Genomic DNA, 113,447 nt, shown 5'->3' on the forward strand with positions numbered 1-113,447 from the left:
CAGGATGGAGCAAGCGTGTATATCTGCGGCGATGAGAAAAAAATGGCTCATGATGTACATGCGGCGCTGATTACGATTCTACAGCAGGAAGGCGGCTTGTCATCCGAGCAGGCTGTGGAATACATGACACGGTTACAACAGGAGAAACGTTATCAGCGGGATGTGTATTAATCCAAGGCTAAGCCGAAAGGTTATATTCCGCAGAAACGAGAGGAGAAAGCGGCATGGCTTATAATAACTTACTTAATCCGCAACGTACCAACAGCGATGTGGAAGATATAAAGATCAAGAGCAATTACTTGCGTGGAAGTCTCACGGAGACACTGGCCGATCGCATTACTGGCTCAATTCCCGAAGATGATAACCGGCTGATGAAACATCATGGCAGCTATATGCAGGATGATCGTGACCTGCGCAATGAGCGCAATAAATCCAAGCTGGAGCCTGCATATCAGTTCATGCTACGTGTGCGTGCTTCCGGGGGAATCGTAACGCCGGAGCAGTGGCTGATGATGGACCGTGTTGCCCATAAATATGCGAACCAGACGATCCGTCTGACCACTCGTCAATCGTTTCAGTTGCACGGGGTGTTGAAATGGGATCTCAAAAATACGATTCGTGAGGTCAATGACTCTTTGCTCAGTACACTCGCTGCATGTGGTGACGTTAACCGTAACGTGATGTGCAACCCGAATCCGAATCAGTCTGAAGTTCATGCCGAAGTGTACGAATGGGCTTGTCAGGTGAGTAATCATCTGGACCCTCGAACTCGTGCATATCATGAACTGTGGCTCGATGGGGAGAAGATCATTGACTCCCAGGATTCGGACGAAGAGGTTGAACCGATCTACGGCAAGGTATACTTGCCACGTAAGTTCAAAATTGGTATCGCGGTACCGCCTTCCAATGATGTGGATGTATTTTCACAGGATCTCGGTTTTATCGCCATTGTAGAGAACGGCAAACTGCTAGGATTTAACGTATCTGTTGGTGGAGGAATGGGCATGTCTCACGGAGATTCGAAGACATATCCTCAGGTATCCAAAGTCATTGGTTTCTGCACGCCGGAGCAGATGATTGATGTTGCAGAGAAAACGGTCATGATTCAGCGTGACTACGGGGATCGTGCGGTTCGTAAACATGCGCGTTTCAAATATACAATCGATGACCATGGTCTGGAGTGGTTTGTTGATGAGTTAACGAGTCGTCTTGGCTGGAGTCTGGAAGCGGCACGTGCATATCATTTTGACCATAATGGGGATCGTTATGGCTGGGTGAAAGGCAGTAATGGCAAATGGCATTACACGTTATTCATCCAGAATGGACGGGTAAAAGATGTAGACGGTTATCCGCTCATGACGGGTTTGCGTGAAATTGCCAAAATACACAACGGGGATTTCCGTCTGACGGCGAACCAAAACCTGATTATCGGCAACATTAGTAGCCAGAAAAAGAAAAAGATTGAAGCATTGATGCAACAATACAATCTGACGGATGGCGCGCATTATTCAGCACTTCGCAGAAGTTCCATGGCTTGTGTTGCGCTACCAACTTGTGGCCTGGCTATGGCTGAATCCGAGCGTTACCTGCCATCCTTGATCGACAAACTGGAGCCTGTACTGGATGAAGCGGGTTTGAGGGATGAAGAGATTGTCATTCGTATGACAGGTTGCCCGAATGGGTGCGCCAGACCGATGCTGGCAGAGATTGCTTTTATCGGAAAGGCACCAGGCAAGTACAATTTCTATCTCGGTGGTAGTTTTACTGGTCATCGTCTGAACAAATTGTACCGCGAAAATATCGGTGAAAATGAGATTCTGGACACACTGACACCGATGATTAATCAATATGCCAAAGAGCGCAACGAAGGTGAACATTTCGGAGATTTCGTGATCCGTGCGGGTTATGTCCCTGAAGTGCTCGACGGAAGACAGTTCCACGCGTAACTTGACGTTTACCCAAAAAGCATTCCTTAAGGAGTGCTTTTTGTTTCTTCGATGCAGAATCGTTTGATGAGATGAACTTGTTGAACCAAGCGCAACACGATATAATGACAAAGTAGAAAGCAGATTACATGTTGAAAGTGAGCGGAAACGATATGGGTCGTAAGTGGAATAATATTAAGGAAAAGAAAGCGTCAAAAGACGCAAACACAAGCCGGGTCTACGCGAAATTTGGCGTTGAGATCTATGTAGCGGCGAAGAAGGGCGAACCAGACCCTGAAGCGAACCGTGCACTGAAGGTCGTTCTGGAGCGTGCCAAAACGTATAACGTACCTAAAGCCATCATTGACCGTGCGATGGAAAAAGCAAAAGGCAGCGGCGATGAGAACTATGAAGAGTTGCGTTACGAAGGCTTCGGACCAAACGGTGCGATGGTCATCGTGGATGCGCTCACGAATAACGTAAACCGTACAGCACCTGAAGTGCGTTCTGCGTTTAACAAAAACGGAGGCAACATGGGCGTGAGTGGTTCTGTTGCTTACATGTTTGATCCGACAGCAGTCATCGGCGTTGAAGGTAAAAATGCGGAAGAAGTGCTGGAAATCATGTTGGAAGCAGATGTAGACGTTCGTGATATCGTGGATGAAGATGAAGCGGTTATCGTATACGCAGAACCAGACCAATTCCACGCGGTACAGGAAGCATTCAAGGCTGCGGGTGTGAACGAGTTTACCGTAGCCGAGCTGACGATGCTGGCGCAAAACCACATTGAACTGCCTGCAGACGCCCAAGTTCAATTCGAGAAGCTGATCGATGCGCTCGAAGACTTGGAAGATGTGCAACAGGTTTATCATAACGTGGAGTTTGTGTAAGCGAGATAGTGACTTCAGAAAAAGATTTTTCTGCTAGCCTTAAACAGTTTTTAGAATTTGTGAAAATATCGAATCAGGTACTCAAATCGACTCTAACTCTTAGAAAGAGTGGGAGAACAATATCGTTAGATAGTTTTATAATTTCCTTTATGAAAAAACACTATTAGCATTTAGCTATTAGTGTTTTTTTTCATAAAGGAAGTACCCTCATTTACCTTTCAGATCACTTTAGTGTCTAATGATGGCATTCTCTATAATTAGCTCAATTGTTTTACATTTTAATTATTCTTGTATACCATCAAAAACGTATTCTAATATTCCAGAAATATTCAACAAATTCCTTTCTTTAAAATATTCCTGTTTCTTACAAGCTAGATCAATATCACTTCTTTATTCTGTTAAAAAAATACAATCTAAATGTATTTTTTTGTGATCACTTGCCAAACTTTTAATCCAAGTGAATAAGCAATGAGAATCATAGTCTGATTCCATTGAATCTTATACTCCGTTTTATCAATTGTGGCCTCAGTCAGTATATTCGTAATTTTATCAGCTGTTAATGGCGTACTCAATTTTTCAAATCGATTTAGGTACATATAGTGTTCTTCATTTTCTTTCCCAATGTAATCTTTAATTTCAACGATACCTGTTGCTATTCCCCTTGCAATTATCCCCACACCACTACTATAGAGATAAACAATATCGTTTGCTTCAATTGTATCGATATAATGCTTCCAAGGGCTATAGTAAGCGGAACATTTCATGTTACTAATCATGTCATTTTCAGCTTGAGGGTTGTTTGATTTATTTGTATTAATAATATAAACCTTTGGCATGGTCTCAATCCTTTTTGTAAGAGTATCTCTATTATATACAGTTTTAACCATAAATGATATGATAGGTAAAAGGATTTTATAACAAAATGGAGGTATATTTACATGGCTGGAGCACCTGAATGGACAAGTTTTGAAAATTTAGCTATTTACATGTTTTTGGAGAAGTATCCCCATAAATCAAGTGAAAATATAGCCGATGAGATTTTCAATAATAGCTTTCTAAAAAACAACTTCTTTATTCATAGAAAAAACGTGGATACAATTAAGCAGCATGTAGACTTACTACGGAAACCTGAGTATCATGGGAGGCTTTTTATACCAGACTATAAAAATCTTAAATAATAAGTATAGAGATTTTAGTATTAGAGTATATTGTTGCAATTGTTGGGACTGTTGGATTAAGGGGATTACAAGTGATTGGCGATGAATGGTTAAATAATTTACAAAAAAATTAAAAGAAATATTTTAGATACTGTAGCTGTACTACATAAAGATGGAGTTCTTTAGTCCCTAGACTACTTTGAAACTAAGAGCTTCTATGCGGAATACGACTAGTAACAGGTGGGGAGATTTACATTTGAATAGATAGGTATATGAGGGCTTTGAAATTCTGGCTGGATTCCACCACGAACACCTAGTACAAACTTCACATCGAGTCATTTCACCGGATTCTACAAGTTGATTGCTTTACTACTCGTTATGACTTTGCCACCTATGGTGCATGGGGAAATCAAGATGTTTTCACAACAAAAAGAACAATTCACCCCAATATTAAAACCGGGCTCCTTCTTGAGGACGTTCGAAGATAATCTGAGATTAAGAAGTAAGATTGGCCAATCACTCATAGTTTTATCATAGTGCCAAAATCAACTAAGTCTCAGAAAATAATGAGCGAACTAAATTGATCGTAGATAATGTTGTGCAACGTCAATAGTAGATGTTTTAGCTCAATTGAATCGGAGCTCATGAGATAGGGACAAGAAGAGATATAGTACTAAATATTATCAAAGTATGTTACTATGGAGGATTTTTCTTGAAAATATTAGTTATTGGAAATGGATTCGATTTAGCTCATGGACTGCCAACAAAATACAACGATTTTTTAAAATTCCTCTCATTAATTAAAGCTATGTCTATGTATCGTGGTGGCATACTAAATTTTATTGAAAAGCATTTAAATGAAACATCAAAAGTTAACAATAATATCAAACAGTACATTCACAAGTTAATTACAGAATTAACTCAAGAGTATGGAAGTATAAAAGATGAATCTCTTGCTAAAAATGTCGACCTGTTTTTTTTAGTAGATAAATCAGAGAACAAAGTAATTCGAGAAATTTTAGATAACATTAAGGGGAATTATTGGTATCAACATTTTGTTTCAGTTGAGTCTTATATTAATGAAGGTTGGATAGATTTTGAGTCTGAAATATCTCGGGTAATACAAGCTCTGGAACAGTATAGAATTAAAGAATGCTTTGATCAAAAAGATATTGTAGAAAAGGGCATTGAACAAACCCTTTTGTCAGTGAGTGTTCGAGAAAACAACCCAGATACATCTAAATTTAAAGTTGATGGAAAATTGCTTCAAAAACTTGAAGAGGATTTGACTAAGCTAATACGCTCTTTAGAGATATTCCTTGTGAATTGTGTCGAGAATATTGATATTGAGAGTACACTTCCAGACATAAAGAACATCAATTTTGATAAAGTATTAAGTTTTAATTATACCAATACCTATGAGAAAGGTTATGTGTCTTTGTTTCGTCCTAAATTTGACTTTATTCATGGAAAAGCAGATTCTAAACATAATCTAGAAACGAATAACATGGTCTTAGGCATTGATGAGTATTTAGACAGTACACAAGCGAGTAAAAATACATCATTTATTTCTTATAAAAAATATTTTCAAAGAATACACAAGGAGACAGGCTGTGTTTATAAAGACTGGATAAGGAAAAATAATTCACAGTCTTCATCTGAACTCTACATCTTCGGACATTCACTTGATATAACCGACAAGGATGTTCTTCGAGAATTGATTGAAATGGAAAATATGAAAACCACAATTTTTTACTATAACAAAAAGGTATATTCATCTCAGATTGCAAATTTAGTAAAAGTACTAGGCGTAGATAATTTAATTTCACGAGTGCATGGTGAAAATAAAAGTATTACTTTTAAGCAACAACAATCCCCAATTAAAGATGCAGAAACGCCTCCAATTTTAGATGAAGCAGTTCGTTAAAAAAGAAATATTGATGAAAGTATTACAACTCATTAAGCTTCATCCTAATTAGTAAGCAACTGAATTTAATCCGATGTTGTTTTGTCGACATTAATTGATAAACGTATAAAATTTCATACAAAAAGTTAGAGTAACAAACTATAGATCGTTCAGATCAATTTCACGACGTACAAGAAGTATTCAAGGTCGCTGGAGTATCGTGACTCCAGAGCAATCTACTTAACTTACTTACGTATGTTCTAAATAATTATGCTTTAAATTGTTTGAATAAAAAGAGTGTCTAGCCAATCCATTTCGATCGGGAGACACTCTTTTTCGCTATATTAAGATTTACTCGGCACAGTGTGGGCTTGCTTATCCGATGAATCGGATGTCTCTTTTTTCAATCCGCCAAATTTGAAGAGCACGATGCCACCTACAATGACAAGTACACCAATAAGTTGGTTCCATGAGAACGGAATTTGCTCCAGACCGAGCCAGCCCATCGAATCAAATAGTAGAGCGAAACTTAACTGAGAGGTTAATACGATGGAGATTGCATAAGTGGGGCCGAGTAACTTCATGCCTTGAACGAGACAGAAGACGACGCCTACACCAATCGCACCACTCAGCCAGTACCACGACTGCATGTGCTGCAAGCTAAATGTATTTTTTCCTTCAACGAGGAGAGAGATTACGAAAGAAGCAATAAATCCGGTAAATAACACCATCGTTGTGGTCGACCATGAACCGATGCGTTCATTAACTTTACTATTAAATATGGTTTGCAGGCTTACCAGTGAACCGGCGAGCAGCGCAAGTAATATACCTGTAATGATCATACGTGTCCTAACTCCTTATTCATAGATATTGTGTCCCGCAATATGACGAAGGCCTGCGCGATTTTTAATGCGGATTAATCCTTGATCCCGTTGAATGTAGCCGTCAGCACACAGCTTCTGAATCACCCGATTCAAATGGCGATAACTGGTGCCGATCAGGTTGGCGATGTCCGTCAGGTTAAAAGCATCCAGTTCCTCATGCAGTACGGTTCCGCCTTCATCCGTTGAGATGGATAACAGATAACTGGCTAAGCGAACATCCACCGGATACATCAGATTAAAGTTCGAAAAGTTCGAATCGATGTAAAACTTGTGTGAGATGATTTTTAGCAAAAATTGCAGTAATGGCGCGTAATCACTGGCAAGCTCAGTTAGCCAGAGGTAATGAATACGGAGCATTACAACAGGGGACACCGCCTGAACGGTGTTAACGATGTTACTTTCACGCACATATTCGATATCTCCCACCACTTCAAGCGGTGTTTTGAAACAGAGCACGAGTGTTTTGTCTTGTGGAGAGGTGGTGAAAATTTTAATTTTCCCCTCTACCAGGACATATAAGTATTCGGAAGCTTCGCCTTCGCGGCAGATGAGCTCACATTTTTCAAATTGACATAGGGTCATATGAGGACGTAGGTGTTCGTGAAAAACCGCCTCCAATTGATACTGTTTTAAATAGTCCATAATTTGCTGGGATTGATGAATCTCTTCCATGCGGTTCTCACCTCTGCGTTAATTGTAATGAAACTACAGCTTCATAATGATGACACCGGCGATCATTAGAGCAATACCTAGGAATTGCGGCAGTTTCATTTTTTGTTTAAGCACGCCAAACCATCCGTTGCTGTCGATCAAAAAAGTTAGAAACAATTGGGCAATCAACAATGCCGAGATCGTAAAAGTGACGCCAATTTGCTGAATCGCGGAGACTTCACTGAAAATAATAACCGCACCAAATGCTCCTCCGGCGAGATACATCGGTTTAACCTGTTTAATTCCCTGAAGATTGGTGTCCCGCACAAACATCAGGATGATCGCCGCGAGTATAAATCCCGTTAACTGTGTGATCGAGGCGGCCTGCCATGTGCCTATATCTGTGCTGATTCTGGTGTTAGCAACCCCTTGTAGCGTAATGCAGGCTCCGCCCAGCAAGGCAAAAATAATCCCTCTCATCTTTCTCCGTACACTCCTTCAATGCATGACTTCGACTTCTATTAAATGATAAATATCTCCAAACAGCCAAGGACAAATGTCCTGAGTCTGAAATTTACAGCATCTAGCGTACACTAAAGCTTCAGGATATTCCAGAAAAGCAAGAAAAGAAGTAGCTATGGAAGGTAGGAAGGGGAGGAAGGAGGTAGAAGTGGATTAACGATCCCAGGAACGCTATTCCACCAAACGAGGTCAAAACGCTGGATATGTGGAAAAATGGAGGAGATAGGGTCACTGAGGATCGTCAGGTTTATAAATGAGACAAGTTACGTAAAAAGGTATGTCAGCTGTAGTTCAAGATGTTCTCCAACCTAGCCTAACGTTAAAACACCTTAAATACAGGCTGTTCCTTTACAAAAGTAATTTTGGTCTCTGGAAAAGACTCCTCCAGTCTGTCCGCCAAAAGCTTCATTCCCGGGGCCTCACTTTCGGCATGTCCAACCATGATGAGTGCTTTGGATTTACCTTGCTGCACAGCATCACGAACATATTCAGGCGTTTCCCATTCAAATCCTTCCCCTGCGATAATCAGATCCACCTGTTCATTCTGAAGAAGAGGTATCGTGACGGGTCCATTTCCACGAAATCCAACCAGAACGGCAGCGCGTCTGCAAACGATTTCAGAATTGCCCGCAATGCGGACATAGTCAATACCCAGACGTTGCTTTAAATGTTGAGCAATTTCCTGAACGGTCATTCCTTCTGGAAATGTAACTATATCCGACTCTGCTGTTCGCCCGCTCAGATATGTAGTCCAGCCAAGCTCCTGAATGAGTCCATCTGTAATGCCATCTGGCTCGAAACGGTGGATTATATCATGGCAACGAAAAAGAGCAATGCCTGCTTGGTCGATCAATGTTCTTTTATCCGTATAAACGGAGTTGTTCACAAGCCAGTCGGTCGCACTGTGGTGATTATAAAATGGGGATTCATGGGCAATAATCAGATTAGCTCCGCCCTGAATAGCCTGTTCAATGACCTGTTGTGTAGGCATAAAAGCAACCACAATGCCTGTTACAAACTGATCCGGTGAACCCGTGATCAGCTGATCCACTGTATTTTCCGGAAGTGTTATCCCCTCTGTGAGGTGCAGTATAATCTCTTGAACCGTGAGTTCCTTTGGCCGTGTCATATTTTTAATTTCCATTAGATTCATTCCTCCAAAATAAGGATATAGTGCTAGTGTATCATCTTCATAGGTAAAAACCAGCTATACATACGATACTTCATTACCCTGAAAATGAACGATTTTCAAACATCCATCAATTCCGCAGTTAACCTAACAACGTAAGTGAACAACCAGTTCACAAGCCTCTTGAATTCATGTAGTTTTCTTATACGAGAAACCGTATACTTACATAGAGTCTTTTTTGAATCAGGTAAAATTTACTATATTCGCAATGGATTCTTACGCTATTCATAGCCTAGATTCGCATTACCATACGAAAGGGGATACGACATGACGGCAGTTAGTATTATGGAACGCCTGAAGAGTGAGACAGCACATTATCATAGACAAGTAGAACAGAACCCCTATGCGAAAGCGATTATGGATTCAACCATAACAATTGAACAATATAGAGCGTACTTGGAGAAATTCTACGGTTTCCTGAAACCACTGGAGGATCAAGCAATAAGGCAGTCTTTTTTGGCGGAAACAGGACTGGATATTGAGGTAAGAGGCAAGGCTGGTTTATTAGAGCAAGATCTGAGGGATCTGGGCTTAAGCGAAGAGCAGATCAAGCAAATTCCACAATGCGACGGCAAGGATTTACCCGACATTTCTACACTTGCACGACTGTTCGGATATCTCTATGTCATTGAGGGTTCAACGAACGGTGGTCAGATCATGACCAAACGGCTGTCACAATTTTTGCCTATAGAAGCGGATCGTGGACTGCAATATTTCAACGCATACGGCACACAGACACGCGCAAGATGGAGCGAGTTTGTGGAATTGTTACAGCAATCGATTCAGACATCCGAGGATGAAGACAGCGTTTTGCATACAGCCTCCGATACATTCCGGCTACTGGATCAGTGGATTAATACGTAAGAATAACGCCTGCAACACCCGATTAGCTACCCGACGTAAGTTCTGTAACAATGAAACAACACACGCTGAGAGGAGATATTCAAGTTCATGGCTGAACCTAGGTCGAGGCAAGAAATGAGCATGCTTAACCGCACCTTACTCCCGCAAGGGACATATACGAATGATCCGATCGACCTGAATAACTGCGACAAGGAGCCTATTCATATTCCTGGCTTTATCCAGCCACATGGCGTGCTTCTGGCTATCGATCCCAAAGGGACAGCAACCATTGTGCAGTGTAGCCAAAATACACAGGATCATCTGGGCATAGATTACTCAGATATTTTAGGTATGCCTCTAAGCGACTTGATCGCTGAAGAAGATGTAAACAAGCTCCTGAACAACCGCTCGAACGCAGCTGTAACGTCAGACTTGCATTATATGGATCTGATTATAGAAGTGGCAGGGGAAGAGAAAGTTTTTTCAACGGTCCTGCATGAGAGCGAAGGTCTGTTAATTCTTGAAATTGAGCCTTATTATGAAAAAGAAAACATCGAATCGAACGATTTTGAATGGATATCCCGTTTCTTCGGAAGAATCAAAAGCACGGACAGCCGCGTGGATGCGAGCCAGATTGCGGCTGAACAAGTCAAAGAAATGCTTGGATATGACAGAGTCATGATCTATGAATTTGACGAGCAATGGAACGGCAAAGTGATTGCGGAAGCGCGCGAACCGGAACTCGAACCATTTCTAGGGCATCACTATCCGGCCTCGGACATTCCCAAGCAAGCAAGGGAACTGTATCTTCGTAACTGGCTACGTACCATTGTCAACGTGGATTATACGCCTGTTGAAATCGTACCAACGTTGCAGCCCCTTACAGGCAAACCTTTGAATTTAAGTCTGTCTGTGTTGCGGAGTGTATCTCCGCTTCATATTGAATATTTGCAAAACATGGGCGTGGGAGCTACCGTGACCATTTCGCTCATCCATGATAATCAACTCTGGGGACTCATTACGTGTCATCATTATTCTGCAAGATACGTTCCGCATCGTGTTCGTAATCTGTGTAACTTCCTGGGAGCCTTTTTCTCTAATGAATTGTTCCAGCGTCAACAGCTGGATGATTACCAAGCAGAGATCAACTCCCGTGAGGCTGCTACGCGGATCGTTAACATTTTCATCGGCAATACAAGCCCGGCGCGAGTGGTGGAAGAGCTGCAAGGAGAGCAGGAAACCATTCTTAGGTTAATGAATGCATCCGGTGCGGCAATTTGTTACCAGGACAAGTTGCTGTTATTCGGTGAGACTCCGACAAATGGACAGATTCGTGAATTGGCCGGATGGCTGGCTGGACAGGCAGAGGATCACAGCTATCACACGTCGAAGCTGAGTCTGGAATACGAGACAGCCAAGCGATATCAAGATGTAGCCTCCGGGGTTATTTATGTTGCCATCTCACCGGGTCACCACAACTATATGTTATGGTTCCGTCCCGAGGTAGTTCAGGTGGTCGAATGGGCTGGTGATCCGGCGAAAGCCGTGCTGAAGACGGATGATGGTGTACGTTTGTCTCCGCGGAAATCGTTTGAAAAATGGAGGGAGGTTGTGCAATCGACCTCCTATCCATGGACAACGAGAGAACTGAGCATATTACCTTTGCTAAAGTCTATTGTGCGTCGTCAGACGGAAAATCAGCTGGCTCAAGCGGAGGAGCACGCTTTTCAGAATGCCCGTATTTTGAAGCGAAACGAGCAACGTTATTTGCAATTGATGGACTTCTCGCCTGTTGCCTTTTTCACACTTACCGAAGGGAGGATTATTTACTGTAACAGGATGGCGGCCGAACTGTTTGGATATGAAAGTACAGGCAGTCTGATCGGAAAGAGTTTCAACGATTTTTTGCCTGATAATACAAGGGACATACTACGGCAAGACTTTGAAAAATTGCAGCTCGACATCACAAGTTTGATGAACAATCAGTTGTATTTTACAACAGCTTCTGGCATGTCTTTGCTCTTTGAGATTACGATGGCCTCCGTCGTTCATGCAGGCAAACCTTCCGTCATGTTGTTGCTTCGCAGCAGAACTTCACAGCAAGAGCAGGATGATTATAGCGAAACAACAAACCAATTACGCAATTACCTGACCACCGATCCGTTAACCGATATGCCTGTTCAAACGGTGTTCAAGCAGCAGCTTGAAGAGGATTGGAATGATTGCTTGCAGGACAACTGCAGTCTGGGGCTGTTGATCATTGATATTGACGATTTCCGTTCTTATAATACGGCGTATGGCCTGCAAGGTGGCGACCTGTGTTTACAGTGGATTGGAGAGGTGCTGACGGTGGTTAGTGAGCAGCATAATGCTCTCATTTCCCGCCAGCGCGGAGGTACGTTTATGTTGAAAATAAAAGACACAACGTCAGCGCATTTAATGGAACTGGCTGAGGAGATCAGGCAACATGTGCTTGCTCTGCATATCCAGCGAGAGCTCACGGGTCAGAGTGGTGTGGTTACAGTCAGCGTTGGCGGGGCGGTTCTGCTTCCTGATGAGAACACTGTCGCAAGTGATTTGATCGAGCTGGCTACTCAAGCCCTGTCTCAAGCCAAGGATGAAGGCAAAAATCGTACGCGGGTGGTTTGAGTTCAACCGATAAGTCCGCACTGTGTATCAAAAAAAGAGATTCAATTACCTGTAAAATAGATAGGAAATACAAAATAGAGAAGAGGGCAGTGATGCCTTCTTTTTTGTGTGAAAAGAAAGTATGATTTTGCCGCCCATAGAAGCTACACAAGTGTTATAATGATGCGTATGGATACACGTGTTCGTATTTTGACCTGAAAGAGGTGGATTCAATTCCATGAGAGATCATTCGGAACAGCTGGAATTCATGGAGATTGATCTAAGTGAAGATACAGAGACAACCTCGATTCGTATACCTGATCGTTCATCTATAGAGAACCAGACTCGTCAACCACACAAGTCGCAGGGAGCTGTATTGTCTTCGGAGAAGCGATTTGTGGAGGAAGCTAGACGCCTTGCAGAAGTTACGGGAGAAGAAACTTCACCTGTTCCATTTATGAGTTACTGGCCGACGTATGGGGTGATGAATGACGTACAGCTGAAATGGTATTTGTACTGGAGAACGCAGGTACGCCAGGAAAGATACCTGGATGTCGACCTGTCGTATCTGTTTGTTCATGTTTACGAGTTGATTAATGGGATCGGCTGGTTACATCCAGAGGATGGTTATCACCAATTAAAACGATTATGGTTGAATTACCGAGAGCGGCTTCCTCAGCTTCATGTTTATATGCAGGAGTGGATGGTCGATTACGTTCTGGTTCACGATCTTCAAGCATTGCTTCATGATGTGATGATGCTCTCGGGTGGTTATTTGCCAGCATCATTGATGGACAAGGAATTAGAACGGGTGTTACAGGATAATGTCGCTGAGATAACGCTGGATATGCTGAAATGGTATTTTGACTATGATGTTACGCTAAATGCCTTTTACCGGGATGGCGGCAAAGAATTAATGGAACGATATGTGCCCAAAGTGATGGCTGTGATGGATTCGTATTTGCAGCGAACGCAACAAAGAGGGTTGTTGCCTGCGCATGAATCGAAAGCCGAGCAGACGGTGAAACGCACGCTGTTTCATAAAGCGGTATATGACGAGTCCATTTACGGCAGATTTGTTACGTTCACTCATGTTCCTCTCATATTGGAACGTGAATTTGTGGAGAGGTTAACCCACATTTACCGCTGTACGGAAAATAAGCTGCGTGAATTGAGAGGTTTCCGGGGCCGTCTGCGAGGTAAAACGCTGGAGCCTGAGCTTGCCAGTGTGATTGAGCGTTATCTGGAAAGAGCTTTTGCCATGGAACAAGCTGAGGCTGTAACTGCGCCCGTCATTCAGATTGATAAGGCCAAACTGGCTTCTTTGCAGAAGGATAGCGAATATGTGCGTAAGGCGTTGAGCATTGAAGATAGCGCACATTCCGAATCGGATAATGCTGAATCTGACCTTGAAGAAAACGCAGACGAGAATGAAAGACACGGAATGGATGAGCCGCTTTTCCAAGAACAGCAAAGTGGTTCACTATCGATCCTAGACAACGGGAGTCAGCCATCCATGAGTTCGGAGCGTTGGAATGAAGTGCTTATATGGGACGAAGCTGCGGAAGCCCATGTACCAGAGGAGTGGCGAGAATTTGCCGAGAGGTTGGATGCCCGGCATGTAAGAGCCATCCACGCTTTACTTGGTGAACATCCGGATGGTGATTTGATGCGGCTTGCCGAAGAAACGGGAACGATGCCAGCTCTTTTACTAGATGAAATGAACGATATCGCTATGGAAACCATCGGAGATCTTCTGGTGGATGGTGACCGAATCGTTGCTGATTATATAGATGTATTTGAACATGTGAAGAGGTGATTGACATGACTGAGCATACAGTGAATGAACATCAAAAGACAGAACATCAACCAAACCAGCTTAAGATTCCAAAACGTTTGACCACCGCACTTGTGAATTCATTAACGGCAGGCGTCGTGCCACGGATTGGACTGGAGCAAATTGCTGTAGGGCGAAAGCCGGAAGTGGAAGCGATCTTGCGAGACTTGGATAACATTGCTGAAGGCGGTGCAGCATTTAAACTGATTACTGGCCGTTATGGTAGCGGTAAAAGCTTTCTTTTGCAAATGATTCGAAATTATGCGATGGATCGTGAGTTTGTGGTTGCGGATGCGGATCTTTCTCCAGAGCGTAGACTTGTCGGCACAAAAGGGCAAGGTCTGGCAACTTATCGTGAGCTGATGACACGCTTGTCTACACGAACACGCCCGGATGGTGGGGCTTTGGAGCCTTTTTTGCAAAAATGGATTGCAGGCTTGCAGCAAACAGCGATGACTCAGTTGAATATACGTCCAGATGATCCTGCGTTACCGCTGGAGGTAGAAAAACAGATTTACCTCGTGACGGGTGAAATGCAGAACCTGGTTCACGGTTTTGATTTTGCCAAAGTGCTGGCCTCTTACTGGAATGGTTACAAACTTGCGGATGATGACCTGAAACAGTCTGCACTCCGCTGGCTTCGGGGTGAATTCGCGACCAAAACGGAGGCGAAAAAAGAGCTTTCCGTGGGTGTCATTATCGATGATGATAACTGGTATGATTATTTCAAATTATGGTCTGAATTTACGGCACGTATCGGTTACAAAGGGCTGTTACTCTTTATCGACGAAGCTGTGAATCTGTATAAAATTACAAACAGCATTTCGCGTCAAAGCAACTACGAGAAGTTGCTAACGATGTTTAATGATACGATGCAGGGGAAAGCCGAGCATCTGGGCATTTTTGTGGGGGGAACCCCTCAATTTGTGGAGGATGAACGCCGTGGTTTGTACAGCTATGAAGCGCTTCGATCCAGACTTATTGACGGTCGTTATTCCGCAAGTGCGTATGCGAATTATACGGGCCCCATTATCAAACTTGCGATGTTGTCGCATGAAGAAATTTTGATTTTGCTACAAAAGCTACGCCAGATTCATGCCCTTCATTTTGCATATACCGCAAGTTTAAGCGATGAACAATTAGTTGGTTTTATGCAAATGGCTGTGAATCGTTTGGGTGCGGATGAACTTTTGACAACACGAGAAGTGGTGCGTGACTTTATGGATGTGTTGCATACGCTACATCAGAATCCTGATGTGACTTACGAGCAGTTACTTGGTGAGCGTGCGGCTCTTTCCGATGGTTTGGCTCGTGGAGCCAAGGGTTCCCAAAAGGAATCCGATGAGCTTGATGATTTTCTGGCGGAGTTCGAACTATGAGTGAGAACCCAAATCCATTTTATAGATTGGCTCCGTTTGTGCAGGAATTTATTTATAAAAAAAGATGGGAATCGCTACGTCCTGCGCAGATTGAAGCGTGTAACATTTGTTTTCACACTCCGCACCACATGCTGATTGCGGCGGGGACGGCTTCCGGCAAGACGGAGGCCGCTTTTTTTCCTGCGTTGACTGAACTTTATGACCAGCCTTCCAAATCGGTGGGCATTCTGTATATTGGCCCTTTAAAAGCATTGATTAACGACCAGTTCGAACGACTCAAAGACTTGCTCACGGAAGGGAATATTCCTGTCTGGCACTGGCATGGGGATGTGCCGCAGGCTGAGAAAACCAAGCTGATGAAAAATCCGTCAGGTGTGCTGCAGATTACGCCCGAATCGCTGGAAGGGCTGTTGATGAATCGACCGAATGCGATTCCTGCGCTTTTTCATGATCTGCGTTATATCATTATCGATGAAGTGCATGCGTTCATGGGAGCGGATCGGGGCATTCAGGTGTTAAGCCAGCTGGCTCGAATTGAACGCATGGCTGGCTGTGCTCCTAGAAGAGTTGGATTATCCGCTACACTTAGCGATTATGAAGCAGCGACAGCTTGGCTTGCAGCGGGAACACGGCAAGGAGTTGATGTCGTATCCTCCCCAGGCGGACGTAAACTGCGGCTCCGGGTGGAGCATTTTTCATTCCCGGATGCACAAAACGAAGAGCAGGCTGAGCAGCTTCATCATGCGCGTAAAGCCTATTACGACTTCATTTATGAGAGCACACATCGCAAAAAGGCTCTGATTTTCACCAACAGCCGCACGGATGCGGAAGTCACGATTCTGGAGATGCGCCGTGTTGCAGCGCGCAGAGAAGAACGGGATGTGTTCCATGTGCATCATGGAAGTATATCGGCCATGCTGAGAGAAGAAACCGAAGCGGCTTTGCGGACAGGTGCAGGTCCGGCTGTTGCTGCTGCGACGGTTACGCTGGAACTTGGCATTGATCTGGGAGAATTGGAGCGTGTCGTTCAGCTTGGGGCACCTTATAGTGCTTCGAGTTTCGTTCAGCGGCTAGGTCGCTCGGGTAGGCGTGATGATATGGCATCGGAGATGCTTTTTGTATGCCCGGAGGAAGAAGACGAGGAAGCACAGCTGCCGGCCCGTATGCCATGGACATTAATGCGTGCAATAGCGGTGATTGAGCTGTACGTTAAAACCAAATGGGTAGAGCCACTTGAAGCTCGGAAAATGCCTATTGGGGTTCTTTATCACCAGACGATGAGCATGTTAAAAAGTATGGGGGAGGCTGAACCAAGAGAGCTTGCGGCCGCAATCCTCTCCCTGGCGCCTTTTTCAGAGATTACACCGGATCAATATCAAACGTTCCTGAATTACCTGATCGCGACGGATCATCTGCAATGGACGGAAGAACAGACGCTGATTATCGGACTCACGGGTGAAAAGATTGTAAACAACTACCGCTTCTATGCCGTGTTCAAGGACGATGAAGAGCATAAAGTACTGAACGGCTCGGAAGAAATCGGGTCGATCACGACCGTGCCGCCACCAGGCTATTGTTTCTCTCTCGCCGGTAAGCTGTGGAAGGTGGAAGAAGTGGATCACAAGCATAAGGCCGTGTACGTGAAGTCCGCGAAAGGCAAAGTCGATACACTGTGGCTTGGTGCAGGTGGAGATATTCATACCGCGGTTGTACAAAAAATGCGCGAGGTGCTGTCCGAATCCGTGATCTATCCGTATCTGTCACCACAGGCCGTTAACCGGTTGGAGCGCGCACGTCGCCTGGCTCGTGAGAGCGGATTGCTCAAACAGGTTGTCATTCCGGCAGGCGGGGATTCCATGTATGTGTTGCCTTGGGTAGGTAGCAAATCGTTTCGCACGCTGGAGCGGTTAATGAAACATAATTTGTCTGAAAGGCTCGCTTTGCGTTCCGTTGTGCCGATGGAACCATATTATTTTGTGGTATCAGGCAAAGTGGACGAACGAACCTTGTTAGCCGAGATGATGAGTGAGTGTCGAACGGCCCAGGATGCATCTGATTTGCTTGCTGAGGATGAAGCACCGTATCTTGGCAAATATGATGAGTTTATTGCACCGCCCTTGATTCGTGAAGCTTTTGCAGTAGATGGTCTGGATCTCGAAGGATTGAAATCAGGATTGCAAAAGACGCTGGAGTGGGACAGCTAGAGGAGACATTGGAGTGAACAAATGAGAGTGGCCATGTTAAGCTTTCATTTTTTTAACGTTTAAAAATTGAAAAGAAATGGGTTGACACCACTTGACCTCCCATGTAATATATGAAAAGTCGTCACACATGAGCGATAGTTAAATTGCATACTTCATTTCGTATAACCTCGCAGGCCGAAAGTGTACACAGGGCGAGGGTCTCTACGGGAAGCCTATACTTCCTAACTACGAAGCAAAGGAATCAACATATTCCTTGCTCGGAGTTAGGATTTTTTGCATTTAATACGTGGTTGTGACCTTACATGAACCCGGACACGGGGCGCATTATTGAATCATCGGGAGGTTAATTACACATGAAATATTATTTGTCAGTCCTTGCAGGCGCGATGAGTTATGGTATTCTGTCCACCATTGTTGTACTGGCGTATGGCCAGGGATATCAACTTGGTGAGGTTGTGGGAACACAGCTGATTACCGGTTTCATCTTGTCGTGGATGCTGGCTTTATACACGCGTTTTAGAGCTAAACGCAAAGCACAGGCTGTTAGCCAAGAAAAGGTTACATCGGCTAGTCCTTCAAACATCTTCACACGTTTAACTTGGAAACAGCGTTTGATGCTGATGGCGGCTGGAACGCCAACGGTAATTACCGGACTCGTGTATTATCAATCATTACGTTATATTCCGGCATCGCTTGCGATCATCCTGCTCTTCCAATTTACATGGATCAGCGTGCTGATTCAGGCGATTAGCAAACGTCAGCGTCCAGATAAAATCACGTTCCTGACCCTCTTTATTTTGTTTGGTGGAACCTTGCTGGCAGCAGGTTTTCTGGAACAGGGCATTAGTAATGTAAGTGGGATGGGGATTGCGCTCGGATTAATGGCGGCAGTTAGTTACTCCTTGTTTGTATTATTCAGCGGTAAAGCAGTTCCTTCTGCACACCCGGCATTTCGGAGTGCTTGGATGGTTACAGGCGGATTGATTCTGCTTTGCATTTTATTCCCGCCGACGTTCCTCTTTAACGGTCTAATCTGGAGTCAACTGCTTGTGTTTGGATTGTTACTTGGATTCTTTGGAGCTTTTATCCCGCCAGTGCTGTTCGCCATCGGCGTACCTCATATTGGTGGAGATATGGCGGGGATTCTGGGGGCAGTTGAACTTCCGGTTGCCGTGTTATTATCCTCCATCGTACTGCATGAGCATGTTAGTGTTCTACAGTGGTTCGGTGTCGTTATCGTACTGATTGGTGTGGCTCTGCCAGAATTGTATAAAATGAGGGCACGGCGAAGTCGGAGCACACCTGTATATTCCGGATAGCCCAGAGGGGTCATTTTCATCAAGTGCATAATGGGGTATGCTTGTAGAGTACATCCATCCACTTACGAATGAAGATGGGACAACGGAATAAGGAGTGTGTATATGAATAGCTGGTTTAAAAAAGCGTGGCCATTCTTAACGTTAGGTGTGGCTGTGATTGCTCTGCTTGGTGGATTTTTTGTATACTTCATGGGCAAAGACGTATCCCCCGGATCGGGTAATGCAGTAACGGCCAAGGTCGAAACACCGGAGGATTTGAAAGGATATGAGGTCATTAATGTGAACGTGAGCAACGATGGATTTGAGCCGAATGTTATTGAGGTGAAATCTGGAGTGCCTACGAAAATTAATTTCATCCTGACCCGGAGCGTGACACACGTCAAATCTGTCGCTGCAGAGAAGTTAGGCATGGATCTTTATATGCAAAAGGGTGACAACTACTACACGGTTGACCAAAACGTCGCCCCTGGAGAATATGAGCTTCACTGCGGGATGTACATGATCTACGGTACGATTAAGGTTATTTAAAGAGTCAACGAATTGAACCGGACAGTACATGTAGGATAGAGTTCTTTATATCAATTTCAAAAGGAGGAGCAGAGTTCGGGCAACCGGACTTTGCTCCTTTTTCACCTGCATGATATCATGAACGGGGAACATAATCGATCTGGAGGTGCAGCAATGAAAGCGCTATTTATCGGAGGAACAGGCACTATAAGTACAGCTATTACCGACATGCTTGCCAAGCAAGGCTGTGAATTGTATTTGATGAATCGCGGGAATCATAATGACAATTTGCCTGCAGGAGTCAAGGTTCTTCAAGCCGACATTAATGACGAAAAACGGGTAGCCGATCTGATTGCCGATTTACAATTTGATGTCGTTGCGGACTTTATTGCTTTTGTACCCGCTCAGCTGGAGAGAGATTATCGTTTGTTTCAAGGCAAGACCAAGCAGTTCATTTTTATAAGCTCCGCATCGGCCTATCAGACTCCGCTGTCGGATTACAGAATTACCGAAGGAACGCCATTATCCAATCCATTCTGGGAATACTCCCGAAATAAAATTGCGTGTGAAGACTACCTGATGAAACTATATCGGGATGAAGGTTTTCCCGTGACCATTGTTCGTCCAAGCCATACTTACGGGGATAAGTCCGTGCCGCTTGGTGTACATGGTGAGAAGGGAAGCTGGCAGGTTCTGAAGCGTATGCTTGAAAATAAACCAGTGATCATTCACGGTGACGGCACTTCGTTATGGACGATTACACACAACACCGATTTTGCCAAAGGTTTTATCGGCTTAATGGGCAATATCCACGCCATCGGAGAGGCTGTACATATCACTTCGGATGAGTCTGTCACATGGAACCAGATTCATGAAATCATTGCTGATGTACTCGGGGTCAAGTTACATGCAGTTCATGTGCCATCGGATTTTTTGGCGGCTAGCAGTGATTTGGATTTCAGGGGTGGTTTGCTTGGAGATAAGGCTAACACGGTTGTTTTTGACAACAGCAAACTGAAACGACTGGTTCCTGAATTTGTAGCTACAACAAGGGCTGACCAGGGCATTCGCAGCACGATTGAGCATATTCTGGAGCACCCGGAATTACAGATGGAGGACCCTGAATTCGATCAATGGTGTGACCTTGTTGTCAGCACATTGGACGAGGCGTTGCTTAATATCAGAGATGGAAAGTAAAACTCGATAGAGAATGACTTTTTATACACGTTCCCATTCCAGGTATTTACATTCGATTTCCGAATCGTTATAATCAATAAAAAATAACACTTTAGGGGAGGCACCCCAACTCAGGACATTGTTCCTTGGTTGGGGTGCCTCCTTTTTTTGTGTGCACAAGAAGGAGAGCAAGGTATTGAAAAACTCAAGAAAACGGTTGAAAAAGCAAGCGGAGCAAATGTCTAAAGTGATGCTGGCGTTTGCACTATTGTCGCCTCAGACATGGATACCTGAATGGAGCCAAGCGGGCACGGCTATGGCAGCAACGGTAGAGAATATTGGGGTGGTATCCGATACATCTTCATTAAAGGCGGTACAATCCTCCAAAGTGAAAGTGGAGATGAACAATGATGGAAAATACCGAATCGTATTACTACCAAGTACGAACGTTTTTTACGGAGGTGACACCGGTAATGTATCGACGATTATTGACCATCATGGCACAGCAATCAATTTCAAATCATTGCCGCTGAATTATTATCGAATTAACAACAATGTCATCGAGATGTCCAGACAAAAAGACAATGTAGAGTATATTTTGCGAGTCTCCATCGTAAATGCGACATCTCAAGGCGGATATATGAAGGTGGAACTGGAAGCGATAAATCGAAGCGGCTCAGCGCTGAATCTTGGGGGGACTTTTTATTGGGATACGATGGTGAACGGCAACGATGCTTCTCCTTTTGAAGTCATTCAGAACGGGTGGCGCAATTATAGCGGAGGCGTACAGGTGACGGCTTTTTATGCCAACACGTACAACGTCGTTAATGCTGACCGTGTATTCATGGGACAATATCAAAGCCCGGATAGTGCCCAGTTGACAGGGGGCTCAGCTCCATCAGCCTATACACCTGGACAGATCGTGAATGCGAGTGATACTGCAGCTCAGTTCTGGTGGGACGCGAGATCAACGGGTAATCAGGGATCACGGAAATTTTCAACCATTGTAGGCATTGGGCCACAAAACGTTCCGCCTTCTTTTACATTAACAGCACCTGCATCAGGTCAAACGTATTACAAAGGGGAACAGTTGCAGATTTCAGGTACAACACGGGATAACGACGCAGGCGATCTGTTAACGGTCAAGTGGTCCATTGACGGCGGGCCTGAGAATGTTCTGACGCAAATAACGGCAACAGGTTCGAACCAGGCTTTTAACACCAGCTATACCTTGCCTGATACCTTGCCGGACGGATCTCATTACTTGCAAGTATGGGTTATGGACGATAAGGGCGGAGTATCCTCCGCGGGAACAGTTAACTTCTTGGTCAGAAGTTTTGTCGTACCCGGAACTCCGACGTATACCCTGGTGAATAATAATAATCTGACGGTGAACTGGGATAAAAGAGTAAATGATGCTTCTGTAACGTATGAACTGAAAAATATGACAACGAATCAGACCTACGATACAGGCACATCCAACACGAGACAGCTGACGGGTCTAACACCCAATACAAGTTATTCGTTTGCCGTACGCGCGAAAAATTCAAGCGGTGCTTATACGGGCTACTCAGCTACATCCTCCAAATACACACTTGCGAATCCACCTGCGGATGTTGCTGCTTCACAAATCGGAAATAACGTAACAGCCAGCTGGACTACAAACGGTAATCCTGCCGGTACCAGATACAAAACGGAAATCCGCAATGTGAATGGACAAGTGCTTCAATCATCAACGACAACTTCTACCTCGATGACTACAGCCTTAACAGGACTGGAGGATGGACGTTATGAACTGCATGTAGCAGCTTTGAATGCTGAAGGTATTCAGACAGCCTTTGTCTTGGCAGGGCAGATTATGAAAGATACAACCGGACCTTCTGCTCCTTCCATTACCCTCACCCCTTCAACGTGGACAAAAGAAGAGGTTCTTGTCACGGTTGAAGCGGGGACGGATCAATGGAGTGGAACCCAGAAGACGGAAGTGAAGATTGGCCTCACTGGTGAATGGAGAGAATATACCGGGCCATTCACGATGAACGATGAGGGAAGTACAACAATCACAGTACGGAGCGTGGATGCATTCGGGAACTTGGGTCAGGAAAGCCGTGTGACTGCACGAGTTGACCGGACGGCTCCAACCCCGCCGTTGATTTCCTTGAATCCAGCGGAATGGACGAAGGAATCGGTTGTCGTTACCTTGACGGAAGGTACGGATGATGCAAGTGGTATCGCCTTAACACAATATAAACTTGGTGAGAGTACACAATGGATCGATTACAAAACACCGTTCATTCTGAAAGATGAGGGCGTAACCGCAATTTACGCACGCAGTATAGATCGAGCTTCGAACGTAAGTGCATTGACGTCAACCGTTGCCCGAATTGACAAAACAGCACCTGAACAACCTGTGATCCAATTAAGCGAAGCCGACTGGACGAGAGAGGATGTATCTTTTGTCATTACAAGTGGTACAGATGAAGGAAGCGGGACAAGCAAAACGCAGTATCGGTTAACAGAACACGGGCCTTGGTTAGATTATTTAGGTGAGGTCACGATTAAAGATGAAGGTGAAACTGTAGTTTATGCTCGTACATTTGACCGCGTAGGCAATGTAAGTATGTTAGCGCAAGCCACGGCTCGGATCGACAAGACGGCTCCGACAGAACCGGAGATCTCGTTGAGCCAACCCGGCTGGAGTAAAGAAGCTGTACAGTTTACGATCGCTGGAAGTGTGGATGATCGAAAAATTACATATGAATATCGATTGGAAAATGAGCCATATACGACCGGAAATAAAGGTACAGTAAATACAGATGGAGCAACTGTAATCTATGCTCGGGCCAAAGATGCAGTCGGTAATGTGAGCAGAGAAGTCAGCAGGACGGTGTATGTGGATAAAACTCTACCGAATATTAGCTTTACTCCTGAGGGAGCGGCTTGGACAGATGAAAATATAACGGCTACCGTACAATTCGCAGACAGCCATTCTGGCATAGATGGAACACAACGTTTCTATCAGATCACAGCTCAGGCAGAAGCTCAAGGAGACTGGCTGGAGGCTGAATCCGATCAGCAGAGCATATCCATATCGTCTGAAGGTACTTGGTACATCCATGCCAAGACCGCTGACAGAGCAGGCAATACCGTTCAGGTGACATCTTCTCCTTATCGAATTCAACGGAAGCCTAATCAACCAACTCAAGTCCAGTGGAGTACGGTTGGTGAAACATCGGTAACACTAATAGCTGATTTACCTTCAGGTGAAACTTACAACGCAGGTTACCAATATGAAATCAAAAATAGAACGACCGGGCAATCCTGGACACTGCAATATCCGAACAATAGTCTAGTTAATGACACATTGAGCGGAGGGCGAGTTTATGAGTATGAAGTGAGAGCAAGAAATCATACGGGTGTAAGTGAGCCGGCGATTGTGAGTGTTTTAACTTTACCGCCATCTCCAACTGAGGTGCGCATACAAAAAGTGGACGCAGAGCCAAGTCTGGCTAAAGTAGACTTTGATCACGTACAAGGAGCCACAGCATATCGGGTGACGGCTACGGATTCTAACGGAAGAATCGTTTTTGAACAAACCATCACTGATCCGGAAAGTCTTCCTTACATTAGCAATCTTGCTCCCGGAATGGTTCATACGATATCTGTTACGCCTATGAATGCGAGTGGTGCTGGTGCAAGTTGTGTAGCCGCATTTATGAGTCTACCTGCCGCTCCGGGTGAGTTCGCAGCAGTGCAGATTCGTGAGCATGATATCTCCATGACGTGGGAGTCCGTAACATCGGCTACGTATTATGCACTTGCACGTAACGGAGATACGATCTACGAGGGAGGGGAACTCTCCTTCAAGGATGCTGGACTCGAAAGTGGAACAGATTACAGTTATACCGTTGTTGCAGAAAATGAAACAGGCTCAGGTCCTTATGCGAGTTTACCATTACTAAGAACGTTGCCTGCGCAGGTGACGGGTTTACACGTCACGGATGCCTCGCACTCAAGTTTGCCTCTGAACTGGGAAGCCGTTCATGGAGCAGAAGCTTATGAGGTATGGAGTAATGGAGAGAAAGTGGGCGAGATTACAGCTGACAAGAATGCATGGACACTGACAAATCTGAATCCGGGATCAGCGTACCAACTGGAAGTTCGGGCGGTAAACAGAGCTGGGCATGGAATGAGTAGTTCAATAACGGGACTAACTATTCCCAAAAGTCCAATAGGACTTCACGTTGTAAGGGCTACGGAACAGGGAGCGACGTTGAGTTGGGAAGCTGTGGCTGGAGCAGACAAATACCGCGTGACCATTGATGGGCAAACATACGAGATGTCGGGTACAGAGTTGACTGTTAAGAACCTGTCAGGTAGCAATCTGTATACGTATGAAGTGCAAGCAGGGAATGCTGCGGGGTATAGTGAGGGCGTAACGAGCACTGTTCTGACGCTGCCAAGGAGGCCGGAAGGATTGCAGGTCAGCTTAACGGAAGAAACGCAGATCGGTATTCGCTGGCAAGCCGTTCCTACAGCAGAGATGTATATCGTTATGATTAATGGTGCAGAGACAGGCAGAACGTCCGATCTCGAATATAGAGCGGAGGGATTGTTACCCGGCCAAGAATACACATTGCAGGTGCAAGCGGTAAACGCAGCGGGTGCTGGTGCACAAGCAGAGCTTGTGCGATTGTCCAAACCTCGTCGTCCAACGAACATTAAGATGCAACCAGATGTACATGTCACCCGCTTGTCATGGTCTGCCGTTCCGGGAGCTTCTGAATATGTCATATTGCAAGAGGATAAAGAAGTATACAGAGGCATGGATACAGATGCCGTAATTACAGGGCTTGAAGCTGGGCGATGGCATCATTATAGACTATTCGCGGTCAACAGGCAGTCCTCCCGTTCTGAAGCGACAGAAGTATCGTTTCTGACATTGCCGATTAAACCGGAGAAGGTGGATGTACGTGACGTAACCGAGAATGGGCTTTCACTCGATTTTACTGATACGGGTGTACGTGGAGCTGATCAATATATCATTGAACGTAATGGGCGAGAAGTGGCTCGTATGGAAGCAAGTGAAACTCAGTTTGTAGAAGAACATTTGAAACCGGGCACAATGTACACTTACGTTATCCGTGCAGTGAATGCAAGCGGTACCGGTGCACCGTTGACGATCAGAACGATGACACAAACGCTACCGCTCACAACAGACACGATTGAAGTGATTTCAGGAACCTATTCACAAGACATAAGCTGGGAAGCGGTCACTGGGGCTGTTGCCTATGAAATTCGAAACCAGGCCACAGGTGAGGTCACAAGTGTATCTGAGCCTCATGCACATCTCGTGAGTATGGAGGACGGCACGTTGTATCGATTAGAAATTGTGGCTGTAAATGAGCAGGGACAGCGCTCCAAACCTGTTCAGATTGAAACGTTAACGAAGCCTTTAGCGCCGCAGACTGCCAGTGTAGAGCAGTTCACAGATCGGTCAGTCAAGCTGGATTTATCAGAAATTTCTGTTCGAGGTGTGGAGCAATTTATCATTCGGCGGGATGGTGTCGAGATTGCCAGAATTTCTGCAAATCAGACAGATCAAAAGCAGTTTGAAGACAGTGGGCTCGTCCCTGGAGAGCGCTATACTTATTCCATTCATACATTTAATACATCGGGCGAGAGTGAAACCGGATTTAACCTTGATGTGAGAACCTTGCCAGCAACGGTGGATGAAGTGTTGAGTGCACAAGAGATTGGGGAAGAAGATGCAGTACTGGTCTGGCCTAAGGTACAGGGGGCAGAAGGTTACATTGTTCGCATTAATAATGAGGAAGTTACTAGATTAGATGACGCGAACACGACTGAGTTCAGGTTAACGAATTTGAGTAGTGCGGAGGTGTACGACAAAATTAAAGTCATTCCGATCAACTCGGCAGGAGAAGGCGCCGCAATTGTGGTTGCCCCTTTTTATACATTGCCACGCATTGATTCGCTCGATATGAGAGTCTTTCCAGAATCTGATCATATCAAACTGGAGTGGGACTTTTCCTACCCTAACGAAACGTTTGTGATTGTATTGGATGGTGTGGAGCAATATCGTGGACGGAATCAAGAATATGTAGTTGATGGACTGGAGGCGGGCAAACAATATCAGCTTGAGGTATACACGGAAAATGGTGAGCAGACTGCATCGGAAAAAAGAAGCTATTCCCTCTTAACCAAGCCGGGTTCCCCGATAAAAGTAGCCTATGAAGCCACCAAGGATCAAGTACATCTTCTATTGGAAGAAACACGTGCGGCTGGTGCCGAGCAGTTTTCAATTGAAAGGAATGGTCTGGAGATTGCCCGTATTAGCGCTAAGGAGACAAGGTATGAAGATACGGATCTTGAGCGCGGAACACGATACAACTATGTTATTCGAGCGATCAACGCTTCGGGCACAAGTGATGACGGATTTATGCTGCAAGCTGTGACTTTACCTGGTAAGTTAAATGTACCGCCAATTGTGCAGGACCGTTCCGTATCTGGTGCGACGCTCGTTTGGGAACTTGTACCCGGTGCAGAGGGTTATCGGATTTATCAAAATAAAGAAGTAGTCGGAACAACAGCTGAAACGTCGCTTCAAATCTCCGGATTGACTAGTGCTGCAAAATATGATGATTTTAGTATTATTCCTTATAATGAGGCCGGTGAAGGTGAAGGCATGAAGGTGCGGGAATTTGAAATGTTACCCTCGTTGCTTGAATCGATTACAGCCACCGCCAAAGGGCCTGATCATATCCTGCTCACGTGGAGATTGGAAACCCAAAATGAGATTGTTGTCATCGCTTATAAGGATCAGGAGATTTATCGCGGTCAAAAGCGAGAATATGTCTGGAAAGGCTTAGATGCAGAACGTCATTATGAGATTTCAGCGTGGACGGAAAATACGGCTGGTGAGGCAAGTGAGAAGAAAAGCGCAGCAGCAGTAACCATTTCGGTTCCAGTAGTTTCATCGAACGGTGGAAGTGCAGGAAATAACACCAGTACAACTAATTCAAAAGATCAGGATGAAAATTCCAAGGACAAGAATGAGGAAAAAGATAAGGATACAACGAATACTCAGCCTGGAGGAATAACAAGTAGGCGAGTTGCTTTTTTAGATATTGACCAAACGTTTAATAAAGACCAGATTACTTGGCTTGCTGAGCACAATATTATACAGGGGGTAAGCTCAACGCGTTACGAACCGCGTCGTCCCATTACTCGAGCAGAGTTTACAGCACTTATTGTGCGTTTAATGAGGCTGGATATCTCGTTGAAACCATCACATGTTTTTCAGGATGTGAATGAGACGGATTGGTTTGCACCTGAGATCAACACAGCAGCCGAGCGTGATGTTGTACAAGGTATGGGGAATGGAAAATTTGCTCCACATGCTCTGGTGACTCGCGAGCAAGCCTCCAAAATTATAGCCAATGTGGTTCATCAGATTAGAAGCGAGCCGATCACCTCACATAAGACATTCACTGACCAGGTCGATGTCTCCAACTGGGCCAAGGAGGAGGTCGCGGAGTTAGCAGGTATCTATATGATTAACGGATACGAGGACGGCAGTTTCCGCCCATTACAAGCGTTGAGTAGAGCTGAAGCGGCCGCGTTAATATTCCGTTTGAATAAACTGATGCAGGTTATTGCCAGCGACGCAGATTCCCTTTGAATTGGTTTTAATGTTATGATTGGTTTCAAAAAAGGTAATGAATTATGGTGATGAAAAATGAATAATAAATTTATCCGAATATACGAAGATATCGCTGGACGTATTCGGAACGGAGACATTGAAGCGGGCACACTGCTTCAATCAGAACTGGATTTATCAGAACGATATCAAACATCCAGAGAAACGATACGTAAAGCACTGAAAATGCTATATGAAGAAGGTTACATTCAGAAGATTCAAGGTAAGGGTTCCATTGTACTGGATATCCGTAAAATTGATTTTCCCGTGTCAGGTCTCGTTAGCTTTAAGGAGCTCGCACAAAAAATGGGACACCGCGCACAAACGGTTGTGAAGCTGTTTGCGGAACAAGGGATTGATCAGACGCTCAGCCAAAAGACCAGCTTTGGTCTGAATGAACAAGTGTGGCAGATCAATCGTGTTCGCATTGTGGATGGAGAACATGTCATTCTGGACAAAGACTACATCAGTCAGCGCTTAATCCCGGGGCTGAACCAGGAAATCTGTAATGACTCCATCTATGAGTATATTGAACAGAAGCTTGGGCTATCGATTTCTTATGCCAAGAAAGAAATTTTGGTGGAGGAGCCTACGGCTGAGGATCGCGAGTTACTTGATCTTGACGGTTTTCACAATGTTGTTGTCGTGAGAAGTCAGGTGTATCTAGAAGATACTAGTCAGTTCCAGTATACGGAATCACGGCATCGACCGGACAAGTTCACATTTGTAGACTTTGCCAGACGCAAGTAAACGGGGTAGAAAGGTAGAATATATGTAATGCGTATTCAGTAATTGAAGACATAACCTAATGTCGACAGAAAAAAAGAGTATCAGGTCACTGTAATCAGAGGTGATCGGGTACTCTTTTTGCCATGCAACATTCCAGTCATGATCCGAAGATCGTCCATCAATAACCGTTAAATGTCAATGTCAGTCTTGCTTATCTAAGCGTATGATCATCCTATCTCGAAGCAAGGAGTGAGCGAATTTGGAATTGAAGCAGGTTAGTGCAGAGACGTCCGTTCGGATCTGGGAAGAGAATAGAGACATTCCAACCTATAGCACAGGTAAACCCGATAAAAATCCAATGTTTCTTGAAAAACGAATCTATCAGGGCAGTTCGGGTAAGGTATATCCTTATCCCGTCATTGATCGAATCGAGAATGAGGCGAAACTGCAATCGTATCGATTGATTATTCTTGAAAACGAATATGTCCGCATTGAGATCATGCCAGAACTCGGTGGCCGTATCTATCGTGCGCTGGATCTAACGAACCAGTATGATTTCGTCTATTACAACCGAGTGATCAAACCTGCTTTGGTTGGACTTGCAGGGCCTTGGATATCAGGAGGCATTGAATTTAACTGGCCACAGCACCATAGGCCAAACACATTTGGCAAGGTAGATTGTACGCATAGTAGCAATAAGGACGGGAGCGCTACTGTATGGGTGAGTGAGATCGATCGGATGTACGGTACCAAGGTGACGACGGGTTTTACTTTGTATCCCGGGAGAGCTTACTTGGAGATTCATTCCCAAGTATACAATCGGACAAGTGAACCCCAGACGTTTCTATGGTGGGCTAATCCAGCGGTCGCTGTGAACGATGATACGCAATCTGTGTTTCCACCAGATGTAAACGCCGTACTGGATCATGGTAAACGTGATGTTTCCCGATTTCCCATTGCTACAGGAACGTATTATAAGATGGATTATTCGGAGGGGGTAGATATTTCGCGGTACAAGAATATTCCGGTGCCTACTTCCTACATGGCATACAAGTCCGAATATAACTTCGTAGGTGGATATGATCATCGTTTACAGGCAGGGCTGTTACACGTTGCCAATCATCATATCTCACCAGGCAAGAAACAATGGACCTGGGGTAATGGGGATTTCGGCAAAGCATGGGACAGGCAATTGACGGATGAAGATGGGCCGTATATTGAACTGATGACAGGTATTTTTACGGATAATCAGCCTGATTTTAGTTGGCTACAGCCATATGAAAGCAAGTCTTTTACTCAATATTTCATGCCTTACAAAGATGTCGGTGTAGTAAAAAATGCAACGATTGACGCAGCGGTTAATCTGGCGCTGGATAAGCAGACGGGAACGGCCAAGATTCTGGTTTACGCGACAGCTAATTATGAGAAAGTCTCTATTAAAGTAAAGGGTGCTGAAGGGAATTATTTTGAAGACATATGCGATATCTCGCCAACACAATCTTATACAGGTACATTCCCATGGAATGAAGAGGAAGAATGGCATCAATTACAACTGAGTGTATGTACAAAAGAGGGAAGAGTACTTGTGGCGTATCAGCCAGAGCAGACGCGCATTCAGGAAGTGCCTGATCCTGCGAAGCCGCTACCGCTCCCCTCAGAGATCCAGACCAACGAACAGCTCTATCTCGCAGGTCTTCATCTGGAGCAGTATCGTCATGCAACCTATGAACCGGAATTATATTATCTAGAAGGACTGAAACGTGATCGGACTGATATCCGCCTGAACGTTGCATATGGGACTTTGCTCTTACGAAGATGCCTATTTCAGGAGGCAGAGACTCATTTTAGACAGGCCGTTCAGTCCCTCACATGGAAAAACACCAATCCGTATGATAGTGAGGCTTATTACCAGCTTGGTTTGAGTTTGAAGCTTCAAGGAAAGATGAAAGAAGCCTATGATGCAATATATAAATCCGTTTGGTCAGCACAGTTTCAGGATATCGGATATTTCACTCTCGCCCAGATTGATGTAGCTCAGGATCGGTATGCACAGGCACTCGAACATATTGAATGTGCGCTAATTCGAAACAGTAGAAATCTCAAAGCACGTCACTTGAAGACATCATTGCTTCGAAAAACGGGGTGTAACTCACAAGCCATTTCGTTTGCTCGTGAAACGCTGGATATAGACCCGATGGAATATGGCACGGCATATGAACTGATGTTATTGTCTGCTGAGCAGGCGAAGAAGGAATATTTCTTGCGGATGATGAGTGGGGATGTTCACAATTACTTGCACTTGGCTGCAGATTATGCAGAGAGTGGCATGTGGGAGGAAGCACGAAGTGTACTTTCCTCAATAGAATCCGATTTGACTAGACAATACCCGATGCTTGGTTATGCTCAGGCATATCTGTATCGGCAGTTGCATCAACTGGATCAGGCATCTCAATGTCAGGCACAGGCGAGTGCCGCAGGGACGGAATATTGTTTTCCGAATACACCGTTCGAATGCATGATTCTTCAAGATGCGCTTGAAGCGGACCCAGAGGATGCACATGCACATTATTATATGGGTAACTGGCTCTACGACCACAAACGTTACGAGGATGCGATAAACCACTGGGAGATGTCTTGTAAAATAAACCTGGCCTTCCCTACGGTACACCGAAATCTAGGTCTGGCTTATTACAACAAGGTGAATCAGCCTGATAAAGCGTTGACTTCGCTGGAGGAAGCATTTCGGCTGGAGCCGCAGGATGCCCGTGTATTCTACGAGTTGGATCAATTACAGAAGAAGCTGGGATGCTCTCCAGCAGAACGATTGCAGCGGTTTGAGTCTCACATGGAGCTGGTACATCAACGGGATGACTTATACATCGAGTGGGTTACGTTGTTGAATATGTTAAGTCATCATCAGGAGGCTTACAATGCACTGCAAACAAGAACATTTCATCCATGGGAGGGCGGAGAAGGTAAAGTTACGGGTCAGTATGTGACGGCTCTGACGGAACTTGCTAAGCAAAAACTCACGGAAAAGCATCCAGAAGAAGCTATAGAATTGTTGCTTCGGGCTCAGAAGTATCCTGAAAATCTGGGGGAAGGCAAGCTTGCGGGCAGTGCAGACAATGCACTTTATTATGTTCTGGGCTGTGCATATGAACAGATGCAGCAGACTGCTGCCGCTGAAGAGAGCTTCCGCAGAGCTTGCACAGGTTTGCATGAACCAGCAAGTGCGATGTTTTATAACGACCAGCCACCCGAATCTATATTTTATCAGGGACTTTCCTGGCAGAAACTGGGCAATACCAAGGAAACAAACAGACGTTTTAACAAACTGATTGATTACGCCGAACGGCATATGCATGACTCCATTCAGATCGATTATTTTGCCGTATCTTTGCCAGACTTCCTTGTATTCGATGATGATCTGGATCAGCGAAATAAAGAGCACTGCCATTATATGCGGGCTTTAGGCCTCCTCGGTCTGGGTAAGAAACAGGAAGCTTCACAGGAATTGCAACGAGTGCTGGAAAACAATGCAAATCATCAGCAGGCATTTTTGCTTTTGGCAAAAGGAATTTAAATTGGATTTTCACATCGTGACATCCTGCCTATTTTATTGAAGAAAGAGTTGATCTCCCAATATGAAAGATAAGATAAACGCCGATATGTGTAAGCACATCAACGAACCAGATGACAAGTTTTGTTCACATCGTTGTATTCGCTTCACATTGGAAGCCGAGGATAAACTGATCCAACCGGGCCACATGGAAGGCTATGGAGGTTACAACACGCGCGGAGAGTCCTATGATTTCACTAATTTTTATATGATGCATAATGATAAACCGTATATTCCGGTCGTCGGGGAATTTCATTTCTCAAGATTTGCTTATCTTCAATGGGAAGAAGAATTGTTGAAGATGAAAGCAGGGGGAGTGCATATCGTAGCAACCTATATCTTTTGGAATTTTCATGAGGAGCAAGAGGGAGAGTTTAATTGGTCGGGTAACTTGAATTTGCGGCAGTTTGTGGAGTTATGTGGTAAACATGAGCTGGCTTTAATTCTTCGGATTGGTCCGTTCTGTCACGGAGAAGTTCGGAATGGCGGTTTGCCGGATTGGCTGTTCAACTATGCATTTGAGGTCCGTTCTAATGACGAGGGGTATTTATTCTATGCGAAACGGTTTTATCAGGAGATTACTCGTCAGATTGAAGGCTGTTTTTATCAAGATGGCGGGCCGATTATCGGTATCCAGCTGGAGAATGAATATATGCATGCTGGTGCGCCAATGGATTCGTGGGGTTATTCGCAGGATAAATATATCTCTTCAGGACGTGATGGAAAAGAACATATGGAGCTGCTTCGCCGTATTGCGGAAAATGCGGGTATGAAACCGATGTTTTACACGGCGACTGCTTGGGGGAAAGCGGCAGTTCCCGCTCATGGTACGCTACCAATGCTTGCAGGATATGCTTATACCCCTTGGGTACCTAATCAGCCACCTAGCGGGGAGTATCTGTTTCGTGACTTGCATCTAAATCCGGCAGAAGAAGTGGATTATGATAGTAAACAGTACCCAGCAGCCTATTGCGAACTTGCCGGCGGAATGCAGGTTAGTTATCATGCCCGCCCTGTGGTCGATGCAGACAGTGTAGAGGCGATGACTATTGTTAAGCTGGCGAATGGTAGCAATATGGTGGGTTATTATATGTATCACGGAGGTTCCAATCCCATTGGTTGCAAAACGTACATGAACGAACGAGGATTACCGAAGGTGACGTACGACTATCAAGCCCCCCTTGGAGAGTTTGGACGTATCGGAGAATCGTATGATCGAATCCGGAGTTTGTCCATGTTCTTGGAGGCATATGGGGAGCAGTTGGCACCGATGGGGTGTGTCGTTTCTGAGGATCAGTTGACTATTGCGCCAGAAAATACGTTGGATCTTCGTTGGTCGGTCCGCCAGCGGTCAGGAGCAGGGTTTCTTTTTATAAATAACTATCAGGATCATATTCAAATGCCAGCGCGTGACATTCGACTGGAGCTTCTTACCTCTCAAGGAAATGCGATATTTCCTTATGAAGAGGGCACTATGCAATTGAATTCTGGCAAAGCAGTAATCCTGCCTTTTCATCTGGATCTCGGGGGGATAAAGCTTATAAGTGCTACGGTTCAACCTCTGACTAAATTTCAGGTAAAAGAGGAGCTTACGGCTGTCTTTTATGCTCATGAAGGCATGACTCCCGAATATGTAATTGATGCATCCTCTGTAGCAAGTGTGCAAATGACAGCAGGTACAGTCCGTGAACAGGATGGGAAGTACGTCCTTCATCCGGTGGCTGGCAAAAATGATGGCTTTAGTGTTAGCACGATGGATGGGAAAGTGATTCGTATCGTTACGTTAACGCGTGAGGAAGCCTTGCAAAGTTATCTTTTTGAACTAGGTGGAGAAAAAAGATTGGTGATCAGTAGCAGTCATATATATCAACAAAATGAGCAGTTGATAAGCACGTCTGTTGGACAGAGTGAGTTTGAGGTTTCCATATATCCTGCACCTGAGAGGATAACGGCCCCTGAATATACAATCATCTCCCGGATGCAGCAGCAACAGTGGTTTGTAACCTATACTTTGCAGGTATGTGTATATCAGCCGGAAGTGGAGATCAATTATCCGAAAGAGCATGCAGCTTCTTTAAAAATAAATACGTGCTGGCCTGAACAGGTTCATGACCTGTTTGTGGAGATTGATTATGAAGGGGATGTGGCGGCAGCCTACATTCATCAACAGTTATTGACGGATCATATCCAGTATGGTCATACTTGGAACATTGGACTGAAGCAATCCCGGCATTTATTACATGACCACGCTCTGAGATTATTAATAACACCTCTTCGTAAGGGAAAGACAGAGCATTTTGTGAATCAAGCGTATGTGGAGAGGTTCCACGGTGTAGAACTGGGCAGGTTTGAGCACATTCGAATTGTACCGCATTACCGAGTGGCTCTAAAGTTTTCCTGAGTGTGTTCCAAAGACTTTTACTCTGTCCGTATGGAGTAAAAGTCTTTTTATTGTTCAAACAAACCTGAAAATGGAAAAAATAATTGACTGGTAAGCGTTTTCATTTTAAGATAAATATATTACTTTAACGATAAGTTTATTTAGACAGTAATTTATTTAATTTAAAAACTTTATATTGATTTTGCTTCTAAAGTTAATTTGAAAAGATTTTGTTCACCGAAGGTGCAAATACGCTCATGGTTTTGATTCGCTTTGTTAGTGCAAAGTGAATTAAAATAAAAACATAACAGGAGGTTTCAAACGAATGGTCAATCTGAAGAAATGTACGATCTTTACGTTGATTGCTGCGCTCATGTTCATGGCTCTGGGGAGTGTTACGCCCAAGGCAGCTGCTGCATCCGGTTTTTATGTAAGCGGGAACAAGTTATATGACTCGACGGGCAAGCCTTTTGTCATGAGGGGAATCAATCACGGCCATTCCTGGTTCAAAAACGATCTGAATACAGCCATACCTGCTATTGCGAAAACAGGCGCCAACACGGTACGAATTGTTCTCTCGAATGGAACACTGTACACCAAAGATGATCTGAATTCAGTTAAAAACATAATTAATCTGGTCAATCAGAATAAGATGATCGCCGTGCTTGAAGTGCATGATGCAACAGGCAAAGACGATTATAACTCGCTGGATGCAGCCGTGAATTACTGGATCAGCATCAAAGAAGCGTTGATTGGAAAGGAAGATCGAGTGATCGTTAATATCGCCAACGAATGGTATGGAACCTGGAACGGCAGCGCTTGGGCAGACGGTTACAAAAAGGCTATTCCGAAGCTCAGAAACGCAGGCATCAAAAATACATTGATTGTTGATGCTGCAGGCTGGGGTCAATATCCACAATCGATTGTCGATTATGGTCAAAGCGTATTCGCAACAGATACGCTCAAAAATACGGTGTTTTCCATTCATATGTATGAATATGCAGGTAAGGATGCGGCAACGGTGAAAGCTAATATGGAGAATGTGCTGAACAAAGGACTTGCAGTAATCATTGGTGAGTTCGGTGGATATCACACAAATGGTGATGTGGATGAATATGCCATTATGAGATATGGACAAGAGAAGGGTGTAGGCTGGCTTGCATGGTCATGGTACGGCAACAGTTCCGGTCTGGGTTATCTGGATCTGGCTACCGGTCCGAACGGAAGTCTCACAAGTTATGGCAATACGGTAGTTAATGACACATACGGAATCAAAAATACGTCCCCAAAAGCAGGGATATTTCAATAGATAACAAATTTAATGAAAAAATAAAACAAAATGTGATCGGCAAAGAACAGGACAAAGCATGAACTATAGTGCGATGTCCTGTTTGTTTTTTGCACATTTCTAAAGAAGGAACACGGTTGAAGGAGATATCTATTTAGATTCTTTGTATATTTTTGTTTTTCCTGATAAAGTTTTTGTTTTCAAAACAAAACAAAGATGATAAACTCGGTTTAAGGAAGAAAACAAACATTATCGGAGGGGAACAAATGGTACAGAGTTTATGGAATGCAGCGAAGGCATCAGAGAAAACAACAGGGCTTGAACAATTAGTCTACCGCTCTAATCTGATCGGAGCGGATCGTCGGGTCTGCAATATTTATGGGGGTAACACATCTACTAAAACAACAGTAAAGGATTTTCGTGGTCGTGATGTCGAAGTGATGTATGTGAAGGGGAGCGGATCGGATCTCGGTTCCATGGAAGCAAAACATTTTACCGGACTGGCGCTTGAAGATATCGGCCCCCTCATGGAACGTGACTCGATGTCGGATGAAGAGATGGTTGAATACCTTGGGCATTGCATGATTGATGCGAAACATCCGCGAGCTTCCATTGAAACGTTGCTACATGCGTTCCTTCCGTACAAACACGTGGATCATACTCATCCGGATGCAATTATCAGCCTCTGCTGTGCGGATAACGGGAAAGAGCTGGCACGTGAAATATATGGCGATCGTTTTGTATGGGTTCCTTATGTACGCCCAGGTTTTACACTGTCCAAGATGATTGCTGAAAGCGTATTCGCCAATCCGAATGCCGAGCTTGTACTTATGGAGAAACATGGTCTGGTGACTTGGGGAGAGACCTCTGAGGAATGTTACGCGCAGACGATCAAAATCATTAATGAAGCGGAAGCATTCATCGAGGCACGTGTCAATGAAGCTAATCTGTTTGGCGGCGTGAAGCATCCTGCACTTCCGGCTGAAGTTCGTCGTCAGATTGCTGCTCGGGTGATGCCTGTCATTCGCGGAGCGGTGTCGGACAGCAAAAAAATGATTTTGTCCTTTGACGATCAGGATGATGTACTTGCTTTTGCAGGTGGAATGGATTCTCCGAAGTTGTCTCAGGTTGGCGCGGCTTGTCCGGATCATCTGGTGCATACCAAAGTGGTGCCGCTGTTCATTGACTGGACGCCGAATGCGGATGATATTGACGGACTGAAAGCCAAGCTGGCGGAAGGCATTGCTGCGTACAAAGCACAATATAAGCAATATTTTGAGGACAATAAAAACGAAGGCGACGTAATGTTCGAAGCCGCTCCTCGCGTTATTCTCATTCCGGGCGTAGGGATGATTAATACCGGCAAAAGCTGGGCGTTGTCCCAAGTAAGCGGTGCGCTGTACCATCGGGCGATTGCAGTTATGCGCGGGGCAACAAGCCTCGGTAAATTCGTTTCGCTCAGTGCGAATGAATCTTACAATGTGGAATACTGGCCGCTGGAGTTATATAAATTGTCGCTGGCTCCTGCAGAGACGGAGTTTTCTCGCAAAGTAGCGTTTATTACGGGTGGTGCAGGTGGTATCGGTAGTGAAACAGCACGCAGACTCGTTTCGGAAGGCGCACATGTTGTGCTTGCAGATTTGAATTTGGAAGGCGCGCAGAAGGTAGCACAGGAAATTAACGATCAATATGGTGCCAATCGTGCATACGCGCTCAAGATGGACGTGACAGATGAAGAAGCGGTACAGGCAGCCTATGCGGAAACGGCTCTGCAATACGGTGGTGTGGATATCATCGTGAATAATGCGGGCCTGGCCACATCCAGTCCATTTGACGAAACTTCATTGAAGGAATGGAATCTGAATATGAGTGTGCTGGGCACAGGTTATTTCCTGGTTGCTCGCGAAGCGTTCAAATTGATGAAAGAGCAGGCCATCGGCGGAAGTATGGTCTTCATCGGCTCCAAAAACTCGGTATATGCAGGTAAAAGTGCTTCTGCTTACAGCTCGGCCAAGGCACTCGAAGCCCATCTGGCTCGCTGTATTGCAGCAGAAGGCGGTGAATATGGTATTCGTGTCAACACTATTCTGCCGGATGCCATTTTGCAAGGTTCCGCGATCTGGAACGGTTCATGGAGAAACGAACGTGCGGCCGCATATGGCATTGAACCGGATCAATTGGAAGAATATTATCGCAAACGCACAACGTTACTCGTTAACATCTATCCGAGAGATATCGCGGAAGGTATTGCCTTCTTCGCTTCATCGAAATCGGAGAAAACAACAGGTTGTATGCTGACCATTGATGGTGGTGTACCAGCAGCATTTACACGTTAAGGGAGGTTAGATTGATGCAAAATCAGGTAGAACAAGCGTATCAAGCTGCGAAGACTTTGTATGCACAATACGGCATCAATACAGACGATGTGCTGAGCAAGCTGGCGGATATCAAAGTCTCCGTGCACTGTTGGCAAGGAGATGATGTCAGGGGTTTTCTCAACCAGGAAGGTGGACTGACGGGTGGTATATCGGTTACGGGAAACTATCCGGGCGCAGCAACAACCCCTGCGGAACTTCGTGCCGATCTGGAGAAGGCTTTTGCACTCATTCCCGGTAAACATAAAGTCAATTTGCACGCGATCTATGCGGATACAGACGAACAAGTGGAACTGGATCAGATCGAGCCAAGACATTACGAAAATTGGGTAAAGTGGGCGAAAGAGCACGGGCTTGGACTGGACTTCAACCCAACGTGTTTCTCACATGAAAAATCAAGCGACGGCTTCACACTTAGTCATCCTGATCCGGAGATTCGCAAATTCTGGATTGATCACTGCAAAGCTTCACGGCGAATTGGTGCGTATTTCGGCGAACAATTGGGCCAAACCTGTGTGACCAACGTATGGGTGCCGGATGGATTCAAGGACAACCCTGTTGACCGGATGGCTCCCCGCAAACGTTTGAAGGACTCCTTGGACGAAGTATTCGCAGAACCACTGAATCCGAAGCATAATCTGGATGCGGTTGAAAGCAAGCTGTTTGGTCTTGGTTCTGAAGCTTACGTTGTCGGCTCACATGAGTTTTATATGGGATACGGTTTGCAAAATGATACGTTAATCTGCCTGGATGCCGGCCATTTTCATCCAACAGAAGTGATATCTAACAAGCTGTCCTCTCTGGCATTGTTTACGAGTGGTATTCTGCTTCACGTTAGTCGTCCGATGCGCTGGGATAGCGATCATGTCGTTATTATGGATGACGAATTGCTTGAAATTGCCCGTGAATTGGTGCGTCATGAGCTTCTCGGTACAACCCATATCGGACTGGACTTCTTTGACGCCAGTATTAATCGTGTGGCGGCATGGGTGGTCGGCACCCGTAATACAATTAAAGCTTTGCTGCGAGCCATGCTGGAACCGGTAGAAGCTTTAAAACAGGCGGAACTGGATGGAGATTACACGACACGCCTGGCTTTGACGGAGGAGTTCAAATCCTATCCATTTGGCGCAGTATGGGACTACTATTGTGCTCAGCAAGGTGTGCCTGTCCGTGAGCAGTGGATTAAAGAAGTTAAGTCTTATGAGCAGGACGTTCTTTTGCAACGATCATAATTGTTAATATGATGCAATCTTATAAACCACGTCGGATTGAATGCTCCGTACGTGGTTTTTTGGCGTATATCCGCTGTTATGCATAACCAAGGCGATTCTTTCCATACTAGAAATACACAAGAAGAAATTGAGGATCACTATACAGAGGCGGGTGAAGGGATTTTGAAATTTGCTCATAACAAACTATATATAGCTGCACTTGGCGGCGTGAATGAAATCGGTAAAAACATGTATTTGATTCAGTACGACCAAGATATCATTGTGATTGATTGTGGTTCGAAGTTCCCGGATGAAACGATGCCGGGTATTGATCTCATCGTGCCGGATGTGACGTATTTGCTCGAAAATCAGGATAAAGTAAAGGCCCTTGTTGTCACGCATGGACATGAAGACCATATTGGCGGAATTCCGTATCTTTTAAAACAAATCAATATCCCGGTCTACGCTTCCAGGCTAACACGAGGTCTAATTGAGTTGAAATTGAGAGAGCATAACCTGCTACGTCAATCCGATCTGCACACCATTGATGCAAACTCGCAGATCACGCTTGGGAGTATCGCCGTCTCATTTTTTGCAACGAGTCACAGTATTCCGGACTGTCTGGGTATTTTCTTTCAAACGCCGGCAGGCAATGTGGTGCACACGGGCGATTTCAAATTTGATATGTCCCCTGTAAACGGCCCTTTCCCGGACTTGCACCGCATGGCTGAGATTGGGAAACAAGGGGTGCATGTGCTTCTTTCCGAGAGTACCAATGCCGAAAGGCCGGGTTTCACTCCTTCAGAACGTGTTGTCGGAGATCATATTCTGGATGCTTTTATTCGTGCGAAGCAAAAAGTGTTTATCTCTACCTTCGCATCCAATATCAGCAGAGTTCAGCAGATCGTGAATGCTGCATTTCAGACTGGCCGCAAGCTTGCACTGCTTGGACGAAGCATGATTAACGTCGTAAATGTTGCAAGTGAACTCGGATATCTCGACGTTCCCGACGGGCTATTGATTGAGGCCGTTGATTCAGGACAGTTTCCGCGTGAGCAGGTGGTAGTGTTATGTACGGGAAGTCAGGGGGAGGCGATGGCTGCTTTGTCCCGGCTTGCTGCGGGCAAACATCCTCAAGTTAGCATTGAATCGGGAGATACGGTCATCATTGCAGCAGGAGCTATACCTGGCAACGAAAGAAACCTTGCCCATGTCATCGACAACCTGTATGTTCTGGGCGCTCGTGTAATTTACGGCTCCAGCGGAGCGGCGGGCATGCACGTATCAGGTCACGGCAGTCAGGAAGAGCTGAAGCTGATGCTTACGCTGATGAAGCCGGATTATTTGGTACCCATTCACGGTGAATTCCGAATGTTGTATCAGCACAGGTTGCTTGCGGAATCTGTTGGGATTGAGCAAAGTCATGTGTTTATCGTTAATAATGGAGATATGGTGGAATACAGAGACGGAACGGCTTCATTGGGTCCGAAGATTGCCTCAGGTAACAGCTTGGTGGACGGGCTTATTATCGGTGACGTTGGCAATGTTGTGCTTCGGGATCGCAGGCAGCTATCATCGGATGGGATGCTAGTCATTGTAGCCACGCTTAGCAAAACAGAAAAAAAAATGGTTGCCTCCCCGGAGATCATCTCTAGAGGTTTTGTTTTTGTGAAGGACTCAGAACAATTCATGAAGGAGATTCACGAACGGGTCGTTAACCGCATGGATGAATTAACAGGTGCCGGGGTTAATCAATGGAATGTGATCAAACGGAAGCTGAAGGATGAGATCGGCCATTACATTTATGCACAAACCAAGCGCAGGCCGATGATTTTACCGATTATTATCGAGGTTTGAACTCAATGTTTGCTGGCAGAACGGAAGGCTATCCGTTCCTGATCTCTTTATACGTGTGTGTTTACAAAATGACTTTACCAAGCTCGGTTCGATTCGTATGGAGCACACGACGTCGTGTGCTTCTGCGTGAACCGGGCTTTTTTTACTGTGTCACTCTTGCTCGTATTAGCTGAGCTTTACGATTCGAGTTATAATACATAAATGAATGATTTTATAAATAATGTAGACTAATCATTTACACAGAAACGGAGAGGACAGAAAAAACCTGGAAAAGCGGAGCGCCCGCCTTTATCACCAGATTTTTACCTTTGGAAAAGGGAGTTCATAAAATCTGGGGATAACAGCGGTTGGAAGGTTATTCTGTCATCGAAGTGAATGTGTAAATCTTTTTTAGTGCAATTCATTTAGACCAGAAGGAGTTTCTTATGAATAAAACGATTTCAGATATTGCTCAAATGGCAGGCGTGGCGAAGAGTACCGTATCCCGTTTCCTGAATGGCGGCTCGGTCAGCGAAGATACCCGTCAGAAGATTGAGCGTATTATTAAACAATATAATTATGTTCCGAATACCTTTGCGCAGAGTCTCAAAGCCAAAAAGACCAGCATTATCGGTACAGTGGTTCCAAGGCTGGATTCCTATGCGACATCACAGACGCTAATCGGCATTGATGAGGAGCTAAGAGGGCTGCAATATCAGATGCTCATTGCCAATACGAGTCAGGATATGCAGCGCGAGATTGATGCTATTTATGATTTTGCCAGACAAAAAGTGTCCGGGATCATTCTGCTTGCCGCTGAAATAACGGATGCACACCTGAAGGCCATAGAAGACATCCAGCTTCCCGTGTTACTGGTAGGACAGCAGCATGAGCTACTGCATAGTCTCATTCACAACGACGAACAAGCCGGGTATCTTATGGGCAAGTACGTTGTGGAACAAGGACACCGGGACATCGTGTACATGGGGGTAAGCGAGAAGGACCAGGCTGTAGGTATCCATCGTAAACAAGGGTTTAAACGTGCCATTGACGAGTGCAGTGATTGTACGGTGAGGTATTATGAAACGAGCTTCAAAATGTCAGAGGCAGTGCTTACGGCAGCGGAGATTTTGCAAGAAAAGAGGCCCTCTCTTATCGTTGCAGCGACAGATAATATTGCGATGGGCGTCATGAAAACCGCGTCCTTTCAAAAAGTCCGCATCCCGCAGCAAATGTCAGTAGCCGGGTTCGGCGGATACGATATCACTGAAATGATTCATCCGACATTGACTACGGTAAAATATCATTATTTGCAGGCCGGAAAACTCGCCGCAAGTCATATTAGCAAGCTGGTTAAAGGGGAGAGTATAAGTCAGCACACCGTTATGGATGTTGAATTAATCCCCCGAGAAAGCGTTGACAAAATATAAATCGATCCTTTATGATAATTCCATCGAACCGGTTCCATTCTAGTTTTTAGTTTGAGAATGATGACACCGGTCGGCAACAATGGTTGTATGGAATTATTTTTTTGTCTAATTTGGAACCGGTTCCTCTAAGAGTGGAACTTCTGATTTTGCATCATGATTGGAGATTGATATGACGTATGAAAATGACAAGAGAGCAGCTCTATCGGCGGATTGAGCAAGCTGAACCGGGAGAGATTGCTGCACTGGAAGCTAAGATCGCTGCATGTCCATGGAGACAGGGTTACCATATTCAGCCCGTAACCGGTTTGCTTAACGATCCGAACGGATTTTCCTTTTATGAAGGTTACTACCATCTGTTTTATCAATGGTTCCCTCTTGGAACGGAGCACGGCATGAAATACTGGTATCATACCCGTTCTAAAAATTTGGTGACTTGGGAGAATGTTGGTATTGCGATTGAACCCGGAACTCCTTATGACTCCCACGGAGCGTATTCCGGAAGTGCGATTGAAAAAGATGGCATGTTAAACCTGATCTACACAGGCAATACGCGAGATGAGAATTGGATTAGACATCCGTTTCAGTGCTTGGCGTTCATGGATGAGCAGAATGTAATCACAAAATTCGAGCATCCTGTCATTTCTGACGTACCGACTGGATATACCGAGCATTTCCGAGATCCGAAGGTGTGGCTGCACGAAGATGTCTATTATGGTGTCATTGGAGCCCAGCGTACGGATGAGACAGGATGCACGGTACTGTATTGCTCGGAAGATTTGAAACATTGGCAGTTTCTTGGTGAGATCGGTACAACATTGTCTTCCTTTGGTTACATGTGGGAATGCCCCGACTATCTGGAGCTGGAAGGCCAAGGAGTACTCATCTTCTCACCACAAGGCATTCCGGCCGAATCAGACCGATACCAAAACATCTATCAATCGGGATACCTCATTGGTGAACCTCTAAACCTGGATACGAGAGAATTCACACATGGGGAGTTTGAGGAACTGGATCGTGGATTTGACTTTTATGCGCCGCAAACGATGCAATCTCCAGACGGAAGACGAATCCTGGTTGCATGGATGGGACTTCCTGATCTGACGTATCCCACAGATGACAGTGGCTGGGCCCATTGTTTAACGATTCCACGGCAATTATCGATTCAAGGCGGCAAGCTTATTCAGCGACCCGTTCCTGAAATGGCTCAGTTGCGCAAGGATCAGCAAGGTATTCGGACTCAGGACTCGCTTAGCAATGAAAGCCGATCCTTTGCAGGCTTTAATGGTATCGCTTACGAACTCCAATGTGAGATTAGCCAGAACGATGCAGACCTTGTGGGCATTGAGTTCCGGGCGAGCGATACGGAGAAAACGGTCATTCAGTATGATCGCCTGCAGCGCAAACTTATATTGGATCGCAGTCAGTCTGGTGCGACACTATCTGAAGCCAATGGCACCATTCGCACCTGTACTTTGGATGAAGATATAGATGTAGATGCTGTAATCAAGCTGCATATGTTCGTAGATTCGTCCTCGGTTGAGATATTTGTCAACGATGGACAAGAAGTCTTCACTAGCCGAATCTTCCCAAGCCAGGAAAGTATGGATATTCGATTTTTTGCACACGGAGGCAAGGCGGATTTCAGAGCGGTTATGTGGAATGTTTAGATTGAATGAGAGAGGGATGAGACAACATGTCGGATAATCAGCGCATTGCTAAAGAGGTCATCCAGGCTGTCGGGGGAAAAGAAAATATCGCCTCCTTTGCACATTGTGCAACGCGGCTTCGCATCATGGTGAAGGATAAAGAGCAGATTGATCAGAAGCAAGTCGAGAACATCGACAAGGTGAAGGGTGCCTTTTTCAACTCGGGACAATATCAGATTATTTTCGGCACAGGTACGGTCAACCGAATTTTTGAAGAGGTTGAGAAGCAGGGGATTGAAGGGACATCGAAAGAAGATGTGAAGAGTCAGGGGAAAAAGGAAGGCAATGCATTCCAGCGGGCTATTCGCACATTTGGTGATGTCTTTGTTCCGATTATTCCTGTACTGGTAGCGACAGGGCTATTCATGGGGCTGCGCGGTCTGCTTACGCAAAATGAAATTCTGGCATGGTTCGGCGCAACGCCTGATGACATATCGCCAAACTTTTTGCTGTTCACGCAGATTCTAACGGATACGGCTTTTGCATTCCTGCCTGCGCTTGTCGCCTGGTCTGCATTCCGCGTATTCGGCGGGAGCCCTGTGCTCGGGATTGTACTTGGTCTGATGCTGGTGAATCCAGCGCTGCCGAATGCTTATGCTGTAGCTGATGGCTCGGCGCAACCCTTGCATATGTTCGGGTTTATCCCCGTCGTAGGGTATCAGGGATCGGTACTGCCTGCCTTTTTTGTAGGTTTACTCGGTGCGAAGTTTGAAAAAGTATTGCGTAGACGTGTGCCTGAGGCACTGGATTTGATTTTGACTCCATTCATTACGTTAACGGTGATGATTACGCTAGGACTATTCGCTATTGGTCCTGTATTTCACTCACTTGAAGAGTGGGTTCTGCATGGCACAACGGCTGTACTTGATCTGCCTTACGGAATCGCAGGCATTATTATCGGTTTTTTCCATCAGATCATTGTGGTTACGGGTGTACATCATATCTTTAACTTTCTGGAGATTCAATTGCTTGAGAAAACGGGCTTCAATCCGTTTAACGCGATTATTACATGTGCAATGGCTGCACAAGGAGCGGCATGTCTTGCGGTGGGTCTGAAAACTAAAAATATGAAGCTCAAAGCACTCGCGCTTCCTTCATCGTTATCTGCATTCCTTGGTATCACTGAACCCGCCATCTTTGGTGTGAATCTGCGTTATATGAAACCATTTGTAATGGGCCTGATCGGGGGAGCCGTTGGTGGTTTCATCGCTTCACTCTTTCATCTGCAAGGTACGGGTATGGCAGTAACGGTAATTCCCGGAACACTGCTATATCTGAATAGTCAATTGCCTTTGTACATTTTGTCCAACGTAACGGCAATGGCGATTGCTTTTGCACTGACATGGTTCTTTGGTTATAAAGATCAATCTGTTGAGACAGCTTCCGGTAACGGTTCGTCTGTGGAATCAAAGACGGAACCTTCCGCATCGGACGTAACTTCATCTACTTCTACATCGGTAACGGAATCGGTCAATGCTGCATCCCGTCCCAAAGTGAGGCAGTTGGAGATCGCATCACCGATCCATGGTACACTCGTTGAACTGGAGCAGGTACCTGATCCGGCATTTGCGGAAAAACATATGGGAGAGGGCTTCGCCATCGAGCCTTCCGAAGGCAAAGTATATGCTCCGTTTGATGGCGTTGTTGCCCATGTCATGGATAAGAGTAAACATGCGGTTATTTTAGAGCACGAGACAGGAGTTCAACTGCTGGTTCATATCGGTATCAATACCGTCGGTCTGAAAGGAAAAGGCTTTGTTACTCATGTGAAAAGCGGGGATTCCGTGCTTGCTGGACAACTACTCATTGAATTTGATATGGATATCATCGAGGAGGCTGGACTGCCGTTGATTACTCCTGTGCTGATCCCGAGCGGGAATGAGTTTATTGCTTCTGTGAGAGCGATAACAAGTGGTATCGTGCAGGCGAATGAGAAAAAGGTACTGACGGTGGAGTTTACGGAGCCACAATAGTAAATATCATGTAAAATAAGAGCTACAAAAAAAGGGAAACCGGGTGGATTCATCCTCCGCAGGTTTCCCTTTTTTCTAATCCTATTATAATCCGGCATTCCGCTTAAGTCGTTCTGCAATCTGAAGAAAGTCCTCCGGCGATATTCCAGGAGCAAATTCTTCCGGTAGATCAGGAAGCTCGGGAATGGGCCCTCCGTAACCCGGTAAACCTGCAAAGGCCTCCAGTTTACCTCCGTCGGTAGGATGCACACCCTTCCATATCTGGGCAATCTGCTGATAATCCTTGTCACTGAACGTGTACAATCGTCTTTGTTCACCCATCGCTTCCCATTTGCGGGTGGTCTCAAACGCTTTGTTGTCAAGAGAGGGGATGGGAATCAGCTTCGTCACATCAACCCCGGTCGCAATCTCCAGCGCTTTGGCGTATGCCAGAATGTGTACACCGCCCCGGACAAGCAGATAACCCGTCATCTCACGAGCCGTATTGTTGTCGGTCATTTCGTACACTCTCATTTTGTGTGTTCTTGCACCACATTCCAAAAAGAAATTATGCAGCAGATCCAAAATCAAGTTACCACTGCTAAAAACATACGAGCCATTCCAAGGTCTTCCCATGGAATCATAGGGCAGTGCCGTCTGCGCGGATTCAATAAAATGCGAAGTCATACGTAAATCCTTAGCTATGCGAAGCGGTGTGGAGTCTGGTTCGCCAGGTGACGTTGAACCTTCAAGCATCAAATTAATCGTGTTCGCGACAAGTTCGACATGACCGAATTCTTCTGCTGTAATACTGGCAACAATGTCATAGAAGGGACGTAGCTTGGATCTGCCTCTGAAGTTAAACGATTGATACATGTAATTGTTCAGCGTTGACATCTCGCCATATTTTCCACCGAGCAATTCCTGTACGGCACTGGCTCCGTTGGGGTCGGGATTATTCGATATAGGCAATTCAATGGCAAGACGATCTACACGTTTAAACATGTCAATTCCTCCTCAATCCTCATTACAATCAAGGTATGAAGGTTGACTTGTACGTTATTCAATCTAATGTTGCGCCCTCTACGATGGAGCCTTTTTTCGTAAGGGTATATTCAATGACAGTACCACTCCAGAAATGGAACTTGAGCTGGATTTCGCCATCTTTGGTTTCGTTAAAAAAGTTAGGTTTCAGTTCAATGACGTTACGATCATAATCCGGGCTAAACGTATAGGCGAATTCCTTAAATGACGTCCAGTTCTGAGGGCCAGCATTTTCTCCATTGGCATAGGTCGCTTCCATCGTTGCGAGCTGATCGCCACCGAATGTGACAGGAATAGCGAAAGCACTGGTTGTACCCTGCGCGTCATTTAAAACAGGTGTGTTGTATTGAATAATATTCAACGTCCAGTCTGCACCTGCACTGAACCCGGCTGTCAGTGTGGCATTTACCCCCAGCTTGCTTTCAGCAGTTAATCGGGTTAGCAGGCTTGATTTTAAAGTAAGTACACCGTTTCGAATCGAGTAATCTTTCCCTCGTAGAAGTGCAGTTGTGCCATTTTTCAGAGAAAAGAAGCGATTTCCATTCAAATCGAGAGTGATTTTCACATCTCGAATAGGTTCATGTTGTTTTAGATAAACCTGATCGGTCTCTGCGGTGGATGAGCGCCCGTTCCAGCTCGCCCGGATCATATCAAACAGTTGTTGATCTGACCAGGTATAGCTAGTGCGTCCAAAATGTTGTCCGTTGTCCCAAAGCATGGTGGTCATCTGTTTTTGACGTGAGTAATGCCCAACGAATTCAAAAAACTTTAATTTTTCACCTTGTTCGATCACACCTGTATGCTGGTCAAATCCGAGCAAACCGTACTCACCGATGATGACTGGAATACCTTTGGCTGTAAATGCATCGTGCACACGATCGAACGTGTCGGTAACGTCCTTTTGTACTTCGTCGTTGAATTTGGTAAATCCCGCAATGTTCACGCTGAAAGGCCAGAACCCGTAATAATGTACGGTAGCGATGAGATTAGGATCATCCAGCTTTTGAATCGTCTGATTCAACGCATCCAGATCAGGCTGAGCCGATGAAGTATGCATAGTGGGTAATACAAGTGGACGGGTATCATTGTTACCGCCGGACGATCTTACGATATGATGAAAAGAAGTATTTAACGTATCCAGCATGCGGTATCCGGTATCTGCATTCGTAGTGCCACCTTCGGTGAAGCGGGGTTCATTGACACTCTCGAACATCAGTTTCTCGGGTGCATCCTTGAACTTGTTTGCAATCTGTGTCCAAATGGCATTGTAACGCGCAAGAACGTGATCATAGTCTTTCTCCATGGTGCTGATCCAGCGCCAGGAATCATGATGCAGATTGATCATGACATAGAGGTCGGCATCAAGCGCCCAGCCTACGACCTCCTGAACCCGATTTATGTAAGCCGCGTCAATGTTGTAATCCGGTTTGTCACCGATGTGCGCTTCCCAGGTAACGGGTATACGAATGCTTTTGTACCCTTGATCGGCAATCGATTGTATCAGCTCTTTCGTAATGCGCGGGTTGCCCCAAGCCGTCTCATCATCCCCGACTGCATCCAGCGAGTTACCCAGATTCCAGCCTGGTTCCATTGCATTAACATAAGTTTGCATTTTACTTACGGGGGCTGGTTTACTGTCGGGTTCGTGGGAGCTTGTTGCAGCAGAGGCCATGGCCGTGGAGAGCATAGACAGAACCAAGGCGGCAACAACGGTGATCGAGAGGATGGACTTTCGTTTTTTTGGCATCAATAACATCTCCTTTTTTAAAATCAAGATGATGAACCTAAAATACTGAAAGCGTTTTCTGAACAGTAAATATATCACAGTTAACAGGAAGGAAATACCATTACAATTGGAATAAAATTCATTCGAAAATTAGTGCTTATCTGCTGCATTTGATTTATATTTATATGAATGGTTAGTAGACTGAACTAACGTGCACAACACAGGAGGGCACTTATGATGAAACTCGATGCACATCAACATTTTTGGAATTATAACATTCGTGATTATGGATGGATCGGTGAAGAGATGAGTGTGATTCAGCGTTCATTTCTGCCAGAAGACCTAGAGCCAATACTTACGGATTCCGGCGTCTCGGGCTGTGTAGCTGTTCAAGCGCGCCAAACTCTTGAAGAAACCGAGTGGCTTCTCGAACTTGCGGACAAGCATGATTTCATTAAAGGCGTAGTTGGGTGGGTAGATCTACGCTCTGAGGAAGCCTCATCTCAACTGGAAAAGTTTGCGGCTAACCCTTGGCTGAAGGGGGTTCGTCATGTCATACAGGACGAGCCTGATGTAAAGTTCGTGTTGCGTGAGGACTTCCAACGAGGCATTGCCCTGCTGGAACAGCACGATCTAGCCTACGATTTGCTCGTATCGAAGGAGCAACTTCCTTATGCCGTAGAATTGGTTCAAAAGTTCCCACAGCAGCGCTTTGTCATTGACCATCTGGCTAAACCGGACATTAAGGCTGGAATCGGTTCGCCTTGGAAGGAAACCATGGAAGCGATTGCGGCATATCCAAATGTCTATTGCAAATTGTCTGGCATGGTCACCGAAGCGGATTGGAACCAGTGGACACAGGAAGACTTTGCGCCTTATATAAATACCGTGCTTCAAGCCTTTGGACCAAAGCGAGTGATGTATGGATCGGACTGGCCGGTATGCACCGTAGCTGGTACATATGCACAGGTTTTCAATCTGTTGCAAACGCATGTTCAGAGCTTGCCAGAAGCGGAGCGGCAGCTGATTTTTGGTGATAATTGTGCTACATTTTACAAATTATAAGCATTTGAGAAACGGTGTTGACATGAAAAAGTAAACCTTTGATGAGCCAAGAGGTATGTCTAATTAAAATGCGCGCGTTGACATATTTCCTGTTTCTTGGTAATGTTTTATCTAATCCGCATAATGTTTTCTGGGAATGTTACCGAATACGGGCATAACCTGAGCTGGCTTGTGATACACGCTATCGTGTATACAGGCTGGTTCGGGTTTTTTCTATTTTCAAGTAGCAGATCTGGAGGCAGAAAAGGGGCGGATCATGGAGTTACATATTTGAAAGGAGAATACAAATGACAACATTTAAATTTCCTGAGAACTTTCTGTGGGGGGGAGCGATTGCGGCCAATCAGGCAGAGGGAGCATACCTTGAAGGTGGTAAAGGGCTGAGCATCGTTGACCTGTTGCCAACGGGAGAAAACCGTAGAAGCATTATGAAAGGCAACGTTCCAGCGTTTACACCGCTCGCTAGCGAGTTTTACCCATCACATGAAGCGATTGATTTCTATCATAGATATCCGCAAGATATTGCTCTTTTCGCCGAAATGGGGTTCAAAGCATTACGTGTATCGATCGCCTGGGCACGGATTTTCCCGACAGGTGAGGACGCAGAGCCGAATGAAGCGGGTTTACAATTTTACGATGATCTGTTCGATGAACTTTTGAAACATGGCATCGAGCCGGTGGTTACGCTTGCTCACTTCGATGTGCCTGTACATCTGATTGAGAAATATGGCAGCTGGAGAAGTCGCAAACTGGTGGATTTGTTTGAGAACTACGCCAAAACGGTATTTACTCGTTACAAAGACAAGGTGAAATACTGGATGACGTTCAACGAGATCAACATGTTGCTTCATCTTCCTTTTCTTGGTGCTGGACTGGCGTTTAACGAAGGTGACAACATTAAAGAAATTCAATACCAGGCGGCACATCACCAACTCGTTGCAAGTGCTCTTGCCGTTAAAGCTTGCCACAAGATCATTCCTGATGCCATGATTGGTTGCATGCTCGCAGCAGGTAGCTTCTACCCTTACACATGTAATCCCGAAGATGTATTCCAGGGCATGGAGAAGGACAGAGAGTCCTATTTTTTCATCGACGTGCAATCACGCGGGGAGTACCCTGGTTATGCTAAACGTTTCTTCAAGGATCACAACTTGAACATTGTGATGGAACCGCAGGATGCTGACATTTTGCGAAACCATACGGTAGACTATATCGGATTTAGCTATTATTCCAGTCGGACAACCAGTACTGACCCAGAAGTGAACAAAAATATGACCAGTGGCAACGTGTTCGGTTCCATAGCGAATCCATACTTGGCCAAATCGGAATGGGGATGGACGGTTGATCCCAAAGGGTTCCGTATTACGGCGAATCAGCTACATGACCGTTATCAGAAACCGCTGTTTGTGGTGGAAAATGGCTTTGGTGCACATGATGAGGTGAATGCTGAGGGTGAAATCGATGACTCGTACCGAATCGATTATTTGAAACGCCATGTAGCCGAGATGGGTGAAGCCATTCAGGACGGATGTAACATCATCGGTTATACCAGCTGGGGGCCCATTGATATTGTCAGTGCCTCTTCTGGGGAGATGAGAAAACGTTACGGTTACATCTATGTGGATCGTGACAATGAAGGCAAGGGCGAATTGACTCGGATCAAAAAGAAAAGCTTCGAATGGTATAAAAATGTCATTGCGTCTGGCGGTACAGACCTGGGAGATAAGTAATCTCATTGTTTTTTAAAACAGCTGTCTCCAAGGATGAGGAAGTTGCAGGATACATGCAACTTCCTCATGTCTGACCGTTGAAAGCGTTGACATATAACGCAGTTCACGCTATACTTGACGCAAATATATCGTTACTGGGATTGTTACTACATCACACGCGTAGGCAAAACCTGAGCACCAAAAAAAGCAGACCGCCACGTCTTGTTTATTTTGTGATGCTCCAGGTTTTTTTTGCATGCCCATAATTGGATATATCTTGGCGACTAGAGAGTGGAACGTGACGGGGGGATTGAAGTGAAAATAGCAAAGGTTATCAACAATAACGTCATTAGCATCTATCAGGCCGACGGGGCAGAGCTTGTGGTGATGGGACGTGGGATTGCCTTTAAGAAGAAGCCGGGGGATAAAGTAGACGAGACCCGCATTCAAAAAGTATTTGCCTTGAAAAACAAACAGACATCCGATAATTTCAAAACGCTTTTGCGTGAAGTTCCGATGGAACTTGTTGAGATTGTGGAGGAAATGATTGCCCATGCGCGTGACAATTTGGGGCGGAAATTGAACGAGAACATCTATGTCTCGCTTACAGATCATATTCATTTTGCCATCGAGCGTTATCATGAGGGAATCGAAATTAAAAATGCTTTGATGTGGGAGATCAAGCAGTTGTACAAGGCCGAATTTGGGCTGGGACTTCGCATGCTGGAGCAGATTAACAGTAGGATGAATATTGAGCTCCCACCAGATGAAGCGGCTTTTATTGCGCTACATATTGTGAATGCGGAAATGAACGAAGAAGTGATTACGACGATGAATATTACGAAGTTTATCCAGCAGATTATTAATATCGCCAAGTATCATTTCAAAATGGAGTTTGATGAGGAGTCTCTCAGCTACTTCCGTTTTATCACTCATCTGAAGTTTTTCTCCCAGCGAGTGCTTAGTGGGACGCATTATGACAACAATTATGATCATTTTTACGACATGATTAAGGAGAAACATCCCGAAGCAGCAGCATGTGTAGAGAAAATCGCATTGTTTGTCAAAAAAGAATATGATCATGAACTCACCAATGAGGAAAAGTTATATCTTACGGTACACATCGAACGTGTCGTGAACCGTTAACATTTTAATTATTGACATAAATGGGCATATTATAATATTATGTTTATAACAGGAATTGAATACGATTTAACTGGGATTGTTACTGGTTATGCAGGCAAAACCTAAGTCATGTGTATTTCGGCATTTTATGTCCATTTACGCAAGGCTTAGGTTTTTTGTGTGCAAAAAAATCGGTAGGAGCCTGTTATATAAATTGAATTATCATTTACACATCAACGAAGAGGACAGAAAAAACCTGGAAAAGCGAAGCGTTCGCCTTTATCATCGGATTTTTCCCATTTTAAAAAGAATCAAAAAATCTGAGGATAACAGCGATTGGAAGGTTATTCTGTCATCGGAGTGACCGTGTAAAAGACTTTCAGTTCAATTTTATAGACACAACGTAGGAGGGCAAATTATGAGTCAAGAGAAATTGGCTAGAGAGATTATTGAACGGGTTGGCGGTGAGAAAAACGTACAATCACTGGTACACTGTGCAACTCGTTTGCGGTTTGTATTGAAGGATGATTCCAAGGCCGACAAAGCAGGTTTGGAGAGAACAGAAGGTGTCATTGCCGTTAAGGAGAACGGTGGACAATTCCAGGTTGTCGTGGGGAACAAGGTTCCTGAAGTCTACCAGGCGATTGGTCAGATCAGCAATATTCTGGACGATTCATCGAGTAAAGAAAAAAGTAGCAAAAAGGTTAAGGGGTTAGGCGGTATCATTGACGTCATCTCCAGCATCTTCGCACCGCTCCTTGGTGTAATGGCTGGAGCCGGTATTTTAAAAGGGCTGTTGCTGATTGCCAACAATGTCGGTTGGCTTGAAAAGACAGACACGACCTATATCATTCTGTATGCTGCAGCAGATAGTTTGTTCTACTTCTTGCCGTTGCTGTTAGCGGTTACAACAGCACGTAAGTTTCAAGGTAATGCATTTGTTGCATTGACCATAGCAGGTGCATTGATCTATCCAACGATTATTCAGTTGAAAACGGACGGAACGCCAACAGACTTTTTCGGTATTCCCGTAGTCCTGATGAGTTATGCTTCGACCGTCATTCCTATTATTCTAGCCGTTATTGTGATGAGCAAGCTGGAGAAATTCTTCAACAAGCTTCTTCATGAAAGTCTCAAAAACTTTATTACACCGCTATTTTTGCTTGTTATTATGGTGCCGCTCACACTGCTTGTCTTCGGACCATTCGGTGTATATGTCGGTAACGGCATTGCATCGGCGATGGTGGCTGCATTTGGATTCAGTCCGCTACTTGCCGGAGCTGTAATGGGTGCAAGCTGGCAGTTGCTCGTTATTTTCGGTGTACACTGGGGTCTCGTGCCTGTATTTATTAATAACATTGCCGTACACGGTCAGGACGGTGTGAAGCCAGCAGCGACAGCTTCTGTCTTTGCTCAAACGGGTGCAGCATTTGGTGTCATGCTCAAAACAAAAAATAAAAAATTGAAAACACTCGCTGGTTCTTCAACACTTACAGCTCTGTTCGGGATTACAGAACCGGCCATTTACGGTGTAACGTTGCCGCTAAAACGTCCGTTTATTGCAGGGGTTATCGGTGGTGCCGTTGGTGGTGCCATTATCGGTCAGGCAGGTACGCAAGCTTTTGCTTCCGGTGCGCCTGGATTGCTGACTTTGCCAATCTTCTACGGACCGGGTGGCCAAGGTTTTCCAGGCTTGATTATCGGTATCGTGGCATCGTTCATTGTTTCCGCGGTATTAACGTATATCATGGGCTTCAAAGACCCTGTCGATGATGAAGAAACAAAGGCGGAATCCGTACCGTCTGCTGGAGCAGCGGCTACACATAGTAAAGATACTTCTTCGAAGTCATCTGCTCAGGCTACCACTACTTCCGATCAAGCGGTATTAAGCCCGATTGAAGGTAAAATTGTTGATTTGGCCGAGGTTCCAGATCCGGCGTTTGCTTCAGGCGCAATGGGTAAAGGGATTGCAATCGAGCCGTCAACTGGACGGGTTGTTGCTCCTTTTGATGGGACGGTAACCGTTGCTTTTAAAAAGAAACATGCGCTTGCTGTGGTTTCGGATTCCGGTGCGGAGATTCTGGTACATGTGGGTGTGGACACAGTCAAACTTGATGGAGAACATTTTATCTCTTACATTGAGGAAGGCGATAGAGTAAAGGCAGGCGATCTGTTGCTGGAATTCGATATTGAACAAATTAAAGCGGCTGGTTATCATACCGTAACACCAATTATTGTAACGAATTCAGCAGATTACAATGATGTTATCCCGCAAGCTACTGGACAAGTAAGCAATAAGGATATGCTTTTGAAAATTGTCGGAACAGAAGCAAGTAAAGCCTAAGTCTAGCTTAACGATACACATTTCGATGATTCATTAATGGATGAATTACAATAAATGATCTTCATAATAAACAAACAACCGTCAACAAAATTGTGGCGGTTGTTTGTGATCTATTCATAATGAAATGAATGGCTGGTTATGGAAGGAAGATTGCTGTTAGCTTGCTTTTACTACATTAGAGTGCATGTGACCTGTCAGCCGCGAAGGTGGATATACGATGCGAACTGGAGCAATGATAATTGTGGCGAAGATGGCTTTGATCAGATCCCCGATAATATAAGGGTAGAAACCTTGAATCATGGCATCGGATAATGACATACTGAACCGGTAAGCGAGCCAAGGAACACCTGTAACATAGTTTAATAAGGATCCAAACAGCTCAATGATAATAAAAGCCATCAAAAATCCTTTAATTCCTCGAATTTCAACTTTAGAGAGCAATAAACCCATCAGCAATGCGGCAAACGGCCACATAATTACGTATCCTCCGGTTGGCCCCAGTAGCACACCAAGACCGCCTGTACCATGTAACAGAGGAAAACCAAGCCCCGTAAGCACAACGACAAGAGCTATACTGAGAAAGCCATAGAGTGGCCCAAGCAGTCCACCAGCCAACATTACTGCTAAAGTTTGTAACGTGATGGGTACAGGTGAAAAGCCAAGAGGAATGCTTATGTATCCGAAAATAACGAGGATAGCAGCCATAAGTGCACTAAATACAATGCCTCTCAAAGATAATTTCATGTTTGTACAATCCTTTCGATTTTGATAGAATTATTGTTAACCTGTTATTTATATTTGGTTGACGATTAGGATATTATCATATAATTTCAGAATGTGAAAGGACTAATTTCGAAATGCAAGACAAGTTACCTATCATTTCATTGCTAGATGTCCGTGTTCACTACGCTACTGAAGGCGGTGAAGTTAAAAAGGCACTGGACGGTGTCTCGCTTAATCTCAAAGCGGGAGAGTGGTTAAGTATCGTGGGCGCTAATGGCAGTGGGAAAAGCACGTTAGCCGGATTGCTGCTTGGTTTCATTCCCTTATCCGCCGGAGAGCGAAATATGCCTGCAAACCTGACCATTCGCGGTGTGTTACAGCAGCCCGATGCACAGGTGCTGGGAGATACGATTGAAGAAGAATTTCATTTTGCTTTATCGCATTTACATATATCGAGCGGGGAGAAAGCTAGACGTAGACAAGAAGCGCTACAGCTTGTGGGACTCCACTATCCGCTGGATATGGTGATTGCCCGTTTGTCCGGTGGACAGAAACAGTTACTTAACATTGCTACAGCCCTTGCGGCCAAGCCGGATGTACTGATTATGGATGAACCTGCAGCGATGCTTGATCCTGATGCGAGAGACCGCATAGAACGTATTGTACAGTCAGTCACCAGCAACGGTACGGCAGTAATCTGGATTACTCACCATCTGGAGGAAGCGACCTTATGTGATCGGATTATGGCTATGAGTAAGGGGAAATGTATCTATGACGGCATACCGGAATCTTTTTTCTATCCAGAGGTCACAGCTATGGAGACATCATCAGATACGAACCCGTATGAAAGGCTTCAATCTCCTTGTGAAGAGGTCGGGCTGGAACCGCCTTTCACAGTGAAGACATGCCTGATCTTGAAACAGCGGGGAAGACTGAAGGGTGTTAACCCCCTCCGGCCTGAGCAGCTTGCGAAGGAGGCTGCGCGTTGGTGATTGCACTTAATAATATATACGTGCGAGTTCATGATGACACGAAACGAACCTTACTTAATCATATTTCGGTAACAATGAACCGTGGTGAGATCACACTACTTCTGGGCTGCACTGGCTCTGGCAAGACAACGCTACTGCAGACGATAGCTGGTCTTAAGCAACCGGATTCCGGGGACATTACGCTTGCAGGAGAGCCGATGTGGCATGACGGCAAGGTACCAAAGTCCGTTTTGTTTCAGATGGGACTTGTGTTCCAGTTTCCAGAGCAACAATTGTTTGCCCGAAATATTAAGCGAGAGCTGTTATATTCCCTTCGCCCTTATCGTTTGAGTGAAGTTGAGCAAGAACAGCGGATCGAAGCAACCTTGGCACACTGGGACCCGCATAGAGGAGATGATACAGAGCGACGTTTTCACTTGGACAGGTCGCCCTTTGCACTTAGTGGTGGAGAAAAGCGCAGATTAGGACTTGCACTTGGTTATGTGACCCAGCCAGACTGGCTTTTGTTAGATGAACCTAGCGCAGGGCTTGAGGCACAGAGTATCAAGTTGCTGCTTGATTCATTGCATGAGCATCGTGTGGAAGGCGGAGGAGCAGTCATTGCGACGCATGACCTGGATACATTCCTGCCGCATGCAGATCGTGTACTTTTATTAAGGGAAGGGCGCTTGGAAGCAGACATGACGCCGCTGGAACTGTATCAGCATCCGGAGATATTAGTGCAAGCGGGAATCGGTCTGCCTCCATCCATGCGACTAGCGGCGCAGCTGAGGGAGGCAGGGATACCGATCAGTTCTCAAGCGATGACCCCGGAAGAGATGGCAGAATCCATTTTACGATCCGGGATGGAGTTGAAGATGAAGGATGCTTCTCTCAACGCGGAGAGTGGCCATGACACCGTTGCGATGACACAAGAGACATGTACAAGGACATCTGGAACGGTTAATTCCAAAGCAGATGGACGTGGATCCGCTGTTTCTGCCGTAACAGATTCATTGTTGAACGGTAACGAAAGAACGGTCCCTTCTTCGAGTTCATTCAGTTCTTCCAGCCGTCTGAAAAGCATAATGGACCCGCGTCTGAAATGGATATTGTATATGTTGCTTGTTACAGCGGCGATGCTTCAGCATCATTGGGGAGGACTAACGTTAACTCTGATTCCTGTGGCTGGTGCTTTGGCTATCTTGCCTCGACAAATGCTGATAGGATGTATCAAGTTGATGAAATCACTTGTGTTGTTTTTTGTTCTATCTACAGCATTATCGGGCAGTACCCTAACCACAGGAGAAAGTGGGATTCAACTGGGCTTTTCCTTGACTCAGGCCGAGGGAACATTACTTAATCTCTACCGCTTGTTTATCGTAACCCTTGCAAGTCTGTGGTTCTCACTTACGACGCCATATGGACGCATGGTTGAAGGACTGAACTGGGTGCTGGCTTACGGGAGAAAAATCAAGCTGCCTGTAGCTTCGTTTGCACTGGCTGTATCCTTGGTTTTTAGATTTATTCCAATGATTTGGAGTGAGTGGCAACGGTTCTCACTAATCGTAAGGGCACGCGGAAAAGCGGCTTTGAAGCCAAATACGGTTCGGGTACGACATTTAGGACCCATGGTTATTCCTCTGATCATGGCTTTGTTCCAGCGCGCTGAGGATATGACGATTGCGATGGAGATGCGCAAGGTGAGAGAAAACGGCGCGCTTGGCGCTCGTTCCTCACTTCTGTCCTGGAGCAGGCGGGATACCTGGATCAGTATCCTTGGACTGCTTGTGTTTGTTGTGCTGGTATCGTTGCGCCATTGGTAAGTGGCGTAGATGAAGGTGCTGATTTCGCTTGTCGTATCAGCACCAGAAACGCAGTGTTTTCCATTGAAAATGCATAAAAACTTCACGTTTCGCTCACCTTAAAGGTGCGTTGATCATCTCAAGACGATCAGGAGGGACGAGTGATGGAAGAGAAGTTTTTGCAGGAAGATAGACGAGAATACACAGACGTGTCCACTGTAGAGTCGCAGCGGAATGACATTACGCTTGAAGAATTTCCGGAGGGTCCTTACGGTTCAACCTTGCTGTCTGAGTCGCTTGGGAAGAGCTCTCCGTGGCGAGCAGATCAGAGAACCGCACACCGTTTTGACTATGAGAACCATGAGTTGCACGAGGGTGAAGTGCGGGATTATCCGGGTCAAGATGTCTTTGATGAAACGGTGCCAGATGATGTGCACGAACCTCAATACCAGGGTAAAATGTAATAACGTTTTTTGTCCAATTGAAATCCATATACGCAGCCTTCGGCGTGAACGGTTCGTGCGAGGGCTGTTTTTCATTCTGTCTTATTACATCCAATTCAAGCAAATTTAAAAAATGTGTTTACTTCCGTACTGGAATTTTGATATTATAATCGCAATATCAAATGCAACGACGAGACGAGTAGATAAAAATCATTCTTTCATCAGAGAGCTCCGGTAGCTGAAAAGGAGCAAAGAACCTTTTATCGAATAAAGACTCTGAGCAGCACATCGGAATCGGCTTACGCTGAAGGATGGTGTGACAGGCGCTCCTGTTATAGAGCTAGAGTATAAACGGATGAAGACAGCATCTAAATTAGTTGAACTTTTATTTTACACATAAACGGAGAGGGCAGAAAAAACCTGGAGAAGCGAAGCTAAAAGCTTTCTGTAAGAAAGCTACATCGTAAGCATAAGCTTCGCCTTTATCACCGGATTTTCCCTTAACTAAAAGGGAATCAAGAAATCTGGGGATAACAGCGATTGGAAGGTTATTCTGTCATCGGAGTGTTCGTGTAACGTGTAAATAATTACTTTAACTTATATAGGGGCGGGGTCATCCTTCACATACTTGAAGAGGCGAATATGGCGACATATTTGCGAATCTGGGTGGTACCACGAGTGTTCAATCTCGTCCCTGAGACTTTTGTCTTGGGGATGGGATTTTTTGGTTTTTTCGGAGCTGGCATTACACGCTTTGGATGGACCTGAATAGTGTGAATGATAGGGTAATCAAGTTTCGAATATCCCATGTACGATGACAGTAACAGATGTTCTAACTTAAATCGAAAGGAAATGATGATTCCATGTCAGCAAAATTAAAAGTCGGTATTGTCGGAGGAACAGGAATGGTAGGTCAACGTTTCGTAGACCTGCTGGATCAACATCCGTGGTTTGAAGTAACAGCGATTTCAGCAAGTGCCAACTCGGCAGGTAAAACGTATGAAGAGTCTGTAAAGGGAAGATGGAAACTAGCGGTTCCAATCCCTGAGCCTGTGAAAAACATTGTGGTGCAAGATGCATCTCAGGTTGAAGCTTTTGCAAGCCAGGTTGATTTTATTTTCTGTGCGGTGGATATGAAAAAGAATGAAATTCAGGCGCTGGAAGAGGCTTATGCCAAAACAGGTACACCTGTCGTGTCCAACAACTCCGCACACCGCTGGACAGCAGACGTGCCAATGGTCATTCCTGAGATTAACCCGGGCCACTTGGCAGTTATTGAAGCTCAGAAAAAACGTCTGGGTACAACGACAGGTTTTATCGCTGTAAAACCAAACTGTTCTATCCAAAGTTATGTGCCGGCTCTACATGCATTGCGTGAGTTTAACCCGACACAGGTTGTAGCTTCCACATATCAAGCGATTTCGGGAGCAGGCAAAAACTTTACGGACTGGCCTGAAATGCTAGATAACGTGATTCCTTACATTGGTGGCGAGGAAGAAAAAAGTGAGCAGGAGCCACTGCGTATCTGGGGAAGTGTAGAGAATAATCAGATCGTTAAAGCATCTGCACCATTGATTACAACACAATGTATTCGTGTGCCGGTAACAGACGGACACTTGGCAACGGTTTTTGTGAACTTCGAGAAAAAACCGAGCAAAGATGAAATTCTGGAGCGTTGGTCTCAGTTTAAAGGTCGTCCTCAAGAGCTGGCTCTGCCAAGCGCGCCGAAGCAGTTCATTACGTACTTTGAGGAAGAGAACAGACCGCAGACTCAGCTGGATCGTGATATCGAGCGTGGCATGGGCGTTTCTACAGGCCGTTTGCGTGAAGACTCACTCTATGACTATAAATTTGTTGGATTGTCCCACAACACACTGCGCGGAGCAGCTGGTGGAGCCGTACTGATTGCTGAACTGCTCAAAGCAGAAGGATATATTCAACCGAAATAAGCGATTTTTTTTATATAATGTGAAAAGGCTCTTGAATCTGTCATCTCCAAGTGACAGTTCAGGAGCCTTTTTTATTCCATTTTCTGCAAGTGAAATCGATATCAAGCTGCTGAGGTTTTATCCGAGTTGCGCAATAGCTGAGAACGTCTGCCGAGCAAGTACCCTGAAAGAGAAGCAAGCATTTGCTGAAATACCATCCCAAGTACGACAGGGACAGCAACGGGCGGCGGAAAATAAGTAACTGCAAGAACGGCACCAGCGCTAATGTTACGCATTCCTCCGTTAAAAACAAGAGCCACTTGATCCGCTTCATTCCAACCTAGCCATCTCGCAATGAAATAACTGAGTGCATAGCCGAAGGATGCCAGAAAAACGATAATTACCGCCAGCCCAGCCAAGCGCCAGTTGAAGTCAGCCAGATAGGGTGCGACAACCGAGCCATTAATGGCAACGACCGAAGCCATAAACAATTTGGATAAAGGATTAAGCCGAGGTCCCCATACAGGAACGATCCCACCTTTAGTCCATTCATTCAGGAGCATACCCAGCAGTGAAGGGAAAACAATCATCCAGAATAGGCTGCTCATCATCGCTGCCGTATCCAGTGTGACGCTTGTGCCAACAAGCAGGGATAACACGCCGGGCACAACAAACGGAGCCAACAAGGTATCAATCAGAATAATCGAAAGCGTAAGCGCAATATTTCCCCTGTAGATGCTTACCCATATAAAACTGCTAATACCCGTCGGAATGACCGCAGCGAGAACAAGTCCTGTGATGGTATAAGCATCGGTTGGAAACACGAGATGACCCATGCCCAGCGCAATAAGAGGCATTGCCAAATGCAAGATCAGAAGGCAAACAAACAGCGGAAAAGGCTTTTTTAAGACATTTACAAAGTCTCGTACGCTCAGACTAATACTGCCCGCGAACGTCATGAAGGCAAATAGCCAAGGCGACAAATACGTGTAAGAAGATAAAAAACTGCCGCATAAAACACCAATGATAATACTAGCGGGGGTAATCAGTGGCATGATGCGGTTCAAGCGTTGATTCAAGGCCTGAAGCATAATGTCGACATCCCTTTATTGTGTGATTCTCCTATTATACATCGGAATGTCCGGCTATGCAGGCTGATTTGCAATGTAGCTTTGTGAACAAGTATCATGAAGTAAGGTACCATCATTCTGAGATGAAGAAAGGAAGATAATCATGCGAAGGCGAAAAAGAAGACACAGGACGATGATCACAGCCATTGTGGCCTCCAGTATGTTGATGCTATCCGCTTGTTCGATTGTAGAGCAAGCCAATCAAAGTTTGAGTTATGTAAGCGGTGCTACGGATTATATTAATCAGGTATCGAGTGCTGGAACCGAGTTACAACAACTTGCAACGGATGCCATCAATAACCCGGATGTAACGGGTCAGATTCAAGAGAAGATTGATTTAATTCAAGCAGAAGCCGCAGAATTTTCGGAGATGAGTGCGCCTGCTATTGGAGAAAACATTCATGAGAATCTGGTTAGTTATAATAATCAGCTGACAGAGGTAATGAACCAATTCGAAACATCCATTGCGGAGCAAGGGATTACCGCAGAGAATTGGGAAAAAACAGGTATTCCGGAATTGATCAACAACATCAACAGCCTGAAGGAACCACTGAGCGGATTACAAACGGAATAATAAGTTTAATTTAAAAATAAGAATAATCTTTCCTTCTCCTTAAGGAGCATTTGAACAGGAAAGTTACAGAAGATGGGTGATCTGGAGGGGTTACTCGTCTTTTTTGCATATTTATTTTGAAGAAAGAAAAACTATATGGATTATGACTAGCAAAGGAGATCTATGTTATGTCCGAACATACGGGAAAAGTCATTGTTATCACAGGTGGAGCAAGCGGAATTGGAAAACAAACAGCACTGCAACTATCTGCACAGGGAGCAACAATCGTTGTCGCGGATTTTAACGAAGAAGGAGCCAAACAGGTTGCGACCGAGATTGAAGCAACCGGTGGCACAGCCGGAGCTTATAAAGTAGATGTATCCAAAGGTGATGAGATTAAAGCTTTGATTGACTGGACTGTCGAAAAGTATGGAACATTCAACGGAATTTTCAACAACGCTGGGATCGGTCTTGTAAAGCCGTTTCTGGAGATGGACCCGGAATCCTATCACAAAGTTATTGATGTAGACCAACACAGCGTCTACTACGGTATGTATTATGGTGCGAAGAAAATGGTTGAATTAAACGTGCAAGGCACGATTGTTAATACAGCTTCGATCTATGGAAGCGTGGCAGCAGTAGGCAGCTTCAACTACAATGCGGCGAAAGCAGCAGTAGTGATGATGTCCAAATCGGGTGCGCTTGAACTGGCCGAGCATGGAATTCGCGTGTTGGGTGTGGCACCTGGATTCATCGAAACTCCGATTCTGGGAAATGACCAAGCCATGAAGGATGCGTTGGCCACTCAACATATGCGCGGAGAGTTGATCCAGCCGGAAAAAGTAGCGAGTGTGGTGACCTTCCTGTTCAGTGATGCCGCGAGTGCAATGAACGGTACAACAGTGGCAGTTGATGATGGCTTCCTGAGTTTCAAAACGAAATAACGGGTTATCTAACTCTAAATCATATTGCATTTAAAATGAACCAAAGGCACAGGATGTAATCATCCTGTGCCTTTTCATGTTCACTCTTGTAATAAATTCATCATACAATAGTGTCGAATCATCACGAAATTTAGGAGTTCATGATACAATATAAGGGCTGCTCGTTTTATCCATTTGTGGTGTCGTACACAATACGGACTCCGAGTGAGCCATAACTTTCTTCTTTATAGTGACAATGAGTGCAGGTTTTGACTGAGCATAATTCATCATGATGTGTTTGTAATTTTTCGTTACAGCGAGGACATGTATTCACAAAAAGTGTCTTCAACACATTCAACATGCTTAATCACTCATTTCTGATTAAATTACTTGGTTTTAAAGTATTATACCCGAATCCAAGTGTCCTGTATATGTTTTTTGGAATGAAATTTTATCTTTTTTTGATTTCGTATCTTCGTATTATGTTCATGAAAGGAAGCGTATAACCGATGGATCTTTTGCTGTTCTTCATCATGTTTATACTGGGTCTAATCGGTTCATTTTTCTCCGGATTGCTTGGCATTGGTGGAGCGATCATTAATTTCCCTCTCCTGCTGTATGTGCCGGAAATGGCAGGGCTCGAACCGTTCACGGCTCATCAGGTGTCAGCCATCAGCATGTTTCAAGTGTTCTTTGCTTCGCTTGCGGGCGTAGTTGCATTTCGCAGAAAAGCAAAAGCAGGCAAAACTAGCGGCGCTGTGATTGATTCCAAACTGGTACTGTACATGGGAAGCAGTATTCTGGTGGGCAGTTTAATTGGTGGTTTTATCTCAGGCATGCTGGCTGAACGTATGATTCATCTCGTTTATGGCATACTGGCGATCATAGCGATCGTTTTAATGCTCATCCCGAGCAAGGGGCGGCTGGATCTGGACCAACCGTTAACGTTTAATAAAATGATTGCTTCAAGTACTTCGCTTGCTGTGGGGATCGTTTCAGGAATTGTCGGGGCTGGAGGTGCATTCGTACTCATCCCTGTTATGTTGACTGTTCTGAAGATTCCGGTTCGGACAACGATTGCCTCATCCCTTGCGGTTGTTTTCATCTCTGCAATAGGAGGGGTTATTGGGAAGTTATCTGCGGGAGACATTCCGGTGGAGCCGATTATTTACACGGTGCTGGGAAGTTTGATTGGTGCTTCGATTGGCTCGAGAGTAAGTTCAATGGTTAATGTGCGGCTACTTCGATATGCGTTGCTTCTTCTGATCGCGATTACTGCGGTTAAAGTATGGTCTTCGATATTCTAAATTAACGCTCTTATCTTTCAGACATTAGCGATTTCGTAACCAAACGGCCGAAGTGCCGTATATAGGATATGAACATGAGCGGACCATGTTTAACTTTAACTGAAGTTGAGGGATCGACCGATGAACAACGTACTTATGAATCAGACGAAAGCCGAGGCTAATGCGGATGAGGCTTATCGTCACGCAGAGCAGAAAGCATCTCAGTATTTTGTGACACTCTCTCAGCAACTGCTGAATAATACTCATATAGATACACTTACGAAAGATTTTAGAATTTGGCAAAAAAAACATATCCATCGTTGGGGCTGGTTATCCTGGTTCGCTGGCAAAAGAAAACCGGATGCCACTGATATTCAGAAATATATGCATTGGCTCAATGCGAAAGGCAAGATCGATGATTATCTGGATCGCAGCATCTCATACATCTACATGCGCGATCTGGGGCAGGCGCTGGATAACCCGAAAACAAAAGACAAGATTCAGCGTATCGCTAAGGATACCCAAGCATATTTTATGCGTGTCGCAAGTGAACAACAACGTCAGGCTGACTACATAAGCCCGGCAGCATTATATCGATGGGGACAGCGAGAACAAATTGAAGAGGCAGTCATCTGGGTGATGGACAAATTAAAACATGTTGCAGCAAACATCCCACCAGAACTCGATGCGGCACAGGCTCAACGTAAACTGATCAAGATTATTCTGGGTGTCGTGCTTCACGTCGATGATGAGCTTACAGAGGACACGCCGCGGGAGGAACGGATCGCAAAGCTTGATGCAGCCATCAGGCTGGGTTATTCCTACGGTTTAACATACCCTTTTGTGGATGATCTTCTCGATTCTCAGGCGCTGACTACACAGGAAAAGGAACAGTATTCGGCGATGATACAACAAGCACTGCTTACCGGCATTGTGCCTGATCTTGGAGAATGGAAGGGACCTCAGCTTGAAGTGATTCGGTATGTACACTCCGAGCTTCGAGAGGCCTTTGAATATATTCGGAACTATCAGCATGAGGAGATGCGGCACACTTTTTTTGAACAGTCTTATGTGTTCTTTCAATCTCAGGAGATCGATCGTGGCAAGAAATTATCCAATGCGCATTATACGAATGAAGAGCTGTACATTCCGATCATTATCAAGTCGGCGTCGTCCAGGTTGATTGTTCGTTCTGTTCTGAGCGCACCGGAAGATGAAGGGTTTGATCTGCGCACCTTCCATTACGGGATTTATAATCAGCTTGCGGATGATTTTGCGGATATGTTCGATGATATGCAGGACGAGGCCGTGACACCTTACACGTATTATTTGAAATATCGTGACCTGCGTCCGGATTTGATTAACCCGTATGAGCTGTACTGGGCAGTCATCTCGTTTCTAATCCATGATGTCTACCATTCCAATGCCAAGGCGAGGGAGGTTATCCTGGATCGTGCGATTAACGGGCTGAAGCGTTGCAGAGAGCGGCTCGGTCAGGCGAAGTATGACGAGGTCATGACGATCTTTGCTTCAGGCCAACCTGAACTTAATCACGCGGTGCAACAAATGGTGCGAAAAGCAGATGACGTGGACTTTCTGGATAAATTGTTACGGGATCAGGTTGTTTCGCAGCTCAGTAATGATAAACAAGAGAAAGAGTCGTTCCAGCAGACGATCCGAACGGTACGTGAGCAGATCAATGTAGAACTTCAGATCAACAAAGCCGCTGAGGAGCTCGAAATGAAGGGGAAGCTGATGGACGCGGCTAACTACAGTCTGCAAGGGGATGGCAAACGTCTGCGTCCGATCCTGACTTGGGTCATGGGTGTTCAGGAGTACGGGCTTAGCGAGTCGGCAATCACGCCGTTGTTACGCTCCATGGAATATATGCATACCGCTTCACTCATCTTTGATGATCTGCCCACACAGGATAATGCCGAGATAAGACGTGGACGTTCTACGCTTCATCAGTTGCATAATAGCGCGACGGCAGAACTCACAGGACTATTCCTGATTCAGCGAGCGATTCGTGAGCAGTCTTCATTGAACCGATTTGATGCGCAAACGGTGTTGAAGCTGATTCAATATTCGGCTATAAAAGCAGAAGATATGTGTATGGGTCAGGCGATGGATCTTGATTCGAAAGGGAAGCTGCTCTCGCTGGAGGAGCTAAACACGATTTGTTTTTACAAAACAGGCATTGCCTTTGAGGCGGCACTGGTTATGCCAGCGATTTTGGCAGAAGTAAAAGATGAGGAGATTGACGCGCTAAAAGCGTTTGCGTATCATGCAGGCATTGCTTTTCAGATCAGGGACGACTTGCTGGACTATGGAGGAGATCAACAAACCCTTGGCAAACCTGCTGGTCAGGATGAGCGAAATAACAATTCAACCTTTGTATCCATTCTGGGAGAGACAGGTGCTCAAAAAGCGCTGTGGGAGCATTACTGTCTTGCTACGGATGCATTACGTCAAATGCCTAAACCGATTCCATTTTTAAAACATCTGCTGGATTATCTCGTCGGCCGTGAACGGTAAGGCTAACATTGAGGCTTTAACGGATTTACCGAACTTATAACTGTTATTCGATGTATACTCAATAAAACCCTCACCCGTATTTTAACGGGGCTGAGGGTTATTTTATTACGCATTTTTGATCCATAGCTTCGAGATATCCAGGAATCCAAACTCTGAAGTTTGCATGCCGTAGAAACTCTGGTGCAATTCCGCTTTTTTGTTCATATGACATCCGTACAACATCCAGCTATTTTCCCGCAGCAATTCTTCAGCCTGCTCCAGAAGCTCGCTACGCTCGTTGTGAGGAAGCTGTGGAAAGGCGTCCAGCAGGGAATCCAATATGGATTGAAGCTCGGGAGTCATGTACTCATGGAGCGTATTGCTTTGGTTTTTGAAAAAGTGAATCATGCCATACTGCCAGTCGTCCTCCAGTATTTCTTCTCTGAGAATCAAAGGTGCATCTGAGGTCTTAACGACATCCAGATAATCGTCAAAAGGTTCAAGGTCAATTCTTAACCCAATTTGAAGTGCGCGTTGTTGTATCCACTCCGCCACATCGGAATCTTTGTTTTTCTTATAAGATAACAAGAAGGATTCTCCTTGATAACCCGATTGTTCAAGCAATGCTTGAGCATCGGCGAGTGATGTGGCTTCCCAGCTCTGTGCAGCGCTTTTCCAAGGGAGAAAACTGCTGGCGGGTGTAATTCGATTTTCACCCAAATCGTTCACCAGGTTGACCGGATCATAGACGATGCGCATGGCCTGACGGAAAGGCAGTGTATGATGGCAACCCTGGACATTGAAGTTGAAAAGCATATACTGACATCCCAGTGCAGGATAGTCGATATAGTGAGGTCGCTCATGACTGCTTCCATTCAGACTAAGCCGGTCAGTACCAGACATATCATAATAACCGTCGCTTGAAGCCGGCTCAGGGAGAAACCAGATGTGGATCTGATCGAGATGAGGACGGAAACCAAAATAAGCATCAAATGCCTTCAATTTAATCACATCTTCATTCATCTCGGTGATCTGAAACGGGCCTGTGCCGACCAAATTCTGGTTCGAGTCATAATCCGCGGGCAGTACCGTCATGCGAATACAACTGAACAGATGCAGAAAAAAACGGTTCGCCCGATGCAATATAAACCTGATGCAATAATCACCGTTCACTTCTGTTCGCTTAATATCACGGTACAGCCACAAAGACGAACAATTTGTATCAAACAAACGCATCAATGAAGCCTGAACATCATGAGATGTCATCACACGTCCGTCATGGAAACGAACCCCTTTTCGCAAATAGAATACCCATTCTTTATGGTCTTTGTTAGATTCCCATGTATGTGCAAGTGCGGGTAAGAAGGTATCGGTGTGGGCGTTATAAGTAATCAGTGTGTTGCATATTTGGCCAAGAAGATAGGTTTCAAAAGCCGTATAAACCGAAGCCGGGTCCAGATCACCCAGTTGACGTGATCTCAACATGCGAAGTGTATCCTGGCCAGAGGCGGTTTCGGTGTAACTGCGAAATCCCATCTGGTCATGAAGAGTAAGCATCAGTTTTTCCCGCATCAAGTCATCGATTTGCACACTTCCAATCAACTCGATGGCTTCTTTCAGTTTGCCTTTGAATAACAGTTCAGTAAAGTTGGATTCTAAAGCATCATTCAGACTTCGCAGTAGTGTAAGCTCGGAATGATGGCCTCGTCCACGTCCAGGTTTCCAATGGATAAAATTCTGATCTTCCAGCTTTCGTAGAATGAATTTAACATTGCGTGGAGTGCAACAGAGGATGGAGGACAGATTCTCAATCGTTACGGGTACAGGTTCATTGATCTTAATCGAGAGCATATCAGAGCCAGCAAGTCTTAAAAAGTGAGTGTATATCGTATCCATGTGTATAGATCCTCCATAAAGGTGAAAAGTGAGAATGAAACATTACACTTTTACTTCCCCCTTTTATCTTTACAATTATACCTATGAGGATGAGAGAATTCATCCATTTTCGTAGCAACAGGATAGATAGAGAACGCAGCAAGATAGGAGAATGAAAGATGAAGCATATTTTGAAGCAAATTCACCCGCTGGCCTGGACCATTATTATTGGGACGATGTTCGGGCGCCTCGTAACGTCGATGAGTATTCCGTTTCTGTCCATCTATCTGACACGTGTGCTTGAAGCCACGCCGACCCAGACGGGAATCACGGTTGCGGTAAGTTCACTGGCGGGAGTGCTCGTCAGCTTTTACGGGGGATATATCTCTGATCGAATCGGTCGCAAAATCGTTATGCTCGTCTCGGTATTTAGTTGGGCCGCTGTATTTTTCATTTTTGCGGCAGCTGAACATCTATGGGTGTTCTTTGTTGCAAACACGTTAAACGGTTTGTGCCGGGCTGTGTTTGAGCCAACCTCAAGAGCGTTGTTATCTGACATAACTTCACCGCAGAACAAACTGCTAGTGTTTAATCTGAGATATGCAGCGATTAACTTGGGGGTTGTGTTCGGGCCAATTATCGGATTTCAGCTGGGATCATCGGAATCGACGTTTCCTTTTGTGATCTCGGGGCTCGTTTATATTGCGTATGGTCTGATTCTGGGCCTTCAATTTAAACTGCATCACGCCAATTTGCCCGGACGTCTAGAGGTTATTGCACCTCGTCTGCGCGAAGCCCTCATGACCACCGGACGGGATCGGGTATTCTTGCCTGTGCTAATTGGGACGACGTTTTGTGTGTTAGGTTATGGCCACTTCAGCTCTACGTTAGCTCAGTATCTGGCGAGAAGTCCAATCTTTGAAAATGGAAGTCAGATGTTCTCGTATATGCTCTCACTCAACGCGATCACCGTGCTCATCATCCAGTATCCACTCGTTCGTACTTTCCGGAATGCACCGCCGCTTGTACCGCTTATTTTGGGGAATCTGCTCGTTGCCGCAAGTCTGTTGTTATTTGGTCTAGCCGAAGGGATTGTACTGATGATGATAAGTGTCATCTTGTTTACAGTAGGGGAAGTACTACTCTTTACCATGATGGATATGCTTATCGACCGAATTGCAAAGCCTGAATGGAAAGGAACGTATTTTGGTACAATCGGTTTCAACAATATTGGAAATGTTGCGGCTCCGGTCATTGGTGGGTTGCTGTTAAGCCAGTTTGGTGCGGGAAATGGACTTGCCGTCTTTATTCCCATTGCTATAACGACTGCACTCGGGGTTCCTTTTCTACTGATAGCACATAAGCGACTTGTCAGCAGAGAAAAGCAAACACCTGAATCTGTACAAATTGGACTCTAACAGATGAAGTAAATAACAATTAAGTTAATAATTATGTTGACGTATAAAGAATGAGCGAATACAATAAACAACAAATATGTGGAACGGGTGGGATAAACAATGATGGATCAGCCAGCGCAGGTGCTTCAACCAATAATTGAATATGCATGAGCATAGTGACATTATCCAGGTAGAGTATTGACCATGTTTGGACAGTCCAGCTTACTGCAATCCTGTCTGGACGCTCATTCATACTGCGATGTTAGAGAAGAAGCTGAAATGTCACATTTTCTGGCTGGCTTTTCGATCCAATCAAGCTGTAGATGAACTTCGTTCATCTATGGCTTTTTTTTCATTCCACCAGACGGTTCACATGGAAAGGAGCATGAGTAAGAGTAAAAGTGAAAGGAAAAAAGCAAGAACTGAAATCGATTCCAAGTTGTTACTTAAGTTCGATCTATATCCATAAGAAAGGAAGAATAAACTATGGTTAATGCATGCAAACAATGTGTTTCTTCGGGAGGCCTTGCTGATTACAATACGCTCATACATGATTCGTCATAGCGAAGGTAATCAAAAGTGTAGTTGGAAGATTCAACATTCAAATGATAATTATGCGCGAGTCAAAGTATAAATCCGAGTGAAATTTTTAATTAAAGGGGTGGGGCTGGTGCCCAAAACAGAAAAACGCTCCATGTCATGGCTGCTACGATATTTAAAGCCGGTGAAAGGCAAGCTGGCCGTGTTGCTGATCATGTTGTTAACATCAACAGGGCTGCAGCTTCTCAATCCACAGATTATTCAACGTTTCATTGATACGGCTGCAAGCGGCGGGATTCTGGGTGATCTGGTACAACTTGCCGGGCTTTTCCTGCTCATTGCTGTGAGCAATCAATTGATCACGATCGCGGTCAGTTATTTAGGAAACGATGTAGCCTGGCGAGCAACCAACCGGATGCGTGGAGATTTACTGAAACATTGCCTGAGGCTGGATATGCGTTTTCATAACGTCAAAACACCTGGAGAGATGATTGAACGCGTGGATGGCGATGTAACGAGCATTTCGAACTTCTTCGCCATGTTTATCGTACAGGTCATCGGCAGTTTTGTTCTGCTCGCAGGTATTCTGGGATTCATGTTTACGATTAATGTGCCAATCGCACTGGTTATGACCGTATTTACGTTATTATCTATTCTGTTCATGGTCATTATTCGCAATCTTGGAGTGGAGTCTTCCAAAAATGAGCGCGCCGCCAGTGCTTCCTTATTCAGCTTGATTGAGGAACGAATTGCCGGTATTGAGGACGTGCAGGCGAATGGACATGTACCATATGTGATGAACCGATTCTTTCGTACGATGCGCACCGTTTTCCTCAAAGGCCGGAAGGCATGGATGCTCAGGGTTATCCCTTGGAACACCACGGTGGTCATGTTTATTGTATCCGTTACGGTCGTTTTGCTTCTGGGTGTGCACTACTATATCGACGGTGCAATCAGCATTGGAACCTTGTTTTTGATCTATCAATACAGCCAGATGTTGAATGAACCTATCGAGTTGCTTGGCGATCAGGTACAGGAGTTTCAAAAGGCAAAATCAGGTATGCTTCGTTCAAGCGAATTATTGTCTTTACGAAGCGAGATTGAGGACGGAAGCGAAGAGAGGTTACCTGATGGCCCGCTTGGACTGGAGTTTAATCAGGTGTATTTCAGTTACAATGAGGATAAACCTGTGCTTCAGGATATCACCTTTGCGGTGAAACCGGGAGAACGGCTAGGCATCATCGGTCGAACGGGAAGTGGAAAATCAAGTCTGAGCCGTGTTCTTCTACGTCTGTACAATCTGGATCAGGGCACGATTCGTATCGGTGGAACTGATATTACGAAGTTATCCATGCAGGCTCTGTATCGCAGAGTGGGGATGGTGACACAGGATGTGCAGTTGTTTGATGGTACGCTACGTGACAATCTGACTTTGTTTAATTCAGAAGTATCGGATGCCATGATTAAGCAAACAACAGAGCGACTGGGGTTACATCACTGGATTGATACACAGCCGGAAGGCTTGGATACACATCTAACTGCAGGAGGTGCTTCATTATCCGCAGGGGAAGCGCAGCTCTTCGCTTTGACCCGTGTATTTCTAACGGAGCCGAGTCTGGTCATACTGGATGAGCCTTCTTCACGGCTTGATGCAGCGACCGAGAATTTACTTCAATCTGCTATTGATGAATTAATGAAACGATCAACAGGTATCATTATTGCGCATAGATTAGCCACGCTGGAGAAGGTGGATAAGATTATGGTTCTTGGTGGAGGCAAGCTGCTGGAATTCGGATCAAGAGTGGAGCTTGCGAATAATCCGTCCTCCCATTATGCACGACTTCTGGTCACGGGCCAAGAGGAGGAACTGGCATGAATGTAACAGGATTTATAGGGCGCTTGTTTCGCTTTAAGCCTTATTTGTTTCTTATTAACGGTTTGTTATGGTGTATCTTTCATTCGCTTCCCCTAGCAATGGGGCTTGGGATGCAGTGGTTCTTTGACCGGACATCAACAGGAAGGGCTGACTATATGTGGCTTGCTGTACCGCTCATTGTTATCGCGTTGTTCCGCTTGACCCGTGTAGGCACGTTCTTTGTCGCATTCCATGCTTGGGTGACCTATATGTATCATATTCAGGCCATTTTGCGGACGAATATGCTGGCTGGCATTATGCGCTGGCCGGGACGGAATCTTCCTGCATCTCCAGGTGAAGCGATGAGTCGTTTCCGGGATGACGTCGATGAAGTGGTTGAATATATCGAATCCTGGGTGGATTTTTGGGGTCGATTGGTTTTTGCAGTGGTATCCATTGCGATCATGGCCAACATTAACTGGAAGATTACACTTGTTGCTGTTTTACCGCTTTTGGTGGTGACGCTTCTGAATAATCTCTCAGGTAATCGTGCAAGAAAGTATGCACAGGTTAATCGTGAAGCGACAGGTCGTATTACCAGTTTTATTGCCGAGACGTTTGGGGCTGTGCAGGCACTGAAGCTGGGTCAGGCAGAAGAGCATGTCTCCACACGGTTCAATCGGCTGAATGAAGAACGACGTCAGGCTGCCTTAAGAGACAATCTGTTCAAGCAATGGATGAAGTCACTTAATCAGCATGTACTAAGTATATGTACCGGGCTTATTTTGTTAATGTGTGCTGCCGAAATGAAGGCGGGTCACTTTACGGTGGGTGATTTTGCTTTATTTACGAGTTATCTCGTTAATATCGGGTTCAGCATTTCACTTTTCGGATACATGGTATTCCAGCATAAAAGACTCAAAGTGTCTTATGATCGGATGCGAACACTTTTTCGTCCAGGTGAAGAGGATCGGATTATGGAGAAACGGGAAATCTATCTTAATGAAGAGCCGCCAGAGCAAGTAAACGAAGCAAGAAATCCGAAGGAGAAATTGCGTGAACTTGAAGTGAATGGTCTTAGCTATCGCTATGAGCAATCTTCAAACGGTATACAAGACATCAACTTCAAGCTGAAACAGGGACAATTTCTTGTCATTACTGGACGCATCGGTTCTGGTAAATCCACACTGGTTCGTACACTGCTTGGACTTCTGCCCAAGCAACAGGGTGAAATTCTCTGGAATGGAGAGCACGTAGATCCGGCAACATTTCTTATGCCACCTAGAGCTGCATATACGCCTCAAGTTCCAAGGCTGTTCAGTGACACGCTCAGAGAAAATATCGTTCAAGGTAAACAGGGAAATGTAGATCAAGCGCTGGAAAAAGCCATTCGACTGGCTGTTTTGGATAAAGATATCAAACAGTTGGTTGAAGGATTGGAAACACCTGTAGGACCAAGAGGTGTCATGTTATCCGGAGGTCAGATTCAGCGATCAGCAACAGCGCGAATGCTGATGACCGAGGCAGATCTGTTTATCTTTGATGATCTGTCCAGTGCGCTTGATGTGGAAACAGAGCAGCTGGTCTGGGACGGACTCTTCAAAGAGAGAGAGGTCACATGTATTGCCGTATCTCACCGCAAGGCCGCTCTTACCAAGGCAGATCACATTATCGTTATGAAAGATGGTCGTATTGAAGCTGAAGGAAACCTGGCCGATTTACTTGAAAGCAATGAAGAGATGCAGTTGCTATGGCAGGGAGAGCAGGTGCCAGTGAAGGCAGGGTAGTATAGGTTTTAACGAAACGGATAGAGCAGCAATGTGATAATTCAGATGTTATATAAAATGACAAAAAACCGTACAGATCATGCCTGAATGCAGGCGTAGGATCTGTACGGTTTCTTCACTTTTAATAAAGCCTGGTAGAAATATCTATTGTCTTATTTTCTTTAAGCAATCAAGGAATACGCAATGATAACTAAGAAAATGATAGTGATATGGTTAATGGAAAAAATAAACATACGCTGTGACCATTTTTTGGTTTCTTTCTTGTCAAACGTAGCCACACTAAGAATAAGCCAAGCCAGACTTACCAGAAAAGCCACGATGGCAACAAACGGGCTCATTGGCCAGAACAGGAAGCTGGAAAGCAACAGCAATACCAGATAAACATTTGTTTGTACATAAGTACGTCCAATCCCTTTTACAACAGGTAACATCGGAACGCCTGCCGCCTTGTATTCATCGAAGCGACGAATAGCGATACCGTAGAAATGGGGCATTTGCCATAGTAACATCGTTACGACCAGTGCCCAGATTTCAAAGTGTCCAAGTTCCGGAGAGATGGCTGCCCATCCAATCAGCGGAGGAACAGCACCTGACAGACTACCTACCTCAGTGTTGTAAATCGTTGTACGTTTGGTCCACATCGTATATGGAATGACGTAAAGGAACAAACCAAGAAGGCCAAAAAAAGCGGCCGATGGAGATGCGATGTACAGCATAATCGCACCAATCAACGTAATCGAAAACCCTAGAATCAGACCAGACTTGGTATCGACCCGCCCTGTAACGGTAGGACGTTTCTTCGTACGCTCCATAATCGCATCAATGTCCCGGTCATACAGATTGTTGAACACTCCAGCTGCTCCGATGATTAATGAAGAACCGAGAAATGATAGTAAAATCGGAACAATATTAGCAACGATAGATGCATCAAATACATATAAAGCTAAACTTAAACCTGCAAACATGGCGATCAAGTTGGACTTGATGATTCCAATTTTGATCGTATCTAAAAATACTTTTGGAATCGAGCTGTACTCCAGGCTGATATTGGCTTGTGATTCATTATTTAATGTTTTCAAATACTCACTTCCTATTGTTTGTACTTAATATAATATGTGTCCATTATATCATTCAATTCGCGTTGTGATTTAAATTACATTCTAGTATTTATAATAATGTCATTTGATTGTGAACAATTTAAAAACAAGAACTTTTTTAATTGTTAAAACAACCGTTCTGTGCTACGCGCGTATTTTCGAAAGATTGTCATCGTTTAATTGTAGAAATGAAACAAAGATATTGCAAATACGAAATAATAACTGTATTGTAGATATAAGATATCTCTAATGGTCTTGTTCGAGAGACATAAAGTCTGGATTCCACTATCTGTTAGAAGGGACGCTATTATATATCTCACATGTCTTTGCTTCTTAAGTACCAAGTGTGCAGAAGAGAGAGAATATTTTTTTTGTTACTATTAGAGATATTAAATGTCTGGAAAGGGTGTTATATATGAATGAAGATCGTAATGCATTTGATGTCGTGATCGTGGGGGGAGGGCCTGCTGGACTTAACGCTTCGCTGGTACTTGGGAGAGCCCGGAAACAGGTACTTGTGATTGATGATCAAAAACCTCGTAATTGGGTGACCCGAGAGACACACGGCTTTTTAACCAGAGATGGCGTAAGTCCGCAGGAATTCCGTAGAATTGCAAAAGAAGAGATCGCTGCGTATCCTTCAGTGCAATTTGCATCTGATACCGTGATGGAGATTACCGGACAACATGGTGAGTTTGTTGTTAGAACAGTCGAAGGAAAGCAGTATGACGCGAAAAAGGTTTTATTTGCTGTTGGTAAAAGAGATTTACCTTTGGAGATTACAGGTTTATCTGAAGTCTACGGAAAAAGCGCATTTGTCTGCCCGTACTGTGATGGATGGGAACTCAGGAATCGGGAGCTTGTCATCATTACCAGCGCCAACCATGCATTACATATGGCTAAATTAATCTCCGGCTGGACAAGTCAGTTTACGCTGTGCATCCAAGATGATAATCCTTTAGAAGCAGAACAGAAGCAAGATCTTTCACATCATGGGGTGCAGGTTTATGAAGCTCCTATTCAATCGATCAGATCGGAGGATGGAATGGTAAGCGCAGTTGAACTGAGTGATGGAACATTGATTCCTTGTACGGGCATCTTCTTCCAGCCAAAGCTTCAGACGGGTTCAGATTTGCCCAAAGTCATAGGTTGTGAGATGACGGAGACAGGAACCATCGTCGTTGATGCACAAGGAAGAACATCTGTCCCTGGTGTGTTTAGTGCTGGAGATGCCGCATCTGAACTGTATCAGGCGATCACGGCGGCATCGTTAGGTGCATTAACCGCTGTTAGCATTAACAATGAGTTAAACGTTGAAGCTTGGGATTTTAACTAAAGCGTAAATACACGAAGTGAAGCCGCCAGCTAATTCTCGATTACAAGTCGATAAGGCTGACGGTTTTACTTATGTCTCTATATAGTAGGGAAGTGTTATTTTTTCGTAAAATTTAAAATAAAAGCATTGACATGTTGCCCGCGAGCGACTTTAATTATATAGACCGATTGTTATAATTTATTGAAGGAAGTGGCTTTCTTTGAGTGAAAAGTCGAATGCCAGAGATCTTATTGTTGGCACAGCAGCGAGACTTTTTTTTTCACAAGGGTATCATGCGACCGGTCTGAATCAGATCATTAAGGAGAGTAACACGCCGAAAGGTTCGTTATATCATTATTTTCCTAAGGGGAAAGAAGAGCTGGCTCTCGAATGCATTCAATCAGCCAATGCCCATATCTTGCAAAGGTTCGAGGAAATTTTTGCAGCCCATGAGACGACTGCAGAAGGCATTCGGCAATTCATTTATGAAACAGCGAATGAAGCCGAGGCCTGTGGTTATACGGGGTTTCTGCCATTCAGCTTCTGGGCTGCTGTAGAGACTTCCTGTATTAGTCAACAGTTGCGCACAGCTTCACAGAACGTTTTTGCGGGTTGGCAGGATATCATTGCAAGGCATCTCATGTTGGACGGTATTGGTGAAGAGAAGGCTCGTGAGACGGCACTGCTCGTTATTTCTTTAATGGAAGGTGCATTGATCATCACACTGACCAATCAGGATAAACAGCCGATGCTGACGGCTGCGGATTATTTGTCAGTTGTAGCGAAGAATGTCCAGCAGCATCAATAGTTGTACCAAGAGAAAGAGAAAATAGAAATCGCAGGATATGTTTGAGGAGGATGGGATCGTGGAGGCTTCCATGAAGGCTGGTACAGCAAAAGACCAGCAAGAAACACAGCAATATAAGGTATTTCCGATTTTGTTTGCCATGCTACTGAGCGGGTTTATCGGTTTGTTTGGTGAAACGGCTTTGAATGTCGCTTTGACACCACTAATGGGTCTGCTTGAGGTTGGACCAACTACGATTCAATGGTTAACTACAGGATACCTGCTCGTCCTGGGTGTTCTGGTACCAGTTTCAGGATTGTTATTGCAATGGTTTACGACCAGACAGTTGTTCACAACGTCGCTTATTTTCTCGATTGCAGGAACATTGGTTGCTGCACTGGCACCCAGCTTCGAAATTTTGCTCGTAGCCCGCGTGTTACAAGCGGTGGGAACGGCACTGTTGCTCCCGTTAATGTTTAATACGATACTGGTGATCTTCCCTATTGAAAAGCGTGGAGCGGCGATGGGTTTGATTGGTCTCGTTATTATGTTTGCACCAGCAAGCGGCCCGAGTATTTCAGGTCTGATTCTGGCTAACTTGAGCTGGCACTGGATTTTCTGGATTTCATTGCCGTTCTTCCTGATCTCCTTGGTATGTGGGTTATTGTTCCTGCCGAACATTTCCAAATTGACCAAGCCTAAGATTGATGTGTTGTCGATTGTTCTGTCCACTCTTGGCTTTGGTGGGATCGTATATGGCTTCAGTAGTGCAGGTGGACATGGTGAATCTGGCGGAGGCTGGACCAGCCCGGTTGTTATTGCCACATTGGCCATTGGTATCGTTGCATTGCTCTTGTTCAGTATCCGTCAATTAAGTATGAAAGAGCCAGTGATGAATCTAAGAGCGTTCAGATATCCGATGTTTACGACAGGACTGCTTCTAGTCTTCATCTGTATGATGATGATTCTGTCGTCCATGCTGATCTTGCCGATGTATTTACAGCAGGGAATGGCTGTTACACCACTTACTGCCGGACTCGTTTTATTACCAGGTAGTTTGCTGAATGGATTTTTGTCTCCGGTGATGGGACGATTGTTTGATAAGTTTGGTCCGAGATGGCTCGTTATTATCGGGATGTCGGTCGTTGCGGTTGTCTTGTTCCTGTACACAGGTATCGAAGCAACAACACCTCTGTTCCAGATTATTATGCTGCATGTGTTCATGATGATTGGTATTTCAATGGTGATGATGCCTGCACAGACGAACGGATTGAATCAGTTGCCGCGTGAGTTTTACCCTCACGGTACGGCGATTATGAATACACTTCAACAGGTATCCGGTGCGATTGGTACAGCTGTTGCCGTAAGTATTTTGAGTGCTGGACAGACGCGGTTCCTGAGCAGTGTTGAGAATCCGCAAAGTCCGGAAAATATCCTTGCAGGATTCACATCAGGTGTACAGAATGCGTTTGTCTTTGCGCTTGTTCTGGCCCTCGTTGGGTTTGTTATTGCTTTATTTGTAAAAAGAGTGAAGGTTGGATCGGCTGACAAACAACAGAGTCCGATGCACTAAAATGAAATGAATCATTGAAAAGAGCGATGTTCCCTAATGCAAGGGAACATCGCTCTTTTGTTTACTTTCCGGAACTACCTTTTCGGATGATTACTGGTATTTCGCCCGGATTAATTATTTCTTAACAATCTGAAGGATTTCATCAGCTACAATGTCCGGGTGGTATTGATGAATGTAATGCTCCGTATCTTTGACAGTAATTTGTTTGGACAACGTTGACCATGATTTGAATTCACTCTGAGTTTTCACCCAATCTGGTTCCGGTTTACCAAAGTAATCTGCGGTCAGAATTGTGAGAGGGACGGATAAGGGATGCTTATTGGCAATCACCGTTTTGGCATTCCGTTGCGTTTCACGTAACTCATCAATCGTGTTAGCATTGCCATAGTTCAGAAGTAGCGCCGTTTTATCTACTTTTCTCAAATCCTCTGGTACCAGTTTTAATTCATTGCGATTGGCATTAGAGGCGTCAACGACAGCCGGGACTTGCATACTTAGCCGGAAAAGTCCGGTTTTGATACGGAATTGATTCGCGAAACCACCAATCGTATCTGCCAGGTTATCCTGACCCGTTGCGTAGAATTCAGGATTGCCACCGTCGATCATCACAATACCTTTTACCAAGTCAGGATACTTCTGTGCGAATCGAAGGGTCTCCAATGAACCAAGGGAGTGAGCAACGAGCACGTAAGGTGGTTTTTGGCCGGAAACCTGTAGCAATTCATGCAATTCGTCCGCTACCGTGTCTACATCCCGTTTCTTATCGGTTCTGTCACTGTATCCATAGCCGAAGCGGTCGTATACAGCGAATTTCGTATCTGGGGCAAGCTTTTCATATAAAGGATAATAGTCTACATAAGGATCAGCTGTTCCCCAACCTGAGGCAAGAACGACGGTTACATCGCCTTCTCCCCCTGTATACAGGTGCATTTTATCTCCATGTACTTCATACAGTTTACCCGGAGGTGTAAATGTTTTTTCATCTTGTGAAGAACTGATCTGCTGATAGATCAATCCGGTACTTAATAGAATAATAATCAGTGACAGGTCGAATATCAGAAATTTAACAAGTCTTTTACGCCATTTTTTGCTCATGGTAGCTCACACTCTCTCTTGTTTTTTCTATATCATATAAGCCCAGTCTTATACGAGTGGAAACAGTATCTTAATTCTAGCTTAACGGCATCGTAGTTCCTCTGGTTCATACAAAATTGAATATCGGCAAGCGTTGAATTAAGATGAAGTAAGATTAGCATTTCTCCACAAGACTAGCCATGGAATATGGAGAACAGAAGGGTGAAATATGACGAAATACGAAAATCAGATTCCAACGACCGCCGGAATGAGCATCAAGTCACTCACAAGTATATTGAGAGATTCCATGCGCAGACATGTAGAACGGAGGCCGTCAGGGAATATACCTATGGAACACTATCAACCTGCTACAACAGAGGGGGTGTCTGAACATTCACAGGTGACATGGTTTGGACACTCGGCTTTTCTGCTCGAAATCGAAGGTCACAGACTACTCTTTGACCCCATGTTGGGTGACAGGCCGTCACCCGTGTCGTGGGTTGGAACGAAACGTTTCCGCAAGGATTTGCCTATGCAGCCTGAAAACTTTCCTACTTTGGATGCAATTGTAATCTCTCATGATCATTATGATCACCTTGATGCTTCTTCTATTCGAAAATTAAAAAGCAAGACCAATCGTTTTATCGTTCCACTCGGTGTACGCAAACGCTTAATCAAATGGGGAGTGCCAGCGGACCAGATTACAGAGCATCAATGGGGGGATGAATTCTCCTTCAAGGGTTTAACATTCGCTTGTGCACCTGCTCGTCACTTCTCAGGAAGAGGATTATTTGATCGGGATTCGACGTTATGGTGCTCATGGGTTATTGTCGGGCGGGAAACGAAAGTGTTTTTCAGTGGAGACAGCGGTTACGGTCCACACTTCAAGGAGATTGGAAGCAAGTATGGACCGTTTGATCTGACCTTGATGGAATGTGGCCAATATGACGAACGCTGGTCCAACATTCATATGATGCCTGAAGAAACGGTACAAGCCCATCTGGATGTGGGCGGAAATGTATTGATTCCGATTCATTGGGGGGCATTCACACTTGCCTATCATGCCTGGAACGAACCAGCTGAACGGGTAACTCGCGCCGCACGGGCCTTGAATGTATCTGTCATTACACCGGTCATAGGCGAGACGGTTATGTTGAGTAATGTAGCTCATGCTACTCGGTCATGGTGGAGAAGAAATCAGGAGTAACGTTTTTAAACAAAGCTAGCGTTCGCTCATTAGATGAGTGGACGCTTTTGTTTTAGTTTTATGTGATCAACGAAACCGCGGTCCAGATCAATAAAAGACCCATAACGATATTAAAAGGGCGTTCATATTTTAACAGGAACCGTTGAAATAAACGTCCACCCAATGCCCATGTCAGATTCGCACTTATTCCAATCAGGGTGAGCAGTAACGAATACCCTAAGAGTTGATGATGTGACTGCGCGTGGGGCAGGACAAACACGGATAAAGCTGTAAGCGCGTATAGAATAACCTTCGGATTAATCAGTTGAAGGCTGAATCCGAACCAAAATGAATAACGGGTCTTTTTCGAATTGTGCTCTGGCTCACTCTTGGAAGATGTGCTCCTCATGATTTTGAAAGCCAGATAGAGCATGTAGATACATCCGAATACATTGAGGAACGGGGTGATGGCCGGAATGTATTGATATAGAGCAAGGTTGAAATAACTGGATAACATCATGATCAGAAGGCATCCGGCAGCGACTCCACGAATATAAGGAAACGTGCTTCTGAATCCATGCTCCCTCGCACGGGTCATGGAGATGATATTGTTGGGACCGGGTGTAAAAGAAGAAATCATTGCGTACGTTACTAAAGATAAAATATCCATATGCTCTCCTTGTGGGTATATATTGTATGTTATAATGAACTATATGGTCGTTATAACGCATGTATGTTTTAATTGTAAAATATGTGCTATATAGTGCACAAGAGGGCGCGAGGAGAGAGGTGTATTTTGGATGGAAAATATTAATTTGGTTTTGGCTCACAACTTGAAGCAAATCAGAGAGCAAAGAAAACTTAGTCTGGACAAGGTCGCAGATCTGTCGGGCATTAGCAAGACGATGCTGGGTCAGATTGAACGCGGGGAGTCTAATCCTTCGATTGCAACGGTTTGGAAAATTGCAAACGGGTTAAAAATTTCATTCAGTGAATTAATTCATGAAGCGAAGTCGGATACAACCGTTCTCATGAGGGAAGAAATCAAAGTCATGCGAGAAGATGAGGGAAGAATCCGAATCTATCCTCATTTTTCTTTGGAAGAGGGGCGCCGGTTTGAAATGTACATGATGGAGATGGATGAACAGGCATCGTTGACTGCTGAACCGCATATTGACGGAGCTGAGGAATTCATCACGATGTATGAAGGGGAGCTTACGATCAGAGTAGGCGAAGAAGAATACAAGTTAAGACAGGGAGATTCGATTTGTTTCAAAGCGGATCAGCCACATGCTTACGATAATTCGGGCGCAGGTAGTAACAAGCTGAGCATGGTGATACATTATGCCAATTCGAAGTAAACAAGAAACAAGTAATAAGTAAACAATTAGTGACAGGAAATATGATGCACTCACTGTTGTGAGGCACCATATTTTTTTCGCAATGATGCTTCTGATTATGCTAGTTCACAGTTAGGCGAAGTCATAAAACTTTGTGTTTATTTGTTCGTGGAGTGTTGTTTGTTCGGCAACTTATCACCGGGCGTACCTTTACCATTGTTTTTGTTGTGACGTGCTTTCTCGGCATTTTCATTGACCTTTTTCACGAATTCTTGTGTACTTTCCATTCGGATTCATGCTCCTTTCCAAAACAGGGAATGGGTAATTCAAGCTTAATATAACCAGGCTTAACTCATTTTATTTGAACAGACACCATGAAACTGGACAGGTGCTGAACTTGTCTCTAAACTAGATACAAGTTGAACTATTTTTTTACACACTTAAGAACGAAGGGACGTTCTAAACAAAACATGTTGCAAAAATTCGGTTTTACTCAATATGAAAGTCAGGTCTATGAAGCTATACTTGCGCAGGATGAACCGCTGGATGCGACGACGATTGTAAGCGCCTCGAATGTACCCAAGGCTAAAATTTATGAAGTACTAAATCGAATGATCGATAAAGGCATCGTGCTGACCACAATGGATGGCAAGAAGAAACTATATATGGCGGTGGATCTACAGACCGTTATTCACAAAATCAAGCTTGATTTCGACAAAGATATAGAAACCTTGAAACAATATAAAATCAAGCGTACGTTCACGGATGAGCATATTTGGACGTTAAAGGATGAGTCATCCATTGCTTCAAACATAGAACAGCTGATTGAAGAGGCAGATTCATCGATTCTTTTTCTGGCCTGGAATGAGCGGTTGGAGAGATACCGTGGTTTGCTGGAGCAGAAGGAGAGACAAGGTGTGTATGTAGAAGTGCTTGCGGTTGGTGGTCTGGAAAGTTCGCTAACCCGCAAATACTCACTTATTCCGCTACTTGATGCGCCAGAGCCATCACAATTGCTTATTGTAGATCATGCCTATCTGCTGTTCGCCGGATTGGAAAATGAATCTTGGAAAGCGATCAAGACGATGTCCAAACCGATTGTTAAAGCGATGACGGATTATTTCTATCATGATGTGGCTCTGACACAGATCACCAAAAAATACGGGGAGCAACTATTGCAGGACGAAGAAATTGAACGTTTGCTTACGAGATTGATTTATTAGAAGACTATTCTTTCGAAGAATAGTCTTTTTTTTATCTTTTTGTAAATAAGATGAAAAACAATCTGAAAATAAATTAAAAATATCCATTGAACTTTTCATTTTATTAGGTTACTATCGTAGTTGTAACTTTTTAGGGGGATTTTATAATATGAACAAAAAGGTATATGTTTTAGCCATTGCAGCCTTTGTGGTCGGAACGGTTGAACTGATATTGGGAGGCATATTGGATCTGATTGCAACGGATCTCCATCTGTCTCTGGCGAAAGCCGGTTATTTAATTTCAATCTTTTCATTGGTCTATGCGGTATCCGCACCCATACTACTCAATATGACAGCCCGATTCGAGCGTAAAAAGGTATATATGGTTACGTTATTTGTATTTCTGATCAGTAATCTGATCTCAGCGTTTAGTGTGAACTTTTATATGTTAATGGCAGGGCGCATGCTTGGAGCTGCAACAGGTTCGCTTATTTTTGTATTATCTCTGACGCTAGCTTCCCGCATCGTTAAGCCGGAGTATAAAGGACGTGCGGTGGGTACGATAACGATGGGAGGAAGTGCATCTCTGATTCTCGGCGTACCGATTGGCATCTTTATTGGTAATGCGCTTGGATGGCGTGAAGTATTTATGCTGATTGCGGTTCTTACCGTGCTAGTCATGGTGGCGATTGGCTTTGCGATGGATCGTGTACAACCTGCTCCTGCCGTGAGTTTGAAAAATCAGTTAAAGGCACTTTGGAATCCGAAAATGCTGGCGATTCACACAACTACACTGCTCGTACTGGCTGGGCATTTAACGTTATATGCTTATTTCACCCCGTTTCTACAAGAAACCATCGGTGCGAGTTCAACAGCAATCACGTTAATCTATATGATGTTTGGACTCGCTGCTGTAGCAGGCGGAGGCATGGGGGGCATGTTATCCGATCGGCTTCATCCTGCTAAAGCCATTATTATCGTGTTAGTTCCATTTATGATCAGTATGGCTGTGATTCCTCTCAGCACGGGACTGCCTTTGATTGCTTTTCTGCTACTGTTAAGTATCTGGGGTGCTCTAAGCTGGACGGTTACACCCGTACAAAATAGTCTGATTATTAAGACTTCGCCTGAGACATCTGAAATTCTAATTAGCACGAACTCAGGTATAGCCCATGCGGGGATCGCACTGGGAACGTATATCGGCGGTCTGGTTATTGATCACTCTTCCATTATGAACACCGGATGGGTCGGCTCTATCCTGGTATGTGTTGGACTTGGTACTGCCGTTCTCGCAATTAGTATGAAAGAAAAACATGCTCATGCGATCGCATGAGGATACAATGATTCATAATTGCAACTCAAATAGAACCTCTGTGTTTTCCAGCATTTTTGCGGAAGTACAGAGGTTTTTTCGTCATTTATAGACTGAGTCCGTAGGCTGAAAATATAAAAGAGGCTTGATTTTTGATTATGAACTCATATAATTAAAATAGTTTTAAAAAGTATAAGTATAAGTTGTTAAGCTTTATAACTTGTATGAACGTTGCTACTTACTTCCAAAGAATACACATATAAGATCTGCACAAAGGAGATTTACATGACGATCAAATCAGAGAAACAGAAGATGATGGACGGGGAACTGTACATGGCTAGTGATGCCGAGTTATCCCGAGACAGAGAGAGTGCACGGAAGAAGACACGTCTATTTAATCAAACGACGGAGATCGAACAACAGACACGCCAAAAGCTGTTAAAGGAACTATTCGGATCGACAGGTGAGCATCTAAGCATGGAACCGAATATCCATGTCGATTATGGGTATAACATCCACGTAGGCAATCATTTTTATGCCAATTTTAACTGTACGATTCTGGATGTATGCGAAGTCCGAATCGGAGAGAACTGTTTGTTGGGACCAGATGTACATATCTATACAGCAACTCATCCGCTTAACCCACATGAGCGCAGCACCGGAGCGGAATTCGGTAAACCTGTAACCATTGGTAACAATGTATGGATTGGCGGTAGAGCAATTATTAATCCAGGAGTTACCATCGGAAATAACGTGGTTATTGCATCGGGAGCGGTAGTTACGAAAGATGTGCAGGGTAATATGATTGTAGGCGGGAATCCCGCAAGAGTGATCAAGGAGATTAATGTGGAGTAGCGCGATATGAAAAAAGACCCTCCTCGGCAGAACAGTCAGCATGCCAAGCTTGGATGCTATGGCTTTGCTGACATCATGCTGCCGAAAGAAGGGTTTAACTAGTTTACGTTTTGAAGTTAAAACCTGAAATTTACGCCTTGAAATTTAAATCTTGGAGCTTAACGCTTCAGGCTATTCCCGTTGCTGGCAATAACATCTTTGTACCAGTGGAAGGATTTCTTGCGGTAACGCTCGAGCGTACCTGAACCATCGTCGTGACGGTCTACATAGATGAAACCGTAACGTTTTTTCAGTTGCGCAGTGGAGGCGCTCACGACATCAATACAACCCCAAGAAGTGTATCCCATAATGTCTACGCCATCTTCCAATGCTTCACCGACTTGAACGAGATGGTCATTCAAATACTGGATTCGATAATCATCATTCACTGTTTTCTCGCCATCCGGACCCGTGATTAACTCGTCGACTGCACCAAGACCATTTTCCACGATAAACAGCGGTTTCTGGTAACGATCATAGAACATATTCAACACATAGCGCAGTCCTTGTGGATCAATCTGCCAGCCCCACTCACTTGCAGGCAAATACGGGTTAGGGATTCCTCCGATCAGATTTCCTTCACCAGCCACTTGTTTGTCAGGATCGGCTGTCTGACATGTGCTCATGTAATAGCTGAAAGAGATGAAATCAACGGTGTTAAGCAGCATCTCCTGATCGCCGTCTTCCATATGAATCTCAATGCCCTTTTCACGGAAATAACGTTTCATGTATCCAGGGTAACGTCCACGCACATGCATATCGCCGAAGAAATAGTTGCTATGTTCGTACTCCATCACCTTAATGACATCATCGGGGTTCGGAGTTAGTGGATACGTCGGCATACTTAAAATCATACATCCGATCTGAGCATCAGGGATGATCTCATGGCACAGCTTCACAGCAGATGCACTTGCCACCAGTTCGTGGTGGATCGCTTGATACAGATCTTGTTTGCTTAGCTTTTCTTTGGGTGTGTAGATCCCACCACTCATGAACGGGAATTCAAGAATAGAGTTGATCTCGTTGAAGGTAAGCCAGTACTTGACTTTATTTTTATATCGATTGAAAACAGTTGTTGCATAGCGCTCATAGAAGCCAATCATTTTACGGTTAACCCAGCCATCATATTCTTTGGCAAGGTGCAGAGGTGTCTCATAGTGGGATAACGTGACCAACGGTTCAATACCGTACTTGCGGCATTCATCAAACAGATTATCATAAAATTGCAGGCCTTCTTCATTCGGCTCAAGCTCGTCCCCTTTAGGGAAAATGCGAGACCATGCGATAGAAGTACGGAACACTTTGAAACCCATCTCGGCAAACAGCTTCACGTCTTCCTTATAACGGTGGTACATGTCGATACCGATCAGTTTCATATTGTCGTCCGTTGGCTCTTCCGTAATCGAACCCATGACACCCCGGGGAGCAACATCTTGAGTGGACAAACCTTTGCCGCCTAGATTGTATGCACCTTCAGCCTGGTTCGCCGCAATGGCACCGCCCCACAGAAAGTTTTCAGGAAATGAATACGTATGATTCGAAGATTTGCTCATATAGATCGCTCCATTCATTGAATTCATGGTGAACGTGCTGCGTTCACATTAGTATTTTCTCTCAAAAAAAGCTTACACGTTGTAACGGGTTACACGTCAAGTTTTACTTTTACAGAGCAGATGAGGCATACTATATTTGGCGTTTATTCGCAGGAAAGGAGCATCGGGATGTCCAAATTTGATGAAATTATGAAACGTTCCGGTTATTCGAGGGCTACGGTATCCCGGGTCATTAACCGTTCACCACACGTCAGTGATGAAGCAAGACGCATTATTACAGAAATTATGAATGAGCTGGACTACATACCTAACCGGAATGCAGTTTCTCTGTCTACAGGGCAGACGAAGCAGATCGGGATTGTCACTGCGATGATTGATGAGCTGAGTTTGACCTTTATCAACCAATTTATGGATACCGCGATGGATTACGGTTTTCAGACGATTGTATATATGTCGCGCAGTGATAAACAAATTGAGCTACAGGCATTCGAGGATTTGCGGAGTAAACGTGTGGATGGTTTATTAATCGTGACTTGTGTGAATGATCCGGGGGAATTGAAAACATATCTGCAATATGGACCGATGGTGTCCTGGCAACGCATGGGGAACGACGAGATTCCTTCGATTGCAATGGATCAGGCACAAGGGTATAGACTGGCGCTGGAACATTTGGTATCGAAAGGCTACACACGTATTGCGAATGTGTTTGGCCGTAGTAATAGTCTGAATACGAAAAGCCGCCGCGAAGCATATGAGACATTCATGACGAGCCAAGGACTTCCCGTGTGGCGTGAAGCATATCAGTATTCCGTATTTACTTCATCAGACGGAGAAACGGCCTTACGACGTATGGCCAACGGAGGAGAGCTACCGCAAGCGGTGCTGTGTTCCAACGACTATGCGGCAATAGGCATCATGAGTGAAGCGCGCAGACACAACATACATGTTCCAGATCAGCTGGCTATTGTTGGATTTGATGATATTGAATTGTCACGTGTGCTTGAGCTGACAACCATTCATAATCCGATTGCGGAGCAAGCGAAACAGGCTTTTTATCATTTGTGGAGAGTGCTTGGGAACGAGGAACATAAGGCGACATCACTGGCATACCGTTTGATTGAACGAGCAACGACTTGAACGAAGCAAAACGAATGGCATTGATGCGATTCAATTCAATAATTATTCAAATTTAAAGTAAATCTGACTCGGATGCATGCTTTATAATACGGGGAAGGAGCTTACATACGTTGTGTGAGAATCGAATACAGCGTTGTAAAGCGCCATGTTATAAGTTACATATTTCACAAACAATTTAGCGGAAAGGTGAGAGCATACGGAATGAACACGGTCACAGGTCGCTTCAGAATTGCAGGTATTTGGGAGGGGGTATCCCTTCTACTACTCGTATTTATTGCAATGCCACTCAAATATTTTGCGGATATTTCTTCAGCTGTAGCCATACTGGGGATGATTCATGGTATTTTATTTCCTCTATATCTCATTGCACTGGTACATGTAGGCTTGGTCAAAAAGTGGAAGATATCACTTTGGATTATGGGGCTATTGGCGGGGCTGCTTCCTTTTGGAACATTTGTATTTGAGTCTTATCTCAGAAAAAGAGATTGGCAGTAACGAATAACGCATAGCTCATAACACATAGCGTATGGTACACATTGCAAAGTAACGCGAACGAACAACCTCCTAAACAGAAAGCAGGAGGTTGTTTTTGTATAATCTTTTGCACATTAGGAATTGCATCAGTTATGTATGTCCAGATGTCCAGCATGGAACGATCAATCGTTATCTGGGTTTAACGGTTCCCGTTTGTCGATCAGATAACACGCTATATCCGTTGTCTGTCGGTGCCGCCGAAGCAAAAGCAGCGAATGAGGAGACAACAAACAGGGCAGCAAGGAGCAGGAGCGTTTTCTTCGTCATATACAAACCTCCTTTCTGCAAGAATGAACCACACATCCATTTTAATCCAAAAATGATACTTGTGGGGATGTTTTTTTCGGAGCTGAACTATCTTTTGCAATTCAGTTGACCACCATCGTTTGCTTGCGATATTCAGTGGGATTCAATCCGGTGTGTTTCTTGAACTGTCTGGAAAAGTAATACGAATCGCTGAATCCGAGATTGCCCGCGATTTGAGTTATCGTTAGAGAGGTGCAGTGAAGCATCTCTTTGGCTTTATCTATTTTTCGGCTGGTCAGATAATGAATGGGGGGCATTCCTACTTGTTGTTTGAAAAAACGAATGAAATAATTCGGATGCATATGCAGCATCTTAGCCAAATCCTGAACGGACATGTTCTCTTCGATATGAGTATCAATATAGGTGAGCAAGGTGGATAATTTTTCAACCACGGGCACGTTCAAGTAAGTAATCTGGTTCATATCCAAGTTCATGATGTAATAGGAAAGCAATTCTGTCAGTTTACTCTTGGCCATCATGCGGGCGTAAATTTCATTGGAATTCGCGTAGGTTAACACACTGCCAAAGATGTCCTGAAATCGTTCGGGCTGACTCACGTCAACAACGTGTGGGAATTTGAGAATCTGAAATAGATTGATCCCCCCGACTTTGGCGGAAAAATGACACCAGTATTTGAGAAAAGGTTTGTCACTGATTACTGAATAGGATTGTTTTATTCCTTCCGGCATCAAAAAAAGCTGTCCTGGTTTGGGGTAATATTCCTGATCCCCGATTCGAAGCCAGCCTTCCCCCTCGCAGATCCAGTACAATTTGCTATAGTCCGGTGTGTAGTCCAGATCTCTCCAATCCGGGCCGCAGCGGTTGTAATTGACCATAAACAGATCCACTTCCAGATTGGACAAATAGTTGGTCAGCAGTGTTTGATGATCCATGAGCATATCTCCCTGAAGGTTATTATCGTCCATCTAATCGTTAGAGTTCTGCATGTGCATCGGAGTCCTGCCACACTACAATACAATTATAGTCAACCAGGAAAGGATGGGGACAGCACATGAACAAACATGAATATTTGCGACATATCGATACCCGTATTGCTAACGGAAAATTCAAGGACAACTGGACTTCGCTTCGTGAAATCGTCGTTCCCGAGTGGTATCGAAAAGCGAAATTCGGCATTTTCATCCATTGGGGCGTGTATTCGGTTCCGGCTTATGATAGTGAATGGTACTCCCGTAATATGTACATTCAAGGGTCCAAGGCTTATGAACACCACCTTGAGGTGTATGGAGATCACAAGGAGTTTGGATATAAGGATTTCATCCCGATGTTTAAGGCAGAGAAATTTGATGCAGATGAATGGGCGACTCTATTTAAACAAGCAGGTGCAAAGTATGTTATGCCGGTTGCCGAGCATCATGACGGTTTTCAGATGTATAAAAGCTCTATCTCTCACTATAACACATATGAAATGGGCCCTAAACGTGATGTATTAGGTGAGATGAAAGTCGCCTATGAGAAGCAAGGGTTAACCTTCTGTGTGTCGTCCCACCGTGCCGAGCACTGGTTCTTCATGTCTCATGGCAAAGAATTCGATTCCGATATCAAGGAACCGTTGCAGTGCGGGGATTTCTACTGGCCCGCCATGCCGGAGCCGCCCGATTTTCAAGACCTGTACGGTTCACCGCCTTCGGACGAATTTCTGGAAGATTGGCTCATTCGATGCTGTGAACTGGTAGATGAGTATCAACCGAGGGTGTTCTATTTTGACTGGTGGATTCATACGGCGGCGTTCAAGCCCTATCTGAAAAAGTTCGCAGCGTATTATTATAACAAAGGCGAGGAATGGGGCATTCCGGTTGCCATCAATTACAAGCATGATGCGTTTATGTTTGGTGCAGCGGTTCCTGATGTAGAGCGTGGACAATTCGCTGAGCTTAAGCCTTATTTTTGGCAGACGGATACCGCAGTTGCGAGAAATTCCTGGTGTTATACGGAAAATAATCAGTACAAAACGGCACAAGAGATTATTCGGGATCTTGTGGATATCGTCAGTAAAAATGGAAGTCTACTGCTCAACATCGGGCCACGTGCAGACGGAACGATTCCAGACGAGGATCGCAATATTCTGCTACGTATCGGGAATTGGCTGGAAGCGAACGGAGAGGCGATCTACGAGACCACGTACTGGCGTACGTATGGTGAAGGGCCTACAGAGGTGAAGGAAGGTCAGTTCACGGACGGAGATACGAAGGTTTTTACAAGTGAAGATATACGATTTACGGTAAAAGGCAGTAGTCTGTATGCGACGGTAATGGTGTACCCGGATAACGGAATCGTGCACATCCAATCGTTGAAAGAAGGATCTCCGCATTTTCATGGAATAGTTGAGCAGGTTCAGATTCTGGGATATGAGGAGCAGCCAAATTGGGAGCGAGATGAAAATGCTTTAACGCTTACCACTATGGGTGTGCAGAGCAATGTACCTGTCGTATTTAAAATTGATCTGGACTAAGTGTGAAGAGAACCGGCGCAAGGGCTGGTTCTTTTTTTATGGATTATGCGCAAATGCGAAAGGAGTATAGGTCGAAGGTGTAGACATTAGATGTGTAAAAGCATTATATAGACTTATTTTCTATTTTTTTCAAATAAGGACTTGTGCAGTTCCCACTTTGAAACTATACTATACCAATAAAATCCAATTTAAGCCTAAATTTAACTTTTATATGTAATTCAAGATGTATTCTGTTAATCAACCCGTACGAATCACACAGATTCACTTACCACTTCATGGCAAGCGTTATACGAACACTTCTGAATATCCTCCACACGAATGCTTACGACATCCCAGTTACTCTCTTATGACACCCACACTAATTATTGATGACCTCAGTCAGCATAAAGACCTTTATCTAAGTGCCATTTTCTCACATTTATTTAACCTATGGACAATTTCCAAATGTTTCAGTTCCCTATGTTCCCCTAACCAAACCTGTAAAGGAGGTGAGGCCGTATGTGAAGTGAAAAGAAAGTAAGTAAGGTGAAGTAAAAGATGTCCGATGATGGTCACTACACCGCTACGAAATCAACAATTGCATTCATTCACAGAGAAGGGTACTTGTACTAGACCAAATAATAAAGCCGGGTAAAAGGAGTGGAAAAGTTTGATAAAATTAAAACCGTTACGCAAGCCCGTTTCCATGGGGCTCTCGCTTCTCCTTGCATTATCAATGGCACTTCCGGTTTCTGCACAGAACTCATCCTCATCTAAAATCGATATGAAGTCCAGCTTGGCTGAGGTTTCAACGTCTAAAGTGAATGCCAAACTGACCAAAGCCTTTGAAGGTAGCGAATATGTCACCTATCTTGTCAAAATGAAGGAACAGGTGGATACCAAGGCTGTCTCCAAACAAGCGATGGAAAAGGCAACGATTGCCAAGGAAACACCTTCGGCAACCAAGCTGTCTGTGCGGAACTCTGTGGTAAGTTCACTTCGTGAAACGGCTTCGCGGACACAATATTCGATCGAAAATTATCTGGAAAAGGAAATTGACCTGGGAAAGGTCAAAGAATATAAAAGTTACTTTATCGTGAATTCACTCGCGGTCACCAGTACCAAAGAAGTCATGGAACAGATTGCGTTGCTGCCAGAGGTAGAGAAAATTCTGCCGAACGAAACGCGATATCTGGATAAGGCGGAAGTAAGTAAGCAGCCAGCGAGTGTGTCGCCAGCGAAGGATTCCGTCCAATCACCGGCTAAAGAGTCAGCTTCACAAGGAACTGCAACCAAAGAAGCGGATTCCAAGGTGAAGAAACAGACTGAAAATGTCGAATGGAATATAGATTACATCAATGCACCTGCGATCTGGGAGCGAGGCATTGATGGCACGGGTATCGTGGTTGCCAATCTGGACAGTGGCGTCGATTACACGCATCCTGCGCTTCGCAGTAAATGGCGTGGTCTGGACGCTTCAGGCAATGTCGTTGATCCAGAGCTAAGCTGGTACGATCCGCATAGCGGCGCGACTCTTCCTGCTGATGGGGATGGACACGGTACTCACACGATGGGAACGATGGTTGGTTCCGAAGCGAACGGCACGAATAAGATCGGCGTTGCACCTGGTGCGAAGTGGATCGGAGTGCGTATCTTTAATCCGGAAACAACAGATGCAATCATTCTGGATGGCGGACAATGGCTCATTGCCCCAGTGGATGCCGAAGGCAATCTGCATCCTGAACTCGCACCGGACGTTGTAAATAATTCATGGGGCGGAGGCGCAGGGCTCGACGAATGGTTTAGACCGATGGTTCAGGCTTGGCGTGATGCTCAGATTTTCCCTGAATTCTCTGCAGGGAATGTACGATTGGGGAATCCGGGCGGTCCTGGTTCCGTTGCGAACCCGGCCAACTATCCTGAGAGTTTTGCTACAGGAGCAACCGATATTAACGGCAATTTAGGTTCATTCTCATTGCTGGGACCATCCCCGTATGGTGAGATCAAACCAGAAGTATCCGCCCCTGGCGTGAACATTCGTTCAGCCGTGCCTGGAGGTACATATGAAGGTGGATGGAACGGCACATCCATGGCAGGTCCGCATACAACGGCGCTCGCAGCATTGTTGCTTCAAGCGAACCACTCTCTTAACGTGGATCAGCTGGAACAGATCATCATGGATACGGCGACACCGCGAACTGATAGCAAATTTCCGGTTACCCCGAATAACGGCTATGGTCACGGAATCATTAACGCACTGGATGCGGTTGGTTCGGTTCTCGAAGGCATCGGTACTGTCTCCGGAAGAGTGGTTACGGCTGGAGATGATCTGGAAGAGCCGGTGCTGGAGCACACGCCTGTAAATACGGCGTTTACGGGTCTGGACATTCCTTTAACGGCACATGTGACAGATAATGTAGCGGTAGTTTCCGTCGAAGCTTTTGCCAGAACCAAAGGCACGAAGCAGTACGTCTATCTTCCAATGAATCGGATTGAAGGAGACAGTAAAGCAGGTACGTATACTGCGACGATTCCGGCTTTCCTGATTGAGCCAGAAGGTGTGGAGTATTACATTCGAGTGAATGATTATGGCAACAATGGATTTGAGAGTAAGGTATATAACATTGCGGTGTCTAATGGTGTGAAGCCTGGATATTTGCAGGACTTTGAAGCCGATCAGCTTGGCTTTACTACGGGCGGCACAGGCAGTACGTGGGTTTGGGGGGCACCTGTAAGCGGGCCGAAGGCTGCTTATTCAGGTGAGAAAGTGATTGCTACCAATCTGCAAGGCACGTATCTGCCTAATAGTAATGCGTACTTGCTTGCTCCTCCGATCGACTTGACAGAAAGCCCTGAAGGGGCATTGTTAACATTCAAACATTGGTATGATATTGAGAATAATCTCGATTTTGGCAAGGTATACATTGCTTCTGAAGATAACGACTATGTATTTGAAGAACTGCTTAGTTACACAGGAACGAGTGGTGGATGGAAAACACAGTACATTGATCTGCGTGATTATGCCGGACAGCAGGTGTTCATCCAGTTTAATCTGACCAGTGATGCTTCAGTTCAGAAAGCTGGTTGGTATATCGATGACTTTGCCGTTCAGGAACTAGACGATATTGCTCCAGGAACGCCTTCAGCTTTGTCTGCAACAGCGGATATTCTGGGGAACGTAACGTTGAACTGGACGGGTTCGGATGATGAGGATCTTGAATCTTATGTGGTTTACCGTTCCGAAACGGCTAGTTCCGGTTATGAGGCTGTCGGCACGGTGAAGAAAACCACATTTACAGATACGGCTACGGAGTCGAACGCTACGTATTATTACACTGTGGCGGCACGTGACTATAGTGGTAACGAAAGTGAGAAATCGAATGAAGTTTCCATCACCGTAGAGGTGCCGGAAGATATTTATATCGATTCGTTTGATGGAAACGATGATAATGGCTGGACTCATGCCGGAACCAAGGATGAGTGGGAACGAGGTATCCCGTTAACGGGTCCTTTAAGTGCGGTATCCCCGCCTAATGTGTGGGCAACCGATCTCGACAACACGTATGAGAATGGTTCCAACTACTCGCTGGTATCCCCGGTGATTGATTTGACGGATGTCTCTGATGCGACACTTACGTTTAATCATTGGTATGAGATTGAAGGTGGATATGACTTCGGTTATGTCGAAGCAACCAAAGATGGAGGAACAACCTGGACGGAACTCGGCAAATTCTCGCATAATACCAACGGAAAACAGTGGACACCTGTCTTCTATGGACTGGACGCACTGTCTGGGAATGAAGTTCAATTCCGTTTCCGATTAACCTCGGATAACAGTGTGGTGAGAACAGGTTGGTTTATCGATGATTTCCGTGTACTGGGTGTTGCTACACCAACGGTAACAAAGGATGAAGCCGTTGTGCTTTCGAGTGACAAACCTAAACCGGACTATGATAATCCATGGTACAAAGTTACGCGTACAGACAAAGCAGAATTCAATAAGACGAAACAACAAGAGCCTGCTATCAAAAAACCGGGCACGGGTTCAGTTCAGCCGCAAAGTCTGCCGGCTAGTGCAACGGTTACCGTGCTTGAGACAGGACGTTCTGTGAAAACAGACTCGTCAACAGGGAAGTACAGCTTCACACATGTTGCAGGAGAGTATACGTTAAAAGCGGAGGCATACGGTTATTATCCGCAAACGAAAACGGTGACGATCACAGATGGTGGCGGAGCCAAAGCCAACTTCAACCTGGAAATGATCCCTTATGGACAGATCAAAGGTGTAGTTAAGGATGAACGCTCAGGTCAACCGGTAGCGGATGCCTCGGTGCTCGTTGTGGAGGATGCTAAAGTAGCAGAAGTTCGTACAGGAGCAGACGGAAGTTTTACGCTTCAAGTGTTAGAGGGAAGTTACACATTGTCGGTTCGCGCGGCGGACTATTACAGCAAAAAAGTTACGGTGACTGTTCCGGGCAACGGCACAGTAGATAGTAATATCGCTTTGAAACCATTTATCGGTTTCCCAGGTGAAATTGCTTATGACGACGGTACAGCCGAGAATGCAAGAGCTTTTAATGCTGCTGATAATGCATGGGCCGTTCGAATGACTCCAGAGCTCGAAACAGCTCAAGTCACGGGAGCTTCGTTCCGATTCTGGAATACGGAGTGGCCTGTACCTGGTGGGACTGCTTTCCAATACGCGGTTTATGATGCATCAGGTGCTGGTGGAGCACCAGGCAAAAAGCTTGCTGGACCGTTCAATGGTACGGCACTGCGGAACGATCAGTGGACTTCCGTAGAATTCCCTGAGCCAATTATTGTGACAGGTGATTTCTACATCGTTTATATCCAGAGTTTAGCGGGTACAGCTGCTCCTGGTCTGGCTACGGACGAGGATGGAACTTATGCGGCCCGTAGCTGGCAGCGTGTAAGCGGGGCATGGAGTGCTTCCCCTGCTGAAGAGGGGAACTACATGATCCGCGCAGTGGTACAATATCCGGTGAATGCTCCGGTGCTTACACCACCAGCGAATACGTATACCAATCAGTCTACCTTTACGATCGCTGGAACATCTCCTGCTTCTGGAGCACAGATCAAGTTTTACAATGGCAAGGATGCTGCAGGAATAACAACCGTAAATAACGGAAAATTCTCTTATGGAGTGAAGCTGCGGGCGGGCGTTAATGTGATTACCGCAGAAGCTGTCATTAATGGTAAAACGACAGATCGTTCACTTCCAGTCATTATCATTCTTGACCAGACCAATCCGCAAGTGAATGGTGTCAGTCCGGCGGAAGGAAGCCGGATTAATACCGAGGTCGTTCATGTGACAGGCAGTGTGGTGGAACAATTCCTCGACAAAGTCACCGTGAATGGTCAAACCGTGCAGGTTGACAGAGACAGAAAGTTCAGTCATCGCGTACTGGTGAATAAAGGTGAAAACATCATCACAATTGTGGCAACCGATCTTGCCGGAAATAAAACGACAGTAACACGTAAGGTTTATGTGGAAACGGAAGCGCCTGAACTTACCGATATCACGCCAGCCCAAGATGTACGAATTACATCAGGGGAAAGTCTCAACGTTTCGTTCAAAAGCAAACCGGGATTGCAAGCCTCTTTCCGAGTTCAGTTGCCTTTGAATCTAAACGCGGACGGTGCGGGAGAGGTGCCTCTGGTGGAAACAGAACCGGGTATATACACAGGCTCTTACACAACACCTGCTAATCTTGTACTTGAAGGTGGAGTCATTGTGATCCGGGCACAGGATGCCGCAGGCAACAAGGCTGAAGCTCAAGCTACTGGAAAATTGTTTGTCCATGCAGAGCAAGGAGAAAACAAAGCAGAAGGGCAACCTGCTCCAGAGAAGGAAGCTGAGGCAGGGAGTGACCTGAAATCGGACCCAACCGATACAGGCTCTAATCCCGCTGAAAGTCTTGAACCATAGTCTGATCCGTCAGGGAGCATAACCTGTCCATGCTTTGAGATCATCTGAATGGAAGTTCTGTAAGCTATATAGGCCTTGTCAGCTAAAATCAGTATCTTTTAAAAAACGGTAAGCCTGGAATCAGGGCTTGCCGTTTTTTGGGGTTTAACTATGCACACATACAATAATTTTCATCTCTCCTTCACTTTAATGATATAACATGATATATTAGGATATAAGAATTATGAAGTAAAGTGTTTATGGAGGTGCTTGTATTGGCGAAAGACTCGGCTTCCAAGCCGATGTATGAACAGATCTTTGAGTCGTTGAGAGAACGAATACAGCAACATCAATATAAAATTGGTGATCGTGTTCCATCGGAAAAAGAACTATGTGACGAATTCGGCGTGAGCCGGATTACAACGAAGAAGGCGCTGGAAATGCTGGCCAATGAACAGCTGATTGTTCGACAGCCGGGACGTGGTTCATTTGTGGCCGATACCGCTTTGGATGAGTTAGGACGAGAAGTTACGTCTGTAGCCAACAAAGGACAGAAGCAGGAACGTAAACTGCTCATCGGTCTGGTCATTACCAATTTCAGCGATATGTATGGAACAGAGCTTTTATATGGTATGGAGGAAGCTTCACGAAAACATGACAGCTTTCTTGTGCTTAGACGTTCTTTCGGTATTCCCGAGCAGGAGGAACAGTGTATCCGTGAGTTGCTGGAGCTTGGGGTAGACGGTTTAATTATTTTCCCTGCACAGGGGGAATATTTTAGTGACGAGATTTTAAAACTGGTGGTTGGCAAGTTCCCATTTGTAATGATAGACCGATATCTTAAAGGGATTCCCGCTTCCTCGGTTAGCACGGACAATGTCAGAGCAGCAAGAGAAGGGACAAAGTATCTGTTCGATCTGGGACATCAGCATATTGCTTTCCTTACGCAGCCTCCAGTGAACACAACGACCATTGAGGAACGAATTGAAGGATTTATTGAGGCGCACAACGATCAGGGTATACTTGTGAATCGAGAAATGTGGGTGGAGTCTATCCTTTCGTCCTTGCCGAATGAATTCGATCCTGAAGCCAAGCATCGTGACGTGGAGAAGCTTGTTGCGCATTTTAAAAAATACCCGCAGATTACAGCGGTTTTTGCAGCTGAATATGACATTGCATTACTTGCTTTAGAGGCCGCAGAACAGTTGGATATGCGTGTACCCGAAGAACTGTCCATCCTGTGTTTTGACAGTCCGCATACCGAAAGGCATTCGCGAATTACCCACCTCAAGCAGAATCAGTTTGATATGGGAGAAAAGGCGTTTGAAATGGTCTTGCAACATATGCATGGTCAAGAACTAGGCGGGGTTAAGCGAGTTGTCCTTCCTGCGTCCATCGTAAAGGGAACATCGACAAGTCAGGTAAGAGAGCGTGCTGTTTTTCAACCGAAATAAGGGTATTGGATTTGTGGAATTCGATGCACCAGATGGATAAGATCAGATGAATATAACGGAGGCTTCGGTGACGGAGTCTCTTTTTGTTGTGCATATGTTCTTATTGGCTTTAATGACAAAAGTTGACATACCATTTGATTTATTTTATGTAAATAACATGATGTTATATAATTAAATATATTGACATAACATTTAATTCGTTTTAGGATGATGAAAGCGGTTAAACTTTTGATGTTTAAGGAGGACTCATGCACACAACGAGAAAAGATCAGAACATTTCTCCTTCCATTCAGCAGATGATCGGCAAAGTGAAGGCTGGTTTGCCAGACCATCCCAAGCTTGTGGAGATGTTTGAAAACTGTTTTACCAATACATTAACAACGACGATTCAGCGTAAGGAAGACGGGACAACATTCGTCATCACCGGGGATATTCCCGCCATGTGGCTCAGGGATTCTGCGGCTCAGGTCAGACCGTATCTGATGCTTGCTTCAGAAGATCAGGAACTGTCGGATATGATCGCCGGGCTGGTTGAAAGGCAACTGAGATACATTCTGTTAGACCCTTATGCAAACGCTTTTAACGAAACAGAGAGCGGCAATGGACATCAATCGGATCTTACAGAAATGAATGACTGGATCTGGGAGCGGAAATACGAGATTGATTCACTGGCGTATCCAATTCAGCTCAGTTATCTGCTATGGAAAAATACAGGCAGAACGGATCAGTTTAATGCCACGTTTCGTAATGCCGTCAACGAGATCATCTCTTTATGGCAAGTAGAGCAACATCATGAGACCCGTTCTCCATATACATTCCGGCGACTGGACGCCCCCGAGACGGATACGCTCGGAAGAGAAGGGCGAGGCACAGAGACCGTTTATACGGGTATGACCTGGTCGGGTTTCCGCCCAAGTGATGACAGATGTGAATACGGATATCTGATTCCATCCAACATGTTCGCGGTAGTAGCTCTCCGATATGTAGAGGAGATTGCACTTGCGTTACTGGATGAACCTATGCTGGCTGAGACAGCTCGAAAGCTGGCGGAACAGATTGACGAAGGAATTCGGAAGTATGGAATGGTGGAGCATCCTGAATACGGTACGATCTACGCGTATGAAACGGACGGGAAAGGCAACCACAACCTGATGGATGATGCCAACGTACCAAGTCTCTTATCTTTACCCTATCTCGGATATGTTACAGAAGATGACGAGATCTATCAGAACACACGCCGGTTCATATTGTCCGCACAGAACCCTTATTTTTATGAAGGTTCTTCGGCTTCTGGAATTGGTAGTCCGCACACACCCGAAGGATATATATGGCATATCGCCTTATCTATGCAGGGACTGACTTCTGTAGATCGGAATGAAAAAATGAACATGCTTCAGTTGATCCAGCGGACGGATGCGGATACAGGTCTGACGCATGAAGGTTTCTCGGCGAATGATCCACATGAGTATACCCGTCCATGGTTTTCCTGGTCCAACATGTTATATAGCGAGTTAGTTATGGATTATTGCGGATTCCGCATACAGAAATAGGACAAAAAGGAGATCGAGACATGAGAAAATTTTCGATGAAACTGCCGGTGGCAGCTGCGATGACTTCTTTGCTTATTCTGACGACAGCCTGCTCAAGTGGAAGTTCTTCCACAGGCACGACTAGCGATGGGAAAAAAGAAGTAACCGTATCGTTCCGTTCCTCTGGTTCGGAGGACACCCTTACTAAGTTTTTCAAATCCGGACTGGTCGAGCAGTTTGAGAAAGATCATCCCGATATCAAGATTAACATAGCACCTGTGCTTGCTAGTGAAGGCGATTACACTTCCAAAATGGTGTTACAGATGAAATCACCGGATACTGCACCTGACGTCATTGCCGAGGATACCTCTATTATTAAATCGGACGCAGCTGCAGGTTATCTGGAGCCTCTGGACGAGCAAGTGAAAGGCTGGGCAGATTGGAACGGCAAAATGATCGACAACCTGAAAGCCGGAGTAACTGGCGAGGACGGCAAAATCTATGGTATACCAGCGACTTCGGATACACGCGGCATCTGGTATAACAAAGAGCTGTTCCAGCAAGCTGGACTACCTGTACCGTTCAAACCGGCAAGCTGGGATGAAGTTCTGGAAGCAGCCCGCACGATCAAGCAGAAGCTGCCTGGCGTAACGCCGCTGAATCTCATTGTCGGTAAAGCGAACGGTGAAGGCGTAACGATGCAGACGCTGGAGATGCTGTTATATGGTACAACGGATACGCTCTACGACGATGCAACGAAGAAATGGGTTGTGGACAGTCCGGGATTGCTGGATTCCTTCAAGTTTATTGATCAGGTCTTCAACAAGGACAAAACCGGACCAACCATGCAAGTAGCGCTTAACGGACAGGCAGGAAGCATTGCGTTCCAGCAGCAATTTCCGCAAGGCAAGCTGGCAATGGCGGTCGATGGAAGCTGGGCGGGTTCTACATGGGCGGAAAATGGAGCTGCTCCGATTCCGAATGTAGAAGAAAAAATCGGTTTCGCACCGTTCCCGACACAGAATGGACAGGAGCCAGGTGCGACCACAATGTCTGGAGGCTGGGCGTGGTCCGTTCCAGCTCAGGCGAAGAATAAAGAAGCAGCCTGGACGTTTATTGAGTTTCTGATGAACAAAGAAAACGCAACAGCACGTGTCGTTGCCGAGGGCAGTCTCAGTCCACGCAACGATTCGACAGAAGTTGAAGGGTACACGAATCGCCCTTATACGAAGGAAGCACAAGAGCTGTTGAATGTGGCTCACTTCCGTCCGGCCAATGATCAATATGCATCGGTATCCGCACAATTGCAAAGCATCGTGGAGAGCATTGCCTCCGGAAAACTTACGCCGGAAGATGCCATCAAACAGTTCAAGGATAATGTCTCCCGAGCAGTTGGAGCGGAGCATATCGAAGAAAAATAGTTTACTTGCAAGAGATGTGAATTAGATATCTATAGAAGTTGAACTTGTCATTTACACAAAAACGGAGAGGACAGAAAGAACCTGGAAAAGCAAAGCGATCGCCTTTATCACCGGATTTTTCCTTTCAGGAAAGGGAATCAAAAAAATCTGGGGGTAACAGCGAATGGAAGGTCATTCTGTCATCGGAGTGAACGTGTAAATATATCTTTGGTTCAACTTATATAGGGAGGATAACAACATCGATATTTTCGGAGGGGGAGCGAAAAACTCCCCTTTTTCCGGTTCGAATGGAGAGTGACGTATGAAAAGAAAAGCCCCGGGCTCATTTCTGTTTCTGATGCCTTCCGTAACGCTGTTACTTGTGTTTTTTATCGTGCCGATTGTGCTCACAATCTGCTTTGCGTTCACCAATATGGCACTGACTGGCGCCGCAGCCAAAAGCCTGGAGTTCGTTGGCTTCCAAAACTTTATTAACATGTTCCAGGACCCTGACTTTCGGATCAGCGTATGGCGTACGCTGGTATTTCTGATCTTCTCCGCAGTGATCGGTCAGGTCGTGCTCGGATTTATTCTTGCCTTACTCATGAAAGAAAAAAATGTAACGTTCCGCCGGATCATCGGCATAATCGTAATTGCTGGCTGGGTCACGCCCGAAATTGTCGTGGCATTCTGTATGGTAGCCTTTTTCAGTGACAATGGTTCATTGAACCAGATTCTGGGCTGGTTTGGCGTAAGTCCGATCTCATGGCTGTTCAGTTTTCCCATGGTGAGTGTCATTATCGCTAACATCTGGCATGGAACGGCTTTTTCCATGATGGTTTATCAGTCTGCACTGGATGATATTCCGAAGGAAGTAGAAGAGGCCGCTATTATTGACGGTTCCACCGGATTCCAGATCATTCGCCATATTACGATTCCGATGGTGAAAGGCTCAATCGTTACCAATATGATGCTGGTTACGTTGCAGACACTGGGTGTGTTTACCCTGATTTATACGATGACGGGCGGTGGCCCGGGTACCTCTACGCAAACCTTGCCTATATTTATGTATAACCAGGCTTTTGTAAATTACCAGTTCGGATACGGAACAGCCATTTCTCTTGTGTTACTGTTCATTGGTATTATCGCCAGCCTGTTCTACATCCGTTCGATGAAAGTAAAAGTGTAAGGATTAAGGAGGTGTCATGTTCTTATGATGGTCAAACACGGGTTTCAACGCAAAATCCAGTACGGTATTCTGGTTTTCCTCGGTCTATGTTTTTTATTGCCGCTACTTTGGATTATTCTGGCATCCTTTGATCCGAACGCGCAGCAAGGCATCAAGATGCCTGCAACGTGGACACTGCAAAATTTCAAGGATGTACTTGGGGATGAAAGTAACCTGCGCTCGTTCGGGGTAGGTCTGATTCTGTCAGGAGGACAGGCGGCACTTGTTGTCGCAGTATCTGTGCTGGCGGCCTATCCGTTGTCACGCTACGAGATGCGGTTTAAGAAAAGCTTTTTATTATCCATTCTGTTTATGACGGCTTTGCCGATTACGGCTGTGATGGTGCCAGTGTTCCAGTTGTTTCTGTTCTTCAAAATGCAGAACTCCATCATTGCTACGATGCTGTTCCTGACGGCTTCATCTCTTCCATACGGCATCTGGATGATGAAGAACTTCATGGATTCTGTTCCAATTGATCTGGAAGAATCGGCCTGGATTGATGGTGCGTCGGTCTGGAGAGGCTTGCGAAGCATTGTTGCTCCGCTGATGCTGCCAGGCATTGCAACCATTGCAATCTTTACTTTTTCAGGCAGCTGGGGCAATTTTTTTGTACCTTACATTTTGCTTCAAACCCCGGAGAAACTGCCAGCATCGGTCACGATTTATCAATTCTTCGGCAGTCATGGCATGGTGGAATACGGCAGATTGGCCGCATTTTCGATGTTATACACGATGCCTTCGGTAGTACTCTATATTTTCTCCCAACGTTATATGTCCAAAGGATTTAGTATGGGTGGAGCGACAAAGGGATAGGAGGAGACACATATGACGAATACGACGAATCAAAAAACAGCGCATCTGATCTCACACACGCATTGGGATCGGGAATGGTATATGCCATACGAGCATCATCATGTGTTACTGGTTGAACTGATGGACAAGTTGCTGGACACACTCGACCGGGACCCGGAATATCGGTACTTTCATCTCGACGGACAGACCATCATTCGGGAAGATTATTTACAAGTTCGTCCAGACCAGCAAGAGCGGTTGGATCGGTACATTCGTGAGGGACGCATTCAATTTGGTCCGTGGTATGTGCTTCAGGACGAGTTTCTGACGAGTAGCGAGGCTAACCTGCGCAATCTGCTCATAGGGCATCGGGACGCCAAACCTTTTGGAATCATCTCCAAAACCGGGTATTTCCCGGATTCGTTCGGCAATATGGGACAAGCCCCGCAGATTTTAGAGCAGGCGGATATCCAGAATGCGATCTTTGGGCGCGGGGTAAAACCTACCGGATTCAACAACGCTGTTGTGGATGCAGAAGCGTATGAATCTCCCTATTCAGAGATGATCTGGCGTTCCCCGGACGGTTCGGAAGTGCTCGGTATTCTGTTTGCCAATTGGTATTGTAACGGGATGGAAGTACCTGTAGACCCGGAGAAAGCACGAGTGTACTGGGACAAAAATCTGCAGGAAGCCGAGAAATTTGCATCAACATCACATCTACTCTTCATGAACGGTTGTGATCATCAGCCTATTCAGACGGATCTACCTGAGGCACTTCGTACCGCTTCCGAGTTGTACCCTGAAGTGAAATTTGTACATTCCAATTTTGATGACTATATCGCAGCAGTCTCGCAGCAGGTTCCTGATCATCTGGCAACGATTGAAGGGGAGCTTCGCAGTCAGCATACGGATGGATGGGGAACGCTGGTGAATACAGCCTCTGCACGGGTCTATCTGAAACAGTTAAACCAGCAAGGTCAGACGTTATTGGAAAAAGTAGCAGAACCCCTGGCAGCCATGGCCCATGTAGCCGGGGTTAAGGAATACCCGCATCATCTGCTTACCCATGCCTGGAAGAAGCTTATGCAGAATCATCCACATGACAGCATCTGTGGCTGTAGTGTAGATGAGGTGCATCGGGAGATGGTGACCCGGTTTGCCAAGAGCCAGCAACTCGCCGAGAAGCTGGTATCCCAGACGTCGCAAGCCATTGCGGAATGCATTGACGTACAGAATATCGAAGCTTGGGCCGAGGATGCCGTGTTGTTCACCGTGTTTAATACGGCTGGGTGGATGCGAAGCGGTATCATAGAGAAAGAACTGATCGTAGATAAATCCTTTTTCCCGGAAGGTCCGAATCCACAGGCTCTTGCGCGCAAATTGGAAGAAGTCGTACTACCGACATATCAAGTGATCGATGCTGAAGGCAATATATACGTAGCCGAAATCCTTGATCTAGGTGTTCATTTCGGTTACGAGCTTCCGAAAGATCGCTTCCGTCAGCCATATATGGCACGTAAGGTTAAGGTGATTTTCCAGGCGAAGAATGTTCCTGCACTGGGTTATCAGACGTATGGTCTGGTTCCAGTCGGGGAAAAGGAAGAAAGACAGGCGGCTGGCGTTGAATTTAAAGTTGAGATTGAAGCGAACATGATGGAAAACGAATATCTGCGAGTGCGTGTGGAGCAGAATGGCGCGATCACTTTGCTCGATAAACGCTCTGGAACAGAATATCACGGACTGAACGTCTACGAAAATACCGGGGATATCGGCAACGAATATGTGTACCGTCAGCCTGAAGGCGAGCAAGCGTTATCCACTAAACAACTCAAGGCGGAGCTACGTCTTGTGGAGCATTCCCCTTATCATGCCGTAATGGAAAGTGTGCTGCGTTGGAACATTCCGGCTGGGGCAGATGAGCTGTTTGAGCAGGAGAAACGTTACATGGTCCCGTTCACGGAGCGTAAGGCTCAGCGTGTTCAGGATACCGTTCCTCTTAAGATCACAACAACATATACACTGGAAGCAGGCAGTGATATGGTCAAGGTAAAGACCGAATTTAACAATCAGGCCAAAGATCATCGTTTACGCGCGCTTTTCCCGTCCGGTCTGGTCACGGACTATCATTATGCTGACTCCATCTTTGAAGTCGCCAAACGGCCAAACATTCCGGCGAAGGAGTGGGTGAATCCTAGCAATGCACAGCATCAGCAAGCATTTGTTTATGTGACGGATGGGAGCACTGGGCTGATGGTTGCGAACAAAGGGCTCAATGAATATGAGATTTTACAGGAAAATGCAGGAAGTACGATTGCGGTTACGCTGCTCCGCGCTTCATCCGAACTGGGAGATTGGGGTGTATTCGACACACCGGAGGCTCAATGTCTGGGACCTCAGGCGGTGGAGTACGCTATTATTCCATTTGCAGGCGATGCGGCGAAATCAGGTGCTTGTGCAAGTGCATACACGTACCCCATCCCGTGGACGACGGTGCAGCTCGGGGAATTGGCTCATACGTATGAAAAAGAAGCGCTGCCTGTACATGGAATGAAAGGTGGCCAACTGAAATTACCACTGAGCAAACAGTGGCTGGACTGGCAAGCCGAGAATTCAACGCTGGCATTTTCCACATTGAAAATTGCAGAAGAAACAGGAGATGTGATTGCACGTTGGTTCAATTTAAGTGCTGATCCGGCTGATTTGCATGTACAGACTGGCTTCGAGTGTGTCTCCACATATGAGAGTGATGTGCTGGAGCGGGTGAAGGGTTCGCTTGAAAATAATCATCGGACGGTAGCAGGATATAAAATTGTTACGCATGGTTACGAGCTACTGTGATACCGAACGAATCAACAGAGTCAGCTGAAGTTTAGGCTTTAGAGCTTAAAGCGTTAACTGTTGGATGAGAAGCCGCCTGTGAGCGGCTTTTTCATATTTTAGGAGAATGAGGGAAAGTGCAACTGTGATAGTTTTGGGATATTATATGTCGTAATTTTATATATGAATTGTCGTGAGTTTCGATTAAAAATAAATAAATCATGTGATACCTTATAGATACGTTGTCAGAATATTATATATTATGGAGGGAAGACATCCGTGACCATTCGAATTGGAAAAATCAGTTTGTGGCATGTACATGCATGGGATTACATCAAGCAAGCCCAGGAACATGAGGATACAGTAATCGCCGCCGTGTGGGACGAAGACCCGAAGCGTGGGCAGGAAGCCGCTGACCGCTTGAACGTGCCCTTTTATGCATCGCTTGCGGATATGCTGGCACAAGATGACATTGATGCGGTAATTGTAGATGCGCCTACACGTCTCCATGAAGAGGTGATTACGGCTGCTGCCAAGGCGGGTAAACATATTTTTACCGAAAAAGTCATTGCCGCGACGCAAGTGGAGACTAATGTTATTCTGAGAGAGATTCAGGCAAACGGAGTCAAAATGACCGTTTCTCTTCCTCGTCTATATGCTGGATATACGCTGACCATTCAAGACGTGCTTGAGCGCGGATTACTCGGTCAAGTTACATACGTGAGGGCACGATTATCCCATGATGGAGCGATCACAGATTGGCTGCCTCAGCACTTCTATGATCTGCATGACTGTCAAGGCGGAGCTCTGATTGATCTGGGCTGTCACCCGATGTATCTAACGAGATTGTTTCTAAATCAGCCAATTACCGATGTGAGCGCACACTTTGGTTATATTACAGGCAAAGAAGTTGAGGATAATGCAGTGGCAACACTCTCTACATCAACAGGAGCTATTGGGGTAGTGGAAGCGGGATTTGTGAACAGTCACTCGCCTTTTACCATTGAAGTACATGGCACAGAGGGTACATTGTTATATGGAACGCCGGATTCCACATTGTTGATTCGCACGAAAGTAGCGGAAGGTCAGTATACGGATTGGACCGAACTTCCTGTTGCTGAAAATGTAGAAAGCGCATTCAATCAATGGGTAGGACACATTCAAAATGATACCGAGGACAGCGCAAACATCAACATGGCGATGGAATTGACCCGGTTGATGGAAGCGGCGAATCGCTCGGCGAAGGAAGGTAGACGAGTTGCGCTGACTGAGTTGCAAAGTTAGATATCAAGCTAGACAGGATAGATTCGATTATATAAGTTGAATGAATTACTTACACTTTAACGGAGTGGACTGTGTAAAATCTTTAGTTCTACTCAATATAATTTCGTCCTGTAAGGCGTTAAGGAGGAAGGCATCTTGAGTCTGTATCCGTATGAGAAAATGCTGGATCGGCAGGATCTCCTGGAGCGGCTTGATATTACCGTGGTATGGGGGCATTACGAGATTCGTGTGCTGCGATTTCATCTGACGACATTTCCAGCGGGGCGGATTGTCGATTTTCATAACCATGCGGAGTATGAGTTCCATTTCATTCCTAGAGGGAAAGGCAAAGTTATTATTGATGATCAGTCCCATGCATTATCGGAAGGGTTATTGTATCTGACCGGACCTGGGGTTGTTCATTATCAGGAAGCCGATGCCGAGCAGGATATGGATGAGTTGTGTCTTCATGTAGATATCGTGCATAAACCACGAGAGCATGTCGATCCATGGGAAGTTGCGGAATCAGAAGAGACGATTGAAAAACTAAAGACACTTCCGCATAAACCGGTTCAGGATTATCACCGTGCAATGCTCTGTTTTCTCGAAGCGTATGAAGCATGTGACCACAAGATGGTCGGATACTATACCTCGATTAAGCAGCTGGTTGTTAGCATTTTGTTGAAAACGGTTCGCGCTTACGATACTGGCGGAATTCGAGCTGAAGCCCCTGTAAGGGATATGACAGTGTATCGATACGATTATGCTGTACAGTACATGGAAGCTAATCACGCTTCTGTGGTGACGCTGGAGCATGTCGCCGAGAAGTTGCACATCAGCAGCCGCCAATTGCAACGCATTTTTTATCAGGTACAGCCTGATATGCCTTTCAGCCGTGTGCTGGAGGACATTCGCTTGCGTGCGGTGTGCCATAATTTACAGGAAAGCAACGTGTCCATTGAGCAGATTGCGGTTGGCTCCGGTTTTAACAATGCCAACTATTTACATGCTGTGTTTCGAAAACGCCTCGGGATGACCCCGTCGGCTTTTCGCAAAATGAAACAACCAATACTAAAGTGAGGGTGACTTATGATGAGTAAAGTGTATCGCATTGGAATTATTGGCTGTGGCGGGATCGCAAATGGCAAACATCTGCCAAGTCTGAGTAAGCTGGAGAACGTTGAACTGGCTGCTTTCTGTGATATTGTGGAAGAGCGTGCCGCAGAGGCGAAGAAACAATACGGTTCTGCCGATGCCGAGATATATACGGATTACCTGGAACTGCTGAAGGATGAATCACTCGATATTGTACATGTGCTTACCCCGAACATCTCCCACGCAGAGATTTCAATTGCGGCGCTGGAGGCTGGCAAACATGTCATGTGTGAGAAACCGATGGCCAAGACTGCGGCTGAAGCTCAGCTTATGCTGGAAGCGGCGGAACGTACAGGTAAAAAATTGACGATCGGTTACAACAACCGTTTCCGTCAGGACAGCATGTACTTAAAGCAACTGTGTGAAGCGGGCGAGCTAGGTTCGATCTATTTTGCCAAAGCCCATGCGATTCGAAGAAGAGCCGTACCGACTTGGGGTGTGTTTCTGGATGAAGAGAAACAAGGCGGCGGACCGCTGATTGACATTGGAACACATGCACTGGATCTGACCTTATGGATGATGGATAATTATCAGCCGAAAGTGGTACTTGGCACTACGCATCATGAGCTCTCCCAGAGAGAGAATGCAGCGAATGCCTGGGGGCCGTGGGACCCACAGAAATTCTCGGTGGAGGATTCAGCCTTTGGTATGATTGTCATGGAAAATGGGGCAACGATCATGCTGGAATCCAGCTGGGCGCTGAACTCGCTTGATGTGGACGAAGCTAAATGCAGTCTGAGTGGCACCGAGGCGGGAGCCGACATGAAAAACGGACTGCGCATCAATGGCGAGAAGTTCAGCCGTCTGTATACCAATGAAATTGAACTCAGCTCTGGCGGTGTGGACTTCTATGAAGGACAGTCTGAAAATGCACCAGATGTGGAGATGCGCAAATGGATTGAAGCGATCGATAAAGATTTGGAGCCCGTAGTTACACCGAAACAGGCGCTGGTGGTATCGCAGATTTTGGAAGCTATTTACGAGTCGGCACATACGGGCAAGGCAGTATACTTTAATAATTAACGGAGAAGCTTCAATAGATTGTCCTGTTAAAATAATTAGATCCCTTAAACCTTTGTCCGTTTATCCGGGCAGAGGTTTTTTGTTATTTTTCTACAATAGAGGGAGCCGTCCATACCTAATATGAATCAAACACATAGGATGACAGGAAATAAGCTGAAAAGAGGGGATGTTGTGTCTAGATACCGTACACCTCTAGGAGTATCCATCGTTGTTTGTACTAACCGTCCACAATTTTTGGATAACATCCTGCAGAATTATTTTCGCCAGCGTTACAAGGCCAAGGAACTGATTATTATTCTGAACCTTGACAGCATGAACATGCGTTTGATTCGGAAAAAGGTGCAGAAATACGCGAATGTCCACGTACACCAGGTACCCGAACGCATCTCACTAGGACAGTGCCTGAATGCAGGCATCACTAGAGCTCGTTTTTCACTCGTTGCGAAAATGGATGATGATGATTACTACTCTCCTTATTATCTGGAAGAACAGGTACGTGCGCTCAGGCAAACCGGCAGTGATATTGTGGGTAAACACTCCTGTCTGGTTTATCTGGAAGCTTCCCGAACATTGCTGATGAGGTCACCGGGCGAGAGCAATAAACCTGTGGAATTTATCCAGGGAGGCACGCTGTTATTCAGAAAAAAGGTGTTAAAAAGGGTTCGATTTACGGATCGTTCGGTGGGGGAAGATGTTACGTTTCTAAGGCAATGCAGGAAGAGAGGGTACAAGACGTATGCAACATCACCTTACAACTATGTGTATCTGCGCAGGCAGAACAAAGCAAGTCATACGTGGAGAGCAGAGGATCAGTTCTACCTTGAAGGAAGCGAGCGACTGGCTGTAACTAGGACTTTTAAACCTTTTGCAAACAAAAAGTTGTAGAAAAGGGAGACACTGCATTTTTAAGCGAAGAGTCGGATATCGTCATTCAGAAAAAAGTATAACATCCATTTGATCCAGAGAGGTTCTGACCGGTGCAGAGCGTCTTTCGTATTATCAGGTTAGCCAGTTATTACTGGTTGGCCTATTTTTTTTGCTGTTTTACGATGGGGGGAGCCGGGAAAACGTGAGCGTCTT

At 45.2% G+C, this 113,447-nt stretch carries 78 protein-coding genes and 1 riboswitch (1 of these 79 only partly in view); of the genes, 61 read left to right on the forward strand and 17 right to left on the reverse strand.

The window, feature by feature from the left end:
• The 3 genes from BLQ13_RS22880 to BLQ13_RS22890 all read left to right on the forward strand — a co-directional run.
• On the forward strand, nucleotides 1-171 hold the 3' end of the coding sequence (locus tag BLQ13_RS22880; RefSeq protein ID WP_090924068.1) for an assimilatory sulfite reductase (NADPH) flavoprotein subunit. It extends 1,665 nt beyond the left edge of the window; only the last 171 of its 1,836 coding nucleotides appear in the window; the start codon falls outside the window, past its left edge; the stop codon is at nucleotides 169-171.
• A 53-nt stretch (nucleotides 172-224) separates the two neighbouring features.
• Nucleotides 225-1,946 (forward strand): assimilatory sulfite reductase (NADPH) hemoprotein subunit, encoded by a 1,722-nt coding sequence (gene cysI, locus BLQ13_RS22885; RefSeq protein WP_090924003.1) that lies wholly within the window; start codon nucleotides 225-227, stop codon nucleotides 1,944-1,946.
• Nucleotides 1,947-2,098: 152 nt separating this feature from the next.
• Complete coding sequence (locus tag BLQ13_RS22890; RefSeq protein WP_090924069.1) at nucleotides 2,099-2,815, forward strand: YebC/PmpR family DNA-binding transcriptional regulator; 717 nt, start codon at nucleotides 2,099-2,101, stop codon at nucleotides 2,813-2,815.
• A 413-nt stretch (nucleotides 2,816-3,228) separates the two neighbouring features.
• Here BLQ13_RS22890 and BLQ13_RS22895 read toward each other — a convergent pair whose 3' ends face one another.
• Nucleotides 3,229-3,651: a hypothetical protein gene (locus BLQ13_RS22895; RefSeq protein ID WP_090924004.1), complete on the reverse strand. Its 423-nt coding sequence runs from the start codon at nucleotides 3,649-3,651 to the stop codon at nucleotides 3,229-3,231.
• A 102-nt stretch (nucleotides 3,652-3,753) separates the two neighbouring features.
• Between BLQ13_RS22895 and BLQ13_RS22900 the strand changes: the two genes are divergently transcribed.
• Together BLQ13_RS22900 and BLQ13_RS22905 are read left to right on the forward strand one after the other, a co-directional pair.
• Nucleotides 3,754-3,993 carry a hypothetical protein gene (locus tag BLQ13_RS22900; protein ID WP_090924005.1) on the forward strand — a complete coding sequence of 80 codons (240 nt, stop codon included), beginning with the start codon at nucleotides 3,754-3,756 and terminating at the stop codon, nucleotides 3,991-3,993.
• A 691-nt stretch (nucleotides 3,994-4,684) separates the two neighbouring features.
• Nucleotides 4,685-5,899 (forward strand): AbiH family protein, encoded by a 1,215-nt coding sequence (locus tag BLQ13_RS22905; RefSeq protein WP_167375823.1) that lies wholly within the window; start codon nucleotides 4,685-4,687, stop codon nucleotides 5,897-5,899.
• A gap of 323 nt (nucleotides 5,900-6,222) precedes the next feature.
• Here BLQ13_RS22905 and BLQ13_RS22910 read toward each other — a convergent pair whose 3' ends face one another.
• From BLQ13_RS22910 to BLQ13_RS22925, 4 genes are all read right to left on the reverse strand, one after another.
• A complete protein-coding gene (locus tag BLQ13_RS22910) occupies nucleotides 6,223-6,717 on the reverse strand; it encodes a DMT family transporter (RefSeq protein WP_090924070.1) in 495 nt (164 codons plus the stop codon).
• An 18-nt stretch (nucleotides 6,718-6,735) separates the two neighbouring features.
• On the reverse strand, nucleotides 6,736-7,434 hold the full coding sequence (locus tag BLQ13_RS22915; protein WP_090924007.1) for a Crp/Fnr family transcriptional regulator: 699 nt from the start codon (nucleotides 7,432-7,434) through the stop codon (nucleotides 6,736-6,738).
• Between the two features lie 33 nt (nucleotides 7,435-7,467).
• On the reverse strand, nucleotides 7,468-7,893 hold the full coding sequence (locus tag BLQ13_RS22920) for a DMT family transporter (RefSeq protein WP_090924008.1): 426 nt from the start codon (nucleotides 7,891-7,893) through the stop codon (nucleotides 7,468-7,470).
• Between the two features lie 361 nt (nucleotides 7,894-8,254).
• On the reverse strand, nucleotides 8,255-9,079 hold the full coding sequence (locus BLQ13_RS22925; RefSeq protein WP_244159426.1) for a Nif3-like dinuclear metal center hexameric protein: 825 nt from the start codon (nucleotides 9,077-9,079) through the stop codon (nucleotides 8,255-8,257).
• Nucleotides 9,080-9,391: 312 nt separating this feature from the next.
• On the opposite strand from BLQ13_RS22925, the gene BLQ13_RS22930 reads away from it, so the two are divergent.
• From BLQ13_RS22930 to BLQ13_RS23020, 19 genes are all read left to right on the forward strand, one after another.
• Nucleotides 9,392-9,988: a biliverdin-producing heme oxygenase gene (locus tag BLQ13_RS22930; RefSeq protein ID WP_090924009.1), complete on the forward strand. Its 597-nt coding sequence runs from the start codon at nucleotides 9,392-9,394 to the stop codon at nucleotides 9,986-9,988.
• Nucleotides 9,989-10,075: 87 nt separating this feature from the next.
• Nucleotides 10,076-12,616 (forward strand): diguanylate cyclase domain-containing protein, encoded by a 2,541-nt coding sequence (locus BLQ13_RS22935; protein ID WP_090924010.1) that lies wholly within the window; start codon nucleotides 10,076-10,078, stop codon nucleotides 12,614-12,616.
• 217 nt (nucleotides 12,617-12,833) lie between these two features.
• Nucleotides 12,834-14,414, forward strand: coding sequence for a TerB N-terminal domain-containing protein (locus BLQ13_RS22940; RefSeq protein WP_090924011.1), 1,581 nt, complete (start codon nucleotides 12,834-12,836; stop codon nucleotides 14,412-14,414).
• A gap of 5 nt (nucleotides 14,415-14,419) precedes the next feature.
• Entirely contained in the window at nucleotides 14,420-15,811 is a 1,392-nt protein-coding gene (locus BLQ13_RS22945) for an ATP-binding protein (RefSeq protein WP_090924012.1), read from the forward strand.
• Complete coding sequence (locus BLQ13_RS22950) at nucleotides 15,808-18,015, forward strand: DEAD/DEAH box helicase (RefSeq protein ID WP_090924013.1); 2,208 nt, start codon at nucleotides 15,808-15,810, stop codon at nucleotides 18,013-18,015. Before BLQ13_RS22945 ends, BLQ13_RS22950 begins: the two co-directional genes overlap by 4 nt.
• A 137-nt stretch (nucleotides 18,016-18,152) precedes the next feature.
• Nucleotides 18,153-18,263, forward strand: a riboswitch (purine riboswitch).
• Nucleotides 18,264-18,368: 105 nt separating this feature from the next.
• On the forward strand, nucleotides 18,369-19,334 hold the full coding sequence (locus BLQ13_RS22955) for an EamA family transporter (protein ID WP_090924014.1): 966 nt from the start codon (nucleotides 18,369-18,371) through the stop codon (nucleotides 19,332-19,334).
• Between the two features lie 102 nt (nucleotides 19,335-19,436).
• Nucleotides 19,437-19,862: a cupredoxin domain-containing protein gene (locus BLQ13_RS22960; RefSeq protein ID WP_090924015.1), complete on the forward strand. Its 426-nt coding sequence runs from the start codon at nucleotides 19,437-19,439 to the stop codon at nucleotides 19,860-19,862.
• Nucleotides 19,863-20,015: 153 nt separating this feature from the next.
• Nucleotides 20,016-21,038: an SDR family oxidoreductase gene (locus BLQ13_RS22965; protein ID WP_090924016.1), complete on the forward strand. Its 1,023-nt coding sequence runs from the start codon at nucleotides 20,016-20,018 to the stop codon at nucleotides 21,036-21,038.
• Between the two features lie 175 nt (nucleotides 21,039-21,213).
• Nucleotides 21,214-28,719, forward strand: a complete 7,506-nt coding sequence (locus tag BLQ13_RS22970) for a fibronectin type III domain-containing protein (RefSeq protein ID WP_090924017.1) — start codon at nucleotides 21,214-21,216, stop codon at nucleotides 28,717-28,719.
• 57 nt (nucleotides 28,720-28,776) lie between these two features.
• Complete coding sequence (gene treR / locus BLQ13_RS22975) at nucleotides 28,777-29,487, forward strand: trehalose operon repressor (RefSeq protein ID WP_090924018.1); 711 nt, start codon at nucleotides 28,777-28,779, stop codon at nucleotides 29,485-29,487.
• Nucleotides 29,488-29,725: 238 nt separating this feature from the next.
• Complete coding sequence (locus BLQ13_RS22980) at nucleotides 29,726-33,052, forward strand: DUF5107 domain-containing protein (RefSeq protein ID WP_420848960.1); 3,327 nt, start codon at nucleotides 29,726-29,728, stop codon at nucleotides 33,050-33,052.
• A gap of 61 nt (nucleotides 33,053-33,113) precedes the next feature.
• The gene (locus BLQ13_RS22985; protein WP_244159427.1) at nucleotides 33,114-35,489 is read left to right on the forward strand and encodes a beta-galactosidase; all 2,376 of its coding nucleotides are present in this window, start codon (nucleotides 33,114-33,116) and stop codon (nucleotides 35,487-35,489) included.
• A 352-nt stretch (nucleotides 35,490-35,841) separates the two neighbouring features.
• Nucleotides 35,842-36,777 (forward strand): glycoside hydrolase family 5 protein, encoded by a 936-nt coding sequence (locus BLQ13_RS22990; RefSeq protein ID WP_244159433.1) that lies wholly within the window; start codon nucleotides 35,842-35,844, stop codon nucleotides 36,775-36,777.
• A gap of 245 nt (nucleotides 36,778-37,022) precedes the next feature.
• Complete coding sequence (locus tag BLQ13_RS22995; RefSeq protein WP_090924074.1) at nucleotides 37,023-39,092, forward strand: bifunctional aldolase/short-chain dehydrogenase; 2,070 nt, start codon at nucleotides 37,023-37,025, stop codon at nucleotides 39,090-39,092.
• A gap of 14 nt (nucleotides 39,093-39,106) precedes the next feature.
• Nucleotides 39,107-40,366 carry an L-rhamnose isomerase gene (gene rhaA, locus BLQ13_RS23000; protein ID WP_090924020.1) on the forward strand — a complete coding sequence of 420 codons (1,260 nt, stop codon included), beginning with the start codon at nucleotides 39,107-39,109 and terminating at the stop codon, nucleotides 40,364-40,366.
• 162 nt (nucleotides 40,367-40,528) lie between these two features.
• Entirely contained in the window at nucleotides 40,529-42,202 is a 1,674-nt protein-coding gene (locus tag BLQ13_RS23005; protein ID WP_090924075.1) for a ribonuclease J, read from the forward strand.
• 425 nt (nucleotides 42,203-42,627) lie between these two features.
• Nucleotides 42,628-43,611 carry a LacI family DNA-binding transcriptional regulator gene (locus BLQ13_RS23010; RefSeq protein WP_090924021.1) on the forward strand — a complete coding sequence of 328 codons (984 nt, stop codon included), beginning with the start codon at nucleotides 42,628-42,630 and terminating at the stop codon, nucleotides 43,609-43,611.
• 176 nt (nucleotides 43,612-43,787) lie between these two features.
• Complete coding sequence (locus tag BLQ13_RS23015) at nucleotides 43,788-45,278, forward strand: glycoside hydrolase family 32 protein (protein ID WP_090924022.1); 1,491 nt, start codon at nucleotides 43,788-43,790, stop codon at nucleotides 45,276-45,278.
• A 26-nt stretch (nucleotides 45,279-45,304) separates the two neighbouring features.
• Nucleotides 45,305-47,290, forward strand: a complete 1,986-nt coding sequence (locus BLQ13_RS23020) for a sucrose-specific PTS transporter subunit IIBC (RefSeq protein WP_090924023.1) — start codon at nucleotides 45,305-45,307, stop codon at nucleotides 47,288-47,290.
• 84 nt (nucleotides 47,291-47,374) lie between these two features.
• On the opposite strand, the gene BLQ13_RS23025 is transcribed toward BLQ13_RS23020, so the two are convergent.
• Nucleotides 47,375-48,274, reverse strand: coding sequence for a manganese catalase family protein (locus BLQ13_RS23025; RefSeq protein WP_090924024.1), 900 nt, complete (start codon nucleotides 48,272-48,274; stop codon nucleotides 47,375-47,377).
• 58 nt (nucleotides 48,275-48,332) lie between these two features.
• The gene (locus BLQ13_RS23030) at nucleotides 48,333-50,060 is read right to left on the reverse strand and encodes a cellulase family glycosylhydrolase (RefSeq protein WP_420848961.1); all 1,728 of its coding nucleotides are present in this window, start codon (nucleotides 50,058-50,060) and stop codon (nucleotides 48,333-48,335) included.
• Nucleotides 50,061-50,273: 213 nt separating this feature from the next.
• Between BLQ13_RS23030 and BLQ13_RS23035 the strand changes: the two genes are divergently transcribed.
• The 4 genes from BLQ13_RS23035 (at nucleotide 50,274) to BLQ13_RS23050 (ending at nucleotide 56,282) form a co-directional block, all read left to right on the forward strand.
• On the forward strand, nucleotides 50,274-51,104 hold the full coding sequence (locus tag BLQ13_RS23035) for an amidohydrolase family protein (protein WP_244159428.1): 831 nt from the start codon (nucleotides 50,274-50,276) through the stop codon (nucleotides 51,102-51,104).
• A gap of 287 nt (nucleotides 51,105-51,391) precedes the next feature.
• Nucleotides 51,392-52,834 carry a 6-phospho-beta-glucosidase gene (locus tag BLQ13_RS23040; RefSeq protein ID WP_090924026.1) on the forward strand — a complete coding sequence of 481 codons (1,443 nt, stop codon included), beginning with the start codon at nucleotides 51,392-51,394 and terminating at the stop codon, nucleotides 52,832-52,834.
• A 294-nt stretch (nucleotides 52,835-53,128) separates the two neighbouring features.
• Nucleotides 53,129-53,959, forward strand: coding sequence for a BglG family transcription antiterminator LicT (licT, locus tag BLQ13_RS23045; RefSeq protein WP_090924027.1), 831 nt, complete (start codon nucleotides 53,129-53,131; stop codon nucleotides 53,957-53,959).
• Between the two features lie 397 nt (nucleotides 53,960-54,356).
• Nucleotides 54,357-56,282, forward strand: coding sequence for a beta-glucoside-specific PTS transporter subunit IIABC (locus BLQ13_RS23050; RefSeq protein ID WP_090924028.1), 1,926 nt, complete (start codon nucleotides 54,357-54,359; stop codon nucleotides 56,280-56,282).
• 156 nt (nucleotides 56,283-56,438) lie between these two features.
• Here the strand turns inward: BLQ13_RS23050 and BLQ13_RS23055 are convergent, their stop codons facing one another.
• Nucleotides 56,439-57,026 carry a biotin transporter BioY gene (locus BLQ13_RS23055; RefSeq protein ID WP_090924029.1) on the reverse strand — a complete coding sequence of 196 codons (588 nt, stop codon included), beginning with the start codon at nucleotides 57,024-57,026 and terminating at the stop codon, nucleotides 56,439-56,441.
• 113 nt (nucleotides 57,027-57,139) lie between these two features.
• Between BLQ13_RS23055 and BLQ13_RS23060 the strand changes: the two genes are divergently transcribed.
• The 4 genes from BLQ13_RS23060 to asd all read left to right on the forward strand — a co-directional run bounded on the left by BLQ13_RS23060 (nucleotide 57,140) and on the right by asd (nucleotide 62,173).
• Nucleotides 57,140-57,997 (forward strand): energy-coupling factor ABC transporter ATP-binding protein, encoded by an 858-nt coding sequence (locus tag BLQ13_RS23060; RefSeq protein ID WP_090924030.1) that lies wholly within the window; start codon nucleotides 57,140-57,142, stop codon nucleotides 57,995-57,997.
• Nucleotides 57,994-59,802 carry an ATP-binding cassette domain-containing protein gene (locus BLQ13_RS23065; RefSeq protein ID WP_139168941.1) on the forward strand — a complete coding sequence of 603 codons (1,809 nt, stop codon included), beginning with the start codon at nucleotides 57,994-57,996 and terminating at the stop codon, nucleotides 59,800-59,802. The genes BLQ13_RS23060 and BLQ13_RS23065 overlap by 4 nt, the downstream gene beginning before the upstream one ends.
• A 143-nt stretch (nucleotides 59,803-59,945) precedes the next feature.
• Complete coding sequence (locus BLQ13_RS23070; protein ID WP_090924032.1) at nucleotides 59,946-60,245, forward strand: hypothetical protein; 300 nt, start codon at nucleotides 59,946-59,948, stop codon at nucleotides 60,243-60,245.
• An 842-nt stretch (nucleotides 60,246-61,087) separates the two neighbouring features.
• A complete protein-coding gene (asd, locus tag BLQ13_RS23075; RefSeq protein ID WP_090924033.1) occupies nucleotides 61,088-62,173 on the forward strand; it encodes an aspartate-semialdehyde dehydrogenase in 1,086 nt (361 codons plus the stop codon).
• 101 nt (nucleotides 62,174-62,274) lie between these two features.
• Here asd and BLQ13_RS23080 read toward each other — a convergent pair whose 3' ends face one another.
• The gene (locus BLQ13_RS23080) at nucleotides 62,275-63,243 is read right to left on the reverse strand and encodes a bile acid:sodium symporter family protein (RefSeq protein WP_090924034.1); all 969 of its coding nucleotides are present in this window, start codon (nucleotides 63,241-63,243) and stop codon (nucleotides 62,275-62,277) included.
• Between the two features lie 142 nt (nucleotides 63,244-63,385).
• On the opposite strand from BLQ13_RS23080, the gene BLQ13_RS23085 reads away from it, so the two are divergent.
• The 4 genes from BLQ13_RS23085 (at nucleotide 63,386) to BLQ13_RS23100 (ending at nucleotide 68,582) form a co-directional block, all read left to right on the forward strand.
• Complete coding sequence (locus tag BLQ13_RS23085; protein WP_208606820.1) at nucleotides 63,386-63,856, forward strand: DUF6376 family protein; 471 nt, start codon at nucleotides 63,386-63,388, stop codon at nucleotides 63,854-63,856.
• 167 nt (nucleotides 63,857-64,023) lie between these two features.
• Entirely contained in the window at nucleotides 64,024-64,779 is a 756-nt protein-coding gene (locus BLQ13_RS23090; protein ID WP_090924036.1) for an SDR family NAD(P)-dependent oxidoreductase, read from the forward strand.
• A 488-nt stretch (nucleotides 64,780-65,267) separates the two neighbouring features.
• Nucleotides 65,268-66,065 (forward strand): sulfite exporter TauE/SafE family protein, encoded by a 798-nt coding sequence (locus BLQ13_RS23095; protein WP_090924037.1) that lies wholly within the window; start codon nucleotides 65,268-65,270, stop codon nucleotides 66,063-66,065.
• A 135-nt stretch (nucleotides 66,066-66,200) separates the two neighbouring features.
• Nucleotides 66,201-68,582, forward strand: a complete 2,382-nt coding sequence (locus tag BLQ13_RS23100; RefSeq protein ID WP_090924077.1) for a polyprenyl synthetase family protein — start codon at nucleotides 66,201-66,203, stop codon at nucleotides 68,580-68,582.
• A 105-nt stretch (nucleotides 68,583-68,687) separates the two neighbouring features.
• On the opposite strand, the gene BLQ13_RS23105 is transcribed toward BLQ13_RS23100, so the two are convergent.
• Nucleotides 68,688-70,457, reverse strand: coding sequence for an ABC transporter substrate-binding protein (locus BLQ13_RS23105; RefSeq protein WP_090924038.1), 1,770 nt, complete (start codon nucleotides 70,455-70,457; stop codon nucleotides 68,688-68,690).
• 158 nt (nucleotides 70,458-70,615) lie between these two features.
• Between BLQ13_RS23105 and BLQ13_RS23110 the strand changes: the two genes are divergently transcribed.
• The 3 genes from BLQ13_RS23110 (at nucleotide 70,616) to BLQ13_RS23120 (ending at nucleotide 76,015) form a co-directional block, all read left to right on the forward strand.
• Nucleotides 70,616-71,854 (forward strand): MDR family MFS transporter, encoded by a 1,239-nt coding sequence (locus BLQ13_RS23110; protein ID WP_090924039.1) that lies wholly within the window; start codon nucleotides 70,616-70,618, stop codon nucleotides 71,852-71,854.
• A gap of 649 nt (nucleotides 71,855-72,503) precedes the next feature.
• Complete coding sequence (locus BLQ13_RS23115) at nucleotides 72,504-74,249, forward strand: ABC transporter ATP-binding protein (protein WP_090924040.1); 1,746 nt, start codon at nucleotides 72,504-72,506, stop codon at nucleotides 74,247-74,249.
• A complete protein-coding gene (locus tag BLQ13_RS23120; RefSeq protein ID WP_090924041.1) occupies nucleotides 74,246-76,015 on the forward strand; it encodes an ABC transporter ATP-binding protein in 1,770 nt (589 codons plus the stop codon). The genes BLQ13_RS23115 and BLQ13_RS23120 overlap by 4 nt, the downstream gene beginning before the upstream one ends.
• Before the next feature lie 161 nt (nucleotides 76,016-76,176).
• On the opposite strand, the gene cyoE is transcribed toward BLQ13_RS23120, so the two are convergent.
• Entirely contained in the window at nucleotides 76,177-77,094 is a 918-nt protein-coding gene (gene cyoE, locus BLQ13_RS23125; RefSeq protein ID WP_244159429.1) for a heme o synthase, read from the reverse strand.
• Between the two features lie 433 nt (nucleotides 77,095-77,527).
• Here cyoE and BLQ13_RS23130 point away from each other — a divergent pair, with 433 nt between their 5' ends.
• From BLQ13_RS23130 to BLQ13_RS23140, 3 genes are all read left to right on the forward strand, one after another.
• Nucleotides 77,528-78,448, forward strand: coding sequence for an NAD(P)/FAD-dependent oxidoreductase (locus BLQ13_RS23130; protein WP_090924042.1), 921 nt, complete (start codon nucleotides 77,528-77,530; stop codon nucleotides 78,446-78,448).
• A gap of 199 nt (nucleotides 78,449-78,647) precedes the next feature.
• A complete protein-coding gene (locus BLQ13_RS23135; RefSeq protein WP_090924043.1) occupies nucleotides 78,648-79,235 on the forward strand; it encodes a TetR/AcrR family transcriptional regulator in 588 nt (195 codons plus the stop codon).
• Between the two features lie 70 nt (nucleotides 79,236-79,305).
• A complete protein-coding gene (locus BLQ13_RS23140; RefSeq protein WP_090924079.1) occupies nucleotides 79,306-80,787 on the forward strand; it encodes a DHA2 family efflux MFS transporter permease subunit in 1,482 nt (493 codons plus the stop codon).
• Between the two features lie 114 nt (nucleotides 80,788-80,901).
• On the opposite strand, the gene BLQ13_RS23145 is transcribed toward BLQ13_RS23140, so the two are convergent.
• The gene (locus tag BLQ13_RS23145; protein ID WP_090924044.1) at nucleotides 80,902-81,882 is read right to left on the reverse strand and encodes an alpha/beta hydrolase; all 981 of its coding nucleotides are present in this window, start codon (nucleotides 81,880-81,882) and stop codon (nucleotides 80,902-80,904) included.
• Nucleotides 81,883-82,090: 208 nt separating this feature from the next.
• On the opposite strand from BLQ13_RS23145, the gene BLQ13_RS23150 reads away from it, so the two are divergent.
• The gene (locus BLQ13_RS23150) at nucleotides 82,091-83,068 is read left to right on the forward strand and encodes an MBL fold metallo-hydrolase (protein ID WP_090924045.1); all 978 of its coding nucleotides are present in this window, start codon (nucleotides 82,091-82,093) and stop codon (nucleotides 83,066-83,068) included.
• Between the two features lie 58 nt (nucleotides 83,069-83,126).
• Here BLQ13_RS23150 and BLQ13_RS23155 read toward each other — a convergent pair whose 3' ends face one another.
• Nucleotides 83,127-83,717 carry a LysE family transporter gene (locus BLQ13_RS23155; RefSeq protein ID WP_090924046.1) on the reverse strand — a complete coding sequence of 197 codons (591 nt, stop codon included), beginning with the start codon at nucleotides 83,715-83,717 and terminating at the stop codon, nucleotides 83,127-83,129.
• Nucleotides 83,718-83,847: 130 nt separating this feature from the next.
• Here BLQ13_RS23155 and BLQ13_RS23160 point away from each other — a divergent pair, with 130 nt between their 5' ends.
• Nucleotides 83,848-84,408 (forward strand): helix-turn-helix domain-containing protein, encoded by a 561-nt coding sequence (locus BLQ13_RS23160; RefSeq protein WP_090924047.1) that lies wholly within the window; start codon nucleotides 83,848-83,850, stop codon nucleotides 84,406-84,408.
• A gap of 137 nt (nucleotides 84,409-84,545) precedes the next feature.
• Here BLQ13_RS23160 and BLQ13_RS23165 read toward each other — a convergent pair whose 3' ends face one another.
• Nucleotides 84,546-84,674: a DUF4023 family protein gene (locus tag BLQ13_RS23165; RefSeq protein ID WP_090924048.1), complete on the reverse strand. Its 129-nt coding sequence runs from the start codon at nucleotides 84,672-84,674 to the stop codon at nucleotides 84,546-84,548.
• 183 nt (nucleotides 84,675-84,857) lie between these two features.
• Between BLQ13_RS23165 and BLQ13_RS23170 the strand changes: the two genes are divergently transcribed.
• The 3 genes from BLQ13_RS23170 to BLQ13_RS23180 all read left to right on the forward strand — a co-directional run bounded on the left by BLQ13_RS23170 (nucleotide 84,858) and on the right by BLQ13_RS23180 (nucleotide 87,756).
• Nucleotides 84,858-85,610 carry a TrmB family transcriptional regulator gene (locus BLQ13_RS23170; protein WP_090924049.1) on the forward strand — a complete coding sequence of 251 codons (753 nt, stop codon included), beginning with the start codon at nucleotides 84,858-84,860 and terminating at the stop codon, nucleotides 85,608-85,610.
• Between the two features lie 148 nt (nucleotides 85,611-85,758).
• Nucleotides 85,759-86,922, forward strand: coding sequence for an MFS transporter (locus BLQ13_RS23175; RefSeq protein ID WP_090924050.1), 1,164 nt, complete (start codon nucleotides 85,759-85,761; stop codon nucleotides 86,920-86,922).
• A gap of 264 nt (nucleotides 86,923-87,186) precedes the next feature.
• Complete coding sequence (locus BLQ13_RS23180; RefSeq protein WP_090924051.1) at nucleotides 87,187-87,756, forward strand: sugar O-acetyltransferase; 570 nt, start codon at nucleotides 87,187-87,189, stop codon at nucleotides 87,754-87,756.
• 158 nt (nucleotides 87,757-87,914) lie between these two features.
• On the opposite strand, the gene BLQ13_RS23185 is transcribed toward BLQ13_RS23180, so the two are convergent.
• Nucleotides 87,915-89,348, reverse strand: a complete 1,434-nt coding sequence (locus BLQ13_RS23185) for a glycoside hydrolase family 1 protein (protein ID WP_090924052.1) — start codon at nucleotides 89,346-89,348, stop codon at nucleotides 87,915-87,917.
• Between the two features lie 168 nt (nucleotides 89,349-89,516).
• Between BLQ13_RS23185 and BLQ13_RS23190 the strand changes: the two genes are divergently transcribed.
• Nucleotides 89,517-90,485 carry a LacI family DNA-binding transcriptional regulator gene (locus BLQ13_RS23190; RefSeq protein ID WP_090924053.1) on the forward strand — a complete coding sequence of 323 codons (969 nt, stop codon included), beginning with the start codon at nucleotides 89,517-89,519 and terminating at the stop codon, nucleotides 90,483-90,485.
• A gap of 201 nt (nucleotides 90,486-90,686) precedes the next feature.
• The gene (locus BLQ13_RS23195) at nucleotides 90,687-90,980 is read left to right on the forward strand and encodes a DUF3817 domain-containing protein (RefSeq protein WP_090924080.1); all 294 of its coding nucleotides are present in this window, start codon (nucleotides 90,687-90,689) and stop codon (nucleotides 90,978-90,980) included.
• 168 nt (nucleotides 90,981-91,148) lie between these two features.
• Here the strand turns inward: BLQ13_RS23195 and BLQ13_RS28600 are convergent, their stop codons facing one another.
• The gene (locus BLQ13_RS28600; protein WP_167375824.1) at nucleotides 91,149-91,286 is read right to left on the reverse strand and encodes a hypothetical protein; all 138 of its coding nucleotides are present in this window, start codon (nucleotides 91,284-91,286) and stop codon (nucleotides 91,149-91,151) included.
• Between the two features lie 101 nt (nucleotides 91,287-91,387).
• Nucleotides 91,388-92,218 carry an AraC family transcriptional regulator gene (locus BLQ13_RS23200; RefSeq protein ID WP_090924054.1) on the reverse strand — a complete coding sequence of 277 codons (831 nt, stop codon included), beginning with the start codon at nucleotides 92,216-92,218 and terminating at the stop codon, nucleotides 91,388-91,390.
• 119 nt (nucleotides 92,219-92,337) lie between these two features.
• Between BLQ13_RS23200 and BLQ13_RS23205 the strand changes: the two genes are divergently transcribed.
• From BLQ13_RS23205 to BLQ13_RS23260, 12 genes are all read left to right on the forward strand, one after another.
• Complete coding sequence (locus BLQ13_RS23205; RefSeq protein ID WP_090924055.1) at nucleotides 92,338-93,798, forward strand: alpha-L-fucosidase; 1,461 nt, start codon at nucleotides 92,338-92,340, stop codon at nucleotides 93,796-93,798.
• A gap of 649 nt (nucleotides 93,799-94,447) precedes the next feature.
• A complete protein-coding gene (locus BLQ13_RS23210; protein WP_090924056.1) occupies nucleotides 94,448-99,727 on the forward strand; it encodes a S8 family serine peptidase in 5,280 nt (1,759 codons plus the stop codon).
• A gap of 245 nt (nucleotides 99,728-99,972) precedes the next feature.
• The gene (locus BLQ13_RS23215) at nucleotides 99,973-101,160 is read left to right on the forward strand and encodes a GntR family transcriptional regulator (RefSeq protein WP_338060892.1); all 1,188 of its coding nucleotides are present in this window, start codon (nucleotides 99,973-99,975) and stop codon (nucleotides 101,158-101,160) included.
• A 248-nt stretch (nucleotides 101,161-101,408) separates the two neighbouring features.
• The gene (locus BLQ13_RS23220) at nucleotides 101,409-102,710 is read left to right on the forward strand and encodes a glycoside hydrolase family 125 protein (protein ID WP_090924058.1); all 1,302 of its coding nucleotides are present in this window, start codon (nucleotides 101,409-101,411) and stop codon (nucleotides 102,708-102,710) included.
• A gap of 20 nt (nucleotides 102,711-102,730) precedes the next feature.
• The gene (locus tag BLQ13_RS23225; RefSeq protein WP_090924059.1) at nucleotides 102,731-104,110 is read left to right on the forward strand and encodes an extracellular solute-binding protein; all 1,380 of its coding nucleotides are present in this window, start codon (nucleotides 102,731-102,733) and stop codon (nucleotides 104,108-104,110) included.
• Between the two features lie 301 nt (nucleotides 104,111-104,411).
• On the forward strand, nucleotides 104,412-105,278 hold the full coding sequence (locus tag BLQ13_RS23230) for a carbohydrate ABC transporter permease (protein WP_090924060.1): 867 nt from the start codon (nucleotides 104,412-104,414) through the stop codon (nucleotides 105,276-105,278).
• Nucleotides 105,279-105,305: 27 nt separating this feature from the next.
• The gene (locus BLQ13_RS23235; RefSeq protein WP_090924081.1) at nucleotides 105,306-106,130 is read left to right on the forward strand and encodes a carbohydrate ABC transporter permease; all 825 of its coding nucleotides are present in this window, start codon (nucleotides 105,306-105,308) and stop codon (nucleotides 106,128-106,130) included.
• 12 nt (nucleotides 106,131-106,142) lie between these two features.
• Entirely contained in the window at nucleotides 106,143-108,947 is a 2,805-nt protein-coding gene (locus BLQ13_RS23240; protein ID WP_090924061.1) for an alpha-mannosidase, read from the forward strand.
• Between the two features lie 258 nt (nucleotides 108,948-109,205).
• A complete protein-coding gene (locus BLQ13_RS23245) occupies nucleotides 109,206-110,210 on the forward strand; it encodes a Gfo/Idh/MocA family protein (RefSeq protein ID WP_090924062.1) in 1,005 nt (334 codons plus the stop codon).
• 135 nt (nucleotides 110,211-110,345) lie between these two features.
• A complete protein-coding gene (locus tag BLQ13_RS23250) occupies nucleotides 110,346-111,269 on the forward strand; it encodes an AraC family transcriptional regulator (protein ID WP_244159430.1) in 924 nt (307 codons plus the stop codon).
• Between the two features lie 12 nt (nucleotides 111,270-111,281).
• On the forward strand, nucleotides 111,282-112,367 hold the full coding sequence (locus BLQ13_RS23255) for a Gfo/Idh/MocA family protein (RefSeq protein ID WP_090924082.1): 1,086 nt from the start codon (nucleotides 111,282-111,284) through the stop codon (nucleotides 112,365-112,367).
• A gap of 171 nt (nucleotides 112,368-112,538) precedes the next feature.
• Complete coding sequence (locus tag BLQ13_RS23260) at nucleotides 112,539-113,252, forward strand: glycosyltransferase family 2 protein (RefSeq protein ID WP_244159431.1); 714 nt, start codon at nucleotides 112,539-112,541, stop codon at nucleotides 113,250-113,252.
• Nucleotides 113,253-113,447: the final 195 nt, after the last annotated feature.

This window comes from Paenibacillus polysaccharolyticus (assembly GCF_900102085.1).
GTDB classification, from domain to species: domain Bacteria; phylum Bacillota; class Bacilli; order Paenibacillales; family Paenibacillaceae; genus Paenibacillus; species Paenibacillus polysaccharolyticus.

Coding starts and splice junctions, on each gene's coding strand:
- BLQ13_RS23030 (WP_420848961.1), bottom strand. CDS start 50,060: ATGCCAAAAAAACGAAAGTCCATCCTCTCGATCACCGTTGTTGCCGCC.
- BLQ13_RS23225 (WP_090924059.1), top strand. CDS start 102,731: ATGAGAAAATTTTCGATGAAACTGCCGGTGGCAGCTGCGATGACTTCT.
- BLQ13_RS23220 (WP_090924058.1), top strand. CDS start 101,409: ATGCACACAACGAGAAAAGATCAGAACATTTCTCCTTCCATTCAGCAG.
- BLQ13_RS22950 (WP_090924013.1), top strand. CDS start 15,808: ATGAGTGAGAACCCAAATCCATTTTATAGATTGGCTCCGTTTGTGCAG.
- BLQ13_RS23055 (WP_090924029.1), bottom strand. CDS start 57,026: ATGAAATTATCTTTGAGAGGCATTGTATTTAGTGCACTTATGGCTGCT.
- BLQ13_RS23150 (WP_090924045.1), top strand. CDS start 82,091: ATGACGAAATACGAAAATCAGATTCCAACGACCGCCGGAATGAGCATC.
- BLQ13_RS23040 (WP_090924026.1), top strand. CDS start 51,392: ATGACAACATTTAAATTTCCTGAGAACTTTCTGTGGGGGGGAGCGATT.
- BLQ13_RS22985 (WP_244159427.1), top strand. CDS start 33,114: ATGAAAGATAAGATAAACGCCGATATGTGTAAGCACATCAACGAACCA.
- BLQ13_RS28600 (WP_167375824.1), bottom strand. CDS start 91,286: ATGACGAAGAAAACGCTCCTGCTCCTTGCTGCCCTGTTTGTTGTCTCC.
- treR (WP_090924018.1), top strand. CDS start 28,777: ATGAATAATAAATTTATCCGAATATACGAAGATATCGCTGGACGTATT.
- BLQ13_RS23035 (WP_244159428.1), top strand. CDS start 50,274: ATGATGAAACTCGATGCACATCAACATTTTTGGAATTATAACATTCGT.
- BLQ13_RS23070 (WP_090924032.1), top strand. CDS start 59,946: ATGGAAGAGAAGTTTTTGCAGGAAGATAGACGAGAATACACAGACGTG.
- BLQ13_RS23095 (WP_090924037.1), top strand. CDS start 65,268: ATGGATCTTTTGCTGTTCTTCATCATGTTTATACTGGGTCTAATCGGT.
- BLQ13_RS23100 (WP_090924077.1), top strand. CDS start 66,201: ATGAATCAGACGAAAGCCGAGGCTAATGCGGATGAGGCTTATCGTCAC.
- BLQ13_RS22940 (WP_090924011.1), top strand. CDS start 12,834: ATGAGAGATCATTCGGAACAGCTGGAATTCATGGAGATTGATCTAAGT.
- BLQ13_RS22900 (WP_090924005.1), top strand. CDS start 3,754: ATGGCTGGAGCACCTGAATGGACAAGTTTTGAAAATTTAGCTATTTAC.
- rhaA (WP_090924020.1), top strand. CDS start 39,107: ATGCAAAATCAGGTAGAACAAGCGTATCAAGCTGCGAAGACTTTGTAT.
- BLQ13_RS22915 (WP_090924007.1), bottom strand. CDS start 7,434: ATGGAAGAGATTCATCAATCCCAGCAAATTATGGACTATTTAAAACAG.
- BLQ13_RS23255 (WP_090924082.1), top strand. CDS start 111,282: ATGAGTAAAGTGTATCGCATTGGAATTATTGGCTGTGGCGGGATCGCA.
- BLQ13_RS23165 (WP_090924048.1), bottom strand. CDS start 84,674: ATGGAAAGTACACAAGAATTCGTGAAAAAGGTCAATGAAAATGCCGAG.
- BLQ13_RS23015 (WP_090924022.1), top strand. CDS start 43,788: ATGAAAATGACAAGAGAGCAGCTCTATCGGCGGATTGAGCAAGCTGAA.
- BLQ13_RS23105 (WP_090924038.1), bottom strand. CDS start 70,457: ATGGATACGATATACACTCACTTTTTAAGACTTGCTGGCTCTGATATG.
- BLQ13_RS23160 (WP_090924047.1), top strand. CDS start 83,848: ATGGAAAATATTAATTTGGTTTTGGCTCACAACTTGAAGCAAATCAGA.
- BLQ13_RS22930 (WP_090924009.1), top strand. CDS start 9,392: ATGACGGCAGTTAGTATTATGGAACGCCTGAAGAGTGAGACAGCACAT.
- BLQ13_RS23085 (WP_208606820.1), top strand. CDS start 63,386: ATGCGAAGGCGAAAAAGAAGACACAGGACGATGATCACAGCCATTGTG.
- BLQ13_RS22960 (WP_090924015.1), top strand. CDS start 19,437: ATGAATAGCTGGTTTAAAAAAGCGTGGCCATTCTTAACGTTAGGTGTG.
- BLQ13_RS23090 (WP_090924036.1), top strand. CDS start 64,024: ATGTCCGAACATACGGGAAAAGTCATTGTTATCACAGGTGGAGCAAGC.
- BLQ13_RS23175 (WP_090924050.1), top strand. CDS start 85,759: ATGAACAAAAAGGTATATGTTTTAGCCATTGCAGCCTTTGTGGTCGGA.
- BLQ13_RS22945 (WP_090924012.1), top strand. CDS start 14,420: ATGACTGAGCATACAGTGAATGAACATCAAAAGACAGAACATCAACCA.
- BLQ13_RS22990 (WP_244159433.1), top strand. CDS start 35,842: ATGTTCATGGCTCTGGGGAGTGTTACGCCCAAGGCAGCTGCTGCATCC.
- BLQ13_RS22955 (WP_090924014.1), top strand. CDS start 18,369: ATGAAATATTATTTGTCAGTCCTTGCAGGCGCGATGAGTTATGGTATT.
- BLQ13_RS23020 (WP_090924023.1), top strand. CDS start 45,305: ATGTCGGATAATCAGCGCATTGCTAAAGAGGTCATCCAGGCTGTCGGG.
- BLQ13_RS23025 (WP_090924024.1), bottom strand. CDS start 48,274: ATGTTTAAACGTGTAGATCGTCTTGCCATTGAATTGCCTATATCGAAT.
- BLQ13_RS23240 (WP_090924061.1), top strand. CDS start 106,143: ATGACGAATACGACGAATCAAAAAACAGCGCATCTGATCTCACACACG.
- BLQ13_RS22935 (WP_090924010.1), top strand. CDS start 10,076: ATGGCTGAACCTAGGTCGAGGCAAGAAATGAGCATGCTTAACCGCACC.
- BLQ13_RS23140 (WP_090924079.1), top strand. CDS start 79,306: ATGAAGGCTGGTACAGCAAAAGACCAGCAAGAAACACAGCAATATAAG.
- BLQ13_RS22965 (WP_090924016.1), top strand. CDS start 20,016: ATGAAAGCGCTATTTATCGGAGGAACAGGCACTATAAGTACAGCTATT.
- BLQ13_RS22895 (WP_090924004.1), bottom strand. CDS start 3,651: ATGCCAAAGGTTTATATTATTAATACAAATAAATCAAACAACCCTCAA.
- BLQ13_RS23050 (WP_090924028.1), top strand. CDS start 54,357: ATGAGTCAAGAGAAATTGGCTAGAGAGATTATTGAACGGGTTGGCGGT.
- BLQ13_RS23120 (WP_090924041.1), top strand. CDS start 74,246: ATGAATGTAACAGGATTTATAGGGCGCTTGTTTCGCTTTAAGCCTTAT.
- BLQ13_RS23145 (WP_090924044.1), bottom strand. CDS start 81,882: ATGAGCAAAAAATGGCGTAAAAGACTTGTTAAATTTCTGATATTCGAC.
- asd (WP_090924033.1), top strand. CDS start 61,088: ATGTCAGCAAAATTAAAAGTCGGTATTGTCGGAGGAACAGGAATGGTA.
- BLQ13_RS23110 (WP_090924039.1), top strand. CDS start 70,616: ATGAAGCATATTTTGAAGCAAATTCACCCGCTGGCCTGGACCATTATT.
- BLQ13_RS23205 (WP_090924055.1), top strand. CDS start 92,338: ATGAACAAACATGAATATTTGCGACATATCGATACCCGTATTGCTAAC.
- BLQ13_RS23060 (WP_090924030.1), top strand. CDS start 57,140: ATGCAAGACAAGTTACCTATCATTTCATTGCTAGATGTCCGTGTTCAC.
- BLQ13_RS22995 (WP_090924074.1), top strand. CDS start 37,023: ATGGTACAGAGTTTATGGAATGCAGCGAAGGCATCAGAGAAAACAACA.
- BLQ13_RS23230 (WP_090924060.1), top strand. CDS start 104,412: ATGAAAAGAAAAGCCCCGGGCTCATTTCTGTTTCTGATGCCTTCCGTA.
- BLQ13_RS23180 (WP_090924051.1), top strand. CDS start 87,187: ATGACGATCAAATCAGAGAAACAGAAGATGATGGACGGGGAACTGTAC.
- BLQ13_RS23195 (WP_090924080.1), top strand. CDS start 90,687: ATGAACACGGTCACAGGTCGCTTCAGAATTGCAGGTATTTGGGAGGGG.
- BLQ13_RS23200 (WP_090924054.1), bottom strand. CDS start 92,218: ATGGATCATCAAACACTGCTGACCAACTATTTGTCCAATCTGGAAGTG.
- BLQ13_RS23235 (WP_090924081.1), top strand. CDS start 105,306: ATGGTCAAACACGGGTTTCAACGCAAAATCCAGTACGGTATTCTGGTT.
- BLQ13_RS23190 (WP_090924053.1), top strand. CDS start 89,517: ATGTCCAAATTTGATGAAATTATGAAACGTTCCGGTTATTCGAGGGCT.
- BLQ13_RS23080 (WP_090924034.1), bottom strand. CDS start 63,243: ATGCTTCAGGCCTTGAATCAACGCTTGAACCGCATCATGCCACTGATT.
- BLQ13_RS22890 (WP_090924069.1), top strand. CDS start 2,099: ATGGGTCGTAAGTGGAATAATATTAAGGAAAAGAAAGCGTCAAAAGAC.
- BLQ13_RS23010 (WP_090924021.1), top strand. CDS start 42,628: ATGAATAAAACGATTTCAGATATTGCTCAAATGGCAGGCGTGGCGAAG.
- cysI (WP_090924003.1), top strand. CDS start 225: ATGGCTTATAATAACTTACTTAATCCGCAACGTACCAACAGCGATGTG.
- BLQ13_RS23155 (WP_090924046.1), bottom strand. CDS start 83,717: ATGGATATTTTATCTTTAGTAACGTACGCAATGATTTCTTCTTTTACA.
- BLQ13_RS22925 (WP_244159426.1), bottom strand. CDS start 9,079: ATGGAAATTAAAAATATGACACGGCCAAAGGAACTCACGGTTCAAGAG.
- BLQ13_RS22920 (WP_090924008.1), bottom strand. CDS start 7,893: ATGAGAGGGATTATTTTTGCCTTGCTGGGCGGAGCCTGCATTACGCTA.
- BLQ13_RS23170 (WP_090924049.1), top strand. CDS start 84,858: ATGTTGCAAAAATTCGGTTTTACTCAATATGAAAGTCAGGTCTATGAA.
- BLQ13_RS23130 (WP_090924042.1), top strand. CDS start 77,528: ATGAATGAAGATCGTAATGCATTTGATGTCGTGATCGTGGGGGGAGGG.
- BLQ13_RS23185 (WP_090924052.1), bottom strand. CDS start 89,348: ATGAGCAAATCTTCGAATCATACGTATTCATTTCCTGAAAACTTTCTG.